Below are 115,343 nucleotides of genomic sequence, written 5' to 3'. Positions count from 1 at the left end.
GGTGCTCCCACCGGCGTGACTCGGTGGTCGGGACGAGCCCGATCGGGGTGTGATGTCCACCGGCGTGCGCGAGCACGGTCAGCGTGTCCCGGATCTCGCCGATGCCCGGCAGGCGGACGGGACCGATCGCGGTGATCATGCGACTGCCGCTGCGCATCAGGTCGCGGGAACTCGCTCTATGCATCGACATCGGATACCTGCCACATCGGTTGCTGGTTCGCGCTCTTCTTCGCCAGCCACCGCTCCCACTTGGCGCGGTTCTGGAGTCGGCGGAGCCAGGAGATGAGCGGTCCGGCGAGGATCACGGCGGTGAGTGTCTCGGCGGCGAGATACGCCCAGCCCACCCCCGCGACGCCGACAGACGCGCTGAAGACCAGGCTGCCGACGATGATCACCACCGTGGCCAGGCACTGGGTGAAGACGGCGAGGGTCAGTCGGCGGTACACCCGCGCGAGACCGTCGTAGACGGCGCCGATGACGGCGAGGGGCACGAACACTGCGGCGAGATGGAGCAGAGGTGTTCCCTCCGCCCGGTATTCCGCACCGATGAATCCGAGCGCCAACGGCGCGACGAAGGCCAGACCGAACCCGCCCACCACCGCGATCACGGCGATGGTGCGGACGAACCGGCGGGACAGGCTGACGATCTTGTCCGGATGCGCGGCGGCTTCGGCCACGAACGGGCCCACCATGAGGTTCACCATGATGTAGAGGGCGCTGACGATCGACCACGTCACCGCGAAGTACGCATTCGCCGCGGTACCGACCCGGGTGACGACGATCAGCGGGACGACGAGCGGGGCAATGGCCCCCAGCGCCGAAATGCCGTACGAGGAACCGAAGTACACCCCGAGCTCCTTGTTCGAGGGCAGCGCCGGTGCCTGCCGGTATCGCGGGTCGGACCGGATGCGCAGCCCCATCGACGTCAGCAGGACCACCACGGCGATCGCCGCGGTGACTCCCCAGGAGGCGACGATGGCGAGCGCCGAACCCGATGCCGCGAGCACCACGACCGCCAGCAGTTTGGCCAGCGCGTGGAAGACGTTCTTCGACGCCGCCCAGCGGGCGACGCCCAGACCGGAAACGGTCTGGTCCTGTAGCGCGAAGAGCGCGAGGACTACGACGAACAGCGGATAGATCGCAATTTCCAATTTGTTCTCGAACAGCGTGTCCCGCGGGCCGAAGACGATGAGGCCCACAGCCGACACGAGGGCCAGTGTCGCCACGGCGGCGAAACCCTTGATCAGCAACGGTCCCGCACGATGACCGGCCACCGGCAGAAAGCGCTCGAACATCGAGCCGAGACTGAGATTCGACAGCGTCGACAGCATGATCGCCGTCGAGATGAGCGCAGACGCCACCCCCACCTGGTCGGCGGGGAACAACCGCGCCGACGCGCCCCAGAAGGCGAGGCCGAGGACACCGGTGACCACACTCGACAGCATCAGTGCCATCGAGTTGAGCTGCAGATTCCGCCCGGCGGAGCGCGTGGGCTGCTCGGCGCGATGTCTGGCATGTAGTTGCGACTGCGTCGCTGTCGGGGCTCCCATGGTTATCCGACCAACGCCGGCCGGGAATCGTCACGGGCGCCGTCGACACGGTCCACGGTCAGTTCACCGAGCGCAGTGGCGAGGACGTCCCGGAGGACCCTGTCCCGCAAGGCGGTGCTGTACAGCGAGTGGTCGCCGGTCGGATACGTGACCAGGCGTCCGTTCCAGCCGGCACGTCGCAGCCGGCGAAGGCTGCGCTCGCCGTGGTTCTCGACGAATGCGGCGTAGTCGACCGGTGAGAGGAGGACGGTGGTGTGCACGCCGCGCTTGTTGAGCGGAGCGAGCATGACTTCCGGCACCTGCAGCAGGCCTGCCCGGCCCAGCAATAACCAGCCGCGGTAGGGCAAGCACACCCGCAGGTATTTCTTCGCCGTCGCCGCGTGCCGGTGCAGCAGCGCGAGCGCTGCACCCTTCAGGGATTTCTTGTCCGCGTCCATCGTGGACTGCTTCACGAACGCCTTCCGCGTGATGGTCCAGTCCGCCATGTTGACCAGGACCACTGCCCGGACGGGACGCCGGATGGCGGCGTAGCTCGAATTCCACGCCCCCGAGCACATCCCGGCGAGCACAACCGATTCGGGCTGCGCACCACTGGCGGAGATGATGTCGACGGCGTCGTTCCGGGATTCGTCCGTGTAGAGGGTCGTGCTTTCGCCGTGCTGCACCAGGCCGGTGTCGCCGGTGCCGCGACGATCGAAGCGGACGCTGACGATCCCGTGGGCCGCCAGCTCGCGCGCGGTCTCGGCCCACAGCCGGACCGGTCCCACACGGTGCTCGTTGGCGGTGCCGTGGAAGATCACCGTCGGTACCGCAGCGTCGGGCCTCGCACCCCGCGCGGGCGCGATGGACGTGCGGATCGTGAAGAGTTCGGACGCTCCGGCGAACTCCAGCGTCTCGACGACCTGCCTGCCGTCGACGGTGCGATCCACCACGGCGGTGGGGCGGAGATCGAGTGCGGCACCGGTGTGGTGGTCGCCGAAGGATGCGGACATCCATGCGGCGATCCGGTCGGCGTCGCCGAACGGAAGCCGGACCACGAAGTCCGCCGGCTCGAGGAACGATTCGTAGTCGTGGACAGTGAACGTCTCGGCGTTCCAGGCGGCGACAGCTTCACGAGTCCCGACGGAATCGACCTCGCTCTCGCGCAATGCCATCAGGACCTTCGCGCCGGACGGCGGGTTCGCCGCGCGCAGGGTCATCGGCGACAGGGCCGACGCCGCGGCCGGTGCGAGCACGGCACCGATGAGCGTGACCCGCGGATCGTCCGTGCCCTCGGGACCGACCACCATCTGGTGCAGCGCGGTCTGCTTGCGCAGGTAGGCGCGGCCACGAACCACCGGATCCCACAAGGTCACGGCCCGCACCGGACCGCACGCCGCGGCAACCTGAGCGGCGAGGAGTGCGCCGACCCGGAGGCCGACCAACCCGATGTCCGTGATGCCGCAGCTGCGGACATACTCGACCGCTCGCCGGATGCTGTCGAGCCATCCGGCGACCGCGTCGGAATCGTCCTGGGCGCCCGGCGAATCACCGGTGCCGCGGTAGTCCAACCGCAACACCAGCAACCCTCGGGCGCGCAGTTGCTGCGCGAGATACACCATTGCTCGGTACGAGTCGACCTGTTCCTTGCCGATCGGCGGGCAGAGGACGACGGCACCGCGGCAGCGGCCGTCGGCAGGACGATCGACGACGCCGAACAGCGGTGCGTCGTCCGGTCCGAACCAGGTGGCGAACCGGGTGCCGTCGGCACGACCGGCGAGCGGCTCGGTGCCTACGCGATCAGGATGGGCCGTCATGAGTCACCCCTCTCATCGGCGCCGGATCCCGGCCCTCGACTCGGGCCTTCAGATAGGCGAACGGTCCGCGTGCGATGGACCGGAGCTCGGTGGCTCCGATCCCCTCGGGAAGGTGGCCGGCGAGACGGTCCGGAGGCGTGGCGACGTGGGACATCTTCCGCGACAGACGAAGAAACGTGGGCGCCTGCCGCACCGCGATACGCACCGCGAGCCACGCGGTGCGTGGATCGACGGCGATCTTGGCCAGCCAGGCGCCGAGTCCGAGTCCGTAGCCGCGCGCCTGGACGGCGAGCGCCTCGTTGTCCGCGCGGTGCCGATGCCACACGACCGCCCCGGGTCGGTACGCCAGTTGCCGCCCGGAGTGCAGCACGCGGAAGAACATGTCGAGGTCTTCGCCGCCGTCGGTGGGGGCTCCCGCCCCGAGTGCCTCGTCGAAACCGCCGAGCGCGTACACGGCCTGCCGGTCGACGGCGAAATTCGCGCCGGTGCCGTAGATCCCGACCTGGAAGGGGAAGAGCGGCACGTCGGCGGGTGGGTGCGCGAGGTCGAACAACCGTGGGACACAGGAACTCGCCCACCCCACCCGCTGATCGAAGTACGCCTGCGCGGGTGTGCGGATCTCACCGCTCGGGACGATCCCGCACACGCACGCCACCGCGTTCCCTGCACCGAAGCCGGCCACGAGTTCGGTGAGCCAGTGCGGGTCGACCACGACGTCGTCGTCGGTGAACGCGATGATCTCGGTGTTCGCCGCGCGGACTCCCGCATTGCGCGCCCGGGACAGTCCGGGCCGGGGCTCGGTCACGACGCGCACGCGGGGATCACCGAGTTCGGCGACATACCGCTGGGTGGCATCCGTGCGGGATGCGTTGTCGACCACGATCACCTCGTAGCCGGGATGGTCGAGCGACAGGATCGATTGCAGGGCGACCTTCAGGCTGTCGACCCGGTCGCGGGTACACACCACGACGGTGACGGACGGGCCGGATGCTTCGGTGTCGACGACGCTGTCGGCCACTGCCACCGGCACGAGCCCGTCCAGTGCGTGCCGCAGTGCGGCGGTCTCGAGCCTGCCGTCCTCGATGTCCACCTCGACGAATCCCACCAGGGTGCGATCTTCTCGTACGAGCAGCCGGGCGCGCCGATAACCCTCGGCTCGGCCCAGCCGGTATTCGGTGTCTTCCCGGACAGGTCCACGAAGTTCGCCGACCCAGACGGCGCCGTCCCACGTCGGCGCGTGATCGCTTTCGAGAGCCGGCACCAGGTCGATCCTGCGATCGAGTGTCCCGGTCATGCCGTCACCCGCTTGGATCGCAGACCGACGAGGCCTCGGGCGTATCCGGCTGCGGTCGCCGTGAACCCCGCGATCACGGCACCCGCTCGGGACAGTCCGCCGTGCCGCGGGGACGTGATCCCCGTGACGACGGCTCGTGGCAGGACACGGGCCGTGTACGCCCGTTCGCTGCTGAGCGCGTCGCCGGCCCCGACGAGATCGGACACCAGCGCCTTCGACACGCCCTCGTGGAAGCAGCGCGAGAGGAAGTAGCGGAACGTGGTGCGGTCGTCGCTGACGCGGTGCACCACCTTCATCGCGGGGTCGAACAGCAACCGTGCGGTGGGCTGGTGAGTTCGGATCCGGATGCAGAGTTCGGTCTCCTCGCACCCGACCGGCGTCTTCCCGACCCTGCCGATTCCGTCGCTGAACCCGTCGACTGCGTCGAAGACCGTGCGCCGCAGAGACATGTTGCAGCCGATGAAGTTCCGCACCGGTTCGATGCGCGTCGGCTGGCCGACGTAGCTGCAGCCGACCACCCAGTCGAACTCGGCGGGCATCCACACGGGGCGGGCGGCGGGCCACGCCGGGCTCGCGAATCCGCCGACACCGAGCACGTCGGGATCGGAGTAGTGGGCGGCGGACACGCGGTACCAGTCGGGTTCGGCGCGGGCGTCGTCGTCGAGGAACGCGATCATGTCGCCCCTCGACGCGCGGACGCCGGTGTTCCGGGCGCCGGACAGGCCCCTCGACTCGGAGTTGCGGAGCACGGTCACACGAGATTCCGCTGCGAAGTGCCGTTCGGCACGGGAGAACAACTCTTCCGAATGATCGATCACCAGCAGCACCTCGAGGACCGGCACGCTCTGGGTGAGCACCGAATCGACCGCGGCGCACAGGTCGCTCCACCGTTCGGTGGTGTAGGCGCAGATGACGACGGAGCAGGATACGAGCGTGGACACCGTCATGGCCGCTCAGCCCTGCGGGACAGTCGCCGGGGACAGGTGCGTTGCGGTCGTGCGCTGTTCGCTCCTGATGGTGCGCAACACACGAAGTCCGTCCCGCACCGCGTTCAGGTTGCTTTCGCCGTGGATGCGATCCTGCTCGAAACTCGGCACCTCGGTGATCTTCAGGCCCGCGTTCGCGACCCGCACGTTGATGAGAGTCTCGATCTCGAACCCGTCGCCCCACTGCGCCTCGGTCGCCTCCACCGCGGGCAATGCCATTACCTGGACGTGGTGGCGCCAGAATGCGTTGTAGCCGTAGCACAAGTCACTGAACGCGGCCCCGAACTTGAGGTTGACGATGGCGTTCAACGCCTTGTTTCCGAGCTTCCGGCTGAAGGTGATGTCCGAGCTGCCGCCGCCATCGGCGAAACGGGTTCCCTTCGCGAAGTCCGCGCCGGCCACGAGCGCACCGACGAACAACGGGATCTCCGCCGGGTCGGTGGAGCCGTCGGCGTCGATCATCACGACGATGTCGCTGGTCGCGACACGAAAGCCGCAGGCGAGGGCGTTGCCCTTGCCCTTGCGGCTCTGCGTCACGAACTTCGCCTCCGGCCACAGGCTCCGCGCCACCGCGACCGTGTCGTCGACGGAATGGCCGTCCACGAAGACGATTTCGTCGATGTCTGCCGGCATGCGCGCGGCGACATGAGGAAGGTTCTTGGCTTCGTTCATCGCGGGCACGACGACGGTGACCGTTGGGCGGCCGGGCGCGCGGTCCACGGCACCGGTCTCGTCGATGTCGTGCGCGTCTGTCTCGTCGGAAGGTTCCAGGCGGTCAGGCGTGTACAGGCTCATGTGTCCGTCTCTCATCGTCGGGCAATCGACTCGGCCCGGAAGCATCACTATGTGGTCCCCTGTGGGCACCGGCCCTCGCCCGACCGGGAGCTCGGATACCCACCACGTGCAGTGCGCGAAGCCCATAAACACCCGAAGCGAAGGACTTCGTAGTACTTCGAAACGCGTGTTTTCAACCAACTGGTCTTCTATGCGCGCTTTAAACTACCTCAGGTTTGTTTTTCTTGCACTAGGGACACGGGAGTGATTCATCCCTCAGTTACATTTTGGCAAACCCGAGCGACAGCGCCGATCGCCCCGGTATCAGGACGTCCAGTACCCGAGCCAGTCCGCGGGGGCGAGTTCGGTCTTCCCTGCCGCGCGCGCAGCATCCTCGGCCGCGCGGACACGGGCGATCAGATCGGCCGTCGCCGCCTGCAACCTCGACTCGGCGGCGACCACGGCCGCGCTGTCCGCCGTGATCTCCCCTGGCACCAGCTCGGGCGGCAGGCCTGCCTTGCTCGCGCGGGCGATGACCTTCGCGGCGAGGGATGCCGCGGGCTGGCTCATCGCGACACCGTCGAGGCAGGAACTCCGGGCCTTCTCAGCTGCCTTCCGGACCTCCCAGGCCCGTTCCTGCTCCGCGATGTCGATCGGGCCGACGACGTCCTCACCGAGGTGGGGGCTGCGGTGCACGAGCTTGGCGACCAGTGTCGCGGCCACGTCGTCGACGTCGAAATTGCCCGACGCCGAGGCGATGCGCGAATGGAACAGAACCTGCAGCAGCAGATCTCCGAGCTCTTCGCGCAGGTCCGCGGGCTCGGCGGATTCGATCGCGTCGAGGACCTCGTACGTCTCCTCGACGAGGTAGTGCGACAGCGTGCGGTGCGTCTGCGTCACTTCCCAGCCGCCGTAGCTCCACAACCGGTCCATCACCTCGGCGGCCTCGACGAGGTTGTCGCCCGGGACCTTCGGTGCCGCGATGATCCGGGACCCCGACGCGACCCATTCGCGCACGGTGGGATGGTCGGGATCGGTACTGATCAGGACGGCGGCGCCGGGTGCTGCGGACAGCAGCGCCCGCACGGCCTCGGGCACCTCGTCGGTGAACTCCACTCCGCCGCCGACCACCCCGACGGCTTCCATCGGGATCGTCGTGGGCCGCAACGGGTCGAGCAGGACCACCGTCATCGGGTCAGGCCTCCATCACCACGGACCCGGCGGCCTTGCCGTCCAGCGCGAGCACGAAGTCCGCGATGTACTGCAGCAACTCCACGTCGCGCACCCGCTCGGCGCCGATCCCGCCCGAACCTGCCCGGGGCAGCGGCAGCTGGACCATGCCGGTGGTGGCGCGGTACTGCGCACTCGGGTAGATCCGCTTGAGACGCAGCTGCTTCGAGTCGGGCAGGGCCATCGGCGCGATCTTCAGCTGCGTTCCGACGACGGCGATCTCCTCGAGGCCGTATTCGCGGGCCAGCAGGCGCAGCTTGGCCACCGAGACCAGTCGGCGAACCTCCTCGGGGAGCGGGCCGTACCGGTCGACGAGTTCGTCGACGACGGCGGTGATGCCGTCGAGCTCGGTGGCGGCCGCGAGCTTGCGGTACCCCTCGAGCCGGAGACGGTCGCTGGTGACGTAGTCCGGGGGGATGTGCGCGTCGACGGGAAGATCGATCCGGACTTCCTTCGGGGCGTCCTCCGTCGTGATCGGCTTGCCGTCGGCCGCCGCCCGGAAGGCCTCGACCGCCTCCCCCACCAGCCGCACGTACAGGTCGAACCCGACGCCCGCCACGTGACCGGACTGCTCGGCGCCCAGCACGTTTCCGGCGCCACGGATCTCGAGGTCCTTCATCGCGACCGCCATGCCCGCGCCGAGATCGGAGTTCTGCGAAATGGTCGCCAGGCGGTCGTAGGCCGTCTCGGTGAGCGGCTTCTCCGGCGGGTACAGGAAGTACGCGTAGCCGCGTTCACGGCTACGCCCGACGCGACCGCGCAACTGGTGTAACTGCGACAGGCCCAGCGAATCGGCGCGTTCGACGATGAGCGTGTTGGCGTTGGAGATGTCGAGGCCGGTCTCGATGATGGTGGTGCACACCAGCACGTCGTAGTCCCGCTCCCAGAAGCCCTGCACGGTCCGCTCCAGCGTGTCCTCGTTCATCTGGCCGTGCGCGACGACGACGCGCGCCTCGGGGACGAGTTCGCGGATCCGCTGGGCTGCCTTGTCGATCGAGCTGACCCGGTTGTGGACGTAGAACACCTGCCCGTCGCGGAGCAGCTCCCGTCGGATGGCGGCGGCCACCTGCTTGTCGGCGTACGCGCCGACATACGTGAGGATGGGGTGCCGCTCCTCCGGCGGCGTGAGAATCGTGGACATCTCACGGATGCCCGCCATGCTCATCTCGAGCGTTCGCGGGATCGGCGTCGCCGACATGGTGAGAACGTCCACGTGGGTGCGCAGCGCCTTGATGTGTTCCTTGTGCTCCACACCGAAGCGCTGTTCCTCGTCCACGACGACGAGGCCCAGGTCCTTCCACCGGATCCCGGTCTGCAGCAGCCGATGCGTGCCGACGACGACGTCGATCTCGCCTTCGGCCATCCCGGCGACGATCTCCTTGGACTCCCCGGTATCCGTGAAACGGGACAGCCCGCGCACCTTGACCGGGAACGCCGCCATCCGCTCGGTGAACGTCTGCAGGTGCTGCTGGGCGAGAAGCGTCGTCGGCACCAGGACCGCCACCTGCTTGCCGTCCTGCACGGCCTTGAACGCCGCCCGCACCGCGATCTCCGTCTTGCCGTAGCCGACGTCGCCGATGACGACGCGGTCCATCGGGACGGCCTTCTCCATGTCGGCCTTGACCTCGCTGATGACCGTCAGCTGGTCGTGGGTCTCGGTGAACGCGAAGGCGTCCTCCATCTCCTTCTGCCACGGGGTGTCCGGGCCGAACGCGTGACCGGGCGCGGCCTGCCGTGCCGCGTACAGCTGGACGAGCTCACCGGCGATCTCCCGAACCGCCTTGCGCGCCTTGCGTTTGGTGTTGGCCCAGTCGGAGCCGCCGAGCTTGCTCAGTGCGGGCAGTTCGCCGCCGACGTACCGCGACAGCTGGTCGAGCGACTCCATCGGGACGAACAGCCGGTCGCCCGGGTGGCCGCGCTTGCTGGCGGCGTACTCGATCACGAGGTATTCGCGCCGCGCGCCGCCGATGGTCCGTTCGACCATCTCGACGAATCGTCCGATGCCGTGCTGGTCGTGCACCACCATGTCGCCGGCCGTCAGGGCGAGCGGGTCCACCTGGTTGCGGCGCTTGGCCGGCAGCCGCTTGCCGTCGCCGACCGCGGCCACCCGGTTGCCGGTGAGATCGGACTCCGTGACGACGACGAGCCCGGGGGTGGTGTCGCCGCCGGGGAAGACCAGGCCGTCGTGCAGCGAACCGCGCAGCACCCCGACCTGACCGCGGGCGGGCTCCGCACCGGGCGCGAGTTCCGCCGCGGGCACCTCGGCCTCGCGGAGACGCTCGAGCACGCGATGCGCGGTACCGGCGCCTGCGACCACGATGACCGCACGCCCGCCCGTGCTGACGTGGGCGCGCAGGCTCACGAACAGTTCGGACAGCAGCTCGTCGGAACCGCGGACCTGCGGTGCCGGGGTGACCGCCAGCTCCAGTTCCTCGCCGTTGCCGGACGCGAGCGGGCTCAGCGTCCACCACGGCAGACCGGCGGTCTCCGCGGATTCGCGGACCTGGCTGAGCGAGCGGTAGGCGGAGGCGCCGAGGTCGATGCCGTCGCCTTTCAATACCGACGTGTCGAGGGGGGCGGCGCCGCCGATCGAGGCCGCCGTCCACGACGCCTCGAGGAACTCCTGACCGGTGCGCACCAGGTCGGTGGCGCGTGTCCGGATCTTCTCCGGATCGCACAGCAGCACGTGCGCGCTCTCGGGCAGCACGTCGGTGAGCAGCTGCAGCTGCCCCGGCCGCAGCACGGGCAGCAGTGCCTCCATGCCCTCCACCGGGATGCCTGCGGACATCTTGTCGAGCATCTCGACGAGCGCGGCGTCGGCCTGGTTGTCGACCGCGAGCTGCGCGGCCCGGTCGCGGACGTCCTCGGTGAGGAGCAGTTCGCGGCACGGCGGGGCGATCACGGCGTCGATGTCGAGTTCGGCCAGCGACCTCTGGTCGGCGACGGAGAACGCGCGCAACTCGGTGACCTCGTCGCCCCAGAACTCGACGCGCACCGGATGATCCGCGGTGGGCGAGAACAGGTCCAGGATGCCGCCGCGGACGGCGAACTCGCCGCGCTTGCCGACCATGTCGACGCGCGTGTACGCCATTTCGACGAGCCGCTGGATCAGCCCGTCGAAGTCGTGCTCCACCCCCACCCGCAGCGTGACGGGCTCGATCTCACCGAGACCGGGCGCCATGGGCTGCACCAGTGAACGGACGGTGGTGACGACGACCTGGAGCGGGGCGCCGTACGAACGGTCGTCCGGCCGCGCGAGCCTGCGGAGCACCTCCACCCGGCGACCGACCGTGTCGGCGCTCGGCGACAGCCGTTCGTGCGGCAACGTCTCCCACGACGGGAACTGCGCCACCGCGTCGCCGATCATCTCCTGCAGTTCGGCGGTGAGGTCGTCGGCCTCGCGACCGGTCGCGGTGACCAGAAGCAGGTGGGTGCGCTCGGCGAGGGCCGCGGCCACGAACGGCCGGACGGGTGCGGGCGCGACGATGTCGAGGTGATGCCGCCCGAGGGCCTCGGTCACCCGCGCGACGACGGCGTCGCCCAGCGCGATCTTCGCCAGCCCGGCGAGCGGGGTGTCGGACGAGGGCTCGGCAGCGATGAGCGGGGAAGACAACGACGCACTCCTGAGCAGTGATGACGAACTGCCGGCGAACAGCTCGGGCCGGGACGAGCGGCCAGTTGCGGACTGAGCAAGCCTAGTCGATATCGCACATCGACGAACCGGGGTCCGGATCAGGTGGCGGCCCGCACCACCGGGGCGACGCTCACCGAGTTCAGCGCCCGCACCCGCCCGGTCACCGACTCGGCCGTCCCGGTCCTGCGCACCGGCACGATCCGGGTGCCACCGGGCGGCAGATGGAACCAGGAGTCGGCCGGTTCGAATCCGCCGAGTTCGAGGTGGACGTACTGCGCGGCGCCGTCGGTGGCGACGTCGACCACCCAGTCGCCGGGTGCCGCCTCCCGCGCCACCGCCGTCAGGCCGACGGTACGTTCGAGGGCGCGCGCCGGACCGCCGAGGAGGTGCACGGCCTCGGCGACGACACCGTCCTCGCCCGACAGCGTGGCGGTCACGCTCTCGTAGCCGCGGACCCCGAAACGATGGACGTGCGTCGCGTCGGTGAAACGACCGAGCAGCGTGTCGAGCGACCACCGGCGGGCCGCGTGCGCGGCGACGGTCACCGGTTCGGTGACGTCGAACGCCCGCGAACCCGTGCGGGTGTGCACCTGCACGCGCAACTCCCCCACGATCGCGCGGGCCGAGTCGTTGACCGCGTCGATGCGCAGTCCGTCCATTCCGTCCTCGCCGAGGAGCACCGCGACCGGCCGGGACAACCGCCGCATCACGAACCACGGCGCCTTCGGCCTTCCGTCGGAGTCGAGCAGTCCCCACCCGGCGCCGGGTTCGAGGTCGCGGAGCGTGAGCACCAGAGCGCCGTCGCAACCCGAATCGGGCCGACGCCAGTATCCGAGGGCCGCCGCGAAGGCCTCGCAGACGGCAGCGCGACCGAGCGCGAGGTACCGCTCGGGGTCGGTCCAGCGGACCGACGACGGCTCCTCCCCGAACAGCGTCCGCACGTAGTGGTCGCGGACGTCCTCGAAGTCCCAGGACGACCCGTTGTCGCGGGGCACGGCGGCCTTCCACCGCGGGTGGTGGCCTGCGGCGGCGAGGCTGCCGAACTCGGTCTCGATCGTCGCGTCCGACGGGGGGATCGAGAACGCGAGGCATTCGGCGGCGAACCGCACCCCGGCCTGGCGGACGTCGGACGGCGGAAGCCGATAGCCGCCGACGCCGAAGTAGTGCGCGACACCCGTTCCGACGTGCGTCGCGAGCGCGTCGCCTCCCGGCGGCGGGGAGGGCGACGACGACACCGCCGCCACCCCCGGCGCGGTCCGCGCGACCACCGCCGGGATCACGTCGTGCACCGCCGGGATGCGCGGCGCAGGCAGTCCGAGCATCGTGGGTTGCTGTTCCGTTTCGCTGCCGCCGCTGAACACGGCGAGCGCGGGGTTGCCCGACAACGGTCGCAGCACCGACTCGATCTCCGCGGTCAGCAAGTCCAGGAACGTGTCGTCGTCGGGCGGGTCGAACGTCGACAGCATGGCGTCCTGCCACACCAGAACGCCGAGTTCGGCACAGTCGTCCCAGAATGCGGAGTCCTCGTACAGCATCGTGCCCGGCACCCGGACCATGTTGAGCCCGGCCTCGACCACCCGCTCGAGCGTCTCCCGCGTCTGCGACCGGCCGCCCAGCCCGATCGGATCGACCGGGGTCCAGACGGCCCCGCGGCAGTACACGTCGACCCCGTTGACCGCCAGCCGGAACCCGCCGTCCCCGCGCGCCACGCTCACGGTGCGGAATCCGACGGCGCCCAGGTCGAGAACGTGCTCGCCGACGGCGATGCTCAGCGGATATGTCACCGGGGCGCCGTGGGTGTGTGGCCACCACAATCGGACGTCGGGGATGCGCAGGTGAGCGCGCACGTCCTGCGCGCCGGGGCCGGTGCCGACGACGGTCGCCTCCGCGGCGACGTCGCCGAGCCGGACGACGGGGGGTGGGCCTGCCGAGCCGTGCACGCGCACAGCCAAATCCAGCACGCCCGCCCCGTCCTGCACGGTGGTGACCACGTGACGGTCCGACAGCACCGGCGCCGCGCGGTCGTGCAGTCGCACCGGCCGCCACGGCCCGACCGGGGCGGGCACGCCGCCGAAGACCGGAGCGCGACCGAGCAGGCTCGTCCGCATCCAGCGCAGCCCCTGCGCACTCACCAGCGACGACCGCCAGCGTCCGCGGGGCCGCCGTCGGCGCAGCGCCGCGTCGAGCGACGGGAATCGGATCGCCAGCGTGACCGTGCCGGGGCGAGAGTCCACGTCGACCGAGGCAGGCACGAACATCGACTCCGAGGACAGGACGACGTCGTCACCTACCCACACCTCCGCGTGCGTCGCGAGACCGTCGAGCTCGAGCCGCCACGGACCGGGGCCGCCGCCGGACACGTCGGTGACGAACCACCAGTCCACCGCATCGGTCTGCACCGTGCGCGCCGCCGCGACGCCGTCGGCCGCCCGGATCGCGCCGGCCGCGGTTCCCGGAACCTGCGCGGAATACCACGGGCCCGGCACACAAGCCAACCCCGGCGGATCGGTAACCGAACCCGGTTCCGTTGCCACGCAACGCCACCGGGCGCCGTCGAGAAGATCCACTACGCGCGTCCGACCACGCGCACCACGCCGTCCACCGATCGTTCCCACGCCTCGGCCATGCCGTCGAGTTGCGCCGACGGGTCGACGCTCCGTCCGCGAGCGGCGCGCGCCATCTGGAACTGCACGCTCTTCGCGCCTTGCGCCACCTCACGGAAGCCCGGCGCGAACGCCGCGGTCCCCGCGAACCCGTTGCGCTCGAGGTACTCGCAGACGTCGGCGGCGAGTTCCGCGGTGGCGCCACACTGCCGCAACACCCCGAACGTCCAGAGATGAAACGTGTCGATACCCGCGCCGCGGATCCAGGGCACGTCGGCGACCACCCGGTCACCGAGAGCGCGCACCGGATTCCCGTCGGGCCGCGTGGCGAGATGATGCCGCAGCACCGCGTCGAAGCGGCCCGGCCGGTACTCCGGGTCCCCGTCGAACCGGACCTGCTCGACGTACGGCGTGAACGTCGCCGATCCGGCGAGGCCGAGCCCGAACAGCCCGCGGAAGTCGTCCCCGGCCAGCCTGTGATACCCACTGTTGTGGAAGTACTCGAGCACACCGGACTCGCGGTCGACGAAGTTCGCGACGATCGTGGTCTTGGTGTGGCTCTCGCGGTAGCCGGTGCCTACCGTATCCGGGAGCCAGTGCGCATCCACCTCGACGGTCGACAACATCCCGACCGCGAGATTGTCCTCCACATGGTCGAGGACACCGCGCCAGACGTTCATCTCCCCCACGTCGATCCCGTACAGGGCGAACAGATCCTCGGGCTTGAACTTCAGGAACGTCCACTGCGATCCGTCGAACCGTGCACCGAACGCGCACGCGGCGGCGGGCACCGGATCGAGCCCGAGCGAGTGCAGTACCTCCACCCACAGGTCGAGGTAGCAGTTGGTCTCGGTCCAGGTCCGTTCGTCCGAGTGGATGGGGTGCGGTTCGTAGCCGTCCGGCGAGATGTCGATCAGCCGGGACGTCACAGCGACATCCGGGATTTCACCGCGCTCGGCCAGCGCGACGGGTCCATGCCGTGGGTCCGCAGCATCGCGAGCGCGATACGTTCCATCCCGAACCCCACACACGCACTGTGCGCGACACCGCCGTCCGCGGTGGCGATGTCGAACGTGACACCGAAATGGTCCTGATGGCAGTTGCACGACACAACCGCGGTCCCGTCGTCGAGGTCGCCGTACAGGCGCACCGTCAGTTCGGTCTTGAGATTCTCGTCGCGCTGGTTCGCGGCGAGCATGCGTCCGGCCCTGCCGAAGAACGGATCGTTGGCGATCACCGGTGTCGCGTCCAGCCACAGGTCGGACAACACCTCCAGCCCGCGCTCGATCCACGAGTCACGGTGGTCCGCAGCCTGGTCCGCGGTGCCGATCCGCACGAACTCGTGCATCCGGAACGCCTGCATGCGGGCGGGATCGAACGCGGGCTCGTGCCGGAAGCAGTAGCCGTACACGTCGAGCAGCGCACCGCCGTCCGGCAGCACTCCCGTGAACATCGGGTACGCGGGGTGGCAGGCCGCCGACACCAGCATCGTGTCGGTGGGCTCGAGCCACCGGTCCCAGCTCTCCCCCTCGGCCCGCGCCGCCAGCAGTTGCGCGTGCTCGGCGTTGGTGCCGGTGAACGTGTTGACGGCACCGGTCAGATTCGGGAACGACGCGATGTAGTCGGTGCGCTCGAAACTGGTGCGCGGGAACACCGGCGGAAACCGGAATCGGGCCGCGGACGCGCCCGGGCCCGCTGCCCGCACGACCGCGTCGATGCCGTCGACGATGTCCTCGAACAACCCCGACCGTCCGTAGAGGCCGGCGACGGACGTGTCCACCAGGAGCCCGGCCCCCAGCAGTTCCGCCCGGAACGCGCGCCGGGCGCGGTCGAGTTCGCTCGTCTCCTGCTGCTCCACTGCGATGTCCGTGCTCATATCGTCCCCCGGTATGCCGTGGCCATCTGCGCCGAGTTGGCCATGATTCGATCGTTGTTGACCATGACGGCCGCACCGTGCGCGTCACGCAGGTGCCGGCCGAGCGAGTACTCCGTGTCTTCCCGGTAGCCGGCAATCCCACAGATCAGGAGGGCCCTGCCGACGAGATCGACGGCCAGGGTCGACGCCGTGACCTTGAGGTTGTTCATCGCCAGCGAATAGCCGACGCCGCACGCGACTTCGGCCTCAGGCGAACCGGCCGGAGCCGCGTCGGCGTCGTCGAACCGGCGGGCCGCCGCGAACACGACGTCCGCGAACTGCTGGTGCACAGCGGCTGCCTCGGCGAGGCGCAAGGCGGCGGGCGAGGCCACGCCCGGCTGTTTGCGCGCGCCCGCACGCACGTACCGGCGCGCCTTCTCCACCGCGGCGTCAGCGATGCCGAGCCACACCGCCGACCACACCGAGTGCGACACGGGGAGCATGGTCGCCGCCGAGATCTCCGAATAGGGGTCGGCGACGACGAGATCCGAGGTCGTGGTGGCCCGCAACACGAACCCGGGACTGCAGGTTCCGCGCAGCCCCAGCGTGTTCCAGTCGCCGGTCCGCTCGAGCGTCACGTCCGCACCCCGGCAGATGACGAGCACCTGGTCGCTGGGCGGGCTGTCGGGGGTGCGCCGCGCGGTCGCCAGGATCGCGTCGGCGTACTCGCCGTACGAGATGACCGGGGCGTTCTTGACCAGCGACACCACGCCACCGGACCGCTCCACCGCGCAGGTGCTGCGCCGGACGTCGCCGCCGATGCCCAGTTCCGTCGTCGCCGACGCCAGCAGGTGCTGACCGGCGACCGCGTCGCGCAGGAAGCCGGCGACTCCGTCGCCACCTGGATGCCGTACCAGCGAGAGGATCTGGGTCTGGTGCATCGCGAATACCATCGCGGTCGCGGCGCACTCGCGGCCCAGGGTCCGGGCGATCGTGCACAGTTCCCGCAGTGTCGCGCCTTCACCACCCAGTTCCGCGGGTACGGCGCACGAGAGCAGACGCTGGTCCCGGAGAGCGTCCACGGCCTCCCGCGGAAAGCGTGCGTCACGGTCGACGTCCACGGCCCACCGGGCGGCCACCTCGGCCACACTCGCGGCCCTTGCCGACGGCCCGGAAACCGGGGCGGACCCGATCCCCGTGTCGCCCGCGAGGGCGGTGCTCATGCCACGCCGAGTTCGACGAGCGCACCCCGGATGGAGTCGACGCTCGCGAATGTGCTCTTGCGCAGCAACTCGTCGGGGAATTCGATGTCGAACGAATCCTCCAGCGCCAGCATGACGTTGACGCTCGCGTGGGACGTCAGACCGAGTTCGTAGAGATCGGCGCCGACGGCGATGCTCCCGGCGTCGACGGACAGCCGGGCATGGTCGCCGAGAACCTTGCGAATGGTGTGCTCGCTCATGGGTGGCGTTCTCCTTCGTGATCGGGGGGCGTGCCCAGCCGGGATGCGGTGACCATCGCGATCGCGACGTCGGCCTCGTGCGAGATCGAGACGTCGAACCCGCCGAGTCCCTGACGCTCGGCGAGTGCCGATGCATTGCCGGACAGTCGCACTCCGCATCCGCCCCAGCTCTCGCGCCGGATCTCGATGGACTGCCACGGCAAGGCGACGTCGCCGGGGCGCAACACCTTGACCACGGCCTCCTTGGCCGCGAATCGGGCGGCCAGCCGCTGGACCCGCGCAGGTCCTGCGCAGGTTTCCAATTCGTGGGGTGTGAAGATTCTGCTCAGATAGCGGTCGCCGAACCGCTCGACGCTGCTTCGCACGTGCCCGACCGTCATCACGTCGCACCCGATGCGGGACTCGGGAATCGACCAGACCGAACCACCAGACATCGATCCCCCTGCTCCAGTCTTCGACAGTCCCACGTTCCATGCGGGAAGCCACTCTCAGCGACTCTCCAGCAAACCCTTCGAGAAGTTACCGTACTTTGCCAATTAAAGACAAGAGGTCTTTCGGTATGGGCATAAACATACCCCGAGTCTGTAACGCTGTCTCGCCGAAGCCGATAATGCCGGTGAGTCATCCGCAGTCTCGACGGACGACCGCCCTATCACCTCGGACGCCACGACCGGCGCCGGACCGGCACACCCTCAGTACGCGCCGTCCGGTCGCAGCACGGCGCGAACGGTTTTCCAGAGGATCAGCAAATCCAGCGTGAAGCTCCAGTTCTCGACGTAATGCAGGTCGGCGCGCACCGACTCCTCCCAGCTGAGGTTGCTCCGGCCACTCACCTGCCACAGTCCAGTGAGTCCCGGTTTGACGAACAACCGGCGCCGCGCACCGTCGTCGCCGTACCGCGCGACCTCGCATTCCAACGGTGGCCGCGGACCTACTAGAGACATACTGCCCGACACGACATTGAACAACTGCGGCAACTCGTCGAGCGAGTAGCGGCGAATGAACCTGCCGATCCGGGTGACCCGAGGGTCGTCGTGGATCTTGAACATGACGCCAGCGCCCTCGTCGAACGCCGCGAGCTCACGGATCCGCGCTTCCGCATCCACCACCATGCTGCGGAACTTGTACATCGTGAACATCTCGCCGTCCCGTCCGACGCGAGTCTGCTTGAACAACGCCGGACCCCGGCTGGTAGCGCGAATCGCCCCGCCGATGACGAGCAGAACGGGCGCGATCGCGACGACGATGACGAGAGCGAAGATCCGATCGAAGACATTCTTGATCACCCACGCCGGGCCCGAGTACGTCGGCGCACTCAATTGCATCAACGGGACCCCCGCGACGGGGGCGATATGCAGACGAGGACCGACGACATCCATGAGTACGGGCGCGATCAGAAGGTCGGTTCCGGTGCCCTCCAGCTCCCAGCTCAGCCGCTCGGTGCGAGCCGGAGTCCAGCCGCTCGAGGGGAGAACCGCGATCGCCTGGAAGGAATGGAGCCTGGTGATACCGACTATGTCCTTCTCCGTGCCGATCACGGGAGTGTCGTCGATGGCGAGCGGAAGCTGTTCACCCGGTCTCACGTCGGCTAGGCAGATGGCATCCACGCGCCACCCGGCCTGCGAGATGTCCGGCGTGCGCTTGATCAATTCGAGCACTTCGTCGACGTCGCCGGCCACGAGGACGGATCGCAGATAGTCTCCCGAGCGCCGGCGCCTGCGCAGAGCTTGCCTCAGCGCATAACGTCCGAGCACCGACATCGCTGCAGCGAGCGGCAGAGCGCCGAACACCCACGAGTGCCCGTTCGCGGTACCCAAGGCGTACCCGGCGACAGCCATCACTGCGATCACCCACACGTACGCCCGTCCCACTCTGCGAAACTCCTCGGCACCGCTGCCGAGAATGCGCGGATCCCACGCGTGCGCCAACGCCAGGGACAGCATCGCGAGGACCGGAACCGCGACCGCGACCGCGAGGCTCCCGGCCCACGTCCAGAGAGGGATCTGGCGGTAGACGACGGTGACGAAAAGGTCTGCGGCGACGACACTGAACAGATCACTGCATATCGCAGCCTGCGAGTACCACCGCTCCCAGGACGGCCGTGGCGAGGGGAGGTCGGGCACGGCACGCCCGGGGATGGTCGGCACCCCCGCCCCCCTACGGCCGTGTGCACATTCAGATTTGATGAGGAGCTGGGTCCGCTCGGACACGCTCAGTGCCTCGAAATCGCTTCCACATTCGCACATTGATCAAACCCATGCTCGGAGCCCGCCCGCCACCGCGTCGATTCGTCGCGCCGTGGAGTTGATTACTACTCATAAAAACATACTCCGAGTTTGTTATCGCGGCAATCAAATGCTCTCAATTACCATAATTGAACTAAACCGAGCTTTCGGTATGGTTTATTCCAACCCTTAAAGGCCTACCTCGATAGCGCCCGCCGCCAGCAACTTGCCGATCTTCTCCGCCGAGACCGGACGGCTGAACAGAAATCCCTGTGCCCGATGACATCCCATGTCCAGAAGTTGCCGGGCCGACTCCACGTTCTCGACCCCCTCCGCCACCAATTCCAAGCCGAACGACTCCGCGAGGCCGATTATCGACTTCACGATCGCCCGGTCCTCGGGATTGGTGTCCAGGTTCATCACGAACCCCTTGTCGATCTTCAATGTCCCCACCGGCAGTGCCTTGAGGTGACTGAGAGAGCTGTATCCGGTGCCGAAGTCGTCGATCGCGACCTCCACGTCCATCGCGTGCAGTCCCTCGAGCGCTTCACGCGTCCAGGTGAGGTCACTGAGCACTGCGTTCTCCGTGATCTCCAGGCACAGTGCGCCCTTGCGAAGGTCGAACTCCGTCAACGCGTTCGCGACGACGTCGAGAAAGTCCAGACCGGCCAATTGGCCGGGTGAGACGTTGACGCTGAGATCCAGATCCAGCTCGGGCGCCTGCGACCGCCAGTCGGCCCACTGCCCGCAGGCCTTCCGGATGACCCAGCGACCGAGTTCGCCCGCGACGTTCGTCGCCTCGGCGACGTCGATGAACGAGCCGGGCTGCAACAGCCCGAGCAACGGATGATTCCACCGAACCAGCGCCTCCACCCCGACGATCCGGCCGGTCCGCAGGTCGACCTCGGGCTGGTACTCGAGAAACAGCGACTCGTCCGCGATGGCCGCACGCAGACTGAGCTCGATCATGTTGCGCTTCTCGCTCTCCTCCTGCATCTCGTCGGTGAAGACGCTGATCGCGTTTCCGCCCTTGGTCTTCGCAACCATGACGGCCTGGTCGGCCTGGCTGAGGAGCGAACTCGTGGTGGCCTTGCCCGGACGCCCCGCGGCGACGCCGATGCTGACACTGCGGCTGACCACCTCACGGCCGAGACGCACCCGTTCGGTCACGACGTCGCGGATGTGCTGCGCCCGCCTCTCCGCCTCCTCGAGACCCACCGACCCTCCGAGCACGAGGACGAACTCGTCGCCGCCCAGCCTCGAGACGAGGTCGTCGGCCTGGCTGGTCGATCTGAGCCGGTCCGCGATGGTCGAGATGAACCCGTCGCCCGCCCCGTGACCGAAGAAGTCGTTGAGGGGTTTCAAGCGGTCCAGGTCCAGGAACAGAATGGCGACCGGCCCGGGCTCGGTCGACGCCAGGCGGGTGTCCAGGTGGTGGTAGAGGGCGCGCCGGTTACTGAGTCCGGTGAGGGAATCGTGATCGGCCGAGTAGCGCAACTGCTCCTCTACGACGATGCGGGCCTGGACCTGGGCGAGCAGGGCGGCGATCGCCTTCAGGACGTCGAGCTCCGGCGGCGTCCAGTCGCGGTCGCCGAACTTGATGAATCCGAGCGTGCCCGTCGTCGTCTCACCGGACAGCAGCGGAACGGCGGCGAGTGACACCTGCGGCACCCCCGACGCCTCGCGGACCCGTTCGTTGTAATCCGGACCGGACACCTCCGGCCGGAAGATGGCGACTTCCTTCTGGTGCTCGATCTGGGCGAAGGTCGGATCGGCATCCTTGAAGTAGACGACGCCCAGCGGGTCGGGGTCGGGGATGAAGGGACGAAGGGGGTATTCCGCGACCAGCACCGTCGCCGCGATCTCGTGGTCGGTGAACCGGAGAAAGCTGGTGTCGACCTCGAAGTGTTCGACGAGATCCTGCAGCACGCGGGTGGCCACGGCCTTGAACGAGACCGCATCGACAGGCGTGAGCCGGGACGCCACGGTTGTCACCAGGGTCTCGAGCTTTTCGGTTTGCTTCTCGGTGTTCACGGGCCCTCCTGTCGTTACGATATCCGCCTTCGCACCCGGTCGGCGCGGCGCTCGCTCCGAACCGACGGGCCCGGCGCATGGCTGAGCCGTAACACCATGGCGAGCGCCTCACCTGCCTTCGCTCCGACGACGTCGAACAATTCTTCCCGCAGCCTCTCCAATGGTGCCGCATACCGCGGTGAGAGTTGTTCGAGTTCGGCACTTTCCACACCGTAGAGAAACACCGGCGAAATCGGCTGGACGGCGAGGCCGAGCGCCTGCGCGTGGATCCACACGCTTTCGGTCGCCTCACCGCCGCGCACATAGTCCCGTGAGGTGCTGCCCGGAATCGCGATGACCGCGACAGCCGAGCTCGAGGCGATGCGGTCCGCGGTGGATTTGCCCAGCGCCCGGCCCGCATCCTGTGCGCCGAGTCGTTCCATGACCTCGGGTCTGCGCAACAGCGCGAGCGTCGACAGTTCCGCCGAGTCGAGTTCCAGCGCGCGCACGTCGATGCCGGTGTCGACCGAATCCCGGGGTGGCCACCGCAACTCGCCGATCATCTCGCGGTGCAGGGTGGGCGTGAGAAAACGGATGCGGTCCGACTCCGCCAGAATGGCGCCGATCGCCGCGATGTCGTCTCGGTCGGTGACCAGGCAGAGGCGGGCGCCTTCGCGAGCCGCGGCCTCCGCGAGAAGGCCGGCCTGCGCGTCGTCCAACGGCCGGGGGACGCCCAGCCTGCGGTTGGTGGTCCGGTCGAGCATGTGCTCGTAGCGGTCGCTGAGTTCCCGCTCGTTCCCGCTGCCGAACGTCATAGTGGCGACGGGAATCCCTGGATCGCCGTCGTGGACCGTCACGGCGCCGAGAAGCCCGGCGGCGGACGCGGCGATCCGGGCGTTGTGCAACGCAGCGCCGACCGCGACGCAACTGCCGCGGTACCCGACGTCCATGGCCGTCGAGTGCTCCGGAGCCAGGGTGATGGTCAGTCCCGCGTCGTCCGCCGCGATCGTCCACGGCTGGACGTTGCCACCGGAAGGCGCGCGAGCCGCGGCATCGACGACGGCGTCGACAGCGTCCTGCGGCGGGGCCGCGGCCCGGTTCACAGGTTGCTCCGGCAGGTGTTGCGGCAGCGGTGGATCGGCGAGGGCATCGAGATGCTCGTCGAGATCCATCCGGAAACGACCCGACGCGAGCGGCTGCCCGAGCCCGATGCGCCGCACCGCCGCCGCGACCTCCGCCCCACCGAGCAGCACCTCGCCCCCGAGCTGGGGCCACGTGGAGATGGTTTCGTCGACCTCGACCAATGACGCCGCCATCGTCGCCGACAACTGTCCGGCGTCGAGAATCTGCAATACGAGCGGAATCTTGTCCCGCGAGCCGAGACCCGCCAGCGATTCCACGTCGACGTCACCGATCACGCCGTGGAAAGCGGGTCGACCGGGTTCGACGTCGAAACGCTCGACGTCCAGCAGACCCCGGTCGCTGGTCGCCATCAGCACCGGCAATCCCCTGCGCCGGGCCTCCCGCCGCAGGGACACCTTGACGTCGAGGGAGTCGCATTCGTCGATCACCACGTCCGTGCCGTCCAGGAATTCGGCGACCGATTCGACGTCGACACCGTCCTTCCATAACGTCACAGTGACGTAGGGATCGATCTCGGCGACACGGCGGGCGGCGACCACGGCCTTGTTCACGCCGAGGTCCAGAACAGTGCCGGGAACCCGGTTCAGGTTGGACAGGTCGAGGGTGTCGAAGTCCGCAAGCCGCAGGCCGCCGCACGCACCTTCCAGCGTGAGAGCCAACGCGACGGCGTGACCGACGCTGAGACCGACGATCCCGACGGTGACGTCCCTGAGGCGTTCCTGCTCCTGCGCGGTGATCTTGTTCCGATTCCGGTCCAGCCGCAACAGCCGGAACGACGTGGGCCCGAGCAGACGCACCGCGGTCCGTCGCCACGAGTAGTACGCCCACACCGGAGCCTCGTCCAGTACATCTGGGCCCGGCGTGGGAACGAGGGAACGCAGAGCGTCCCGCTGATGGTCGAGTCGATCGACGAAGACTACCGCGGGGTCGCGGCGGAGGCGGTCGAGTACCGCCGCGTCCCCGGAGTGGCCCTCGTCGAGCAGCATCGCGGTGTACTCACCGTGGGTTTCATTCACGAGACGCTCCGCATCGGCCGGACGACGTCTCCTCCCGTCCCCGTCGCGGTGGCTGCCGACGGTGCCGGTCGGGACGCCGTGAGTAACAGTTGGGCCAGTTGCATGGCTTCAGCGCGGCCCCTGCGCATACTCCGATCCCACCACATCAGCCGCGTCTCGTACCGGTCATCCGGATAGGGCACGGGAGCAATATGGTCGGCCACTACCCCACCGGTGGTTCGCCACGTGTCCAGGACGTGGGATGCGGCGGTCGCGAGCATGAACTGGACGTCGAGCAGGTCCATAGAGAAGGTGGCGAAGCGGCCCAGTGCGCCGACGAGTTCACCGCGCCGGGCGGCGGTGCCCGACACCCATGCGCCCTTCGCTTCCACGACACCGAACGGCAGCCGGTCCTCGATCATCCGGCGGACGGCGGGCGCTCCGGGATCGTTCGCCCATTCCGTGATCGCATGTGCCTGACCAGCAGAAATGTACGGTCCCTGCACGCGAACACCCGCCGCGACGGAGCCGTTCGACTCGATCGCGACGAAGAAGATCGCGGTGCTGTCACCGTCCTGAATCCGGCGGTACTCGAGCGCCTTCTCGGCGCCGTACTTGCGATAGCCCGCTACCGCCCCCTCGAGATATGCTTCCCACAGCTCAGGCTCCTCGGAGGGCCTGGCCACGACGAAGCGACACTCCGACCGTGGATCCCACACGCTCAGAGTTCGGTCGATTAGCGTGTCTGTCGTCTGTGTGTCGACCTGCGGACGCGACAGCTGTTCAACTGGCATTGGCTTTCCCATCGGAGTCGGTGCGGCAATTCCGGGGACTCACGGGTTATGTAAAGACCCCAAGAACTGGACACACGAACCCGGTCACAGCCCCGCGGCTACTTATTTTCCGCGTTTACACCGGATTTGTCACCTGAGATGCCACAAATGAGCTCGAAAACAAACTTCAGGTCTGTAATTGCCGACCTGGAATTAAGCGAGGGAAATGAACAGCTCGACGTTGCTCGGAGCGAGGAAGACCTCGATCTCCTCCGCGTAGGCGCGCTCGATGCGCCCTTCCTTCTCCGCCAGCTCGGCCTGAATCCACACGTCCTCGATCGGGTCGGACGACCGCCCGTCGGGCGTGAACTTGGCGAAGTAGCCGGCCGGGACACGCACCAGCACGTCACCGACCGCGAGCTGACCGAGGTCGGTACACCGATATCCGATCACGGCGGTCCACCCCAGATCCGGGACCGCAACATATACGGTGATCAGCTCCGCGGTGCCGCGCTGCTGGATGCGCTCGCGAGTGAACTTCATCAGATCGGTCGAATGCGCCGTCGAACTGAGCTCCGTGCGCGGCAGAACGAGCCCCCCGAAGTCGGCGGACTCACGCTTGACGATCTCGAAACTCATTGCGGCCCCTGCATCGTGGCGGGTGGCACTATCGCCACATACAAATCGATCCCGAAAGCGTGCGGATAGAACTCGAAGTCGCCAGTGTACGACCGTTGAATCTGCCGCGATTCCTCCGCGTCACGAATCTGCCCCCAAAGCGCATCGAAGAGGTCAGGAAAGGTGCCGACCGAGGAGAACTTCGCATAGGTTCCCGCAGGAATCCGGGAGACCAGGTGCCCGCGCCCGACCTGATCGAGCGAAGTGCACTCGTAGCCCACGATTTGCGTGTAGTACGAATTGATCTCGGGAGCGTGGTCGACATAGGCAGACGCCAAAGGCTTGTCCACGTTCTGCGCCAGCAGGGTGGACCACGTCTTCTCGAGGTCCTTGTCGCGCGCTTTCCCCAGCGCCCTCTTGGGGCTGCGGACGGCCAGTCCGGCGACCAGCGTCTCTGTGCGTTCGACTATGACGAACGGCATCGGGCACCCTCCGATGTCACCGGCACATTGGGCCTGCAATGGCAATTAATGTTCGCCCACCTTTAATTTGGAGGACGAGATATCACCATACCTCCTCCGAATCCCGCGGTCTGCGCCCTTAGTCGCGAAAACCTCTACGACTGAGAAATCGCCCATTTGACCGAGCCCCAACAAGTCGCCAAATAAAAGGACAGTATTCTCTAATTGCGACCGTTTACATACTTGAAGTTGGTTTAGAGCCTTGCAAGACGACTCCGAGTGTGGTTAATTGGACGGGTCGAGACTTTGGGTGTGACGCATCTAACACGCAGCGGCCCCAAGTCTCGGTGACGAGGGGAGACTGCCCGTGCGCTGCCGACTGTGCGACTCCGATCGCTTGCGAAGCGTCCTGGATCTGGGAGCGACGCCGCCGTGCGAACTCTTCCTGACCGAACAAGGCCTGGACGCCCCCGAGACGAACTATCCGCTGCACCTACGCATCTGCGAGGACTGCCTGCTGCTTCAGATTCCGGCCCTGATCTCTCCGCAAGACACCTTCACCGACTATGCCTACTACTCGTCCTACTCGGATTCATGGGTCGAGCACGCCCGCCAATTCGTCCACTCCTCGGTATCACGACTGGGCCTCGACGCGGGATCGTTGATCGTCGAGGTCGCGAGCAACGACGGATACCTGCTGCAGCACGCGGTCGACGCCGGGATCCGCTGCGTCGGAATCGAACCTTCGCACAACGTCGGTGCCGCCGCGCGTGAACGAGGAGTTCCCACTCTCACGGCATTTCTCGACGAGGAACTGGCCGCGCGCGTCCGCGCGGAGCACGGTCCGGCAGACCTCGTGGTTGCCAACAACGTGTACGCGCACATCCCCGACCTCCGCGGGTTCACTCGCGCTCTGCGTACCCTCGTCGCCGACGACGGCAGGCTGAGTATCGAGGTGCACCATGCCCTGAATCTGATCGTCCTCGCGCAATTCGACACGGTCTATCACGAACATTTCCAGTACTACACACTCCTCTCCGCGACGCGTGCGCTCGCCACGGCCGGCCTCTCGGTCGTCGACGTGGAATTACTGGAAACACACGGCGGCTCGATCCGGATCTGGGCGCGTCCCGACACTGCAGGCGCGGTGCCCACCCAGCGTGTCGCCGAGGTGTTGAAGCAGGAGGAAGAAGCCGGCCTGCACGACGCCGAAGGATACGGCCGACTCGAACTGAAGGCCAGAGCCACTCGACAACAGTTACTCGGGTTCCTTCTCGCCTGCCGAGCCCAGAACAGGACCGTCGTCGGCTACGGCGCTCCCGGCAAGGGCAACACACTGCTGAATTATTGCGGAATCCGTCCCGACCTCCTCGAATACACGGTCGACCGGAATCCCTACAAGCATGGTCGTTTCACGCCAGGCACCCGGATTCCGATTCTCGACCCGAAGCAGATCGAGAAGGATCGCCCCGACGTCGTCCTCGCGCTGCCCTGGAATCTCGAAACAGAACTGACCGAACAGTTGCGATACATCACCGAGTGGGGCGGTGAGCTCGTCTTCCCGCTCCCCTCCCTACACAGCGCGACATTTCAACCCGACAGCGCGGCAAGGAGGCTCACGACATGAAGGTTGTCCTGTTCTGCGGCGGCTACGGCATGCGGATGCGTAACGACCGCAACGACGCCATCCCCAAGCCGATGCAGATGGTCGGCCCTCGGCCGCTGCTGTGGCATGTGATGCACTACTACGCCCATTTCGGGCACAAGGAGTTCATCCTCTGTCTCGGGTACGGCGCCGAGGCCATCAAAGAGTTCTTCCTCGACTACCGCGAAGCGGAGTCCAACGACTTCGTTCTTCACGCCAACAAGATCGAGCTACTGCATTCCGACATCAGCGACTGGTCCATCACGTTCGTCGACACGGGTCTGGAATCGGCGATCGGTGAACGACTGCGGCGCGTGCGGCAGCACCTGGACGGCGACGAGCATTTCCTCGCGAACTACGCGGACGTCCTGACCGACGCTCCCCTCGACGATGTGGTCGCGAAGTTCCACGAATCCGGTGCCGCGGCGTCGATGCTCGTCGTCCCGCCGCAGTCCTCGTTCCACTGTGTGAATGTGGCCGACAACGGCGACGTCAAAGAGATCATTCCTGTCAGCCGGCTACCGGTCTGGGAGAACGGCGGGTATTTCGTCCTCAGCGACGAGATCTTCGAATTTCTCCCACCGGGTGGCGATCTGGTCGCGGATGTCTGCGAAACCCTGGCGGGCGAGGGCCGACTGTTCGGATACCGCCACGAAGGTTTCTGGAAGCCGGCCGACACGTTCAAGGAGCGGGCGGAACTCGACGCGAACTACGCAAAGGGCATCCATCCGTGGATGGTGTGGGAGCAACCGCAGGCGGTGTCATAGCCCATGCTCGACCTGCACGCTCCAGGTGTCGCCGAGATCGCCGTTCTCGGCGCCCACTGCGACGACATCGCGATCGGTATGGGCGGGACGCTGCTGACCCTGGCATCCATGTCGCCAGGGCTCCGGGTGCGTGCCCTGGTGTTGTCGGGTGACGACTCCCGGCGAGAGATAGAGGAACGGCACGCGCTCACCGCACTGTGCCCCGGCGCCGACCTCGAACTCGATGTCCTCGACGTCCCCGACGGCCACGCGCCCGGATACTGGGAGCCGATCAAGACTGCGCTCGAGGGATTCCGGCGACGGTGCGAGCCCGACATCGTGTTCGCACCGCACCGCGGCGACGCACACCAGGATCACCGGTTACTGGCCGAACTCGTGCCGACGGTGTTTCGGGACCATCTCGTGTTGGGATACGAGATCCTCAAGTGGGAGGCGGACACCCCCCAACCCACCGTCTTCCATCCCCTGATACGAGCGGTGGCGGAGGAAAAAGCCCGGGTTCTCCTGAAGCACTACCCGTCCCAGATCGACCGCGACTGGTTCGACCAGGAAGCTTTCCTCGGTCTCACCCGGCTACGGGGTGTCCAGTGCCGGCGACTGCACGCCGAGGCCTTCGTTCTCGAGAAGGCGGCCATCCGATTCGGAAGGACCTGACATGCGAGTACTCCTCACCGGACACCGTGGCTACCTGGGCACGGTGATGGCTTCGTGTCTGCTCGGCGCCGGTCACGACGTGGTCGGGCTCGACTCGGGACTGTTCGCCGGCTGCATTCTCGGTCCCGCTCCGGCGGACGTCCCGTCGATCGATGTCGACCTGCGCGATGTGCAGCAGTCGCATCTCCTCGGATTCGACGCGGTGATCCATCTCGCCGCGCTGTCGAACGACCCGCTGGGTTCGCTCGCCCCCGAAATCACCTACGCCATCAACCATCACGCGTCGGTACGCCTCGCTCGACTTGCGAAAGATGCCGGAGTACAACGCTTCCTGTACGCATCGACGTGCTCGGTGTACGGCTCGGCAGGCGACGAACTCGTGACGGAGGACGCTCCCCTGCGCCCGCTCACGCCGTACGCGGAGAGCAAGGTGCGGGTAGAGGAAGACGTGGCTGCCCTCGCCGACTCGGGGTTCTCGCCGGTGTTTCTGCGAAACGCGACGGCGTTCGGGTTCTCGCCCTGTCTTCGCGCCGACATCGTTCTCAACAACCTCGTCGGCGTCGCGATGCTCACCGGCACTGTGCGGGTGCTGTCGGACGGCACGCCATGGCGTCCGCTCGTACATGCCCGCGACATCGCCACTGCATTCTGCGCCGCACTCGTCGCGCCTGTGGACGCTGTTCACTGCCGCGCCTACAACGTGGGCACGGAGACCAACAACGTCACCGTGGCGCAGATCGCGGAAGCCGCCGCGGCGGCCGTGCCCGACTCGACGGTCGCTGTCACCGGCGAGACGGGCCCGGATCCGCGGTCGTATCGAGTCGACTTCAGCGCGATCCGGACGGCGCTCGACGGATACACACCGCAGTGGACCGTCGCCGACGGCGCGGTCGAACTGTACGAGAACTACATGCGGTGGGGGCTCACCGAGGAACTGTTCACCACGCGATTCACCCGATTGGCTCACTTGCAGACGCTGCGGGCCTCGGGCGTGCTCGACGAGTCACTCAGGTTTCTCCGTGTCGGGGCCGGACATGGCTGACATCGGCATCTCGCGGTCGTCAGAGACACCGCAGCAGGGTCTCCCAGCTTCCCGCCGAGGCATCGCGTGGGCTCACAGCGGACACCGGGAGTGGCCACTCGATCCCCAGGCTGGGATCGTCGTAGGCCACGGCGAGATCTTCGGTGGGATCGTGGCCGCGGTCGATCCGGTAACAGACGTCGCAGTCGGTGATTGCCTGGAAACCGTGAAGGAATCCCGGTGGCACGAACAGATGCGAGAAGCTGACGTCGTCGAGCCTGAACGCCTGCTTCCGGCCGAAGGTCGTCGACGTCTGCCGCACGTCCACGAGCACGTCGTATATCGCTCCCCGCGCGCAACGCACGAGCTTGGCCTCGCCCTCTCCCGATCTGCAGTGCATACCGCGGATCACGCCGCGCACCGATCGCGACTGCGAGTCCTGCACGAAGTCCGCGGCACGGACCGGCCGGCCCGAGCACGACCGGCGCGCGACGGCGTCGTCGAAGATCTGCGCATCGAACGTCCGCGTGAAGAGTCCCCGCCCGTCCCGAAACGGCTCGGGAGTGAAGAGCAGGACGTCCTCGAGTTCCGTGTCTTCGACGCGCACATCACCATCGTGCCGCATCGCCGTGGGCGGGTCCGGCATTTCCGGAAGTCAGGGTGGCCACGATGATCTGCCGCGGATGTGCCGGATCCGACACGGTGCGGGTGCTCGACCTCGGGTGCACGCCTGCTGCGGACCATTTCCCGCCGGAGTGGTCGGCGATCGACTCGTGCGAGTCGGCGCATCCGCTGGCAATGGAGTTGTGCCGGCGGTGCGGCCTCGCGCAACTCGCGGCGGACGACACGACGCCCGAGGAGCCGCACGGCGTCGAGCCGCTGGCGTTGCGGAAGCAGGCTGCCGACGCCGTTCGGACGGTGGCGGTGTCGGGTTTCCTCGACGGTGACACCGTACTCGAGTTCGGCAGCCCGCACGGCGGTAGCTGGCTCGGACTGCTCGCGGCGCGCGGATTCTGCCCGCCGCCCCCGGGGAGACCTGCCTCCGTCGTTCTCGACTGCTTCGGCCTCATGCACGAGGCCTGCCAGCGGTCGGCACTGCGGGAACGAGTGAACGCGACGGCAAGTGACGGTGTCCTTCTGCTCCAATTCCACTCTCTCGCTGCGATAGTCACACATCGCCAGTGGAACGCGCTGCGGCACGGTCACTATGCGTACTACTCGTTGACCGCGCTGCAGCGGATGCTCACGGACGTGGGGATGAGCGTGTCGCACGCGTGGGAGTTCGACCTCTACGGCGGCACCGTCCTGATTGCCGCGCGGCACGGAGTCCGCTCGGACACATCGCACACCGTCCGCAAGATCCTTGCGGCTGAAAACGCCCTGGGAGTGTGCGAGCCGCGAACACTCCGGACCCTGCAGCAGGCTGCGGACGGTCACGCCGGTGCGCTGCATTCCTGGCTCGCCACGATGGCCGGTCGCGGACAACGGGTCTACGCATACGGCGCGGCGTCTCGGGCGGTGGCCCTGTTCAGCCGGGCGGGAGTCGACCATCGCGTGTTGTGCGCGGTAGCCGACGCGTCCCCCGCGAAACAGGGCCGCCGGATGCCCGGCACCGACGTCCCGATCATCTCCCCTGCGCAGCTGCTCGCGGACGACCCCGACGTGGTGCTGCTGACAATCGCCGACCTGCTCCCGGAGGTGCAGTCGCAGCTTCCGGGGTTGGCCGGCAAATGGGTGGTGGACATTGCCGGCGGGGACCGGCCGGACGCCGATCACGCACTTGCTCATGGAGGTCAGCAGCCTGGCTGGAACAAGCTCCGCACATACCCCGCCGTCTGATAGCCGCTCTGCCACACCCAGTCGGCGGTCGAGATGTCGGCCGGGCTGGCCGCCATCATGACGTCCCCGCCGAAGCAGCGTTGAATGATGTACCGAGCCCGTGACACGTGTGGTGTGAACGTGACCACGATGACGCTGTTCCAACCGCCGGCGGTCGCGAGATCGCGGAACGCCTTCGCTTCCCCGGCGGTGGTCGCGGGGTCGGGATCGAAGCAGACAAGGGCAAACGCGAACTGCGCCCCGCAAAGTCGAGCGAGCCACTTGTCGGATCCACCGCTCGGATCGGACAGCACCACATTCCCGGCGAGCCCCTCGAGCGCGAGGTCGAGTCCGTACGTATACCGCTCGTGTCCGGGGCCGCCGAGGACGAGGAGCGCATCGGCTCGGTGCAGCTCGTCGAGTTGGGGTTCGACATATGTCGGCACACACGCTGCCGTCGCGCCGAGAACGGCCGCAACCACGCAGATGACCGTCCAGCGCAACCATCGAGCCGTCCGGCGCACCTAGCGTTCCCCTCCCACGGCTCGTGCGACGCGGCCGGCGACCGAGCGGACGGCCTCCCGTATCTCCGCGAAGACGGACGGTGCGACCAGCCGAAGGGTCAGCAGGTAGGCGATCAGAAACGCGACACACTCCAGGGCGATCGCCGCGAGTCCGACTGCGATCGACCGCTGGTCCGACTGCACCACGTACCGTTCGAGCGGCGCGATCACTACGAACGCCGCAAGCGAGGCGATCACCGGTGGGGCCATCACCCGGGCTATCTCACCGCCCGATGCCTTGACCACCGAGCGTGCGAGTCCGAGCCCGGTGATCCCCACGACGATCGCCGCCCCCGAAACCGCGAGACCGACACCGGCGAGCCCGAGAGGTAGCAACAGCAGCAGCAACGGGACCCCGGTCAGCAAGCCCGCTGCGGTCATCCAATTCATACGGCTGGATCGGCCGGCGCCCTTCATCGCCTCCGCGCTGACCGAGTTCATCGCCACGCCGAGTCCGAAGCCCGACATCGATGCCACTGCCACTCCGGCACCGCGCCAGGGCTCGCCGAGCAGCACCACGACGGCTGGCTCACCGACGGCGACCATCAGTGCCCCGGCCGGCATCGCCACCCGCCAGATCCAGCTCAAAGCACGCAGGAAGGCGTCCTTGAACCGCTGAGAGTCGGCGGAGATACGGGCGAAGGCGGGAAACAGCACGTACGAGCAGACCTGGACGATCGCCATGCCGGGGAGCAACGCGATCCTGCGGCCGTAGCGGTAGTTGCCGAGCGCAGCCTCGCTCAACCCGCGACCGATGATCGTCAACTCGACGACCTCCTGTGCCCGTGCGGCTGCGCCGTCCAGTAGTAGCGGAAAGGAGAAGACCGCCATCTCGCGCCAGATCCGAAACGAGAACCGCCCACCGAACGGATGCCATCGGGACAGCCACCAACTCGCGACGATCCAGACGAGCATAGACGCATACGAGCCGATCACCAGGGACCAGACGCCATACCCCAGCGCGGCGAACACTATCGAACCCGCCGCAAAGGTGATCCCCACGGCGGGATCGACGATGATCCGGCGCTTGAACTGGAAACGGCGCTGCATCAGTGCATCCGGGACGGACGTGATCGCGATCAACAACATCGACCCCGACATGGCAGCGGCCACGGTCCCGACCGCCGGGCTGTTGAATATCCGTCCGATCAATGGAGACGCCGCCAACATGACCAGGCTCATGAGGATCCCGGTGCCCAGCGTCACCCAGAACACCGTTGTGGCCGCATTGTCGACGTCGTGCTCGCGCTGAACGAGTGCCTGGGCCAACGTACCGTGGGTGACGACCACCAGAAAGGTGGTCATCACTGTGCCCGCCGCGAACACGCCGACGATCTCGGGACTCAGCAATCGCGCCAGCACCAACGTCTGCACGAACGTCACACTCTGCACGATCAGCAGACCCGCCGCGGCCATTGCGGCTCCTCGGCGCAGGATGCCGCTCAGTGTGCCGACCGAGGTGGTCTCGGGCGCCGGCGCAGATTCCACGTCACCGGACTCCGGCGCGCGCCCGGGTGTCGACGAACCCACCGCGCCGCCTTCGTTCACGGCCGACTCACGGGCTCGCGGCGCCGACCGATCGTGTGTCCGAGAGCAACGGTGACCCGGTGCTTGACCGGATGCAGCCTCCGCATCGTGTCGGGAAAGAGCGCCAGGGAGCAGGTTACCAAGGCGGCGCGGACCGTGTGCCGCTGCGCGAACGCCGCTTTCGCCTCGACACGCGCCGCAGCCGGGTTCCCGTCGAGTAGCGACCATCGGGCCCGCCGCATCGCCTGGCGGTACCGCAACCGCCGTAAGTTCGTGTGTAGCGCGTCCAGGTCCTCGGGCCGGCTCGTGGAGTGGGCCACCGCCTGGAACGACCGTTGGATGCGCCTTTCGAACGCCTCGACCCCGGCAGGGTCGCGCGATACCGAGTCCTTCCGGACACGGCAGCGTGCAAGGCGCTCGGGGAGCATTCGCACATCGAATCCGGAGTTGACGAGCGTCAGCCACATGACCACGTCCGCCTCGACTTCGTGTGTCGCATGCTCGTATCCGTATACAGCGTTCCACGCCTCGCTCCGAACCGCGCCCGTGTAGTAGGGGATGTACCCCGCGAGCATCTCGGTCAGCGTCAGGGGGTGCCCTGGGTGCGGTCGTGTCCGGACGCCGATAGAGCGTAGGTATCCCTTGTGTGTGCCACCGTGGTCGTCGAACAGGAAGGCATCACAGCCGACCGCGTCGACAGCCCGGTCGGCGGCGAGTACCGCCCCCGTCCGCGCGCAAAAGTCCGGCATCAGCAGATCGTCGCTGTCGAGCACGCAGAAGTACTGTCCGCGGGCCAGCGCGGCCGCAGCCGTCACGCCTCCCTCGTATCCGCGATTCTCCTGTCGTACCAGTCTGATTCGATGATCCGATGCGTACGAGCGGACTATCGCCGCGATCTCGTCGGAGTGCCCGTTGTCGACAACGATCAACTCCCAGTCGGTACGGGTCTGGCCGCGCACCGACTCGATCGTCTGCGCCAGATACTGCTCGGTCCGGTAGGCGGTGGTCAGAAAGCTGAAGGCAGGGAGGGGCCGCGATTCGCTCACCGCTACCACCCCAGACCCACATAACCTTCGTGCCGGCGCCGCTCTTCGGCCCCCGGGAGCCGGACGAGGTCGACGACCGTATGCTGCGCGCCCGCCCGGTTGACCGCCGCCACCACGGCGGGCTCCCTGGACCCCGCGATGAGCACCTCCGAGTGATCGAGGACGGCGTCGATGTCATCGGTGAGAACCTCACCGATGTGCGGCAGCAGTTCCTCGATGAAGTCGCGGTTCGCGCCCAACAGCCTGGACAGTGCGACATTGGCATCGCAGATCTTGACGTCGTAGCCCTTGCCGATGAGCCTCTCGGCCAGTTCGACCATCGGGCTCTCACGTAGATCGTCCGTGCCGGGTTTGAACGACAGACCGAAGATGCCGATCCTGCGCTTGCCCAATGCGATCACCTGGTCCACGGCCCGCCGCAGGTGCATCTCGTTCGACACCAGCACGTTCGCCAGCACCGGCACTTCGACGTCATGGACTCGCGCGGTATGCATCAGCGCGCGCACGTCCTTCGGCAGACACGACCCGCCGAACGCGAATCCCGGACGCAGATAGGCGGCACTGAGATTCAGTTTCGTGTCAGCGAGGAAGATGTCCATCACGGCGTGTGAGTCGAGTCCCAGAGATGCGCAGATGGCTCCGATTTCGTTGCCGAACCCCACTTTCAGGGCGTGGAAACTGTTGTCGACGTACTTGACCATCTCGGCGACCGGGATCGGAACGCGGAACCGCGGTCCACCGAGCCCGTCGTACAGACCCATGACCTGCCGCCCGCTGCGTTCGTCGCTTTCCCCGACCACCGTCTTGGGCGGATTGAGGAAGTCGCGCACACTGCTGCCTTCGCGCAGGAACTCGGGGTTGACGCAGACGCCGAAGTCGATTCCCACCCGCTTGCCCGATGCGCGTTCCAGGCGCGGGACGAGTATCTCCTCGCAGGTACCCGGGACCATGGTGCTGCGGTAGACGACGACGTGGAAACTGTCCTTGGTGGCCAGGGCGGCGCCGATCTCGTCGGTTGCACGTTCGAGATAGCGGGTGGCCAGTCCTCCCCCCGGCGCGGACGGGGTGCCGACACAGACCATCGTGACGTCGCTGTCGAGGACGGCGCGGGCGGGGTCGTCACTGACGGTGAGCAAGCCTGATTCCACGACCTCGGCGATCAGCTGACCGATCCGCTCTTCGAAGACCGGGGTCTGGCCCCGGCGCAGGAATTCGATCTTCGAGGAATTGACGTCGACCCCGACCACGGGGAAACCCCGGGATGCCAGGCATGCCGCCGAAACACATCCGACATAACCCAGCCCGAAGACACTCAGGGTCATCCGCTGAGATGGACGTACGTATACTTCGGTCGCGCTCATGACAACCGCCAAACCAGTAGGGTTCTTGAGGTTTGCTAGTGGTGCATCTTCCATACTACGTCCCCGTTTTTGCCCTTGGTTCCGAACGGGCAGTTGATTGTTATCCGATTCTCGGCGGCCCTGTCCCGCCAACTCGCGACGAGACACCCGTCGCGAACCGCAACGGTGAGGTCTTCCGCCCACACGAGGCGCTCATCCAGCGGGTTGAGCACAGTGGCGACCACGACCGGGACGTCGCCCGTGCAGTACCCACCGACCAACCACGACGGCTCTCGCGATTCCAGCCGGCGCGACCACCATCCGAGACCGAGTTGGGTGTCGCCTCGTATCTCGTACGGGGCCAGCGCACTGCTGGCGGCGTGGACCAGTTGGAAGATCGGTTCCCCACCACGACAGGCCACGTGGCCCGATCCGACCGCTGTGACGTCCAGCGACGGGGCCAGCGGCCACGCCGTGCGCACCTCGTGGCGACCGCGGCCTGCGATCAGGTCGACCACCACTACGCTGTTCCGATCCGGCGGCGCGATGAGCCACCTCCGATGCACCACCGGCTTCGAGAGCCTCCCGTAGCCGCTGTGTTCGGCATCGACGACACCGCGCTCGAGGTCGACCGACCGCACCCGTACGCGGGCATGCTCCGTCCACAGAAACGGCCCGCCCACGACCGATTGGTCCAGGCCGTCGACACACAGGGTCGCGTGAGCGCGAGTGCCCCGATGAGCAGCGCGCCAGTCCGGGTGCCTGTAGTAGCTGCCGGTGCCGGGATCGCCGATGACGTCCTCACCGTCGATGCTCAACGTCACTGCGAGGGCGTCGGCGTGCCCGTGTGCGGCGAGCGAGAGGTATCCCAGCGGGCCGACGTCCATAGTCAGCCGCCGCGATCCGGCGCGCAGCACCACCAGGCCGCCGTCCGGAGCGAAGAAGCTGCGAGGACCGGGTTCTGGGACGGCCTCCGATCCGGAAACAGGTTCTGTGCGAGCGTAGTTCATCCAGGCCGCCGACAGCGTCGTGCCGCCCACCCGACGTGCCGACGCGTTGCGGGTCACCGCGGCGACCGTGCCGAGATGATCTCGGACCGTGCGCACCGGCTCGGCGCCGAGCCGGAGCGCGAAACCCTCGTCGTCGTCTCCGTAGCGTGGCGCCGGGTCACGATCACCGACGAGTGCTGCGATGAAGTCCGCGCTCCGGTCGACGGCGGCGATCAACTCCGGCGGTGGTCGACCGTCACGAAGCGTCAGCAATGCGGCCACGGTGAGCAGCAGTTCCGACGTGAAGATCTGGTATCCCACCGACTGCTCGGCGCCTGCGCCGTCGGGCAAGATCTGCCGGGCCGCCTCGGCGGACAGCACACGGATCGCGTCCTTCTCCCAGGACGCGGCGCGGGCCAGCTCCGGCAGAAGAATCGCCACTGCGGCGACGCCGGCCATTTCCCCGACGAGGTGGTTGTTGGCCGAGCTGAACTGCGAACGCTCGTCCCAGCAGCGACGAGCAGACTCGGCGAGCAGACGGACGACAGCCCGGAACCTCGTGGTCGTCAACCCCGGCGAATCCCGCAGCCCCTGTAGTGCCACCGCGATCGAGACCGAACGCACGCCCGCCTCGAATGCACCACGCCATCCGATGCCGAGGCCCGGCGGATTCTTCTCGATCCACGAGTCGAGTTGACGAAACGCCGCGTCACTGAATCGCTCCTCACCGGTGAACAACCACGCCTCGGCGAGCCAGGGCAGATGCTGGAGTCGATTGAGCTCCCAGATCCACTTCGGATCACCGTCCGCCGTGCGGTGGTTGATTCGGGATGCGGGCACGACAGGCCAGCCCACTTTCGAAAGCGGGTCGTAATGCCAGTCGATCGGCTCCGGCAGCGTCACTTCGGGGTGACCGAAGTACGAGAATCGCCCGCAGGCCACACGCTCGGCGGCCGCGATCACCTGCCCGACCGCGGCCGGATGTGCACGGGCGATGTCGACGGCCCGGTCGCGGTCCAGAAGTGTCGGCCGGCCGACGCATTCCCGGAATCTCGCCAATGCGGCGTCCCAGTCCGGTTCCGGCGTCCCCAGCAACTCGGAGTCGGTCGTCTCGCCGCGCCCGCTGAGCGGAAGCAGGCTCCGGCCGGCCCGACTCGCACGCCACGCCACCTCGCGCGGTCCCATCGTCTGCAATCGGCGCACGCGCCAGAGGAGTTGACTCACGGCGTCCTCCTTGCGAATACGAGAACCTCGTGCGGCACGTGACAAGGTGCCGTCGGGCGTGTCAAGCTGACTCGGTGCCCGGCATTCTCGCCTTCCGGCGGTTCGGCCGCTTCCGGTTCGCCCTGACGGCGGCCATTACAGCCGTCGGACTGATCGCCGCGTGCTCTACGCCGGTGGAAGAACCTCAGGCGCCGGCGCCCGCGCCCGGCGATCCGCACTCCCTCACGTTCCCCAGGACGGCAACGTATTTCCTCAATCAGCAGGAACTTCCGTCCGTCGACGAGCTCGCTCGATATGACGTGGTAGTCATCGACAACGAATGGGCGAACCGGAAGCCGCGCGAGTTCTTCGACGAACTCCGTCACGCGAACCCGCGCCTCCGGTTGCTCGCCTACGTGAATGTGGTCGACCATCCCGATCAACTCGGCTCGGAGGCGTACTGGGCCAACCGATACGCGTTGTGGCAGTACGACCAGAACGGCGAAAGTGCGTTCCCGGATTCCTGGCTGGCGCACACCATGGACGGCGCGCCGGTCAGCGAGTGGCCGGAGTCGACGATGACCAACCTCACCGACCAGGCGCCACGGATCAACGGCCAGGTCTTTGCCGAGTACGCCGCTAACTGGGTGGTCGACGACGTCTGGTCTGCGGGGGTGTGGGACGGTATCTTCCTCGACGTCTGGGGCGACCGGATCTACAGTGCGAACCGAGATCACTGGGACATCGATTCCGACGGCACCGACGAACCGGACGACGCGATCTACGGGCTCGGAAACCCCTGGGAGCGTGGCGTGAACCTGGCCGAACAGATCATCCGGCAACGAATTCCGGACGCCATCCTGATCGCGAACGGAGACCGGACGCTGCTGGCGCAACAACTGGACGGCCGGGCGTGGGAGAAATTCGCAGACCCCCGCGCCGACCGGAATCCTATGTTCGACATCGAGCAGTATGCCAGTCTGACTGCCGAGGGGGACCATCGCATGCCCGGCCTGGCGATGACGATCGACAGGCTCGGTCCCGCACCGCATTCGGCACCGGACTTCCAGCGTGCCCGGTATTTCCTGGCGGCGACGTTGCTCCAGGACGGATTCTGGGCCCCGATGGGCGCCGACTACGACGAGCCGGCCTACTTCGACGAGATGGACGGTGGCGGACTCGGCCCGGGGTACCTCGGTCACCCCCTGGTGGCCAACCCGTCGCCGGCCGCCCTGAACGATCCGTGTGCGGACGGGGTCGGGTCGCTGGGCCACGGCCTCTTCCGTCGCGACTTCGAGCACGGCATCGTCCTGCTGAACACCGATGGCAAGGCCCGGGAAGTGCAGCTCGAGACACCCTTTCGGCGACTTCACGGCAGCCTGGATCCGAGCACCAACGACGGGGCCACCGTCACGTCGGTGACCCTCCAGCCGAGCGACGGTCTCGTGCTCTTGCGCGAGAACCCGTAACCGCATCCAGTCTCTCATCGCATCACCCGCTCGACCGCGAAGAGCCGCGCGTAGAAGTCGACGAGTGCCCGGCGCGACGTCTCCCACGACAGCTGCTGCTCCACCCGAGCCCGGCCCAGTTCGCCCATCCTGTGACGTTTCCGGGAGTCCCGTAACAGCTCGTCGATCCCAGCCGCGAAGGCCGATTCGTCATTGGCCGGGGCGTAGACAGCGGACTCCCCCGCCGATACTCGCGACTCGACGAGCTCGAACGAGACGAGTGGCCGCCCCATCGCCATGTACTCGACGACCTTGTTCATCGTCGACACATCGTTCAACGGGTTTCGTGGGTCAGGCGCAAGACAGACGTCGGCGGTCGACAGACACCGCTGCACGAACTCGTCGGGGACCCGGCCGGTGAATTCGACCGTGTCCGTGAGTCCGAGCTTCTCGCTGAGGGCGACCATGTCGTCGAAGGCGTCCCCCGCGCCCATGAATATGCAGTGGAGGTCGTCCCGGCCGAGGCCGTCCCGCAGGTGAGCGAGGGCGCGTAACGCATAGTCGACGCCGTCCTGCGGACCCATCACCCCCAGGTATGCCGCGAGATACCGCTTGCCGCGCCTCAGGCTCGGATCGGGGTCTCGGCGGACGAATCGACTCAGATCGGGCGCACTCCGGACGACGGTAACCCGCTCCGGCGCCAGATGACCGCGCTCGAGTGCAACCCGCCGATAGCTCTCGTTCGTCGAGATGACGGCGTCGGCGGTGGCCAGTGTGAGCCGTTCCAGGATTCTGGTCGCCCAGTAGAGGACCTGGCCGCCTCGGGGAAACCGGGACAGGAAGAGTTCGGGCACGAGATCGTGGTGGTCGAACACGAACTTGGCGCCGACCGGGCGAAGCAGCGCAGCGACGAGGAACAGCAGGTCGGGCGGATTGCAGGCGTGGACGGCATCGACCCGATCTTCACGACGCACCCGAAGAGCGAGCCGCGTGGTGTGCCACAACGCCAGCCCGTACTCCCGCAGATAGCCCAACGGCCCACCCTCCGCGGCACGGAGCGGATAGCGGAGAATGCGGACCCCGTCGATCGTGACGTCCGGCTGCCTGTCCTGGGTGGTCCCCATCGGGCAGATCACGGTGACGCGATAGCCGGCCTCCACCAACGCAGTGCTCTCCTGCCACACCCGGCGGTCGAACGGTACCGAAAGGTTCTCTACCAGAATCAGAATGTGCCGACTCATCACACCTCCACCACTTCGGTGAGCAGACGCTCGAATCCTCGCGCCGTGTCTTCGATCCGGTACTGCTGTTCCACCCGTGCACGCCCCGACAGCCCCTGCCGGGTGCGCAGCCCCGGGTCCGCGGCCAGGGCGAGGAGCCGCTCCGCCATCGCATGCGCATCTCCGACCGGCACCACGTAGCCCTGTTCGCCTTCGGTGACCATGTCCCGCAGGCAACCGCAGTCGGTGACCACGAGCGGCACGCCCGCGGCCATGGACTCGATCGCGATGATCGGCACTCCCTCGTGCACCGACGACAGACAGGACACGTCGAGTCCCGGCAGGAGTTGTCGCACGTCCCGTCGAACGCCCATGAAGCGTGTGCGGCCGGCAATCCCGAGTTCATCCGCAAGAGCGCGTAACTCGGCCTCGCGTTCGCCGCCGCCGATCACGACCAGCCGCACCCGCGCATCAGACTCCGCCACGGAAGAAATCGCTTCGAAGAGCATCTGGTGCGCCTTCTGATCGCTGAGGCGACCGACGATACCGACGACGAAGTCCCGCGGGTCGAGACCGAATGCTGCCCTGGCAAGCTCGGAGTCGGTGTTTCGCGGCAGCGGAGGCAGCACGATCCCGTTCGGAATCACCACCTCGCGTGTGCGTCGCCAGGCGAAGCGCCCAACACCCTCTTCCCGGCGGAGGTACTCGCCTTGTCGAGGGGCGAGCAGAACGAGCGCGTCGGAAAGCCACAGCGTTTCCACCGTGGAGCGCGGCAGGCAGCGCTTACCGACCGACGTCAGGTCCATGTCGTGGGCGGCGACGATGTTGGCACGCGCTCCCGCCAGCCTTGCCGCAATTCGCCCCAGCGCCAGTGCCGCTCGATGGTGATGAGTGACCAGTACCACGTCGGTGCGATCGCGTCGCAGGCTGCGGATCAACCGTGGCAGGGTTCGAACGTCGTAACGCCCCGTACGCCCCAGCACTTCGACCTCGAATCCGGCCCTCCGGAACTCCTCGCCGAGGGGCCCGGCCTCGCGCAGACAGATCAGACGTGGTCGTACGACGCGTGGATCGAAGTTCCGGAACAGTTCCAGCATCAGGAGTTCGACACCCCCGACGAACGTCAAATCCAACACCAGACTGAGCCGGATCGGCCTCGCCGAACGAGGTGGGAGTCGTCCCGCCACCTCCTCGAGCGCGAGTTCGCTCTCGGCGACGCTTGTGCGCAGGCTGAACTCGGACTCGACTCGCGTCCGCGCCGCGAGGCCCATTTCCCGGGATTTCTCGGGCTCCGACAGCACTCGGAGCAGCTTCTCGGCGAGCGCATGCGGCGAACGCGGGGGCACGAGAAATCCGGTCACCCCCTCCGTAATCATCTCCGGCACGCCGCCCACCGCGGTACAGACCGCCGGCCGACCCGCGGCCATTGCCTCGAGCAGCGCCATCGGAAAACATTCCACGCTGTACGAGCTCAGGACGAAGACATCCATCCCTCCGAGCAAATCTTTCACGTCGTGACGAGAACCGGTGAAGACCACATGGTCGGCGATGCCCAGCTCACTGGCCAGCTGTTCCAGCTCGCCTCTCATCGGCCCATCTCCGACCACCAGGAACTTTGCGGCCGGCAGCTCGTCGATGACCAGCCGTGCCGCGTGCAGCAGCGTCGCGTGGTCCTTCTCGGGCCGCAGTGCGGCAAGGATCCCCACCACTCGGTCGAGCGGCCCGATCCCGAACTCCGCGATCGCCGCCCGATCTCCACTCGGATCGAACGCTGCAGGATCCACCCCGTTGTGGATTATTCGGATCTTGCCCGGCGGGATGTGTAGATCACCTACCAGATAGGGAACTTGCGCCTTCGCCACACCGAAATACGCGCTCGTGACCGGGCCGAGTGCGCGGTCGGCGAACCGCCGAAGGACACTCCTCGTGGTGGTCTCGCCGCAGTTGTGAACCCATACGACCGTCCGTGGAACTCGGGCCAGGACAGCCGCGACACGGCCGAGAGTCTCGGCGTTGAAGCCGCGCACGATCATGATGTCCGGGGAAATCCTGCGCGTCTCACGCACGAGGTCCCACAGGGCACCGACCGCCTGCAACTTCGTTCGTCCCAACGCCACGGCGGGAACAGCACCGGCCGCCAGGGCCGGATACAGTTCGCCCTCGCTGCCGATGCAGATGACGCTGGGCTCGAACCGTTCTCGGTCCAGTCGGGGAAACAGCGTTGCAGCGTGCCGCTCCGCTCCGCCGACGCGGAGGTCAGGCACCACGTGCAACACCCGTAGTGGGCGATCGGCCGTCACCGCCGCACCTCCTGGTAGAGGGCATCGAAACGGCGCCACACGACGTCGACGTCGAATTCGGCCCGGATGCGCTCCAACGCCTGCGCTCCGATGCGGGTGCGGGCATCGTCGTCATAGACCACCTGACGCAAGGCGTGGGCGAGTGCGTCCACGTCGTCGACCGGAACCAGCACCCCGCAACGGTCGTCGATCAGTTCGGGGATGCCCCCCACGGCGCTGGCGACGACGCACAGGCCGTGGGCCATCGCCTCGAGTATCGCCATCGGCTGGCCCTCGTTGCGCGAGGGCAGGGCCAGTACGTGGGAGCTCGCCAACAATTCGGGCACCCGATCCGGATCGAGCCATCCGAGCACCGTGACGGTGGATCCCACCGACAGCTCGTCGACCCTGTCCCGCGCGCGCTGCACTTCGCCGTCACCGGCGATCGTCAGTCGCGCACGCTCGCCTCCGTCGCCGACCATCTTCGCCCACGCGTCGAGCAACGTGAAAGTCCCCTTGCGATCGCCGATGCAGCCGAGGAACAGCACGTGCACCTGTTCACTTCCGGACGGCTGCCGTACCGGACGGCAAGGCCGGACCGCGTTGGGAACAGAGACGATCCGCGCCTGTGGCGCAATCCGCTCGAGGCGCTCCACCCAGCAGTCGCCGAGCGCCACCACCACGTCCGCACCGGTGAGGGTGGCGCGGATGATCGCCTGCAATGGGCGCGGCGATCGGCTGTAGAACTGATGGAAATCGGAACCGTGCACGTGCATCACGATCGGCACCCGGAAGATTCGACATATCCAGGCGAGAATCGCCTTCCGGATGAAGCTGCCGGCGACGGAGGTATGAAGATGGACCACATCCGGCCGGTCCAAAACCAGAGCGGTCACGAACGCGCCCAGCCCCGTCGCGAACGCCACCATCTTCGTGGCGACCGTGCCGTTCCGGTGAGTACTGACATGGCGAACGTTCCACAGCTCCCACAGCGGAGTGGCCTGCATCGTTCGGACGAAACTCGCCACCCCACCACGGGTGGACGTGCTGGTAGATGCCCACAGGGCCCGCTGCCGCTTCATGTCGGTTCCTGTGCTGGGACCGATGCAAACCCGCGTCGATGCGGATCAGGTGTCGACGGGTCCGCGGGAGCCCGCTCTGCCCAGCCGATTGCGATGCCGACGAGCAGCATCACGACCGCGTTCGGAAAATCGAAGAATCGGAGGTCCACCGTGAGTCCGGAGATAACGAGCACGATGAAGGCCATGATCGCCACGAGCGCGAGACGCCTTCCGCACAGGCCGTCGGCCGGCAGCACGCGGTATGCGCGGAGGAGACCACGGGCTACGAGGAAGAGCACGGCGAGCCACAGGGCCAGCCCGATCAGTCCCAATTCCGCCGCAACCCCAAGCTCGTTGAAGTGGGACGCGATGCCGAAGCCGCGAATCCACGGCACATCGGGTGCCCACTGCTGGTGGTGGTATGTGTTCATCGCGGTGAAGCGTCCGATCCCCCACCCTGCCAACGGTTTCTCCTCGATTGCCCAGAGTGCCGTCTTCGCCGTGTTGAGGCGATCCTGTAGTTCACCGGGGGAGCCGACGCCACCCGCGGAACGATCGCTGCTGGTGAAAGTCGACCACTTGATGGTCACGGCCGCCGCAACGACCGCACCAGTCAAGACGAATCCGGTTCGAAACCCCTTGGCAGACAGCGCTCCAATCACCACCACGACAGCGAATGCCAGCCAGACGACTCGCGTATGGGTCAGGTAGACGCCGTAAGCGGACGCTACCGCGATAGCGATGACCAAAATCCTGCACCACAGGGGTTCACTGCGCGTTGCGGCCAGGAGGAGTGCCACGATGAAACCGAGAATCAACACCATGCCGTTGACCACCGGCTGGTCGAAGATTCCGACGGCTCGCCCCTCCCAGCTCGGAGACTCGGCTATGTAACGGGGCCAGACTAGAGCAGTCGGACCGTGAAACTGCAGAATGCTCATCGCAGCGGAGTAAGCCCCGAGCAACAGGATCGTCCATAGAAGTAGACGGACTGCGGACACCCGGTCGAACGTGTAGCGCCCCACGAGAAACACCGTGAACGGAATGATGGCGCCGGTCAACACGAATCGCGGCACGGAGAGTTCTGCGCCGGAGAGCGGGATCACTGAGCCGTAGGGATGCGCGGAGAACATCGAGATCATGTTCCACGTGACGTAGAGAACCATTGCACACTCGATGGCGCCCAGACGCGGACCGCGGTCGGTTCCCCGTGCAATCCAGATCGCCCACGCTCCCACCACTCCGAGGAACGACAGGACGAAGGGGTCGACAGGCAGGATGCTGGGTAAGGCAACCCGAAGAAACGTGGTGACCAACAACAGAAGCACAGCGACCACTGGATCGCGCAGTCCGGCGAAGACGAGAGCACTGCCGATGGCGCCGAGCAGGAGAAGCACACCGAAGTGATTCGGTACCTTCGCCGCAGCCGCAAACACAATGAGCACGGCCATGGGGAACGCAAGTCCCGGCATCCATCGGGACACCGATCCACCCGTGGACGAAACACTGGTGGGGTCGGCGAGGAGCGGAGTCCTGCTCATCGTCGTCAGGTCACGGACGCGCGGTCTGATCCGGAGCGGACTCGCGGACCTTCACGAGGTCGACCGTTTCCAACTCGTCCGAGTCCGCCGGCTCGTCCGACTCGGCCGATGGCGGAATCGGCGCACTGCGTCGTGCGCATCGAGGATCGATGATGACGGCACCAAGCAATCTCGACTCCACCTGCCCGAGCAGCCGACATGCCTCCACCGTTTCGGGGACCCGCGTGCGGCGCCTTTCGACCACAAGCACTACCGCGTCCGCCGCCGCGCAGATCACCTGCGCTTCAGCTGCTTCAGTGATCGGCGGAGCCTCGACGACAATTATGTCGGCGATACTGTGGGCGTGTTGGAGCAGGTTGCCGAACCGCTCACGGGTGAACAGCGCGTAGGGATCACCGTTCCCCGTTCCACTCGGCATCTCCGGCATCTCGCCGGGTACCGCCTCCTGGATGAACCCGGCGATCGCAGGTGGGGTGGCCTCAGCGAGGAAATCCGCAACGCCCGGAACTTCATCGGTATTCGTGGCGCGCTCGGATCCGTGCAGATCCGCGCGCACGATCAAGGAACGTTCGCCCTGGATCGCCCTGTGCTCGGCAATTGCCCGCGCAACCTGGGCAACGCCCTCCGTACGCCGCGGCGCGGTCACCACAACCGTTGCCGGGCGGGGAAGATCGGCCAAGCCGACGATGTTTGCCAAACGTCGGAATTGCGCCTCGCGACGCTGTTCCGCCCGAGGTTTCCCACCACGCGGAACCTCGACCAGCGTATCCACGCCGACCTTCGCACGCACGTCGTCGGCGGTCGTGAGGCGTTTCGACACGGCATCCAGCGCGAGAGCGGCAACGCACCCGAGTATCAGGCCGCCGAACAGCCCGAGTACCGCGTTCCGTACCAGAGACGGGCTCTCCTCTGCGACGCCCGCAGCGAGCTGCTGATCCTGCAGCTCGTTCGTCGTGTCCAACTCGATCGCCGTGATCCGGTCCTGGAGCTGCGCCATTGCGACGGGGTCCGCTTCGGGGGTTGCACGCTGCTCGTCGAGCTGTTTCCTGAGCTCCTCGAGAGTGCCGGCCCTTCCGGCAAACCTGACGGCGTTTACATCGTCTCGGAAGGCCCCGGCCATTGCAGTTGCCGCGGTTGCCGCTGTCTCGGGGTCGTTGGCAGTGGCGTCGATGTAGACGATCGGACTCGCGGCGGCCGTGCTGGCCGCGAAAGTTACGTCGTCGGGGACGTCCGCGCGAGCCCGGATCCGCTCCTGGTAGGGCCCGTTGTTGAAGTAGTCGACATACCCCACCACAAGGATTGCGTCCTGCTCGGGGGCCCGGCCCGGCGAGGAGACGATCAGCGCCGCCCTGCCCGTATAGCTGGTCCCGGCTTCCTTCGCCGCCGCGACCGCTCCGAGAACCGCCAGTGCAGCAACGAAGATGACCAACACACGACGGCGCCAAATGCGCTCGAGCTGGACGTTCAATGTGCTGGTCATCTGCCCCTCCACCATCAGGTTGCGGAGTATCGCACGCCCCCGCTGAGATGTCGGGCGGCTCGGCACGCCATCGTTCAACCCACGGCGCCGACCCGAAATGTCGACTTGGCGATCTTCCCGACCTCAAGATTAATTTACTCCATAGAAGAGTACCTGCGGTATGGTTTTGGCGGATTTTTCATATTTGACGACTGACGCACGCGGCCGAGTATCATCAATCGCCAGGGGTGAGATCGTTGGATCTTCCGAAAACAAGAGTTGCAGTCGTCGCGGCCGCCAGGTTCCATCTCCGGCCGCTCCGCCGGATTCATCTTGCACGCCGGGCCCCGGCCTTACGCCTCGGCCCGGTAGTCGTCGCCGGACAAGAGGTGGCGCTCCGTTCCCCTCGGTTGTCCGACGCACCCGCCTGGCGGGAAATTCGTCTGCGAGATCAGCGTCTGATCGAACCGTACTGGGTCAGTTCTGCCCTGAGCTGGCCGGAGCGCCACACCGAGGCGACCTGGGTGGACGAATGCCTCCAGTCACGAAAAGCAGCCCGTGCCGGATCGGCGCTGCCGCTGGTGGTCGAGATCGACGGGCGCTTTGCGGGGCAATGCAATCTCGAGCGTATCGACGTGCGCACCAAGACCGCAGAGTTAGGCATCTGGCTCGACGCCCGGGTGACGGGCAAGGGCGTGTGCGCAGGCGTGGGCGTGCTACTCGCGGAATACGCGATCAGTACGTTGGGACTACGCCGAGTCACCGCGCCCATCTGTGTGGACAATGCGGCGGCTGCGAAGCGTGCTGAGCGCATGGGCCTGAGACGCGAGGGCACAATGGCCAGCTTCCTCGACGTCGGCGGCCGCCGTCGAGATCACGACCTGTGGGCGATCACGCCGGAAATGTGGGCGCTCGCCCCGAAGACGGGGGACCCACATCCCGACACCATCCAACATTGACGACCCCCTGACCACCGCATTCGCGGCGCGCGATTCGCCCGGAACACGAACGGCGCGTTATTGTTCCGTTGCCCGGCGCGGGTGTTCCGACTCTACGAGCGCATACATGCGCTCGAACGCCCTCTTACTCGCAGACACCTGCGCGCGTGCCTGCGCACGCAGGTCGGATCGCAGATCCGGGGCCTCCCTCCACATGCGGTGAATCGCACGCGTGAGCCGTTCGTCGAGCCCGTCCTCAGCGAGCTGAACCAACTCGACACCGCCGGGGAACATCCCGCTCAGGCCACCGAGTTTGTCGTCGTAATAGCGCGATGTCGACAGGCCCACAACCGGAATTCCTTGGGCGAGAGCGAAAACCGCAACGTGGTATGCGCCGGTGACGAGTACACGACATCGCGCAACCTCGGAGACCAGGTCCCGGGCACTGGCGAAGCGCCCCACCGTGGGTCTCACGATCGGGAACCCGTCGACCAACGGCATCGTCGAGTGACGATCTTCGGCTTCGTATTCGGACACGATCAGCGGGACGAGACCAGCGTCGACCGTGCCGGCGAACCCCCTCAACACACGGCCGACGACATCTTGCGCCCTGTCCGTGACCGGGGAGTATCCGGCCACGCGAAGGCAAACTCCGATGTCGGTCCCGATCGTGTCGGATCGCATGCCGTAGGCCAACTCCACCGCATCGTCCCCGGTAACGACGACCCGCTCGGAAGGCACGCCGAGCGACCGCAGGAGAGCGGGGCCTCGCTCTTGCTCTCGGACCGCGATGAGGTCGACCTTCGGCAAGACACGCATGGCATGAGCGAGTATATGTTCCCCTGTGAGCGGTCCGATGCCCTGTCCGCACATCGCGGTCGGTATGTGCAGATCAGCCGCACGCTCGAGCAGATCGAGGGTGCGGTGAGCCTGGTAGGGATCCACGTCGGCCATGTAGCCGCCGCCCATCGCGAGCACCAGTGAGGCGTCGCGGACGGCCATCGGAATGCGCGGAATGCGCCCGGTTTCGTCCGGCACGGCGGTCGGTGCGCGAAGGGAGTCCCGGACCTTGCGCGCGTAGCGCCGTGGACGATCAGAGACAGCCCACCACCCCGCCGAGACCGGGCCGACCAACCGGGGCCCGGCGTGCGCAGGCACCTGCCACCACGGTCCGGATCGTGACCATCTGCTCCCACGTCGATAGGTCACCGGCTCGGCGGCGGGAGCGAACGCGCGCAGCAACGACGGTGCGTAGGTCAGAACGCCGAGCCGCGCACCCGGCCATTGCTCACTCAGGCGCCGGACGGTGACGTCGAGGATGGCGAGGTCACCTCGATTGGTAAGCCAGTACTCCCCGTTCTCGATCAATACACGCACAGTCGAACTGTCGATGCCCGTCGGGTCGGCCTCATAGTTCGCCATTACTGTCCTTGAACGGTCCGGAGAGATATCGAGTACGGCTCCAGTCTCGCGCAGCAACGCGGGGCCGACAACAGTCTCGTCAGATGCAGCCGGGGAACAGATTTCCGATCGACGCCACTTGCGAGTGCACCCCCGCGGGGAGAGACTCGTCTCGACAGTACCGCACACTTGTAGGCACTGCACCCTCCACACCCCGGAGTTCGGCTATGTCGATTGCACGCGACGACGGCTCAGCCCGCAGGTCGTTCACACGCTCCAACGAACTGCAGTCCCGGCTGAACAGATTGGTCCCGGGCGGCGCGCACACCTATGCGCGCGGACCCGACCAGTATCCGGACCTCATGGCCCCCGTTCTCGTTCGCGGTTCAGGTGCCCGCGTATGGGATGCGGACGGAAACAGTTTTGTCGAATACGGCATGGGTCTGAGATCGGTGACGTTGGGGCACGGCTACCGTCCTGTGACGGACGCCGTGTGTGCGGCGATCGCCGATGGGACGAACTTCAGCCGGCCGACCGAACTCGAGCTGCATGCCGCGGAAGATTTCCTCGAACTGGTTCCCGCCGCGGATATGGTGAAGTTCGCCAAGAACGGGTCGGACGTCACCACCGCCGCGGTCCGCCTTGCGCGGGCGGTGACGGGTCGAGATGTGGTGGCCATCTGCAATCAACCCTTCTTCTCGGTCGACGACTGGTTCATCGGTACCACCGCGATGAACAGTGGCGTCCCCACCGATGTGGCCGCCAGATCCGCCGGTTTCGCGTACAACGACCTCGCTTCGCTCAGCGCACTTTTCGCCTCGAATCACGGTCAGGTCGCCTGTGTCATCCTCGAAGCCGCCACCGCAACGGCGGAACCGGAACCTGGCTTCCTGCAGGGGGTCCGCACCCTTTGTGACCGACACGGCGCACTACTCATCTTCGATGAGATGATTACCGGATTCCGCTGGTCGGCCGGCGGTGCACAGTCGGTCTACTCGGTCGAACCCGACCTGTCGTGCTGGGGAAAGGCCATGGGCAACGGCTTTCCGATCTCGGCCCTCGCCGGCAAACGTGAGTACATGGACCTAGGGGGCCTGAATACGGACCGGGAGCGTGTGTTTCTCCTGTCGACCACGCACGGCCCCGAGTGCGCCGGACTGGCGGCCTTCCGAGCGGTCGTTCACGTCTACGCCACCGAGGACCCCATATCGCACATGATGCAGTCGGGACAGCTCTTGGCCGATGGTGTCAACGCAGCCGCAGCAGAACTGGGTGTCGCAGATTACGTCCAAGTGATCGGCAGGCCATCCTGCCTCGTCTTCGTCACCCGAGATCCCGAACGTCAACCATCCCAGGAGTTCCGCACGCTCTTCCTACAGGAACTGCTGTCGGGCGGGGTGCTCGGTCAATCGTTCGTGACATCCGCAGCACACACTCCGGAGGACATCGCCCACACCCTCGAGGCGACCCGACGTGCCCTGCAGATCTACAGCAAGGCAATCGAATCCGGCAGCGTGGCGGAATTCCTCCGCGGCCGGCCCGTCGCCCCCGCCCTCCGCCGGTACGCCGCACCTCGCAGGATCCGCGTATCGGACCAGCATCCCGCGTACAGAAATTCGTAAGACATATTTGGCGAGCGAATCGACGACCGCGATTCCGGCACGCCGAGCATCATCGGAAGCACCAGACCGCACGTCGCCACTGTGAAGGAGCCCTGTCAGAGACTCTCTGCTTTGAGGACCATGCGACCGACAACGGGGAAATCGCCGAAGAGATTACGCCGGCGCCCGAAGTCGGACTGGCGCCCGTCGATCCTCACACCTGACGTACGCCACGCTCAACGCCTGGCGACGGCATAAACCGACGGAGACGCGATCTCCCGCACGAAGCGCGTACCGATAACTGCGAGCAGTTGTGGTGGCACTCGCGCGGAATACTTGAATCGAAGGTAGCTTCCAGTTATGAATCGGATGTCGCAGAAGTGGTGCCGCAACAAGGTGCGTAGCTCGCTCTCCGCAAATCCGGCATGTGCTCCCATCGAGTTGTGAAAGCGGCCCCTCAATCGGGCACGGGAGTCCGCGAGATTCCATCGCACTTTCTCCCCCACCGTTGCCTCGAAAGAGCCGAGATAGCCGATCATCCGATGCCGGTTGGGTGTTCCCACGTAGAGCAGGCCACCGGGGCGCAGCACGCGGGCAAGTTCGCGCAGACTCGCCTCGGGGTCGGTCACGTGCTCGATAACGTGGTGATAAAAGATCGCATCGAATTGTGCGTCTGGGAAGGGAAGGTCGAGGACCGATCCTTCCTGCAGATGAAAGTCCGGTACACCACTGGCCGACTCGACGTCCCAGGCCGGGTCCACATCGACACCCTCCAACGAACCACCCAACCGCCGGTGGATGTAGTGCGCCTCATGCCCCTTGCCGCATCCCGCGACGAGAATTCTCGGTGCATGACCGAGGCCGCCCGCATCGGACGCCGTCTCGCAGAAGTGGCGAGCGCCGGCATGCGTGTCCTCGCTCGACTCGACAGCGCCGGGCGGAGCAGCGGCTCCGCCCCACAGTCGGTCGTAGGCTCTCACGACTGCCTCGCCTCTGACACTCGCGCCTCGACGAGGACGAAGTAGACCAGGCGCCTTCCCATGGCCGTGTACTCGAGCAACCTGTTCGGGATGTTCGTCATCTGCCCTCCGAGATGGGTATGGAGACGGACGTGACGGTCTGCTCTGCAGACCCCATAGGGGAACGCAGCTCGTCGCGACAGTGCGCAATACTGCGACCCCCCAGACAAGATACTGAGGGTCAGTCTAAATCGCATCAAAACAAACTACAAGTCCGCTAAGGGCTGCATTTAGCAACTTTGAAGACTACCATTGTAAGAACGAAGCCGAGCAAAGGACGGTGAATTAGTTTGGCGCGTGGTAAAGAGTGAGAGCACCGCCTCGGGTGAGTACAATCGGTGCAAGAACCGCCTCAGCGATCTGAAGTCCGCAGTCTGACCACTTCCTCGGTGCCCAGATCGCGGGCGACGACTGCACGCAATGCCCACCCAGTTTCGTAGGACGCGAGGGCGCGCCGCACACATGGTTGCCGACCCGCCGAGCCGCTCAACTCCGCCCGCTACCGTTTTGTGGACCAGCCGATGGATCCATCGTCGCCGACGCTCACCAACCTCACTATCTGGCTCGCACCCGAAGTTGGCCCGCCTGACTAATGGGGCCCGCCTCACTGGGGAAATTCTCACCGCCCTCGATGCCTTGACCGGGAGCGGGACCGAGGAGATCGTCCTGCCGAAGCGCGCCGACTCCGCGAAAGAGTTTTCGCTGCAACGCAATAGATTGCCGACAATGCCGAGGGCCAGAGGAAGCACGGGCACCAGGAAGCACGGGCACCGCCCTCATCTGCTTCCGCTCTACAGCGCCGCCTCGTCGGTGGCGCACCGGAATCCGGTGTGGAACACGACACCGGTGGGTTGCATAGGTTGCCGGTAGTAGCCCTCTTTGTAGTAGACGGTGGTCGTGCCGGGAATCAGCGTGCGGACGAAGTATGTGTCGGCACCGTTGGTGAACGTCTGCGGTACCCCGTTAAGCCACAGCTTGATCCAGCCCGCGGTGTCCGATGCCGACCAGTTGATCTGCATTTGGACGTCATGCCACCGCCCCACGTCCAGGGGCGTCTCGAAAAGGGTTGGCGTGTCCAGATAGACGCCAGGCGCGGACTGCTTCTGGACGACCAGCGACCAATAGCCGTCTCGCTGGCCTACAGACCATGCGACCGGGGGACTTCCGATGCCGGCGTCCTGGTGCCATTGGTTGGTCAGCCCCCAGCCCAGAGTGGCGTGGTTCTGCGGGAATGCCGAGTCGAACTTGGTGGAGAATTGATACCAGCGTGTCTGGCCTTCGAAACCACCGGTGTTGTCCTCGGCCGCTACTTCGGAACGCTCACCCCCCCCGAACGACGGTACGTCGCCGCTGCGGACCTCGAAGCGGGCCGCCTTGCCGTAGATTGCGTCCGAGACGATGCTCGCAGAGTAGCCGGAGACGTAACCCGTTCCGGGGCCGTTGTAGTCCAGGGTCTGGACAGACGGCCACTGGGAGAAGTCGCCGCTGCTGTAGTCGCCGGTGAAGATCCGCGCCGCCGAGGTGGCAATCGGCAGTGCGCTCCCCCCCATCGTCACCGCAAGCGCTGTGACAGAGACGGAGATGACAACGGCCGCAGCGGCCGCAAGTGAACGAAGCGCGGGACGCAAGTGGAACATTGTGGCTCCATCGGATGGGTGAGCGCGGCCTCCATAACCATGTGCCCCCCACAGAGACATGAGACCTATATCACTTTGATGATGAGACTACCCAGCCTGCCCCGCAGAAGCTAGAGGTCGCATTGACCCAACAATAGTGCGCGCGTAGTGGGGGTCGTTGCCTCATCTGAGAACGGATCGGAGTTCATCAACCACCACGTAGTGCGAACACTGCTCAATCATCTCAATCATCTTCACTCGGTCGCGGCCGGGCAACTCCATCGACGGAGCGCACGTCGAACAGAAGACCTGGGCGATCGTTCGGACCGCCGTCGGCTACCATCGCTACGCCACTCCGGCAGAGTTGTTGCTACTCAATAGAATCTGCGTGTTGAACTCGAGCCTGTCGATTTTCTTCTGCCCGCAGCAGAAGCTGATCTCGAAAATACGTGACGGGGGCGAAGGTGTGACCAAGAAATGCGACACGGCGATCACCCCGCACCGCCGCGTCGAGCGGCACAGTGCGGCCAGGGCCGAGGACAAGGCGATCCTCGCCGTTGCCTACACAGGCCTCAATCCGGCAGCGATCCAGCGGCAAATCCAGGCGCTGACCGCCGAGCTGCTGACCCTCACCACTGCCAAGTCCGGCCCGACCCCAAGCACCAGCCGTCACGGCCGCTCATACGCGCATCCTCGACCGAGGCAACGAAGCAAGACTCGCGCGCATCTTGCATGAGGCAATAGGGAGACGCCCTCATTGCGGTCGCCGCGGCACCCAGTTGCGGTCGCCGCAGTGGCAGGCACGAATTTCGGAGACCCACTCAGCGCAGGAGCCGGCGCGAAGCGAACTGCCGGAAGTACACGAGCTTCGACGGCTCGACCAGACCGGGAAGGATGAAGTACCAGACCCGTTCCATACGGCGCGGAAGTTCATCGAACGCGCCGGTCGCGCTCGCCACCACGTGGGCCCCGAGTAGCGACCCGAGCAGGAACGTGGACAGCGTGGTCGTCGAGACGTCGTCCTCCGCGAGGATGTCGCCCTCCTCGACCGCGCGGGCGACGAGTCGTTCGAAACCCTGCTGCCACGAAGCCACGACGTTGCCGTGCGTCCCCTGGTAGTCGCCGATCTCGTGCTGCAGCCGCAACATCGCCGCGACGATCGGATCGGAACTTGCCGCCTCGATCGCCACGTAGGACAGGGCGACGAGCGCCTCCATTGCCGGCGTCGGCCCGTCACTCACGGACGTCATGCCTGCAGTGAGACGGATCTGCCCCTCGTCGATGACACCGCGGGCGAGATCTTCCTTGGAACTGAAGTGGAAGTACAACGCACCTTTGGTCACACCGGACTGCTCGATGATCTCGTTGAGACCCGCATTGGCGTAGCCGAGCCTCAAGAACACGTCGGCCGCCGCCATGAGGACCGAAGCCCGAGTTACCTCTGCTCGAACCTGTCTCGCCATCGACTGCCTCCCGAACAACCCCCCCGACGGGGCGCGCAAACTCCAGCGAACCCTAGCACTTGACAGGCTCAGCCCTCCGGAAGTTGAACCGCGAGTCGGAAAACGAGAACACGTTCACCGGGGGGTCGTGCGAGGCAGATCTGTGCCCAGCTGCGGATCCGCCTCCAGATTGGTCAGCCCGTTCCAGCACAGGTTGACGAGATGCGCGGCGACGACTTCCTTCGGCGGCGTCCGCGCGTCCAGCCACCAGGTAGCGGTGGTGGAGACCATTCCGACCAGCGCCTGCGCGTACAGCAGGGCGAGATCCGGATTGAAGCCGCGCCGCGAGAAGTCGCCGGCGAGGATGTGCCCGACCTGGCCGATGGCCTCGTTGAGCAGGCTCGAATACGTTCCGTCCGGCGCCGCCACCGGCGAGTCGCGGACGAGGATGCGGAATCCGTCGGTGTGCTCCTCCACATAGGTGAGCAGCGCCAGCGCCACCCGCTCGACCCGGATCCGGGAGCGGTTCTGCTTCAGCGACGACGTCACCATCTCCAGCAGCCGCGACATCTCCCGATCCACGACCACGGCGTAGAGGCCTTCCTTGCCCCCGAAATGCTCGTAGACGACCGGCTTGGAGACGTGGGCCCGCTGCGCGATCTCCTCGATCGACGTCGCCTCGTAGCCACGCTCGGCGAACAGGGCACGACCGATCTCGATCAACTGCTCCCGGCGTTGCGTACCGGTCATCCGGGTGCGGACCGCCCGCTCGGGAGTCGCGTCCACGTCCGTGGGTCGGGGCACCGAGGCACCATCCTTTCCTGACACTCGCGACGACGAAGCGCCGCGGGCAGCGCGGAAACACTGCAGGTAGCACCCACTCTATCGGGGCGTTCGGAACAAATTTCGGCAGCGGTTCGACGGGCGGCGGGTCGGCATGCGAGGATTCTCTCGCGCAAACGGGCGTGACACCCCGTGTGTGTGGCAATCCGCCGTAGTGTAATGGCAGCACCTCTGATTTTGGTTCAGATAGTTCAGGTTCGAGTCCTGGCGGCGGAGCAGAAGCCTGCGGAGATAATTCCTGCAGGTGGAGCTGTCGAGAACAGCAAGAGTGGAACGACCCAGAGGGAGCTTCATGCCAGTGCAGACCGCCGTGGTCGTCCTCGCCGCCGGCGCGGGAACTCGGATGCGGTCGAAGACCCCCAAGGTGTTGCACGCCCTGGGCGGACGCACCATGCTGGCGCATTCCCTGCACGCCGCCGCGGAGGTCGATCCGACGCACCTCGTCACCGTCGTCGGTCATGACAAGAAACGCGTCGGCGATGCTGTCGGCGCCCTCGAGACGGAACTGGGCCGCCCGATCGTGATCGCCGTTCAGGAGGAGCAGAACGGCACCGGGCACGCGGTCGAATGCGGCCTGTCCGCTCTGCCCGCCGACTTCCGCGGGACCGTGCTGGTCACCGCCGCGGACGTCCCCCTGCTCGACGGCCGCACCCTGCACGCTCTCGTCGACGAGCACCGCAGCGAACCCACCCCCGCGGCGGTCACGGTGCTGACGTTCACCGCCCCCGAGCCCCGGGGCTACGGTCGGATCGTCCGTCTCCCCCACGACGGTGAGATCGCCGAGATTGTGGAGGAGGCCGACGCCACCGAGGAGCAGGCGGCCATCACCGAGGTCAACGCCGGTGTGTACGCGTTCGACGCCGAGTTCCTGCGCTCGGCACTCGGGCAGCTCAACGCGAACAACGCGCAGGGCGAGCTGTACCTGACCGACGTCGTCAAGATCGCCCGCGAGGCCGGCGCTCCCGTCTTCGCAGCCCACCTGGCCGACTCCGCGAAGGTCGCAGGCGCCAACGACCGCGTCCAGCTGTCGAGGCTCGCCGCCGAGCTCAACCGTCGCACCGTCGAGAACTGGATGCGGGCCGGGGTCGCCGTCGTCGACCCGTCGACCACCTGGATCGACGTGGGCGTCACGCTGGCCCGCGATGTCACCATCCACCCAGGTGTGCAATTGCTCGGCACCACCTCCGTGGGTGAGGACGCCGTCATCGGTCCCGACACCACCCTCACCGACGTGTTGGTGGGCGAAGGCGCCAGCGTGGTGCGTACCCACGGCTCGGAATCGACGATCGGCGCGGGCGCCACCGTCGGCCCGTTCTCCTACCTGCGTCCCGGCACCGTCCTCGGTGCGTCCGGCAAGCTCGGCGCGTTCGTCGAGACGAAGAACGCCGACATCGGGGCGCACTCCAAGGTTCCTCACCTGACCTACGTGGGTGATGCCACGATCGGCGAGTACAGCAACATCGGTGCGTCGAGCGTGTTCGTCAATTACGACGGCGTCGCCAAGAGCCGTACGGTGGTGGGGTCGCACGTCCGGACCGGATCGGACACCATGTTCGTCGCTCCGGTACAGGTCGGTGACGGTGCTTACACCGGTGCCGGCACGGTGCTGCGTTTCGACGTACCGCCGGGGGCACTCGCGGTCTCCGGAGGCAAGCAGCGCAATATTGACGGCTGGGTGCAACGAAATCGGCCCGGTACCGCCGCCGCCGAGGCGGCGTCCGCCGCGAGACCGCATCACAGTTCAGATCTGCACGAAACCGAGAAGCAAGATTTAAAGGATGGCATAGAGCAGTGACCGCGAATTGGATCGACAACCAGAAGAACCTCATGCTTTTTTCTGGTCGCGCGCATCCGGAGCTGGCCGAACAGGTCGCGAAGGAACTCGACGTGCGGGTCACCCCGCAGACTGCCCGTGACTTCGCGAACGGCGAGATCTTCGTCCGTTTCGAGGAGTCGGTCCGCGGCTCCGACGCCTTCGTGCTGCAGAGCCACCCGGCCCCGCTGAACACGTGGGTGATGGAACAGCTGATCATGATCGACGCACTCAAGCGCGGATCGGCCAAGCGCATCACCGCGGTGCTGCCGTTCTACCCGTACGCCCGCCAGGACAAGAAGCACCGCGGCCGTGAGCCCATCTCCGCTCGCCTGATCGCCGACCTCCTCAAGACGGCCGGCGCCGACCGCATCATCACGGTCGACCTCCACACCGACCAGATCCAGGGCTTCTTCGACGGCCCCGTCGACCACATGCACGCCCAGGGTCAGCTCGCCGAGTACATCCGCGGCAATTACGGCACCGACAACATCGCCGTCGTCTCCCCCGACTCCGGTCGCGTCCGGGTCGCCGAGAAATGGGCCGACACCCTCGGTGGCGCGCCGCTGGCGTTCATCCACAAGACGCGCGACCCGCTGGTGCCCAACCAGGTGAAGTCCAACCGCGTGGTCGGTGACGTCGAAGGCCGCACCTGCATCCTCATCGACGACATGATCGACACCGGTGGAACCATCGCCGGCGCCGTGAAGATCCTCAAGGAGGCCGGAGCGGGCGACGTGATCATCGCCGCCACCCACGGTGTCCTGTCCGACCCGGCGGCCGAGCGCCTCGCCGCGTGCGGTGCGCGGGAAGTCATCGTCACCAACACGCTCCCGATCGACGAGTCGAAGAAGTTCCCGACCCTCACGGTGCTGTCCATCGCGCCGCTGCTGGCCCGCACCATCAAGGAAGTTTTCGAGAACGGCTCGGTCACGTCGCTGTTCAACGGCAACGCCTAGGCGCTTCGCGCCTGTGAGTGGTTGACGAGTCCAGGGACTCGTCAACCACTCACAGGCGTAGCCTTGCCGGTGTGTTCACCGGGATCCCCACCGCTGCTCTCGACTTCTACGAGGACCTCGAGGCAGACAACAGCAAGAGTTTCTGGACCGCGCACAAATCCGTCTACGACGACTCGGTGCGCGCACCCATGACCGCACTGCTCGCGGAACTCGAATCGGAGTTCGGCGCGGGCAAGGTGTTTCGCCCCTACCGCGACGTCCGGTTCTCGAAAGACAAGACGCCCTACAAGACCCACCAGGGCGGGTTCGTCGAGACCCGCCCCGGCGTGGGCTTCTACGTGCAGATCGATGCTGCCGGGCTGTTCGTCGCAGGCGGCTTCTACTCGCACACCCCGCTGCAGGTCGGGCGTTTCCGCGACGCCGTCGACGACGACCGCAGGGGCCGCGAACTCGTCCGGCTCGTGAAGAAGGTCCGGTCGTCCGGTTTCGAGATCGGCGGCGACACGCTGAAGACGCGTCCCCGCGGTGTCGCCGAGGACCACCCGCGCCTCGACCTGATGCGGCACAAATCGCTCACCGCCAGCCGGAGCTACCTCTCCCCCGACTGGATCGAAACACCCCGCGCCGCTGACGAAGTACGCACTGCCTGGCGTTCGATGCGTCCGCTCGTCGACTGGCTGACCGCCGTGATCGGCGCCGGAGAATGAAACTTACCGGTCGGGAAAACATGTGTGGCACACAGCGTTTCCTCGGCATTTTCCGGGCGTTGGCATGATCTTCGTCACGCTTGCCCGCAGAACCGCAGGTCGTACTTACGGCGATGTGACTCGCACGCGCGAATTCCCCTACTGTGGCTCGTCGTGATCGACGCGCAGACTCTCTCCGGCCCTATCGATATCGCTGCAATTCGAAACGTCCGGCGTTGGTCGCCGGGAGCGTGCGTATGGTGCGGAGACGACAACGCAGTCGAGATGTTCCGTAACGAACCTCGGTGTGGCACTTGCCGCGAGAAGGAAACGGTCATCGACGAGGCCCGCCGCTTCCTGGGCATGTACGGTCTGCGTCCGCTCGGCGGCACGTTGCAGTCCGACGACGACGAGGAGCGCGAGCACCGGGTCAACGCCCGCGACGCGCGCCGCGACCTCAACGACACGAAACTCTCCGAACTCCCGGACCCGGCCGCCGTGCGCAAGGCGCTCCGCCCCCGGGCTGCCAGCGTGGTGTCGGAGCCGCGCAGCAGCGCCCATTCCGGAACGTCGTCGGCCACCGCGGCGTCTCGCCCGAGCGCGTCCCGCACGTCCGCCACGCCGCCGGTGGCACCGGTACGCACCGACGCCGTCGACGTCGCCGCGCTCGAATCGCGCGTCACCGGCCTGCTCGATCAGCTCTCGACCATCGACGCGCAGATGAATCTGATCGGTGAGCCCGCCGGCCTCGCCGCACGCGCCCGGATCAGCGACCTCGAGAAGCAGCGCGCCACTGTGCTCCGCACCCTCGCGGCACTGGAGAAGGCCCGGATCGCGGCCGGCCGGTAGGCCACACTGCCCGGGCTGCCGCAGGGTGATACCGTCGCCCTTCGTGCAGCCCGCCTCCTCTCCCACCGCGCTGGTCATCGACGCGAAGAAACCGCCGATGGGCCCGATGCTGGTGACGCCCAACGCCCGGATCAACGGGTTTCCCGTTCCGCTTCGGTGGGGTCACAACGTCATTCCGGCGCCTCCCGGTGTGCACCACATCGAGATCGCGGTCCCGTGGATCTGGGAGCAGGGCAAGGCGCAGATCACCGTCGACAACCGGTATCATCCGGCTCCCCCGGTGTATTACGCGTCGCCGTTCAGCAGTTTCAGCAAGGGCGCCATCGACCATCGGCCGGTGAAGAATCCCGGCCTGCTCGGGCTGCTGCTCATTCTCACCCCGGTACTCGTCGTGATCCTCGCCGTAGTGGCGTTCGCCCTTTTCGGCTAGGTACCCGGCACCGCACCATTGACACTTCTTCCGATGTGTCTCACCATCGATACATGACCGCACATGTGTCGAGCGTCTCGTTCGTGCCGAGGTCCGGACCTACGTGGCGCGCCCCGTGGCAGATGTACGCCGCGCTGCGCGACCACGACCCCGTCCATCACGTCGTCCCCGAGGACGCACCCGGGAACGACTACTGGGTGTTGTCCCGGCACACCGACGTCTACGCCGCCGCCCGCGACGCCGAGACGTTCTCGTCCGCCGCCGGCCTCACCACGACGTACGGCGAGCTGGAGAAGATCGGCCTGCAGGACAATCCGCCGCTGGTGATGCTCGACCCGCCCGACCACACCGCGTTCCGCCGTCTCGTGTCGAAGGGATTCACCCCGCGGCAGGTCACGGCCGTCGAGCCGGAGGTCCGGGCGTTCGTGGTGGAGCGCCTCGAACGACTGCGGGAGGCCGGCGAGGGCGATGTCGTGAAGGAGCTGTTCAAGCCGCTGCCGAGCATGGTCGTCGCCCACTACCTCGGCGTCCCAGAGGAGGACCGGGCGCAATTCGACGGCTGGACCGACGCCATCGTCGCGGCCAACGCACTGGGCGACACGCTGCAGGCGACGAGTGCGGTCACCGACCTGATGGGCTACTTCGGCGGACTGATCGAGCGGCGGCGCACGGACCCCGGAGACGACACCGTCTCACATCTCGTCGCGAGCGGGCTGGGGGCCGACGGCGATCTCACCGGCCTGCTCTCTATCCTCGGTTTCGCGTTCACGATGGTCACCGGCGGCAACGACACGACCACCGGAATGCTCGGCGGCGCAGTCCAGTTGCTCACCGAACACCGGGATCAGCGCCGCGATCTGATCGACAACCCCGGGCTGGTCGGCGACGCCGTCGAGGAATTGCTGCGGCTCACGGCCCCCGTCCAGGGCCTCGCCCGCACGGTGACCCGCGACGTCGAGATCGAGGGCACCGTCATCCCCGAGGGCCGGAAGGTGTTCCTGCTGTACGGCTCCGCGAACCGCGACCCGCGCCGGTTCGGACGGGATTCCGAGGAGCTGGACGTGCGCCGCAGACCGACGCAGATCCTCACGTTCAGTCACGGGGCCCACCACTGCCTGGGCGCGGCCGCTGCCCGGATGCAGGCCCGGGTCGCGCTCGAAGAACTGCTGGTCCGCTGCCCCGACTTCACCGTCGACGTCGACGCCGTCGTCTACGCCGAGGGCAACTACGTGCGCCGCCCGACGAGCGTCCCGTTCCGGGTGCGCGAATGAACGCCGACTGGATGCGCGACGAACGCCCCCGCCTCGCCGCCGAGCGAATCCTCGACGTCGCCGCGCAGCTGTACGTCGAGAACGGCATCACCGCTGTCGGGATGGCCGACGTCGCCCGGGCGGCCGGATGTTCCCGCGCCACGCTGTACCGCTACTTCGACGGCAGGCAGGCGTTGCAGCTGGCGTTCGTCCACCGCGAGGCCCGGCGCATCGGCGCGCTGGTCGCGGAGGAGGTGTCCGGGACCGCCGACCCGAAGGACGCGATCGTGGACGCGATGCTGGCGGCGATCCGGCTGGTGCGCGCCGACCCGGCCCTGGCCGCGTGGTTTCAGCTCGGCGACTCGGGCCTGGCCGCGCAGCTCGCGCACTCGTCGGACGTCATCGAGTCGCTGGGCGCCGCCTTCCTCGGGCGGGCGGGGTTCTCCGGAGAGGAGACGTCCCGGAAGGCTCGGTGGCTCGTGCGGATCATCGTCTCCCTGCTCACCGTCCCGGGCATCGACGACACCGACGAACGCACGATGCTCGAGCAGTTCGTCGCCCCCACCCTGGCCGCGCACGACGCCGACGAACGGGACGCTCGTTCGATCTGACGCAACGAGCGTCCCGTTCGCCCGGGCAGGTGAGCGGCAAAGCGTGCGGCGGCACACCGCGCCACTCACGTGGGGGTCAGCCCTGGGGCGTGACCCGCAGCACCTGGTCGGTGGAACCGTTGTCCGTGGTGACGAGCAGAGAGCCGTCGGCGGTCGGGGTGACGGACCGGAGGCGGCCGTGCTGATTCTGCAGACCGAATGTCTGAGCGGTCACCGTCTGCCCGTCCGCGGACAGGCGCAGGAAGATCAGTTGCTGCGACTTGAGTCCGCCCATGACGAGGGCGCCGTCCCACCGACCCCATCCGGTGCCGGTCACGAACGCGCCGCTTCCGGTCGCCAGGGTGCTGCTGCCCGAACTCCACGCCGCGGCAACGGCTCCGGGCACGCGCACCGGGTCCGTCATCGGCACGGTTTCGTCGTAGATGCCGGGAATCCGGTCGGGCTTGTATCCGTAGTTGCCGCCGGCGACCAGGAGGTTTACCTCGTCGTCCCGGGATGTTCCCTGATCGACGGCGTAGACGCGGCCCGTTCCCGGCTGTTGCGCGAGACCCTGCGCGTTCCGGTGTCCCAGGGTGTACACAGGGCTCGCCGGGTCCGGATTTCCGGCGGCGGGCGTGCCGTCGGCGTTGATGTGGAGGGTCTTGCCGCCCAAAGAGTTCGGGTCCTGCGACACGGTCGGCTGCGCCGTGTCGCCGGTGCCGACGAACAGGGTGCCGTCGGCGGCCATCAGGATGCGGCAGCCGCCGTGGCGTCCCTCGTTGACGGGGATCCCGGTCAGGATCGCGTCGCCGCGGGTCAGCGCCGTCCAGCCGGCGTCGACGGTCCACGACTGGATTCGGATGTCGGTGACACCGCCGCCCTGGAAGCCTTGGCAGGTGTACAGGGTGCGGGACTGCGAGAAGTTGCTCGCGAGTGCGATCCCCATCAGCCCGGTCTCGGACTGTGCGTAGAGGTCGGAGAGGTCGGCGGTGACCGGTCCGGTGCTTCCGTCGGCACGCCGAACGAAGAACCCGCCCGACCGCTGGCCCGTGAGAACCGCACCGTCCGGAGCCTGCACCGCATCCCACGGATGGTCGAGCCCGTCGAGGACCGGCGTGACCGTCAGAGCCGGAAGGGTGTCTTCCGTCGGAATTCCCGGGTCGTCGCTGCTCGAGCCGAGACTTCCCGCGTCGAACGGAATGGGCAGCGGCTGAGCGGATGCCTGTGCGGCGGGGAGGCCGATAACGGCCGTGGTGGCGAGAGCAAGGGCAGCGAGCTTCGGTTGACGCACAAGTGCTCCTCGGGTCGTTGACGCGCTACGCGGCAACTATAAGCGCGCCGACGCCCGAAGTTGATCTTGTCGGTCACGTCCGCGCGGCGCACACCAGCGCGAAACGCTCGTCCGGGTCGGTCCAGACACGGTCGATGCCGAATCCCGCCTCCGCCAACTCCAGTCGAATGCCGTCGAGGGTGAACTTGGCGGAGATCTCCGTCCGCAGCTGCTCACCCGCGGCGAACTCGACGTCCAGATCAAGCTCGGCGATGCGAATCGACATCGCACGCTCGGCCTCGAGCCGCATCTCGATCCACTCGTTGCCGGCGTCCCACAGCGCGACGTGCCGGAACTCGTCTACCGGGAAATCCGCGTCGAGTTGCGAGTTGAGTACCTGCAGCACATTGCGGTTGAACTGTGCCGTCACCCCGGCGGCGTCGTCGTATGCCGGGACGAGAACGGCGGGATCGACGACCAGTCCGACACCGAGGAGGAGGTGCTCCCCGGGTTCGAGGACGTCGGCGATCCCGGAGAGGAACTCCGCGCGCTCGGCGGCCACCATGTTTCCGAGGGTGCCCCCGAGGAACGCGATCGTGCGGCGACCGCCGCGCGGAAGGTGGTGCAACGACTCGGTGAAGTCGCTGACGACACCGCGCACGGTGAGGTTCGGGAACTCCGTGCCGATCTGCTCCGCCGCCCCCTCGAGTGCGGACACCGACACGTCCTGCGGCACGTACGTGTGGAGGGTTCCGTGCCGGGTGCCGGCGTCGAGCAGCAGCCGGGTCTTCTCCGAGGACCCCGATCCGAGTTCCACGAGAATCTCCGGCGCCGCGACCGCGGCGATCTCCCCCGAATATCGCCTGAGCAGTTCCCGTTCCGTGCGCGTCGGGAAGTATTCGGGCAACGCGGTGATCTGCTCGAACAGTTCGCTGCCGCGGGCGTCGTAGAAGTATTTGGGCGGCAGCCACTTCGGGTTCGACGTGAGCCCGACGGTGGCGTCCTTACGGAGTGCGGCCTTCAGCTGTTCGGGCTGCAGGTACACCTCGAGGGTCGGTGTGGTGGTCATCGTGCTCCCATCTCGAGCGGGGTGACGATCAGGTGTCCGGGACGTGCGCTGACGAAGTGACGGTCCGGAATCGATTGCCATGCGGGGTCGTCGTCGTAGGGTTCGGACATCACGATGGCCCGTTCGTCGTCGACGAGCACCGACAGCGAGTGATGCCAGGTGGTCGCCCACAGTTCTGTGCCGTTGCCCAGCAGCAGATTCAGTCGCGAGTCCGGGGCGGCAGCGACGACGGACTGGACGAGTCCACACATGGCCTTCTCAGGGTCCTGCTCGCCGAGCGCCCGGCGCAGCAGCAGCCACAGCGCGGCCGAATCGGTCGGCGCCTCGAGTTGCAGCAGCTCGCTCACGGGCAGTTCCGCGGCGAGCCCGGTGAGCGACTCCGGCCAGCCGCGCACCACCCCGTTGTGGCTGAACGCCCAGGTGTCGTCGGAGAACGGTGCGCAGGCCGTGTGCTGCACGGGCATTCCGACCGTCGCCGACCGCGCGGCAGCCACCACGGCGTGGGAGCGGATGTTCGGCAACGTCTCTCGCACGACGGGATCCGACCACAGCGGCGCGGCACTGCGGTAGCGGGAGAATCCGTCCGCACTCCACCACCCGACACCGAACCCGTCGGCGTTGACGGTTCCGCCGCCCCTCATGTCGCGTGGCGCGTAGGACTGGTGCAGCAGCGAGTTCTCGCCGCAACCGACGAGGTCGGCCACTGATCGTTCCGGTCCCAGATAGCCCAGGTGTCGGCACATCTCAGCAGTCGTCTCCCGGAAGGTCCCGGGCACAGCGGAATCCGGAGAAGATCTGCCTGCGGATCGGGTGGTCCCAGTTGCGGAACGTCCCGCGGCACGCCACCGGATCGGTGCCGAACGAACCGCCGCGCAACACGCGGTAGTCGCCGCCGTAGAACACCTCCGAGTATTCGCGGTACGGGAACGCCGCGAAACCGGGATAGGGCTCGAAGGGCGACGACGTCCACTCCCACACGTCGCCGATCAGCTGATGCACGCCGAGCGGGGACGCCCCCGACGGATATCCGCCGACCACCGCGGGTCCGAGGTGGCGCTGCCCGAGGTTGGCCAGCGACGCGTCGGGTTCGCCGTCGCCCCAGGGGAATCGGCGCGAACGGCCACTGAACGGATCCCATCGCGCCGCCTTCTCCCATTCGGCCTCCGTCGGCAGCCTCTTGCCGTCCCAGCGCGCGAACGCCTCGGCTTCGAAGAAGCAGACGTGCACCACCGGTTCCTGGGGATGGATCGGCTCGGTGACCCCGAACCTGCGGCGCCACCACGTTCCGCAGCCGTCGTTCTCCCAGAACTGGGGCGCTTCCAGCCCCGCGTCGAGGCGATGGGCCCATCCCCGCTCGCTCCACAGCTCGGGGCGCGCGTACCCGCCGTCGTCGACGAACTCGAGGTAGCGGGCGTTGGTGACGGGGACGGCGTCGATCACGAACGCCGGAACGTATACCGGATGTGCGGACCTCTCGTTGTCGAGCGCCCACGGATCGTCCGACGTTCCCATCGTGAATTCGCCTGCGGGAACGACCACTTCGTCCTCGGCGATCGCCCCTCCGACACGCGGCGCACTCTCCGCGGTCAACACCGCTGCACCGGAACGTAGTTGGTGGGTGGCGAGCATCGTTTCGGCGTGCTGCTGCTCGTGTTGCGCGATCATGCCGAACGCGAATCCGCCCTCCTCGAGCGGGCGGCCCCGGAACGTGCTGCCGTCGAGGACGTCCCACGCCTTGTCGCGAACGGTACGGAGGTATTCCCTGGCCTCGTCCGGGTTCAACAGCGGAAGGGAGGGCCGGGAGTTCCTGGAATGTTTGAATGCGTCGTACAACTCGTCGATGTCACGGCGGACGGGTTCGCGGCCGCCGACGTCCCGCACGAGCCACAATTCTTCCTGGTTGCCGATGTGCGCGAGATCCCACACGAGTGGGCTCATCAGCGGGGAATGCTGCGTCACGAGGTCTTCCCCGTCGACACAGTCCGTCAATCCGGCGGTGCGCTCCCGCGCCCGGGTCAGCACGGTCTCGATCTTTTCGCGGGTACCCATCAGCGTTCCTCGCTCGGGGCCTGGCCCCGGCAACATCGTTCGGCGGCGGTGTCGAGCAGTCTGACGAATTCGGGGTCGGGCGAGTACGCCGCCGCAAGCGACAGCAGAGCTGTTGCCGCAGCACGCAGTTCGAGGTCGGCCAGGCCGAACTCGGCGGCGTCCCGCCAGCGTTCGGCGGTGGGCAGTGCCGCGGCGAGCGCCTCGGCCATGGCTCCCGGCCCCGACAGCAGTGCGTCGATCGCCGCGATCGGAACCCGCCACTGATCGCCCGGTTGCGCGTCGAGGTAACGCACCTCCAGATGCCCGGCAGCCCGAACCGGTGGGAACAGGGTGGTGAGGTGATAGTCGAGGTCGGCGGACGTCGGGCGGCCGATCACGTCGTCCAGCGCCCCCTCCACCCAGTCCGCGAAAGTTGCGCCTTCGGGCGCCGTCCAGTCCGGTCCGTCGTTGCGGATGCACAGCAACGGCACGTCCAGCACCCACGCCGCGTAGTCCGCGCTGTGCGGGGTTCCGGTGGTCCGCGGCGAATCGAGTTCGAGCCACGTCCGCATCCGCTGCGACGCCCACTGCCCGTCGGGTACCCCGTACAGCCGCGGTGAACACGCGAAGGCCGCGATCAACGCGGGTCCGACCGCATGCAGCAGGTGCCACCGCCTCTCCACCGCAACCGGATCGACTCCGGCATCCACGCTGATCTGGGTCGCGGCGGTATTGCACATCATCAGCTTGCCGAAGGGCCCGATGCCCGTGAATCGGGATTCCATGGCGCAGTACCGCGGTGACTGGAGGAGACGCTGGGCGGGTCTGCGGGTGTCCGCGGCCTCGGAGGACATCTGAATCGACCGCGCCGACAACAGATCGGCGAGTACCGCCTGATCGGCGGCGAGGTAGTCGCACAATTCCCGTGCGGAGTGATAGGGGGCGCTGGAAAGTTCGATCTGTCCGCCAGGTTCGATCGTGACGGCGCTGCCACCGGGAAGGGGCTGGGCAGGAGAAGAGGGATCGATGGTTCTGGGGGTGTGCGGCCCGAGAGCTTCGGCGAGAGCGGCGAGGTCGGGACGCACGTGTTCCGGCAGTTGCGCGGTCAGCCACTCCAATTCCGCGCCGATCAGCTGTGGTGGCCCGAGTTTGAAGCACACACCACCCAGATACGCCTCTGCCGCAGGTCGCGACGTGAGACACGTTGCTTCGACGGACTGAACTGCAGTAGCCATTCGACCCTCCCCTTCGGGCGCCGCCTGAACGTCGTTATCGACATTAGAGCGCCTCGGCCGTCGATGCACGCCCCATCGGCATACTTTTCGAGGAACCTCACGGGTACGTTCGAGTCCAATTACCGCAAAACGGGAGGTATCGGACATGCTCGACCTCGAGCAGGCGCGACGGGACACCCCCGGGTGCCTCGACAAGGTGTTCCTGGACAGCGCGGGCTCCTCGCTTCCTCCGGCCCCGGTCCTGGACGCGGTGTTCGCGCACCTGCGCCGGGAGGCCGACGTCGGCGGCTACGTCGCGGCGGCGGAACGAGCCGATGATCTCGCGGCCGTGAAGTCGTCACTGGGCCGCCTGATCGGGGCGAGCGCCGACAGCATCGCACTGGTGGACAGCGCCACCACCGCCTGGAACGACTTCTTCCACGCCGTCCCGCTCGAGGCCGGCGACCGGGTGCTGATCTCGGAGGTCGAGTACGCCAGCAATGCCATCGCCGTCCTGCAGCGGGCCCGCTCCGTCGGCGCGACGGTCGACGTCATTCCCAGCGACCCCACCGGCCAGATCGACGTCGCCGCCCTCGGGACGCTCCTCGACGACCGGGTCCGTCTCGTGTCCCTCGTGCACGTGCCCACCAACGGCGGCCTGGTCAACCCCGTCCGCGAGGTGACGGAACTGGCGCACGCGCACGGCGCGCTCGTGCTTCTCGACGCGTGCCAGTCCGTCGGCCAGATCGCCCTCGACGTGGGCGAACTGGGCGTCGACGCGCTCTCCGCCACGGGACGCAAATGGCTGCGCGCACCGCGGGGGACCGGCTTCCTGTACGTCCGGCAGGATCTGGCCGCGACGCTCGAACCGGCCGCGCTCGACCTGCACAGCGCGGAGTGGACCGCGGCGGACGCGTACCGCCTGGCGACCGATGCCAGCCGGTTCGAGTTCTGGGAGTGCGACGTGGCCGCCCGCCTCGGGCTCGGGGTGGCGGCCGACTATCTCCTCGCCCTCGGAGTGGACGAGGTCGAGTCGGCAGTAGTGGCCGGGGCCGAGCACCTCCGGACAGGGCTCGCGGCGATCCCCGGCGTCACCGTGCGCGACCTCGGCGCCCGCCGCTGCGGAATCGTCTCGTTCACCGTCGACGGGTTCGATCCCGGCGACGTCCGGAAACTGCTGGCCGCCCGCGACGTCACCGTCACGGCCAGCCTGCGCGGTTCGACGCTGCTCGACATGAGCGCCCGCGGACTGGACGCCGTGGTGCGCGCGTCGCCGCACTACTTCTGCTCCCCCGACGATCTCGACCGGTTCCTCGCCGAGGTCCGGACACTCGCGAAGTAGCGCAGTACGCTGGAATGCACCCGAGATTCAGGACTTCGTGATGACTGACCAGGGGTCACCGGCGCTGCACCGCTTCGCCGCGGAGAAGGTCGTGCAATTACAGACGCGCAAACGCGACGGGTCGTGGGTGGACACCCCGGTCAATATCGCCGTGAAGGGCGATCGGGCGTACTTCCGCACCCCGGGCCGGGCGTCGAAGAACAAACGGCTGCGCAATTTCCCGGACGTCCGGATCCGCCCGTGCACGTGGTCCGGGAAGCCGACGGGCCCGCCGGCGCAGGCGACGGCGCGACTGCTGTCCGGTGAGGAGGCGCGTGCCGCGGGCGCGCTGATCGACAAGAAGTATCCCGTGGTGCAGCGGATCGGGGTTCATCTCGCGCACCGTCTCGCGCGGACGCCGACCCTGCACTACGAGCTGTCCGGCGTCACGGACCTGCCCGAATAGCCGGGCAACAGCCTTCCGGCACCGCGTCCCACTCACCGGGAGATCCACCGAATCTGGTTTTGTAACAGGTTACAGTTTGGGGGTAACCCACGTCACATTCTCCCGTGACCGCCCGAGAGGACTTCCACCCATGGTCGACGCCACACCGATCCGCCCCCGGTCCGCAGCAACGGTCACCGAGTGGGACTACGAGGCCGACGTCGTGGTCGCGGGTTACGGCATCGCCGGGGTGTCCGCCGCCATCGAGGCGGCACGGGCCGGCGCCGACGTCCTGGTCCTCGAGCGCACCAGCGGATGGGGCGGTGCCGCCGCACTCGCCGGCGGCTTCATCTACCTCGGCGGCGGGACGCCGCTGCAGAAGGCGTGCGGGTTCGACGACTCCCCCGAGAACATGAAGACGTTCATGATGGCGGCGCTCGGCCCGGGCGCCGACGAGGAGAAGATCACCGACTACTGCGAGGGCAGCGTCGCGCACTACAACTGGCTCGTCGACTGCGGGGTCCCGTTCAAGGAGAGCTTCTGGGGCGAACCCGGCTGGGAGCCGCCGTTCGACGACGGGCTCATGTACTCCGGCGGCGAGAACGCGGCACCGTTCAACGAGATCGCCACCCCCGCACCGCGCGGGCACGTTCCGCAGATGGACGGCAAGCGGACGGGCGAGAAGGGCGGCGGCTACATGCTGATGAAGCCGCTCGTCGAGACCGCCGAAAAGCTCGGGGTCCGAGCCGAATACGACATGCGCGTCCAGACGCTCGTCACCGACGACACCGGACGCGTCGTCGGGATCGTCGCCAAACAGTACGGCAAGGAGGTGGCCGTGCGGGCGCGTCGCGGCGTCGTCCTCGCCACCGGCAGCTTCGCGTACAACGACAAGATGATCGAGGCCCACGCCCCGCGGCTCATCGGCCGCCCCGGCGCCGCCATCGAGGAGCACGACGGGCGCTCGATCCTCATGGCGCAGGCCCTCGGCGCCGATCTCGCCCACATGGACGCCACCGAGGTCGCGTTCCTCTGCGACCCCCAGTTGGTCGTCCGCGGCATCCTCGTCAACGGCCGGGGGCAGCGCTACGTCCCGGAGGACACCTACTCCGGGCGGATCGGCCAGATGACCCTGTTCCACCAGGACAACCAGGCGTTCCTCGTCATCGACGAGGCGTCGTACGAGGAGGGCGCGGCCGCGACCACGGCAACGCCGTTCCTGCGCGCCCAGCCGAAGTGGGCGGCGGAGACCGTCGAGGAACTCGAATCCGACATGGGCCTGCCCGCCGGCGCACTCCAGTCGACCGTCGAGGTGTACAACAAGCACGCCGTCGAAGGGTCGGACCCGTTGCTGCACAAGAAGTCCGAATGGGTGAAGCCGATCGGCTCGCCCGTCGCCGCCCTCGACCTGCGCGGTTTCACGCTCGGCTTCACCCTCGGCGGCCTGCGGACGACCGTGAACTCCGAGGTCCTGCACGTGTCCGGCGAACCCATTCCCGGCCTGTTCGCGGCGGGACGGTGCACGTCCGGGGTGTGCGCAGGCGGCTACGCCAGCGGTACGTCCCTCGGCGACGGCAGCTTCTACGGCCGCCGCGCCGGCATCAGCGCGGCGAAGCAGAACTGACCGGATCTACCCCTGACCGGACCTACCCGACGCGCCGGACCGTCACACCGGCCGCGAACCGGTACGGCTGGGTGCTCAGGACCGCCCCGAGACTCTTGCGCAGACGCGAGACCTCGGCGCGGACCGCCACTACGTGGTCGCGGTCGCCGAACAACGCTTCGCTGAGCGAGGCGGCGTCGACGCCCGCCGTTCCGGCCGCCGACAGCACCCGCAGGATCTGGGCGTGCCGCGGCGAGAGCGCCCGCGTCCAGTTGACGTCGCCCCGGACCGTCACCTGCGGCGCATCGCCGAGGTCGAGTTCCAGTTCGATGGCCGCGCCGTCGACGCGTCGGCGCACCAGCCAGCCGTCACCGAGCGGTTCGGGCACGCACAGCCCGAGCCCCGGGACGAGCAGCGGTTTGTCGAGGCTCGGCGGCGCGACCCGCTCCGGCGCCGCGATGCCACTCGCCTCCGCGACCCAGCCGTGCTTGTCGACGACCAGCGCCGGACCTCCCGCCGACGCGAGCAGCGGTGCCGCCCGGCCGCGCAGCCTGTCCAGTTGCGCCGTGTGCTCACGCCACAGTGTCGCCTCGGCCAGACGCACCGCGGTGCGGACCAGCGCGACGGTGGTCGGGTGGACGGACATCGCCGACCCGCTGATGTCGACCACGCCGAGGATCTCGCCGGTGCGCGGGTCGTGCACCGGCGACCCGGTGCAGGACCAGCCGTGGTGCGTGGGCGCGTAATGCTCTGCCGAGAACAGTTGCACCGCAGCATCTTCGATCAGAGCTGTGCCGATCGCGTTGGTGCCGACGGCCTGTTCGGCCCAGCGCGCACCCTCCGTGAACCCGAGCGCGTCGGCCGCCTTCTGGACTCCGCGAGAACCCTCCCGCCACAACAGGACACCGTCGGCGTCGGCGATGACGACGATGAAATTCGCGTCCTCCGCGACCTGCGTCAACGTGCTGCGCAACTCCGGGAGCACGGTGCGCAGCGCGGTCCGGGTGCGCCGCGCCTCGATCTCGGAGAAGTCGGCGGGCTCCACGTCGGCGCAGTGGTCCGGGCTCACGCCGCCCGCCTGCAGACGGGACCACGACCGCGCCACCACGCCCCGCGGAAGCGCCGGCGGCCGCTGCCCGGAGAGCACGGCGTCGTGCACCTGGCTGAGCAGCCGCGCATGCCGCGGCAGATCCACACCGGTTGCCACTGCGGTCAGCCGGTCGGCGGTCGGGCGTTCAGCGCTCACACCGCCGAGGCTACCCGCAGCGTTGTGAGCCACACCACTGCCCGCCGCCGGACCGCGGTGGCCGCACCACCCGCCCGAGGGCACCCGATTAGCAGGTCAGCGGCCCATCCGGTAGAGTTCCATAAGTTGTCTCGGCGAGGGTGAACCAGAAGTTCCAATTGGCTGGCTCACCGTGATCGACGCGGCTACGGCTCTGCTCGAGCGTTTCGCTCCTGGCCGTCGCGCGTTCGTCCCTCGTCGACTCGAACCGCCCGCCAGTTACCACCGTGAGTTGTAGGAGCCGTTTCACCATGTCTGACGAAAATCGCCTCGTAGCCGCCGTGCGCACCGAGTTCGGTAAGGGCGCCGCCCGCCGCGCACGCCGCGACGGCCAGGTCCCCGCAGTCCTGTACGGCCACGGTGAGGATCCCCGCCACCTGAACGTGCCCTCCCGCGACTTCGCCGCCATCCTGCGCGCGCACGGCACCAACGCCATCCTGACCCTCGACATCGAGGGCAAGGAGCAGGTCGCGCTCACCAAGTCGGTCGTGGTTCACCCGATCCGCAACTACATCGAGCACGCCGACCTCCTCGTCATCAAGAAGGGCGAGAAGGTCACCGTCGACGTCCCCGTCGTCGTCACCGGTGAGGCCGCTTCCGGCACCCTGGTCGCGCAGGACGCCGCCACCGTCTCCCTCGAAGCGGACGCGCTGCACATCCCCGAGCAGATCGAGGTTTCGGTCGAGGGCCTCGAGGTCGGCACCCAGATCCTGGCCAACCAGCTCGAGCTGCCCAAGGGTTCGACCCTGCAGGCCGACGAGGAACTGCTCATCGTGAACGTCGTCGCGGCCCCGACCGCTGCCGACCTCGAAGAGGAGACCGGCGAAGCCGCGGCCGAGACCGCCGAGGCTCCGGCCGAAGAGGGCTCCGAGAGCTGATCCTCTCGCAACCGCACTGATGTCGGCGGCGCGTCGTCCCGGATTGTCCCGGGGTGACGCGCCGCTGTCGTCTGACACGACCCCCTCACGCACGGAAGGACCCTGTCGGTGAGTGAAGACACCGCCCTGGTGGTGGGTCTGGGCAACCCCGGACCGCAGTACGAGAAGACCCGGCACAACGTCGGCTTCATGGTGGCCGGCGTGCTGTCCGCGCGCATGGGTGGCAAGTTCAGCGCCCACAAGAAGAGCGGCGCCGAGATCGTCCAGGGCCGGCTCGAGGGCCGGCCGACGATCCTCGCCAAACCGCGGTCGTTCATGAACCTGTCCGGTTCCGCCGTCGCCGGGCTGGCCCGCTTCTTCTCCGTCGACCCGGGCAACATTGTCGTCATCCACGACGAACTCGACCTCGACTTCGGGACCATCCGCCTCAAGCAGGGCGGCGGCGAGGGCGGGCACAACGGGCTGCGGTCCATCTCGCAGTCGCTCGGCACCAAGGACTATCTGCGCACCCGCGTCGGGATCGGCCGTCCCCCCGGGCGGATGGATCCGGCGTCGTACGTGCTCAAGCCGTTCTCGTCGGTGGAACGCAAGGAACTCGACCTCGTCTGCGAGGAATCGGCGGACGCCGTCGAACTGGTCCTGCGCGTGGGGCTCGAGGCCGCGCAGAACCGCCTGCATTAGCGCTTCGCGCCCGTGAGTGGTTAACGAGTCCAGAGACTCCTCAACCACGCACGGGCGCGGAGCGCCTACCCCACCAGGTTCGCGGACGTGGCGCGGCGGAGTTTGCCCGAGGACGTCTTGGGGATGCTGCCGGGCCCGAGGACGGCGACGGTGCGGGGTCGCACACCGACCTCGGAGAACACCGCGTGCACGACCTCGTGCTCGATGCGCTTGACCGTTTCGGGGTCCTGGTAGTCGTTGGTCTCGACCGCGACGGCGAAGCTTTCCCGCTTCTGCCCGGCGTCGAGGCGCACGGCCACCGCATTGCCGGGGCGCACTCCGGCGACGGTGCCCGCGGCCCGCTCGATGTCGGTCGGGTAGATGTTGCGGCCGCCCATGATGATGACATCCTTGACGCGACCGCACACGACGACGAGGCCCTCTTCGGTGAAGTAGCCGACGTCGCCGGTGTTCAGCCAGCCGTCCGCGTCCTGTGCGGGCTTGTGCCCGTCGAGGGTGATGTATCCGGGGGTGACCGCCTTGCCGCGGACCTCGATGATGCCGACACCGCGGGTCGGGAGCAGTTCCCCCTCGTTGTCGACGACGCGTCCCTCGAGGTTCGGCACCATCTTTCCGAGGGTGGCGAGGGCGCGCGCGTTCGGCTTGTGCGACGGGACGGCACGCTGCATCGCCTCGAGCAGGTCCGGGTCGACGTGGTCGACGACCTGCCCCTGGTCCGGGTCGGGGATGGAGACGGCGAGGGTGGTCTCCGCCATTCCGTAGACGGGGGCGAGTGCGGACGGGTTCAGCCCGAACCGGGCGCCTGCCTCGGCGAGCGCGTTCATGGTTTCGGGGTCCACGGGTTCGGCGCCGTTCCACATGTACCGGACGGTGCTGAGGTCGACTGCGCCGTCCTCCGCCTGCTTGAGGCGGCGGGCCAGCAGGGAGTACGCGAAATTGGGGGCGGCCGTGACGGTGCCCTTGTACTTGCCCATCAGTTCCGCCCACAGCAGCGGCGTGCGGAGGAAGTCCATCGGGGTGATGCTCACGACCTCCGCGCCGACCTGCATGGGCACGCTGAGGAATCCGACCATCCCCATGTCGTGGAACAGCGGCAGCCAGCTGATCATCACGTCGTCCTCGATGGAGAACTTGATGCGGTCGATCATGGCGTAGGCGTTGGTGTAGAAGTTCTCGTGCGTGATCTGCACGGCCTTGGGCGAACCGGTGGACCCCGACGTGAGTTGCTGCAGGGCGATGTCGCTCTCGAACGTCTCGACCGGGTCGATGGGTGTGCCCTCGTTCAGCTCGGCCACCGTCACGACGGTGATGCCGCGTTCCTCCAGGAGCGGCTTGGCGGCGTCGAACGGCGCACCGAGGATGACGGCCTTCGCCTCGATCATGGTGATGACGGTTTCGGTGTCCTTCGCCCACACGGCCAGATCGGTCCGCGGGGTCGGCTGGTGCAGCATGGTGACGGACGCGCCGCGCATCCAGGCGCCCTGGCAGGAGGGTGCGATGTCGACGGGCTGACCGGCGAGGATGCCGATGGCGTCGCCGTGGCCGATGCCCGCGTCGGCCAGAGCGCCCGCCATGCGGCGCGCCGCCTTGTGGATCTCACCCCACGGCTGTCGTAGAGGCGCGTCGGGCTCACCCGTGTTGAGACCACGGGTGCTGCTCGCCGCGGTCGCGTACATCTCGTCGGTGAACTTGCTCACTGTCTTCCTCCTGCACATACGGGTGTCCGAACGCAGAAACGGTGAACTCCGGAGCGCCCCGACGACTCACTGATTAATACGTGACCGGCCGTCGATCGTTACTCGTCCCTGGCTGTGCGCCCGTGGATGTGACTGTGCTGCGAGTTCGTCTTCGGCACCCGAGTAACCTGGTATGCGGCCACACGGCCTTCCCGCACGCATCCCGTCCCCCGAGAGGTTCTTCGTTGACTACCCCGTCCGACTCGGCCGACACCATTCCAGCCGAGGCGGCGCCTGCCGCCGCGTCCGGCTCATCGGACGCGAAATCCGAGGCATCCGCCTCACCGGAGGGGAAATCCGAGAAGGGTGTCCGGGCCGAGGCGTCGCGTCGCCGCACGTTCGCCGTGATCTCGCATCCCGACGCCGGTAAGTCGACGCTGACGGAGGCGCTCGCGCTGCACGCGAAGGTCATTTCCGAGGCGGGCGCCGTCCACGGCAAGGCGGGCCGCAAGTCGACGGTGTCCGACTGGATGGAGATGGAGAAGGCCCGCGGCATCTCGGTCAGCTCCACCGCCCTGCAGTTCAACTACCGCTCCACCGAGGCGTCGGCGGACGAGCCCGTCGACAACGTGATCAATCTGGTGGACACGCCCGGCCACTCCGACTTCTCCGAGGACACATACCGCGTCCTGACCGCAGTCGACGCCGCCGTCATGCTGATCGACGCCGCGAAGGGTCTCGAACCGCAGACACTGAAGCTGTTCCAGGTGTGCCGTCATCGCGGAATTCCGGTGATCACCGTCATCAACAAGTGGGACCGGCCGGGCCAGACGCCGCTGGAGCTTCTCGACGAGATCCAGGAACGCATCGGGCTCACCCCCACCCCCCTGTACTGGCCCGTCGGGATCGCCGGCGATTTCCGGGGACTGCTCCGGCGCGGCGAGGACGGTGCCCCGCGGGAGTACATCCGGTTCACGCGCACCGCCGGCGGCGCGAAGATCGCCCCCGAAGAGGTCATGGACGCCGACGCCGCCCTCGCGAAGGAGGGCTCCGAGTGGGAGACCGCCGCGGAGGAGAGCGAACTGCTGTCGGCCACCGGTCAGGACCACGACCAGGAACTCTTCCTCGGCGGCCAGACGTCGCCCGTGATCTTCGCGTCGGCGATGCTCAACTTCGGTGTCCGCCAGATCCTCGACACGCTCGTCGAGCTGGCACCGCCGCCGCGCGCGCGGGACGACGTCGACGGCACCCCCCGCGACGTCGCCGACCCGTTCAGCGCGGTCGTCTTCAAGGTCCAGGCCGGCATGGACACCGCGCACCGCGACCGGCTGGCGTTCATGCGCATCGTGTCGGGCGTCTTCGAGCGCGGCATGGTGGTCACCCACGCCCAGACCGGTAAGCCGTTCACGACGAAGTACGCGCAGACCGTGTTCGGCCGTGAGCGTTCGACCGTCGAATCGGCGTACCCCGGCGACGTGGTGGGACTCGTCAACGCCACCGCACTCGCCCCCGGTCACACCCTGTTCTTCGAGAAGAAGGTGGAGTTCCCGCCGATCCCGTCGTTCGCGCCGGAGCACTTCTCCATCCTGCGGGCCGAGAGCGCGGGCAAGTACAAGCAGTTCCGGCGGGCCGTGGATCAGCTCGATTCCGAGGGTGTCGTGCAGATCCTCCGCAACGACCTCCGCGGCGACGCCTCCCCCGTCATGGCGGCCGTCGGCCCCATGCAGTTCGAGGTGGTCGCGGCGCGGATGAAGGCCGAGTTCAACGTCGAGGCCCGGATGGAACCGCTGGGCTACGCGTTGGCGCGGCGCACCGACGCCGAGTCGGCCGACGAACTGAACCGTCAGCGCGGTGTCGAGGTGTTCACCCGCTCGGACGGGGTGATGCTGGCCCTCGTCAGCGACAAGTGGCGGTTGCAGTACATCCAGAAGGAACTGCCCGACCTCACGCTCGAACCCCTCGTCGCCGCCGCCGACTAGTGCCGACGCGCTTCGATCATCGGCGGGTCCCGCGGCCCGCCGATGATCGAAGAGGCTACTGCGCCAGCACCTTCCGCCCCGCTGCCAGAATCTGCTCCAATGTGTACCGGTGCTCGGCACTGGCGTCGACGAGCGGCGCCCGCACCGAACCGGCGTCGAGGCCGGTGAACGTCACGCCCGCCTTCACCAGCGCGACCGCGTATCCGGGGGTGGTGTCGCGGAGCCGGACCAGCGGATGGAAGAACTCGCGGTTGAGCGAGTCGACCAGTTCGGTGTCGTCCTCCTCGAGCGCCCGGTAGTAGGCGAGCGACACGTCCGGGGCGAACGCGAACGTCGCCGACGAGTAGAGGGTGACGCCGATGCTCCGGTAGGCCTGCTGCGAGACCTCGGCCGTCGGGAGGCCGTTGAAGAACTGAAACTCTTTGTCGCCGAGAGAATCACGCAGCGTGCGCACGATTCGCGACGTCAGGTCGAGATCGCCGACGCCGTCCTTGAACCCGACGACCTTCGGCAGTCGCGCGACCGCGAGAGCGCTCTGCTCGGTGAACTGGCCGTTCGCGCGGTGATACACGATGACCGGGAGGTCACTCGATTCCGACACCTGCCTCACGTACTCCACGAGGCCGTCGGCAGGCGCTCCGACGAGGTAGGGCGGCAGGAGCAGGATGCCGTCGGCTCCGGCGTCCGCGGCGGCGGCCACGAACTCTTTCGCGACGGGCAGCGCTCCTCCGGCGCCGGCGAAGACGGGGACCCGGCCGCCGGTTGCCGTGACCACCGTTTCCACGACGGTCCGGAACTCGGCCGCGGACAGTGCGTGGAATTCGCCGGTGCCGCACGCGGCGAACACTCCGCCCGGTCCGGCCGCGACACCGGTTTCGATGTGCTGTTCCAGCGCGGGCAGATCGACGTCGCCGTTGTCGTCGAACGGGGTGACAGGGAAGAAGAGAACTCCGTCAAGCATGGTCTTGCTCCTTGATCGATGTGGTCGGATGTCCGTCGGGGAGGGCGGGGTCGCCGCTAGTCGACGAGTCGTTCACCGGTGACGGTGGAGAACAGGTGGGTGCGCTCGGCGGCGTACGACAGCGTGATCACCTCTCCGCGCTTCGGCGGGATACGACCGTCGGCGCGAACGACGATGGGCTGCCTTCGCCCGTGAATGTCCGCCTGGCCGTACACGTATGCGTCGGCGCCGAGTTCCTCGACGACATCGATGGTGACGTCGAGCCCGCTGCCCGTGGTGATCGCGAGATCCTCGGGACGCACACCGAGCGTGACCGAGTGCTCCCCGATCCCGGCAATCGCGGCCCGCGGAACGGGGACCACGGAGCCGCCGAAGCTGACACCGCCGTCGACGAGGGGAAGTTCGAGCAGGTTCATCGCGGGCGAGCCGATGAACCCGGCGACGAACACATTGTTCGGGTGCTCGTACATGCGGCGCGGAGTGTCGCACTGCTGGAGAACTCCGTCTTTCAGGACGGCGACGCGGTCACCCATCGTCATGGCCTCGACCTGATCGTGCGTCACGTAGACGGTGGTGGTGGCGAGCCTGCGCTGCAGCGCCGAGATCTGCGCACGGGTCTGCACGCGGAGCTTGGCATCGAGGTTGGACAGCGGTTCGTCCATCAGGAACACCTGCGGCTTGCGAACGATGGCGCGCCCCATGGCCACTCGCTGCCGCTGACCACCGGAGAGGGCCTTGGGCTTGCGGTCGAGGAACTTGGTGAGGTCGAGGATCCTGGCGGCGTCCTGGACGCGTCGCTTGATCTCCGCCTTGTCCTCGCCGGCGATCCGGAGGCCGAAGCCCATGTTCTCCCCCACCGTCATGTGGGGGTAGAGGGCGTAGTTCTGGAAGACCATGGCGATGTCACGGTCCTTCGGCTGGAACTCGGTGACGTCGTTGCCGCCGATGGCGATCGTGCCCTTGTCCACGTCCTCGAGTCCCGCGAGCATGCGCAGGGACGTCGACTTCCCGCAGCCGGACGGTCCGACCAGGACGAGGAATTCGCCGTCGTCGATGTGGAGGTCCAGGTGGTCGACCGCGGCCTTGTCGCCGCCGGGGAACAGCTTGGTGACGCCGTGGAATGCGACTGTTGCCATGATGGTGGGAGGTCCCTTCACCGGCAGGAACGTGCCGGACGATCCGGGTGGGAGTGTGAAGTAAGCGGCCGATCTCCATATGTTGTTCACATACGTGAATCTGCGCCAAGGTAGTGACTTCGTTTCGAAGTATGTACTACCGTGATGTGCATTACAAGACTTACTCCCAGAGAGGTACGAGAAGACATGACCGACATCGCCTCGCGTCTACTGATCACCGGCGCCGCAGGAAACATGGGCAAGATGCTGCGGCCGCTACTCCGCAAGCCCGGCCGCACCCTCCGCCTGTTCGACATCGCCGACATCACCGACATCGACCCCGGACACGAGGAGTACGTACAGGGTTCGGTCACCGACCGCGCCGCCGTGGCCGCCGCGGTCGACGGCGTCGACGCCGTGCTCCACCTGGGCGGACTCAGCACCGAGGACTCGTGGGAGAACATTCTGTCCGTCAACGTCGACGGCACCCAGGCGGTGTTCGAGGCCGCCGTCGCGCACGGCGTGACGCGCGTGATCGCAGCGTCGAGCAACCACGCCGTGGGCTTCTGGACGCACGCGGAGGCCGGCGGTGACCCGCTGCCCGGCGACGTTCCGCCGCGCCCGGACGGGTTCTACGGCTGGAGCAAGGCAGCGGTCGAGGCACTGGGCCGGCTGTACCACGACCGTTTCGGCATCGACGTCGTCAACCTGCGCATCGGCTCGAGCTTCGACCGGCCGCCCAACTACCGCGGGCTCGCGTCCTGGATGTCGCCGGCCGACACCGCTCGCCTGATCGAGGCCGCTTTGTCCGACTCCGCCAAGGGATTCCACACCGTGTGGGGCATCTCGCGGAACACCCGCAGCTGGTGGTCCGCAGCGGAGGGCGCCGCCATCGGCTACGAACCACAGGACGACGCGGAGGTGTTCGCGGACGAGTTCCTCGCCGACCACGAATGGTCCTTCGACGACCCGATCCTCCAGCGGGTCGGCGGAGCATTCTGCGACCACCCGCTCGGGCAGCGGATGCGGTGACGTCCCGAGGTGGGCGCCGTGGGCGCCCACCTCGAATGCGTCAGACCGAGAAGTCGCGGATGATTCGGCCCAGCGCATCGAGCTGCACCGCGTTGACCAACCCGAGGTGATAGAGGTGCAGCTCGTTGGCTCCGGCCGCGACCGTGGCCGCGACGTGGCCGCTCACGTCGTCGAGATTCTTCGGCGGCAGCACCGACACGTAGGCCCCGACGTCTGCGGCATCACCGACGATCGCCCGGGTTTGTTTGGTGACGGCGACGGTCTCCGCAGTTCCCGGCCAGGCCGAGACGAGCACGGCATCGACGTCTCCCGCAGCGGCGGACGTCAATGCAGGCGAAGGCCCGGTCTTCCAGGGGTTCGGATGGCCGTGCAGCGTGACGCGGGCCGACGGAATCTCGGCCCGCACGGCGCCGAGCACCGCACCCCGGAGGGCGTCGGCCTCCGCATGGCGCACGGACAGCACGGCCTCGGCCTCCGCCTCGTCGAGGACGTCGGTGATCACGGCGTCCGGAGCGAGCATGCTCCGGGTCAGCGCATCCACGCCGGCACGCAGCTTGGCCGCCAGCTTGTCCGGATCGACGCCCCGATCCGCCCACAGCTCCCGTTCCCGTTCGGTGCAGCTGATCGACATCAATGTGTCGCCGATACCCGGATAGGCACCATCGGTCTTCTCGTGCGGGCCGACGTGCGCGATACCCAGTTGTCCGCACGCCTCGATCGACACACCGTGCAGGGCGACGCCGCGCACCGCCTCCGCCGCGAGCGTGCGGGCGTACCGGACGATGTCCGGGTGCCCGGGCGCGAGCGCGTAGGGGTAGCGGTCCCCGAAGCAGTTGACGACGGTGGCGTCCGGATGCGCATGCCCGAGAACAGTGCTGTGGGACAGCACGATCCACGCATTCACCTCGATGCCTGCGTCGATCAGGATTCGAGCCGCATCCGCGAACGCATCCTCGGATCCGGCCCAGGTCGCCGCCCTGGCCGTGACCGTGTGACCGTCCCACGCAGCGGGCCGGATCGGGCGGTACAGCGCGGCGTGATGGGCGTCGACCACCTTGTGCGCCGGATGCAGCGGCGTCGCGGCGCGGGTCGAGTGATAGCTGGCGGCGAGCGAGATCTCGGCGACCCCGAGGGCGCGCGCACGGTCGACGAAGTGCGGATCGCCGAGCACGTCCCACGGATAGGCGTGCGCGACGATGCGATCGACGGTTCTTTCGGACATGTGAAACCCCTCGAAAATTTGGCAACAGAATTCGGTAGACAAGACGGAGTTCACACATGGGAACACACCCTTCACCCCACTGTCCACGATCGACCCCCGCCGACCGACACAGCGACGCCGTTCGCAACGTCCTCGGTGTGGACGACGAACAGGCGGCGGTCACGCCCGACGTGCGGCACGGCAGGTCGTGGAACCGAGAGGGCGTCGCCGGTCGCGAACTCACCTGGACGGCCGGTGACGACGGTCCGGACACCGCGGCCTGGCTCCTGCGGCCCTACCGGCCGGCCGAGTCCGCGGCGCGTCCCGCGGTCCTGCTGATGCACGCCCACGACGGCGTCAAGTTCTACGGCAAGGAGAAGGTGGCCGACGGCCCCGACGGAGTCCCGCCGGGCGTCGCCGAACTCCGGACACGGGGGTACGACGGCCTGGCCGTCGCAACAGGGCTGGTGCAGGCGGGTTTCGTCGTACTCGTGCACGACGTCTTCCCCTGGGGCAGCAGGCGCGTGCCCTGGCCGGAACTGCCGGACCGCGCCAGGTCGGCAGGTTTCACCGCATACCCACCCGGGCCCGACACCCCCGATGTTCGCCGGTGCCGATACGAGGCGGCGGCCCGTGAGCACGAGAACGGCCTCGCCAAGGCTGCGACCCTGACCGGCACCTCGCTCGCCGCCCGGATCGCCGCCGAGGACCTGCGGGCGCTGAACGTTCTCCTCGCGACCGACGGCGTCGACCCGAACAGGGTGGCCGCGGCGGGATTCTCGGGCGGCGGGGCTCGCGTCGCGCACCTGCTGGCGTGTTCGACGCGCCTGCGAGCAGGGGTGATCACCGCGATGATGAGCACTTTTGCCGATGTCGCGGACGGCAGGGCAGACGATACGACGTGGCTGATGATCACGCCGGGCCTGCCGGCGGTGTGTGACTGGCCGGAGGTCGCCGCATGCGCTGCGCCGCGGCCGCTGCTGGTCCAGTTCGCGCGGGACGATTCGCACTTCGGCCTGCAGGGGATGCGGGACTCCGAGAGCCTGCTGCGGCGCGCGTACGACGGGTCCGGGGCGCTGACCACGCAGTGGTTCGCAGGCGGACACCGGTTTTCGGCCGAAATGCAGGTCGAGGCCGCCGACTGGCTCCTCCGCACCGTCTAACCGATCACGCTTGACAGGACCTTGTGACTGCCGTCATAGTGAGTTCGACAATTCACATAGAGAACGTGAGTTCACATACATGAACGACACGGACGCGCCGCCACCGGAGCCCCCGAGCACACCGGGCTCTCCGGGAAGGCCGGAGGCCGTAGTCGTTCCCATCACCTTCCCCGCTGACGAGCCACCTCCGTGATCTCGCGACAGCAGCAGTAGCCACAATCCCCTGACCCGCCGGCGCGACCGGCACCGAACTTCGGAGCGTGCACCATGGTCACCACCACCTCCCACAGGCCAGGAGGGCAGTCCGCGGCCGCGCCGCCGGCCTCTCCCGGTCGCATTCGCCGCAGACCGGCCTGGCGCAGGGCTGCAGCGCCCTACATCCTGATCGCGCCGGTCGTCATCCTGCTGGCCGTCTTCATCTTCTACCCGGTCGGCAGCGTCTTCTACTACAGCCTGCAGTACTACAACCCGACGACGCCGTGGGACAACGGTTTCGCCGGTCTCGACAACTTCCGGCTGATGTTCGCCGACTCCCTCTTCTGGACGAGCCTGGTCACGACCGCGAAATGGGTGGGATTTCAGGTCGTGTTCCAGCTGATCCTCGGCCTCGGGCTGGCCCTGCTGGTCAACGAGGTGTTCCGGGGCCGCGGCCTGGCACGCGCCCTGGTGTTCTCCCCCTGGGCGGTCTCCGGCGTCCTCACCACCGGCATCTGGCTGCTGATCTACAACCCGTCCACGGGCCTGTTCAAACTTCTCGGAAACATGGGCATCGGAGACGGCACCGCCGCGCCCATCGCCGACCCGGACACCGCGTTCTGGGCGACGGGCGTCGCGGAACTGTGGCGCGGTGTTCCGTTCTTCGCCATTCTCATCCTGGCCGAACTGCAGAGCGCCCCCAAGGACCTGTACGAGGCGGCCAACGTGGACGGCGCCAACCGCTGGCAGCGGTTCCGCTTCGTCACCCTCCCGCACCTGAAGGCCGTCATCATCTTGTCGACTCTGCTGCGCGGTGTGTGGGAGTTCAACAACGTCGATCTGCTCTACACCCTCACGGCGGGCGGCCCCGCCGACGTCACCACGACGCTCCCGCTGTACGTCTCACAGCTCGCGACCACCGCCCAGGACTTCGGATACGGCTCGGCACTCACCACGGTCGCATTCGTGATCCTGCTGTTCTGCTCGATCCTCTACTTGCGCCTGAGCAAGTTCAACAGTGAGAAGGTCTGACCGTCGTGACCACCACCACCGATCGCCCCACCGTTGCGCTGCCCGAGCCGGACACCACCGGGAAGCTGCGGGTGCGCACGAAGAAGCCGCGCCTGTTCAGCGTCGGACTGCCGCTCGCCCTGTACCTGCTTTTCACACTGGTGCCGTTCTACTGGATGATCGTGTTCGCGTTCCGGCCCGCCGGATCGAACTCGATGCTCCCCTGGCCCCTCACGTTCGAGCACTTCGACACCGTGTGGAACACCCTCGGCTTCAGCTTCTTCTTCAAGAACAGCCTCATCGTCGCCGCATTGTCGCTCGTCCTGACCACCTTCGCCGCGCTCGCCACCGGATACGCGTTGGCCCGCTTCAAGTTCCGCGCGAAGATCCCGTTGGTGATGGCACTGCTCTGCAGCCAGTTCGTGCCCGGCGCCATGCTGCTCATCCCGCTGTTCCAGGTGTTCCGTGAGATGAACCTCGTCAACAACCTGACGGGACTCATCGTCGCCGACACCGTGTTCCAGCTTCCGCTGGCCGCCATGCTCATGGCAGGTTTCATCGCGCAGATCCCGGTGGAACTCGAGGAAGCCGCGATGGTCGACGGCTGCTCACGCCTGCGCGCATTCCGCATCATCATGCTGCCGCTGCTGCGGCCCGGCCTGATCGCCGTCGGATCGTTCGCCTTCATCGGCAGCTGGAACAATTTCCTGTTCGGCCTGATGTTCATCAGCAGCCAGGACAAGTTCACGCTGCCGGTCGGCCTCAGCTACACCATCGGCTCCTACAACGTCGACTTCGGAGTTCTCGCCGCCGGCGGTCTCATCGCCGCCGTGCCGGTGGTCGCCGTCTTCGCCGTCATCCAGAAGTACCTCGTCCAGGGCCTGAGCGCCGGCGCCGTCAAGGGCTGATCATGACTTTCGAAAAGAGGATCCACATGAACCGGCGAACGCTCCTGCGCTCCACCCTGGTCGGGGCGGCGGCCACGCTCGTGCTCGCCTCCTGCAGTTCCGAGACGTCACTGCCCGACGGCGCCCTCGGCGATCCGAACAACGCCCAGCTCACGTTCTGGGACAACAACGCCGGACCGGACCGCACTCCGCTGTACGAGGAGCTCATCCGCCGGTTCGAGGCCGCCAACCCCGGCATCGACATCCAATACGTGGGCCTTCCGTCGGACAGCGCCCAGCAGAAGTACCAGACCGCGCTCGCCGGCGGCTCGGCACCGGACCTCGGCATCGTGTCCACCGCCTATCTCGCACCGCTCGTCGCCCAGGACGCCGTCATCTCACTCGACGACTTCATGGCGGCGTCACCGCAGCGCGACGAGTACGACGCCGGAATTCTCGAGTCGGCACGCGAATCCGGCGGCGGCGAGCATCTGTTCGGTCTCCCGTACACCAGCAACAACGCCACCCTCTGGTATCGCGCCGACTGGTTCGCCGAGGCCGGGATCGAGCCGCCGGACACCTACGACGAATTCTTCGAGGCCGCGAAGGATCTGACCGACAAGGACGACGGCCGTTACGGATTCACCATTCGCGGCGGCGCCGGATCGATCTACCCACTGCTGCAGTACATGTTCGCCAGCACCGGAATCGAGAGCTTCTTCGAGGACGGCGAGTCGACGCTGAACCGTCCCGAGATGGTCGACGCCATCGAACGCTTCGCCGCGCTCTACGACGTCGCCACCCCGACCGCCGACGTCAACAACGGCTTCCCGCAGATGGTCGCGAGCTTCGGCGGCGGATCCGTGGCGATGATGCAGCACAACCTCGGCTCGCTGAGCAACCACGAGAAGGCGCTCGGCGACAAGGCCGGCGCCGTGGCCCTGCCGCGGAACGAGGACGGAAAGCGCACTGTCATGACCGACCCGTTCCCGTCCTACACCGTGTTCAAGAGCAGCAAGCACCAGGCCGCAGCGTGGAAGTTCCTCGAGTTCATGACGTCTCAGGAATCGCAGGCGTACTGGAACGAGCGGGTCGGGCAGATCCCGGTCAACAAGGCCGCCCGCTCCGCCCCGGAATTCGCGAGCATGCCGTCGGTGCAGGCCGCGCTCGCGGCACTGGACGACCCGAAAACCGTGCTGGTGACGCCGCCGGACTACCTGCCGGACTTCGGCAAGATCGTTCAGGTGCAGATGCTCGGCCAGTGGCAGAAAGTGCTCATCGGGCAGCTCAGCGCGCAGGACTTCGCCGACGACTTCGCCGAGAAACTCGACCGCTCCATGGCCAAGTACGTCGCCCGCCAGGGTAAATAAGACTTTTCGAAGAGGAAGCGAATCATCATGTCCAGCGTGATCACAGAAGTCGCCGTGCAGGTTTTCAAGACTGAGGCACGGACCTCGGTCGACTCGTACGGTCATCGCCATCCCGGCCCGTCCGTGCCGACGACCGGGGCGCTGCTGCGGATCACCGACTCCGACGGCGTCAGCGGGTACGTCCTGGGCAAGCCGAACTACCTTCGGCAGGACCAGGTGGAGCAGCATTTCCGGCCCGTCCTGATCGGCTCCGACCCGCTGGCGCGGGAAGCTGCGGACAAGAAGTGGGCGATCCGGCAGCGGACGCGGGCGGTCGAACTTCCCGAACACACGTGCAGTTATCTGGACCAGGCGCTGTGGGACCTCGCGGGCAACAAGTTCGACACACCCGTGTGGAAACTGCTCGGCGGCGCGCGCACCGAGGTCAAGGCGTATGCCAGCACGATGTGCGGGGACGACATCGACGGCGGCCTCGCCACGCCGGAGGATTACGCGAACTTCGCCGTCGAGCTGAAAAAGCGTGGCTACCAGGGCATCAAACTGCACACCTGGATGCCTCCGCTTCCGGGTGCCCCCAGCCTGAGCCGGGACATCGACGCGTGCGCCGCGGTCCGCGACGCCGTCGGCGAGGACTTTTCGCTGATGCTCGACGGGTACCACTGGTACTCACGCACCGACGCCCTGAGGCTCGGGCGCGAACTGGACCGGCTGAAGTTCGATTGGTTCGAGGAGCCGATGGACGAGTTCTCCCTGCGCTCGTACAAGTGGCTCGCGGACCAGATCGACACCCCGGTGATCGGCCCCGAGACGACGCCGGGCAGGCACCGGTCCCGTGCCGACTGGATCGCGAACGACGCGTGCGACATCCTGCGCGTCGGGGCCATGAACGGCGGTGGCATCACCCCGGCCCTGAAGACGATGCACATGGCCGAGGGCTTCGGCCTCGAGTGCGAGATCCACGGCAACGGCGCCCCCAACCTCGCGCTCGTCGGCGCCGCCAACAACGTCCAGTGGTACGAGCGCGGTCTTCTGCACCCGCACGTCGACTACGACTGGGTGCCGCCGCACCTGAAGTCCATCGTCGACCCCGTCGATGAGAACGGCATGGTGGCGATGCCACAGCGACCGGGTCTCGGCGAGGACATCGATCTCGAGTACATCGCGGCCAACCTCGTCGCGGAGTACTGAGTGCGACCCCTCGCCGGCACCGGGCACGGGTCAGTAGGTGATATCGCGTTCAGAATGAGAGATAGTGTCTTCATGGTGACAGAAGACACGCGTGGGGCGGCCCCGGAATCCCAACCGGTCAAATCCGCCGAACGCACCATCCACATCCTCGAGACGCTCGCCGCGTCGCCGACCCGCATGAGCCTCGGCGAGCTGCAGGAAGCGTGCAAATATCCGCGCTCGAGTCTGCACGCGCTCCTGCGCACGCTCAAGGATCTGCGGTGGATCGAGGCGGACGAGTCGGGTTCCCGCTACGGCATCGGCACCCACGCGCTGCTCACCGGCACGTCGTATCTCGACAAGGATTCGGTCGTGTCGAGAGCGGCGGCGGTGCTCGAGGCGCTCCGGTCGGAAGTCAGCCACACCGTGCACTTCGCGCGGCGCGACGAGGAAAGCGTCATCTACCTCGCCAGTCGCGGATCGAAGGTCGAGGTTCGGCGGATGCACCGAGTCGGCCGCAAACTGCCGTGCCACGTCACCGCACTCGGGCAGGCTCTTCTCGCCGAACTCACCACCGGCGAGGTCCGGGAGTTGCTTCCCGCGAAACTCGAGCGGTTCACCGACAACACCATCGTCGACCTCGACGACCTCGTCACCGAACTCGGCGAGGTCCGCAACCGGGGGTGGGCCCTCGAACGGGAGCAGGGCACGGTCGGCGTGGTGTGCATCGCCACGGTGGTGCCCTACCGGATCCCCGCCACCGACGCCCTCAGTGTGTCCATGCCCGCCGAGGTCGCGTCGTACCCAGGTGAGCTGGAGCGGATCGCCGGTGTGCTGACGAGGCACGCGTCCGCATGGGCCCGGGAATTGCGGACGGAGGGGGTCCGCTGACGCGGCGGTACCGAGAGTCCGGGCGGCGACGGGGCCGTGTCGTGAGCCGTCGAGGTGCGCGGCCCGCCGGACGCTGCTGGTAGCTTTCAGATCGAATCGAGCACACTGACGGGCTTTGCGCGGTACCCGTTTGGCCACGAGCAGGAAGCGAAACGATGGAGAACGGCATTTCCACGAACGGATCGGGCAGCAACGGCTCCGCGGGGAGCCCGGCGACGGGGTCCCCTTTCGCCGAACCGGGCACGGGCGGACTGACCGGCAGCAGCAACGGCAACGGCAAGTCCACGACCAGCTCCGCCGAGACGTTCACCTTCCCGCTGCCGACGCGCAGCTCCGGTTCGCACAGCACCGAGGAACCGGCCGCGGCCTCCGACACGACGGCGCCGCCCGAATCTCGTGGACGCACCGTCATGCGACGCAACGCGATGGGAGTGGCAGCCGTGCGAGTCGCGGGCCGTCTTGCACACACCGAACTGCTCGAGGAGCACCTCGCGTCGGCGAGCAGCCACTCCGCCGACCCGACCGTGGACGCCGACGAACTGCTGGCGCTGCTCGGCGAGTACCTCGTCGCGGCCGGGTTCGAACGCCCCGAGATCCACGCGAAGCTGAACGGCCAGTCGATCGTCGTCGACTTGCGTTCGCCCTCGACCGCGCGCTGACCCCTGCCGCCGGGTGCGGTCAGGGCCACAGCACCTCACGGATCCACCGGTCCGCCTCCCGGCGGTAGAGCCGGCGCACGTGCCTGCGTCCGGCGTCCGCCTGCCAGAACTCGACGCTGTCGGGGACGATGCACCATGCCCGCCAGGTCTCCGACACGAAGTCGGGGTCGGCCTCGATGCGGGCCACCGCCGCCGCGACCGTGCGTTCGTATTCGGCGGGATCGTCCAGCACCTCGCTCTGCCTGCTGGCGGCCGCCACGGCCCGCGCGGTGACCGACCGTTCGCGGAAGTCGCGTGCCGACAGTGCCGGCTCCCCCTCGACCACGGTGCCGCGCACCCGCACCTGCCTGCCCTGTTCGCGCCAGTAGAACGACAGTGCCGCAACGGGATTCGCGGCCAGGTCGCGACCCTTCGGCGAGCGAGTGTCACCCGAGAACCAGAAGCCCTGCTCCGTGACGTCCTTGAGGAGCAGGAAACGCGCGTCCGGATTCCCGTCGGCGTCGACCGTCGCCAACGCAGCGGCGTGCGGTTCCGGAACACCGGCTTCCGCGGCCTGCTCGATCCAGTCGAGGAACAGCGCGGTCGGTGAAACCGGCAGCGTGTCGGCGGGCGCAGGTGTCGCGCCGCCGAGCGCCGGCAGGGCGCGGATCCAGGCGCGGGTGTCCGGAAACGACGAGCGGTCGGGTGCAGTCAGCATGTTCGGCATGAGCCGACACTAGCCGCGGCCGGATCGTTCAGTCGGACACGGCCGGATCGGCAGGCCCCACCAGCATCCAGCGATGACCGAACGGATCGATGAGGGTGGCGTTGCGGTGTCCGTGGCCCTCCGAGATCCAGCGTTCGACGGTGCCGCCGGCGTCGCGGGCACCCACCAGCACGGCATCGGGGTCGTCGACGGACAACATCAGGCTCACGGACGTCGAACCGGACTCCGGCGCGGTCAGACCCATCTCGGGGAATTCCTCCGCGAGATAGATCATGCCGGTCGGCAACCGCAGTTCCGCATGACCGACCCGGCCGTCGTCCATGACGATCGGCTCACCCACCACCCGGGCGCCGAACACCTTGGAATACCACTCGATCGCCTCGACACCGCGCCGCACCGTCAGGTACGGCAGCGCGCCGGGAACGGGGACTTCCGGCAACGTCGTCACCTCCCAGTGTCCGTGATGCGTCGAGTCCCAGTCTGCCCCCTCAGGCGGACGCCGGAGGTTGCAACATCGCCCACTTGTTGGAAGTGAGCCGGAAACTCGGGAAATCGGACAGCGCCGCAACCGATTCCCAGGTGCGTTCGTACCCGGTGTGCGTGATCCGCCAGTTGCCGTCGGCGCACCGAAGGTAACGATCGTGGTAGTAGGCAGACCCGCGCAGCAGCATGCCGTCCTCGGGAATCAGCGTGGTGTCCGCGAGGAACCACACGCCGACCGCGGTGTCACCGGTGACGGTGATTTCGGGTTGGCCGCACTGATGCTCGGTGATGACGTGTGTCCCGAGGGTGTTCTCGAGGAAGGACACGAACGAGTCACGGGAATCGAACGTGAGGTATTCGCTGTACGTCGCGGTGACGTCCGGGACCATCGTGTCGGCGAACTCCACCCACGACTTCGTGTCGAGTGCACGTGAGTAACGGTGCTTGAGCTGCTCGATCTGTTTGATCGCTTCGAGATCCATGACCCCCGCCTCCTGTGCAGCGACATGCAAACCCTGGACTGCAGATTAGTCCGAGAATCTGCAGGTTCGCGTTGGATTCCCCCGTTTTCCCCGGATCATGCATATTCAGACCGTGATCCGGGACACGAAAAGGTTACGAAATGACTGCATGGCCTGCGCTCCAGCACACACTCCACACTACCTTAGGCAACCCTCACCTGACAGTAGTGCGGCCTGGCGGGCGTTCCCGGAACTGCGATGCCCGAATCTCTCTGCCGCACAGGATTTTCAGTGATCATTGTCGTATCGGGTCGCACGGGACGAGCCGACCACACCGAACGTCGGACACGATTGCTGTGACCCTGCCTCTACAGATACCTCGGCCCGCGCTACCGTGACGCCGAGAGGTCACACGAGAGGGGACTCCATGGATCCGGCCCGTATACCGGTGATCGTCGGTGTCGGCGACGTCCGCTCCGGCCGCGCAGGCGAACCGGCGGGCCCACGGGAACCGCTCGACCTGATCACCGACGCCGCGCGCGCCGCACTCGCCGACAGCGGATCCCCCGCCCTCGGTTCCCGGATCGACGCGATCCACGCGGTGAAGACCGTCAGCTGGTCGTACGACGACCTCCCCGGACTGCTGGCCGCCCGGTTGACGCTGCCGTCACCGCGGTCGAGCACGTCCCCGATCGGCGGACACTGGCCCGCGGCACTCCTCGACCGCATCGGCGCGGGCCGGTCGTCGGCGGCGCTCCTCGTCGGCGGCGAATCGCAGGCGACCATGACGGCGCTCCGGAAGTCGGGCACCGATCCGGCGTCGCTGGGCTGGGAGGCGGCGCCGGGCGGCCCACCCCCGTTCGCCCCGGCGGATCTCGGGAGCCCCGCGATGCAGCGCGCCGGGCTGATCGTGCCGACCCGGGTGTACCCGTTGTTCGAGAACCGCGTGGCGCACGAATCCGGCCGAGGACCGCACGGTGTACCTGTGGGGCGGCGCAGGTGCCACCGATCCCGTGGACGTACTGAGCCGCAACGGTTTCGGCACCTCGGCGGCGATGACGGACGCGGTGTAGCGGGCGCTGTCGCGGGCCTCGGTCGACACTGCGGCACTGGACATCGTCGACGCCTACAGCTGCTTCCCGGTGGTGCCGAAGCTCCTGACCCGCACGCTCGGCCGCGGGGACCTCGTGCCGAGCGTGACGGGCGGCCACTCCTTCTTCGGCGGCCCCCTCGACAGCTACACGCTGCACTCGATCGCCGAGGTCACCCGCAGGCTCCGGGAGGACGGGGGAACAGCCCTAATTCACGGCAACGGCGGATATCTGACGTACCAGCACGTCGTGTTGCTGGCCGGCGCCCCGCATCCGGGCGGATACGTCGGCGATCCGGAGCCGGCACACCTCACTGCGCAGGCGCCGGAACTCGTCGCCGGATACGAAGGCCGAGCCGACATCGTCACCTCCACGGTGGAATACGGCCGCGACGGCGCCCCGGCGACCGGGTTCGTCGTCGCGCACACCCCCGACGGCCGGCGTCTCGCCGGACACACCGGCGCCGCGGTGGCGGCCGCACTGTCCGCCTTCGCGCAGACCCCGGCGCGGTCGGCGATCGGGCGGTCCGTGCACGTCACCGACCGCGACGGCGTCCTGTCCCTGCGATTCTGACGGAGCTGGTCCAGGTCGGCTAATCCAGCTCGGCGGCCAGCTCCATCCACTGTTCCTCGGTGGCTTCCTTGTCCGCGACGACCTGCTTGAGCTCGGCGTCGAGCTTCTGCAGCTTGTCCGGATCGGTGGCGGCCTCCGCCAGCTTCTCGTGCAGCGTCCGTTCCCGGTCGTCCAGCTTCGCGACGGCACGCTCGAGCCGCGACAATTCCTTGCGCGCGGCGCGTTCGGCGGCCCCGTCCCGCGCCTGCTTGGGCGCGGACGCACCGGTCGCGGTCGATGCCACCGACGGTGCGCCGGTGTCGACCATCTTCGCCCGCCGACGCAGGTAGTCCTCGATGCCGCCGGGCAGGTTGGTCAGCTTGCCGTCGCCGAACAACGCCCAGGTGGTGTCACAGATGCGTTCGATCAGGTACCGGTCGTGGCTGATCACGACCATCGTGCCCGCCCAGCCGTCGAGGATGTCCTCGAGTTGCTGCAGGGTGTCGATGTCGAGGTCGTTGGTCGGCTCGTCGAGCAGCAGGACGTTCGGCTCCGACATCAGCACCCGCGTGAGCTGCAGTCGGCGACGCTCGCCACCGGACAGGTCACCGACCGGTGTGCGTTGCCGGGCGGGCGTGAAGCCCAGCCGTTCGGCGAGCTGCCCGGCCGACACCTCCTTGTCGCCCAACGTGATCCGCTCGGCGACGTCCTTGACGGCCTCGAGCACCCGCATGTTCGTCGGCAGGTCGTCGAGTTCCTGACGGAGCCAGCCGATGTGCACCGTCTGCCCCTGGATGCGCTTGCCGGACGCCGGCGAGATCTCCCCGGCGAGCGTGCGCAGGAGCGTCGTCTTGCCGGAGCCGTTGACGCCGACCAGACCGACACGCTCACCCGGCGCCAGCCGCCACGTGAGGTCGTCGACGAGAACCCGGCCGTCCGGCGTCTCCAGGCGCGCGTCCTCCAGTTCGATGACGACCTTGCCGAGCCTGCGCTGCGCGAACGATGCCAGCGCCACGTTGTCGCGGGGCGGCGGGACATCCGCGATCAACGCCTCGGCGGCCTCGATCCGGTACTTGGGTTTGGACGTGCGGGCAGGTGCGCCGCGCCGCAGCCAGGCCAGTTCCTTGCGGGCGAGGTTGCGGCGGCGTTCCTCGGAGGCGTCGGCCTGCCGGGAGCGTTCCGCCCGGGCGAAGATCCAGTCGTTGTATCCGCCCTCGTAGCTTTCGACCCTGCCGCCCACCACTTCCCACGTGCGGTTGGCGACGGTGTCGAGGAACCACCGGTCGTGGGTCACGACCACCAGCGCGCTGCGACGGGTGACGAGATGTTCCGCCAGCCACTGCACACCCTCGACGTCGAGGTGGTTGGTCGGCTCGTCGAGCACCAGCAGGTCGAGATCCTGGACGAGCGCGGCCGCCAGCGCGACGCGTCGCCGCTCACCACCGGACAGTCCGTCGACCGACACCTCCAGACCGAGGTTGTCGATGCCGATGCCTGCCAGGATCGACCGGATGCGGGCGTCGCCCGCCCACTCGTGGTCGGCGACCCCGAGCGGTCCGAGCACCACGTCGCCGACGCTCGAGCCGGGCGGCAGGACGCCTCGCTGGGTCACGACCGCCATCCGGAGGCCGCCGACCCGGCTGACACGCCCCGAATCGGGAGCCTCCACCCCGGCGAGCACCTCGAGCATGGTGGTCTTGCCACCGCCGTTGAGGCCGACGACGCCGATGCGTTCGCCTTCCTGCACTCCGAGGGATACCGAATCGAGCAGCGGCTTGATGCCGAAGGACTTCGATACCTGCTCGAGATTGATCAGATTCGCCATCAGTGCGATCCCTCCGCCGCGTCGTTGATTATTCGGGCGCCCGGTACGGGTCCGCTGGCGACTCGCACCGTGCGACACACCCCCGCACCTGCGAGTTCTGCGCTGACCCGGACCGCGGCATCCGCTTCAGCACATAGAAAGGCACAGGTCGGGCCGGACCCGGAGACGATCCCGGCCAGGGCGCCCGCCGCGACCCCGGCACGCAGCGTCCGCCGCAGTCCCGGATTCAGCGACAGCGCGGCCGACTGCAGGTCGTTGCCCAGCAACGGGGCCAGCGTGGCGGCGTCGCCCGTCGTGAGGGCGTGCATCAGGTCTTCGGGTCCGCCGAGTCGCGGCGGATTCCCGTCGGCACGCAGCCGGTCCAGTTCCCGGAACACGGTCGGGGTGCTCAGGCCGCCCTTCGCGAGCGCGAGCACCCAGTGGAACGTGCTGCGGGAGAGCACCGGCAGCAGTCGCTCGCCGCGCCCGGTCCCGACCGCGGTGCCGCCGTGGAGGGAGAACGGCACGTCGCTGCCCAGTTTCGCGGCGAACCCGTCGAGTTCCTCCCGCGACAGGTCGAGTTGCCACAGCGCGTTCAGACCGACCAGCGTCGCGGCGGCGTCGGCGCTGCCGCCGGCCATTCCGCCTGCCACCGGGATGCCCTTGTCGATGGCAATCTCCACGTCGGGGCGCCGCCCCGCTTCGGCGGCGAGCATCTCGGCGGCCTGCCACACGAGGTTGCCGCTGTCGGTGGGCACGACGCGGGCGTCCTCGCCACGGACCTTCACCGACAGCGTCTCCGCCGGGACCACGGACACCGTGTCGCCGAGCGAGAGCGCCTGGAACACCGTCTTCAGTTCGTGATAGCCGTCGTCCCGCAGGTCCCCGACGGCCAGATGCAGATTGACCTTGGACGGGGCCCTGACGACGACGGGGCGAGGAACGACGGAAAGCACAAGGGTAGAGCTTAGGCGCTCCCGGTACGGGTGCGGAAATGCGCACCATCACGCACTTTGCCGCTCACCTGCGTCACAGGTGCGGGCCGAGCCGGGTGGTGAGGCTGCCGCCGCGGGCGAGGGGCAGACGCGTCCGCGCGGACCGGATGTCACCTGCGACTTCGGCCGGCCGGTCGTCCGGGTACCGCAGTTCGCTGGTGACGGCCGCCGGACCGTCCAGCACGTCGTGCGAGACGGTGCCGACGCCGAGTTCCAACTGGTGCCGGAGCAGCGGCAGGTCGCCGAGATCGGCGTTGGTGACCCCGACCCAGCGTCCCGCGCTCTCCCCCGCCCGCCCGATTTGTACCCGCTCACGCAGCAGAAACGTCGCCGACTCCATGAGAGACACCGTCGTCTCGACGCGATGCTCCGCGCCGCCCGCGATCACCGTGGGTTCCAGTGCGCAGTCGAGCACGGCGTCGTCCCCGACTTCCACCGACCACTGCGCGGTGGACAGCACCCGACCGCGGCCGGGCAGCGCCAGCGACGCCGCGACACTGCGCAGCGTCAGCCGGGCCCCCGGCAGCACCCGGACGGTGATGTCCCAGTGGTCGCCGCCGAGCGGGGTCGCGGCGGTGCCGATCACGTGGACCGTGTCGCGGCCGGTGATCCGGGCCGCCAGTCCCCCGACCGCGGAGATCCGCGGACTGCGATCGGGGGACGCGAGAATCGTCAGTTCGGTGCGCACTAGGGATGCACGGCGGCGAGCGTGCGTACCTGCTCCCGCACCCATGCCAGTGCCGGTCCGGACGACGGGTCCTCCGTCAACGAGATCAGCGCGGTGGGCCTGCCCTCGCGAACCTGCTCGGCGTCGCGGCGCATCACCCCGAGATCGGCTCCGACCATCGGAGCGAGGTCGGTCTTGTTGATCACGAGCAGATCCGAGAACGTCACACCGGGACCGCCCTTGCGGGGAACCTTGTCACCGCCGGCGACGTCGACGACGAAGATCTGCACGTCGATCAGGCCCGAGGAGAACGTCGCGGTGAGATTGTCGCCGCCCGACTCCACCAGGATCAGGTCGAGCGGCGGGTTGGCCGCGATCAGGTCGTCGATGGCGTCGAGGTTGGCGGTGATGTCGTCGCGGATCGCCGTGTGGGGGCAGCCACCGGTCTGCACGGCGGCGATGCGTTCGTCCGGCAGCACGGCGTGGCGGCGCAGGAAGTCCGCGTCCTCGGTGGTGTAGATGTCGTTGGTCAGCACGGCCAGCGACATCTCCTCGCGCAGTTGCCTGCAGAGCGCGGCGACGAGCGCCGTCTTGCCCGACCCGACCGGGCCGCCGATCCCGATGCGGACCGGTTCCCCCGCCACCCGGACCCGCCGCGGACGGTCGTGGTGGTGGTCGTGCGGTTCACCGTCGATGAAATGTGGTGGCATGGTTGATTTCTCCTTACTGGGTGCAGCGGCTGTCACGACACTGGGTACAACGCTGTCACGACACGAACAGGGGGCGGTCCCGCAGAACGTGCCGTTCGGCGACGACGTCCAGGAACGGGTCGGACACGCTCGCGAGTCCGGTCACGCATCGGTCGGCGATGTCGTCGCACAGGTCGGCCAGCGCGAACGTGCACGCGGCGACCTGCGCGGGATCGAGAGCGAGCAGGCGCTGCGCGGCGGTCGCGGACCCGGTCATGGTGGTGTACACGAAGACCAGCGCCGCCTCCCGCGGTCCGACCCCGGTGACGGCTCCGACCACCCCCGACACCACCGGCAGGTGCGGGCGCGGCCCGAGCGGCGACCAGTCGTGCCCGGGCCACGTGGTGCGGGCCAGCCGCAGCAGGCCCCGTCCCTGCGCCCGCGAAGACGACCGCGCCGCTGGGGACGGGGTGCGCGCGTCCATCTCGGCGTCGGCGCGTTCGGCGGTGAGCCCGCCCGCGCACACCGCCGCGGTAACCGATCCCCCGACAAGCCCGGCGGTCCGGATCCGTCGCCGCAGGAACGCTTCCGTCGTGGCGACGTCGCGGACGACACCGCCGGCGACAGCCTCCTCGATGCCGCCCGAATGCACATGACCGCCCGTGGGCAGCCTCGAGTCGGCGAGCGACATCAGGTGAGCGAGGCGCATCAGAACAGGAAATAGCGCTGGGCCATCGGCAGTTCCGCCGCCGGTTGCTCTTCCCACACCTCGCCGTCGATGCGGACGGTGAACGTGTCGGGGTCCACCTCGATCCGCGGCTGCGCGTCGTTGCGCGGCATGTCGGCCTTGCCCCGCGACCGCACGTTGGCGACCGGCACGAGTCGCCGGTTCAGGTCCAGCCGATCCGCGAGTCCGTCCTCGAGGGCGTGCGGTGCGACGAAGTGCACGGACGTGGCGGCCGCGGCCTTGGGGGCCGCCCCGAACATCGGGCGCGGAAGCACCGGTTGCGGGGTCGGTATGGACGCGTTGGCATCACCCATCGCGGCCCACGCGATCATCCCGCCCTTGATCACCGCGTGCGGCCGGACCCCGAAGAACGCCGGATCCCACAGCACCAGGTCGGCGAGTTTGCCGACCTCGACCGACCCGATCTCGTCCTCCAGCCCGTGCGCGACGGCGGGGCAGATCGTGTACTTCGCGACGTAGCGCTGGACGCGCTGGTTGTCGGCGCCGGCGTCGCCGGGCAGGAAACCCCGCCGGCGCTTCATCACGTGCGCCGTCTGCCAGGTGCGCAGCACGACCTCGCCGATCCGTCCCATCGCCTGCGAATCGCTGCCGATCATGGAGATGGCGCCGAGGTCGTGCAGCAGGTCCTCCGCCGCGATGGTGGACGGCCGGATGCGGCTCTCCGCGAACGCCAGGTCCTCCGGGATCTTCGGGCTCAGGTGATGGCACACCATGAGCATGTCGAGATGCTCGTCGAGGGTGTTCACGGTGTGCGGCCGGGTCGGATTGGTCGAACTCGGCAGCACGTTCGCGTGCGCGGCCACCGTGATGATGTCCGGTGCGTGACCGCCGCCGGCGCCCTCCGTGTGATAGGCGTGGATCGCACGTCCGGCGATCGCCGCGATCGTGTCCTCGACGAATCCCGCCTCGTTCAACGTGTCCGAGTGCAGCGCCACCTGCACCCCCGCGGCGTCCGCGACGGTGAGGCACGCGTCGATGGCCGCCGGAGTCGAACCCCAGTCCTCGTGCAGCTTGAATCCGGAGACGCCGCCGCGCAACTGCTCCCACATCGACTCGGAGCTGACCGTGTTGCCCTTGCCGAGCAGGGCGATGTTCATCGGCCAGCCGTCGAGTGCCTCCAGCATCCGGGCGGTGTGCCAGGAACCGGGGGTGACGGTGGTGGCCTTGCTTCCCTCGGCGGGGCCCGTGCCGCCGCCGATCATCGTCGTGATGCCGCCGCCCAGCGCCTCGTCCATGATCTGCGGGCAGATGAAGTGCACGTGGCAGTCGATACCGCCTGCGGTGAGGATCTTGCCGTTCCCGGCGATGATCTCGGTGGACGGGCCCACCACGAGATCGGGGTGCACACCCGACATCGTGTCGGGGTTGCCCGCCTTGCCGAGCGCGACGATGCGTCCGTCCCGAATGCCGACGTCCGCCTTGATGATTCCCCAGTAGTCGACGACCACCACGCCGGTGATCACCGTGTCGGGTGCGCCCTCGGCGCGAGTCGCGCGACCCTGACCCATGGACTCGCGCAACACTTTTCCGCCACCGAACACCGCTTCGTCGCCGGCCAGCCCCGGACCGCCGCTGCGGTCCTCGGTGATCTCGATCAGAAGGTCGGTGTCGGCGAGCCGGATGCGGTCGCCGATGGTGGGACCGAACAGCTCCGCATACCGTGCTCGGCTGAGATCGGTCATGACGCGTCCAGCTTTCCGGGAGGAGTGAGGCTCAGCCCGTGCACTTCCCGGGTTCCGCGCAGCGGCACGAGCGAAACCGTCTGCGCGATACCCGGTTCGAAACGCACCGCGGTGCCCGCGGGAATGTCCAGCCGCAGCCCGTGGGCGGCGGAACGGTCGAACCGCAGGGCGTGATTGGCCTGCGGAAAATGAACGTGACTGCCGACCTGCACCGGCCGGTCACCGGTGTTGACCACCTCGAGTTCCGTGCGGGGAGAACCCTCGTTGAGCTCGATCACATCCTCGGCGCAGAAGACTTCACCTGGAATCACGGTCACTCCTACGCAATCGGATCGTGGACGGTGACGAGCTTCGTGCCGTCCGGGAACGTGGCCTCCACCTGCACGTCGTGCAGCATCTCCGGGACACCCTCCATCACGTCGGCGCGGGTGAGCACCTCCCGGCCGGACACCATCAGCTCCGCCACCGACCGGCCGTCGCGGGCCCCCTCGAGGATGTGATCCGTGATGAGGGCCACGGCCTCCGGGTGGTTCAACACGAGTCCGCGTTGCCGGCGTCTGCGCGCGAGTTCCGCGGCGTAGCTCAGGAGCAGACGCTCCTGCTCGTGGGGCGACAAGCGCATGTGTCCTCCTGCGGTCGGTGCGTCGCAATACTGCCACGAACTGCACCCTGCCACCGCCCACGCCCGGAACGGCTGCCGTTCTCACCGCGGAAACACGCGTGACACGAACCCGTCACAGCGCCGTCCTAGCGTCTCCCCATGACCGACTCCCCCGCCGCCCGACCGCGACGGGTGGTCGCATCAATAGCCGGCGGGGATGCCGAACACCCTGATCGCGTCGCGGTACATGCCGAGTTGCTGGTCCTTGGTCAGGGGCATGAATTCGGCGATCAGCTGACCCGCACTGGTGACCGCGCTCATCGCCCCGACCACCGGCAGTCCGGCGACGTTGAAATCGACCGTTGCCCTGCGGATGTGGTTGGCCGACGTCACGATGATCGCGCCACCCGCACCGAGCGAGCGGGCGAGCGGAACCGAGTTGAGCGCGTTGCCCACCGTCGATCCGGCACGATGCTCGGGGTGGATGCGCTGCGCAGGCACACCGTGCGCCTGCAACCAACCCTGCATCGCGGCCGCCTCCGTGACGCCGTTCTGCGGGTTGCCGCCCGTGACGATGATCGGCGACATCGGCGAGACCCACGACTGCACCATCGCGGCCTGCAGGCGGTTGACCAATTCCGGACGCATCGTGCCGTCGGGGAGCAGACCGAACCCGAGGACGATGATCGCGGTGGACGGACCCTGGATTGCCGGGAGCGGGTTCGGGGGCGTGAACGAGGCAATTCTGATCGCGTTCAGCATCCCGTCGACGCCGGCGCGCATACCGCCGTCCGCCGCGCCCAGCCGGGCGAGCGCGGCCTCACGAGTGATCAGATCGCCGGCGGCGTCGGCGTAGATGGCCTGCAACGCCAGCGCGTTCGTGTCGCCGGGATCGCCGGCGACGGCGCCGCCGATGTCCGCGAGGGCACCGCGGGTGTCCCCCGCGGCGAATCTGCCCTGCGCGCTGTTGAAGAGGTCGGCCGCCGAGGCTGACGCCGTCGCGGTGGTCGAGACCGCCAGCGCCAGGCAGAAAGCGGTGGTCATGACTGCGGCGAGCAGCGCCCTGACCGCCGAAGAGATGGGTCGAGCACGGAAGTGCGTCACGCTGAGACCTTTCCGTCGGATTTTCACGAAGTACATATGCGATGGTCCGTGGAGCGTCGGCGCCAGTGTAGTGACACTCGTGGGGCTGGTGGGAAAATCGTTACTTACCGTTACCTCCTGCCGATAGAGGACAGAAGATGTCCTCTATCGATGGCATCCTGAGGTGCATGCGGGAAACTTCGGCACGACTCCTCCGGCTGCTCTCCCTGCTCCAGACCCGAAAGGACTGGTCCGGGTCAGAACTCGCCGACCGGCTCGGCATCACCGCGCGCACCGTCCGGCGCGATGTGGAGAAACTCCGCGACCTCGGCTACCCGGTCGACGCGACGGTCGGGGTCGGCGGCGGGTACCAACTCGGCGCCGGCGTGGAAATGCCGCCCCTGCTGCTCGACGACGAGGAAGTACTCGCCGTCGCGCTCGGCCTCCAGTCCGGCGCGACCGGATCCGTCGTCGGCATCGGCGAGGCGTCGATGCGAGCACTCACCAAACTCCGGCAGGTGATGCCGTCCCGCCTGCGGCACCGTCTCGAGGCACTGCAGGTCGACGTCGTCCACCGTGAGCCCGCCAAGAGCGCCGTCGACGCCCAGGTCCTGTCGGCCGTCGCATCGGTGTGCCACAACCACGAACGACTCCGGTTCGACTATCGCGCGCACGACGGCACCGAGAGCCGCCGCGAAGTGGAACCGTACCGGCTCGTGCGCTCCGGACTGCGCTGGTATCTCGTCGCCTGGGACCTCGCCCGCGCCGACTGGCGGTCGTTCCGGGTGGACCGCCTGACACCCAAGATCCCGACAGGACCGCGGTTCGCACCCCGTGAACTGCCGCCCGGCGGCGCCGCCGAGTTCGTCGCACGCGGAATCAACCGGGCCGTCACCCGGATCCGCGCACGGGTGCTGCTGCACGCGTCGATCGACGACATGGCGGTCCTCGTGCACGAAGACTGGGGAACTCTCGAAGAAATGCCCGACGGACAGTGCGCGGTGGCGCTCGGCGGCGACTCCGTGCCGTCGATAGCCAACTGGCTCAGCGCATTCGGCGTCGACTTCACCGTCCTCGACCCCCCTGAGCTGCGCGAAGAGTGCCGACGGGTGGGTGAGCGTCACCGCCTCTTCGCCGACCGCTACGGTAACGCCTGACCGAGACGCCGTTCAGCCGTCACCGCGGACCGAAAAGCCCGTGGAACCGAACGGTCCTGCGCGGCGTCCAACCAGGTGACGACAACGAAAGGTCGGGGTAGTCGGGGATGCAGCACACGATTGTCGAGGAGGGGCGCCCGCGGGCGCCTGCGGGGGCGGGACCAATCGGGAAGGTGCTCGTCGGGGGCCATCTGGCACTCGGGGGCGCCACCGTCGTGATCATGGCGTTCTCGTTGGCGTTCGTGTGCACACTGGACAACGGAACGCAGCCGTGGACGTGGCCGGGCAGGTATTCGGCGGCCTGGTTCGTCGCCGCCGCCATCTTCTCCACCACGCTGTGGGCGCTCTTCGTGACGGGAGTGGTGATCTTCTCGTCGCGGCCCCGGCGGGCGCTCGGAACGGCCACGTTCTTCGTCGCCGCGGCCCTCGGAGCCGCTGCGGTGATCGGACTGTTCGGGCCGTCGGAGAGTTCGGCGCTGCAACTCTGGCTGGTCTGCGCCATGAATCTCGGGTACCAGGCCGCGCACCTCAGATCGGCGTAGCAGAGCCGCAGCGTGTGAAGACGAAACAAGGCCCCACTCCGTGACGAGTGGGGCCTTGCTCGAACGTCATGTCCCGGCGAACCGGGAAGTCATGGCCGTTCTCAGATCAGGGTGACGCCGGTGGCCTGCGGGCCCTTGTTGCCCTGGCCGATCTCGAACGAAACACGCTGATTCTCCTCGAGCGTGCGGAAGCCGCCGCTCTGGATCTCCGAGTAATGGACGAACACGTCAGCGCTGCCGTCCTCGGGGGCGATGAAGCCGAACCCCTTCTCGGAGTTGAACCACTTCACGATGCCCTCTGCCATGTAAATCTCCTCTAACACAGTAACTTCTTCAGGTAACCGGCTCGGTTACCAGGGTCATTGACACGACCGTCTACGACAATTCCTGTGGAGGACGTCCAAACGCTCGCAACCATCGATTTGCGAGCGTGGGAAACACAAACACAAAACTTACGACCTCCAATAGTGAACCACACATCCGGTCGGTTGTCTCCCCCAGGGTGCGGTTCCCGCCCGTGAGTACTTGTTAACCGCCCGCGGTTAACAAGTACTCACGGGCGGGTGGCGGCGAGACGCACGAAGGCCGCGGCGTCGAGGGTCTCCCCGCGGGCGGACGGTGGGATGCCGGCCTCGAGCAGTCGTCGCTCGGCCTCGGCGGGTGATCCCGCCCAGCCACCGAGTGCGGCTCGTAAAGTCTTGCGTCGCTGAGCGAAAGCCGCATCGACGACGGCGAACACGCGGCGGCGGTGCTCGTCGTCGACGGGCCACGGCGGTTCGGCGTACCGGTCGATGCGGACGAGACCCGACTCGACCTTCGGGACGGGCCAGAACACCGCCCGGCCGACGGCACCGGCGCGGCGGACGGCACCGAAGAAGTTGGCCTTCACACTCGGCACGCCGTAGATCTTGCTGCCCGGGGACGCCGCCAGGCGGTCGGCGACCTCGGCCTGCACCATCACCAGCGCGGTCCGCAGGCTGGGCAGTTCGGAGAACAGGTGCAGCAGCACGGGCACCGCCACGTTGTACGGCAGATTCGCGACGAGCGCGGTGGGTTCGCCGGGGATCTCGGACGGCGCGACCCGCATCGCGTCCGCGCCGACAACGGTCAGCCGGTCGGCGAGTTCCGGGGCACGGTCGGCGACCGTGACCGGGAGCCGGGCGGCGAGGTTGGGGTCGATCTCGACGGCGATCACCTTGTCGACGACGTCGAGCAGCGCCAGCGTCAGCGAACCGAGCCCGGGGCCGACCTCGAGGACCGTGTCGTCGCGGCCCACTCCAGCCGTCGCGACGATGCGCCGGACCGTGTTGGCGTCGTGCACGAAGTTCTGCCCCAACTGCTTGGTGGGGCGCACGCCGAATTCCTCGGCTAACGCACGCACTTCGGCGGGGCCGAGCAGTGCGGCCTGACCTCGAGCGGCGGGGGGTACTTCGGCGTCGGACACCAACCGAACTTTAACGCACGCCGAGCCTGCCCGAGCACGTCGGCCACGCTCCCCAGCCCTGTGTCCTCTGCGTCTGCGATGCGATGGCGATCTGCTCCTCGCGGGACGCGAGGTCGGCGCGTGGCGCGTACTTGAGACCGCCCTGACGCTCCCACGTGTTCTGGTCGAACTGGACGCCGCCGAAGAATCCGTTGCCGGTGTTGATGGCCCAGTTGCCGGTGGCCTCGCACTGCGCGAGAGCGTCCCAGACCGAACCGTTCTCGACGGGCGGCACCTCGGTGCCCGGCTTCGCGCCGACACGGATCACCTTCGGCTGCGCCGGCGTCGTGACCGTCGCGGACACCTGGTTGCGTCCGACTTCCTCGCCATTGACGGTGTTGACCGCGAACGTGACGTCCTGGACACCGGGCAGTCCCGGACTCTCGACCACGGTGCGGCTCTTGTTCATCGTCGGGTCCTCGATGCGCTGTTCCTCCGGAGCCAGCGGCAGCGTCTCGACCTTCGTCTCGGTGCGGTCGCGGGTGACCGTGACGTCCATCCCCTCGGTCAGCGGAGTGTCCGCTGCCGGGACGACGGTGTCGGCCTGCTCGAGCGGCGCGCCGTGCGCGGCCAGGAAGTCGCCGACCGTCGGCGCGGCCATGCGCACGTCGGCGACCGGGAGGGCACCGTCGGTGAGCTTGACGACGAGCGGGTTGAGCACGTCGAGTGCGGCGCCGTCGAGCGGCAGTCGCTGCGAACGGGACGCCGATACGTGCACGTCCTCGCCGAGATCGAATTGCTTCAGCGCGTCCTCGACGGTGAGCGCGGTGGTCCACACCGTCTTGGGCTGCCCGTCCACCGTCAGCGACACCTCGCGCGCGCGGCGCAAGACCACGGTGTCCCCGTCGGACAGGGTTGCGTCGCGTTCCGGCGCCACGACGTCGCGGTCTGTGACCGAGTACCCGGCGTCAGCCAGGGCGGCGTCGACGCTCGTGGTCATGGTGCTCAACGAAATCGTCTCGCCGTCGACGTCGAGAGTGACGTTCTTGTGGCGGACCACGGCCATCACTCCGCCGGCGATCAGCGTGGCGAGAAGCAGGGCCACCACGGTGTACAGCAGTGGCGAGCGAGCCGAGTTGATCTTCGCGAAGGGTGACATCGGGTTCCTTTACTTCAGATCGTCAGCGGAGTCCGAGCTTGCTGGTGCAGGCGGGCCAGGCGCCCCAGCCCTGCGCCGCCTGGACCTTCTCGGCGACGGAGATCTGCTGTTCGCGGGAGGCGAGGTCGGCGCGGGAGGCGTACTGGGTTCCGCCGAACGCCTCCCAGGTGCTCTGGGTGAACTGCAGTCCGCCGAAGAATCCGTTGCCAGTGTTGATGGCCCAGTTGCCGGTGGCCTCGCAGTGCGCGATGGAATCCCAGGTGGAGGCGTTGGAGATGGCGAGTTCCTTCACCCCGACCTTGACGAGCGCGGGCGCGGGCTCGCGGAGCACCTGCGAGCTGAGCTCCTGGCGTCCGGCCTCGACACCGTTGACCGTCTTCACGGAGGCGGTGACAGTGCGCTCGCCGGGAACGCCGGGGTTCTCGACAACGGTCTTGCCCTTGTCCAGAGCGGGATCGTCGACGCGGTTCTCGGGCGGCGCGATCGGCAGCGTCTCGGTGCGGGTCTCGGTGCGGTCGCGGGTCACGTGGATCTCGGCGCCTTCGACGACGGGGGCGTCGGCCGGGGGCACGACGGTGTCGGCCTGCTCGAGCGGGGCGCCGTTCGCGGCGAGGAGTTCGCCGACGGTGGGTGCGGCGAGGCGGACGTCGGTGAGCGGGGCGCCGCCGTCGGCGACCTTGACGAGCTTGGCGTTGACGACCTCGAGCGAGGTGCCCTCGAGCGGCAGGCGCTCGGAGCGGGACGCCGAGACGTGGACGTCGTCGGCGAGTTCGAACTGCTTCAGCGCGTCGTCGACGGTGAGCGCGGTGGTCCACACGGTCTTGGGCTGGCCGTCGACGGTGAGGTCGATCTCGCGGGCACGCCGCAACACCACGGTGTCGCCGTCGGAGAGCGACGCGTCGGCCGCGGGAGCGACCGCGTCACGCTCGCCGACGGTGTATCCGGCGTCGTCGAGCGCGCCGCTGACGTCGGACGCCATCGTGCCGAGAGAGATGGTCTCGCCGTCGACGTCGAGCGTGACGGTCTTGTGCCGTGCCACCGCCAACGCACCGCCCACGACGAGCGTCGCGAGCAGTGCCGCGACGACTACGTAGAGAAGGGGCGATTTGGCGTTGTTGATTCTGGCTAGAGGCGACACATGAATTCCCAAGGCTGGCGGACGTTTGATCACGGTACGGTAACGAATAGGCGATGGTCTGGCAACTTTGCCGCTACGACCTGCGTCCTAGATCACGAAAAGGTTGAGATCGGGGACGGTTTTCGCTTTACCGGGATCACTCGCTTCTGGTCCGGACCACCCTCGAAACGCAGTATCTTGCGACATGCACCAAGAAGCCCGGAAGCGACCGGGCACTACTGACAAGAAAGCTGGGGTTCCGTGCGCAGCAGATCCGATCGACTTCTGAGACTCGTCAGACGTCCGAGAGTGCCCGCGGTGATCGCCGCGCTGACGCTGCTCGTCACACTCGTCGCGCCCGGGATCGCCGGCGCGCAGCAGCCCGCTCCGGGCAACGACTACACCATCGCCACCGACATCACGTTCGCCCCGTTCGAGTTCCAGGACGAGAGCGGCAAGCTCGTCGGCATCGACATGGACCTCCTCGCCGCCATCGCCGAGGACCAGGGATTCACCTACCGGGTCAACGCCGTCGGATTCGACGCCGCACTGCAGGCGGTCACGAGCGGCCAGGCCAACGGCATGATCGCCGGCATGTCGATCACCGACGCCCGCAAGGCGACGTTCGACTTCTCCGACCCGTACTTCGAATCGGGTGTGCAGATGGGCGTGCTCGAGTCCAACGACTCGATCACCTCGTACGAGGACCTGCGCGGCAAGTCCGTCGCCGTCAAGAACGGCACCGAAGGCGCCACGTACGCGGAGTCCATCAAGGACCAGTACGGATTCACCACCAAGTACTTCGCCGACTCGTCGAGCATGTTCGACGAGGTCCGCACGGGTAACTCGGTCGCCGTGTTCGAGGACTACCCCGTCCTCGCCTACGGCATCAAGCAGGGCAACGGGTTCAAGACCGTCACCGACAAGGTCCCCGGCGCCAGCTACGGGTTCGCCGTCGCGAAGGGCCAGAACGCGCAGCTCCTCCAGGAGTTCAACACCGGTCTCGCCGACGTGAAGGCGAGCGGCCAGTACGACGAGATCCTCGACACCTACCTCAACGCCGACGCCTCCGACGACGACAACTCGATCCTCGGCCTGATCAAGAGCACCTACCCGCTACTACTCGAGGGCCTGTGGCTGACGATCGTCCTCACCGTGGTCTCGATCGCCATCGCGCTCGTGCTCGGCGCGATCTTCGGCCTGTTCCGGGTATCGACCAACATCGTCCTGCGCGGCATCGGCACCACCTACGTGGACGTGTTCCGCGGGACTCCGCTGCTGGTGCAGGCCTTCTTCATCTACTTCGGCATCCCGGCGGCGCTCGACTTCCAGATGTCGGCGTTCACCGCAGGCATCATCACGCTGAGCCTCAACGCAGGCGCCTACATGGCCGAGATCGTGCGCGGCGGCATCCTGTCCGTCGACAAGGGCCAGATGGAAGCGTCCCGGAGCCTCGGCATCAGCTACCTGAAATCGATGCAGAAGGTCGTGATGCCGCAGGCCGTGCGGACGATGATCCCGTCGTACATCAACCAGTTCGTGATCACACTGAAGGACACGTCGATCCTGTCCGTGATCGGACTCGCCGAGCTCACTCAGACCGGGCGGATCATCATCGCCCGCAACTTCCAGTCCTTCAACATGTGGCTGATCATCGGCGCGATGTACTTCATCATCATCATGGCGCTGACGAAGCTGTCGAACCGGCTCGAGAAGAGGATCAACAGATGACCGAGACACCGGCGACGGACAACAAGGCCGAGGCCGCCGACCCGAAGATCCGGGTGAAGGGCCTGAAGAAGTCGTTCGGCGACAACGAGGTGCTCAAGGGCATCGACGTCGACATCGCGAGCGGCGAGGTGGTGTGCGTGATCGGGCCGTCGGGCTCCGGCAAGAGCACGTTCCTGCGCTGCCTCAACCGGCTCGAGGACATCACCGGCGGCAACGTCGTCGTCGACGGCTTCGACGTGAGCAATCCCAAGATCGACATCGACCGGGTGCGCCAGCACATCGGGATGGTGTTCCAGCACTTCAACCTGTTCCCGCACATGACGGCGATCGAGAACGTGATGCTCGCGCCCGTGCAGACGAAGCGGGCCTCCAAGGAGGAGGCGCGGGCGACGGCCGTGCGGTTGCTCGAGCAGGTCGGGCTGGCGGAGAAGGCGGACGCGAAGCCGGCGAACCTGTCCGGTGGGCAGAAGCAGCGCGTCGCGATCGCACGGGCCCTGGCGATGAGCCCGGACATCATGCTGTTCGACGAGGCCACCAGCGCGCTGGACCCGGAGATGGTGGGCGAGGTGCTGCAGGTTCTGCGCGACCTCGCGAAGGGCGGCATGACGATGGTCGTGGTCACCCACGAGATGGGCTTCGCCCGCGAGGTGTCGGACCGGGTGATCTTCATGGCCGACGGGTACGTGGTGGAGGAGGGAACTCCGGAGCAGATCTTCGGCGACCCGCAGCAGTCCCGCACCCAGGACTTCCTGAACAAGGTCCTCTGACAGGTGAGTGGCGAAGCGTGCCGGGGCACGCTTCGCCACTCACCTGGGGGTCAGACGGTGGCGGGTTCCTTCGCGGCCCACGGCAGCTTGTCGCCGAGCAGTCCGTCGACACCGAAGCGGCCCGATCCGACGACGGCGAGCAGCAGCGACCCGACGCCGAGCGCCAGGACCAGTTCGTAGCCGCCGTCGCTCGCGAAGATGCCCTTGTCGATGTGGGCGATGAAGAACGCGCCGACCATGTCGAGGAACAGCAGGATCCCGAAGACCGGGACTGCGGCGCCGACGATGAGTGCGAGGCCGCCGATGAGCTCGAGCCAGGTCACGACGAACGCCGAGACGCCGGGGAGCGGCACTCCCATGGCCTCGAAGCCGGCGGTCTGGCCGGCGTGGCCGTTGGTGAACGCCTTCTGCCAGCCGTGGGCGAGGAAGATGACGCCGATGCCCAGGCGGGCGACGAGAATTCCCAGGTTCCGAACTGCGGGGTTGTTCATGGATGCGCCTTTCATCGAGGTGTCCCCGCGCGACCGGGACGACCATTGGTTGAACAGGCAACGATCCTAAGTTCTCTAAGTTGAAACTTCAACTTAGAGCCTGCGGCCCTGTGCGCGCCCGACGAGTCCAGGGACTCGCTACCCACTCACGGGCCGGAGGCCGTACACACGCTCGGCGGTCGCGGTGGACGCCTTCGCCAGATCGTCCGGGTCCTCGCCGCGGATCTCGGCGATCGCCCGGACCGTGTACGGCAGGCAGTACGGCTCGTTGGGCGCACCCCGGAACGGGTGCGGCGTGAGGAACGGCGCATCCGTCTCGACGATCAGCTGATCCGACGGCACCAGGGGCGCCGCCTCCCGCAGGGCTTTCGCGTTCTTGAAGCTGACGGTGCCGGAGAAGCTGAGGACGTAACCGGCGTCGATACATTCGCGGGCCATCTCGGCGTCCGAGGAGAAGCAGTGGAAGATCACCGTCTCCGGCGCCCCTTCCTCGCGCAGCACCTGCAGCAGCGCCTGGTCGGCCTCCCGGTTGTGGATCATCAGCGTCTTGCCGAGCCGCTTCGCGAGGTCGATGTGCCAGCGGAAGCTCTCGGTCTGCTCGGGGACGGTGGCGCAGCCGTCGAGTTTCCCCGGCCAGTAGAAGTCGAGCCCCGTCTCCCCCACCGCGACCACCCGGGGATCACCGGCGAGCCGCTCGATCTCCGCCCTCGTCGCGTCGTCGAGCACGTTCGCCCGGGTCGGGTGAATGGCGACGGCCGCGTAGACGCGGGGATCCCAGTGGGCCGCGTCGACGGCGAACTGCGCGGCCGCCAGGTCGTCGGCCACCGTGACCACCCGCTCGACCCCCACCGCGGCCGCCCGGTCGACGATCGCCGTGACACTCGCGGCATCCGAGGCTCCACACGCGTCGAGGTGGGTGTGGGCGTCGACGAGCGGGAACAGCGGCGCAGGGGCTTCCGGGGCGGGACGGTCTTTGCTCATGCGGACATTGTCGACGCCGCCGCCGCACGTGTCACATGCGGTACTTTCTCCCCGACGGGGAGGAGCCGTGTGTCCATGACTTCGAGCTCGATGAACGGCCGCGTGATCGCGGTGACCGGCGGCGCGAGGGGAATCGGGAGGGAAATCGCCCGACAGCTGGCGGTCGCGGGCGCGCGGGTCGCGATCGGTGACGTCGACGGCGCCGCGGCCCGGCGGACCGCGGACGAACTCGGCCGGGCGGGCGGGACGGTCGAGGGCCTCGCACTGGACGTCACCGACACCGGGTCGTTCTCGGCGTTCCTCGCGGCCGTCGAGGATCACTGGGGACCGCTCGACGTGCTCGTCAACAATGCGGGCGTCATGTGGGTCGGGCGCTTCGACGAGGAGCCCGAGTCCGCGACGGACCGGCAGCTCGCGGTGAACCTGCACGGGGTCATCCGGGGAGTGCGGCTGGCGGCCCCGGCGATGCGTGAGCGGGGCCGCGGCCAGATCGTCACGGTGGCGTCGGCGGCGTCGAAGGTCGCACCGTCCGGCGAGTCGACGTACGCCGCCACGAAGCACGGCGTTCTCGGCTACCTGACCGGGGTCCGCGAGGAACTGCGTGGGTCGGGTGTGCAGATCTCGGTGATCATGCCCGGGGTCGTGGACACCGAACTCGCGGCCGGGACGGCGACGGGCGCGGCAAAGCTGCTGGCGCCTGCCGACGTCGCGAAGGCGGTGGTCGCGGTGATCCGGCGTCCCCGATTCGAAGTGACCATCCCCCGGTACATCGGCCCGCTGTTCCGGTTGGTCACCATGTTTCCGCAGTTCGCCCGCGACTTCGCGGTCCGGCGGATGGTTCCCGACCAGGTGCGGTCCACGGACAAGTCGGCCCGCGCGGCGTACGAGTCGCGCACCGTCACCGGCGAGGACGGCGCCGGCCCGGGCTAGATCCCGAATCTGCGCGTCACGAAACGGCGGCGCGCAGATAGAGTGGTCGCACCATGAATGCTGCTGATTCCACCGCCTCGCGGCCACCTTTCTATCTGACGACGGCGATCGCGTACCCGAACGGCGTCCCGCACATCGGCCACGCCTACGAGTACATCTCCTCCGACGCCCTCGCACGGTTCAAGCGCCTGGACGGGTTCGACGTCTTCTTCATGACGGGAACCGACGAGCACGGTCTGAAGATGCAGCAGACCGCGGCCAAGGAAGGCATCGACGTCCGCGAACTCGCCGCGCGGAACTCGGATGTGTTCGAGGCGATGGACAAGACGCTGAACATCTCCTTCGACCGGTTCATCCGCACCACGGACGCCGACCACGAAGAGGCCAGCAAGGCGATCTGGCAGAAGATGCTCGACAACGGCGACATCTATCTCGACACGTACTCGGGCTGGTACTCGGTCCGCGACGAGGCGTTCTACACCGAGGCCGAGACCACGCTGCAGGAGGACGGTTCGCGACTGTCCACCGAGACGGGCACCCCGGTCGAGTGGACGGAGGAGTCCACCTACTTCTTCAAGCTGTCCGAGTACCAGGACAAGCTGCTGGCCCTCTACGACGAGAACCCCGACTTCATCGCGCCCGCGACGCGCCGCAACGAGATCGTCAGCTTCGTCAAGGGCGGCCTCAAGGACCTGTCGATCTCGCGGACGACGTTCGACTGGGGCGTTCCGGTGCCCGACCATCCCGAGCACGTGATGTACGTGTGGGTGGACGCGCTCACCAACTACCTCACCGGCGCCGGATACCCGGACACGGACTCCGAACAGTTCGGCAAGTTCTGGCCGGCGAACCTGCACATCATCGGCAAGGACATCACCCGGTTCCACACCGTGTACTGGCCGGCGTTCCTGATGTCGGCGGGAATCGAGTTGCCGAAGCGGGTCTTCGTGCACGGATTCCTCTACAACAAGGGCGAGAAGATGTCGAAGTCGGTCGGCAACGTCGTCGACCCCGTCGCCATGGTGGAGCAGTACGGCCTCGACGCCGTGCGCTTCTTCCTGCTCCGCGAGATCTCCTACGGCCAGGACGGCAGCTACAGCCACGAGGCCATCGTCACCCGGATCAACGCCGACCTGGCGAACGAACTCGGCAACCTCGCCCAGCGTTCGCTGTCGATGGTCGCGAAGAACTGCGACGCGCAGGTCCCGACGCCGGGCGAGCTGACCGAGGACGATACGGCGATGCTCGCGCAGGCCGACGCGCTGTTGGAGCGGGTTCGCGCCGAATACGACGTCCAGGCACTGCATCTCGCGCTGGAGGCGATCTGGTCGGTCCTCGGCGAGACCAACCGGTACTTCTCCAAGCAGGAGCCCTGGGTGCTGCGGAAGACGGATCCGGCGCGGATGGCGACGGTGCTGTACGTGACGCTCGAGGTGGTCCGGATCGTGGGCGTGCTCGTGCAGCCGGTGATGCCGGGCGCCGCCGAGAAGATCCTGGATCTGCTGGGTCAGAAGAGCGACGCACGGCAGTTCAGCGACCTTCCGACGCGCATCGTGGCGGGCACACCGCTGCCCGCGCCGTCGGGCGTATTCCCCCGCTACGTGGAGGACTGACACGCGCGGAATCCGTTCTTGTCGGACCCCGCAGGCACACTCTCCCCATGACGCCGACTAGAACATACATTCGATCTCATCACCGTGGATTCGGGAACGGAGCGCGCGTGTTCGACGACGAAGTGAGCCCCCAGGCCGCCGCGGCAGTCCACACCCTGATGGGTGAGTTGTCGGGCGCGTACGAGCGCGGGTGGCAGCCCGCCGACGTCATACATCTGGCGCGGAGATCGAAGGAGCCGTCCGACGCGGCGCTGGCGGCGGCCCTGGTGCTGCACGAGGCGGAGCGCACCCGCGCCGCGCACCGGGCGCCGCGGGACTGGGTGGAGCAACTGCGCACCATCGGCGAGCAGTACCCGGGCGCGTCCCACCTGGCGGCGCGGGTTCCGGTCGACGGTCCCGACGTTCGGGCGCTGGCCGCCGGACTACTGTTCGAGGACCCGTACCACTCCGTCTACCAGCTGACCGACCTGTCGCTGTCGTGGACGAATCTGCCCGGCTGGACGGTGCTCACTCCCCCGCCGTCGACGTGGCCGGTCGTGCGGGTCGCCGACCTGTCCACGGCGATGCCGGGCGAGGCGGAGGCCGACGCGAAGGTGCTCAACAGGATTCGCGGGCTCCTCGCCAAGGCCGAGGCCACCGATTTCGCGGAGGAGGCGGAGATCTTCACCGCGAAGGCGCAGGAGTTGATGACGCGCTACGCGATCAACGCCGCCCTCCTCCACACCCAGAACGGGGTGGGCAACACCGCGGTGCACAGTCGCCGCATCCACCTGGAGAATCCGTACGTCAAGGAGAAGGTGCACCTTCTCACGGAGATCGGCGACTCCAACCGGGTGCGCACCGTGTGGTTCAGCTCCCTGGCCATCGCGACCGTGGTCGGCACCCCCCTCGACCTCCAGCAGGTCGACATGCTCTTCACCTCACTGCTGGTGCAGGCCACGCGCGCAATGCAATTCGCGGACGCCGACAGTCGCAGCGGTGCGCGCACCACGTCGTTCCGGAAGGGATTCCTGGCGGGCTTCGCCAGCCGCATCGGGCAGCGGTTACGCGACGCCGACAGCCGGGCCACGGCCGATGCCGCCGACGAGGCGGCGATCCCGGTCGCCGATCTGCTGCCGATCCTGGCCACCAAGTCCGAGGCCGTCGACGCCGAGTTCGACCGCCTGTTTCCGCGGACCAAGAAGGCCCGCGGCCGGGCCGTCGACGCCAACGGCTGGTACGCCGGGCAGGCGGCCGCCGACGACGCGTCGCTGGCGCCCGGGGAGCGTGCCCTCCGGCGGTAGCGCCCGCCTAGTGCGTTGGCCATGAACGTTCACCGGTCAGGCCGCGGCTGCGCCGGCCCGTGGTCGACCCCAGCGTTGTTGGCGTTCGCTGCGGACGCGGGCGCGTTCTTGGCGTTGTGCTGCCAGGACCTCAGGGTGGCGGGCGTTGACGTTGCGCCAGCGCAGGTAGTCCTGCAGGCGCCGGGCCAGAACGGTGTGGTTGGCGTGGTTCGAATCGCCCATCACGAAGGTGCGCAACGGCCCGAACTGGGCCTCGATCGGGTTCGCCCAGGACGCGTTGGTCGGCGTGAAACACAGTTCGACGTTGTTTTCCGCCGCCCAGGAACGAATTTTGGGTGTCTTGTTCGCCGAAAGGTTGTCCAGGATTACATAAACCGGCTCGCCATCGGGGCGCGCGGCCCTAATCGACTTGAACGCGGCCAGGCTGTGATCGCCGCCCTTGCGGCGGCGGGTCACGCCCCACAGCTGGTCGTCACCGAGGCTGTAGCAGCCGTGGAAGTACCGGATTCCGTGGGTGCGGCGGTAGGTCGCGGGCAGCCGATGCGGCTTGGACCGCGGTGCCCACGCCGATCCGTGGCAGGGCCGGATCGACAACGGACCGAACTGGTCGAACGCGAAGCACCGGTCCAGGTGCTCGGTGGTGACCTGCTCGATCCGGTCCAGTTTCGCCTCCTTGTCCGGGTCGGTGGACTCTTTCCACGTGCGGGTGCGCTGGAACGTGATCCCACGCTCACACAAGATCTGTCGCAACCGCTCGCGTCCGACCCCAACGGCCCGGACCGGGTTGTCGGCCAGATAGGCTGCGAGTTTGCGCAGGCTCCAGTGTGTGAACGGCTGTCCGAGCTTGGCCGGGCGCGTGGTGGCCGTCGTGACGACGAAGGCGATGTCGTCATCGGTGATCAGGCGGGGACGGCCTCCCGCCCACCGAGGGTCCAGCGCGGCCAAGCCTTTGTCGTTGAACGCGTGGATCACACCCCGAACGGTGTCCTCGTCGGCGGCCACCAGCCGTGCAATTGCCGGCACCGGTGTCCCGGACGCCGATGCCATGATGATCAT

General features: G+C 67.6%; 102 protein-coding genes, 1 tRNA gene and 1 pseudogene (2 of these 104 running past the window's edge). 39 read left to right on the top strand and 65 right to left on the bottom strand.

Annotation, left to right across the window (positions count from 1 at the left end):
- The 20 genes from I1A62_RS39105 to I1A62_RS39010 form a co-directional block, all read right to left on the bottom strand.
- Nucleotides 1-190 carry the 5' end (the start) of a hypothetical protein gene (locus tag I1A62_RS39105; RefSeq protein ID WP_219457627.1) on the bottom strand. 1,052 nt of this gene lie to the left of the window's left edge, so only the first 190 of its 1,242 coding nucleotides appear in the window; the start codon lies at nt 188-190; its stop codon lies off the left edge, out of view.
- The gene (locus I1A62_RS39100; protein WP_219457626.1) at nt 177-1,550 is read right to left on the bottom strand and encodes a lipopolysaccharide biosynthesis protein; all 1,374 of its coding nucleotides are present in this window, start codon (nt 1,548-1,550) and stop codon (nt 177-179) included. Before I1A62_RS39100 ends, I1A62_RS39105 begins: the two co-directional genes overlap by 14 nt.
- 2 nt (nt 1,551-1,552) lie before the next feature.
- Nucleotides 1,553-3,346, bottom strand: a complete 1,794-nt coding sequence (locus I1A62_RS39095) for a serine aminopeptidase domain-containing protein (protein ID WP_219457625.1) — start codon at nt 3,344-3,346, stop codon at nt 1,553-1,555.
- Nucleotides 3,330-4,640, bottom strand: coding sequence for a glycosyltransferase (locus I1A62_RS39090; RefSeq protein ID WP_219457624.1), 1,311 nt, complete (start codon nt 4,638-4,640; stop codon nt 3,330-3,332). Before I1A62_RS39090 ends, I1A62_RS39095 begins: the two co-directional genes overlap by 17 nt.
- Nucleotides 4,637-5,587: a glycosyltransferase family 2 protein gene (locus tag I1A62_RS39085; protein WP_219457623.1), complete on the bottom strand. Its 951-nt coding sequence runs from the start codon at nt 5,585-5,587 to the stop codon at nt 4,637-4,639. Before I1A62_RS39085 ends, I1A62_RS39090 begins: the two co-directional genes overlap by 4 nt.
- Nucleotides 5,588-5,593: 6 nt before the next feature.
- On the bottom strand, nt 5,594-6,421 hold the full coding sequence (locus I1A62_RS39080) for a glycosyltransferase family 2 protein (RefSeq protein ID WP_219457622.1): 828 nt from the start codon (nt 6,419-6,421) through the stop codon (nt 5,594-5,596).
- A gap of 303 nt (nt 6,422-6,724) precedes the next feature.
- Nucleotides 6,725-7,591 carry a MazG family protein gene (locus I1A62_RS39075; RefSeq protein ID WP_124389337.1) on the bottom strand — a complete coding sequence of 289 codons (867 nt, stop codon included), beginning with the start codon at nt 7,589-7,591 and terminating at the stop codon, nt 6,725-6,727.
- A gap of 4 nt (nt 7,592-7,595) precedes the next feature.
- Nucleotides 7,596-11,243, bottom strand: a complete 3,648-nt coding sequence (mfd, locus tag I1A62_RS39070) for a transcription-repair coupling factor (RefSeq protein WP_124389336.1) — start codon at nt 11,241-11,243, stop codon at nt 7,596-7,598.
- A gap of 119 nt (nt 11,244-11,362) precedes the next feature.
- Nucleotides 11,363-13,831, bottom strand: a complete 2,469-nt coding sequence (locus I1A62_RS39065) for a glycosyl hydrolase (RefSeq protein WP_219457620.1) — start codon at nt 13,829-13,831, stop codon at nt 11,363-11,365.
- The gene (locus tag I1A62_RS39060; protein ID WP_219457618.1) at nt 13,831-14,796 is read right to left on the bottom strand and encodes a DUF1839 family protein; all 966 of its coding nucleotides are present in this window, start codon (nt 14,794-14,796) and stop codon (nt 13,831-13,833) included. Before I1A62_RS39060 ends, I1A62_RS39065 begins: the two co-directional genes overlap by 1 nt.
- A complete protein-coding gene (locus I1A62_RS39055; protein WP_219457616.1) occupies nt 14,793-15,743 on the bottom strand; it encodes an amino acid--[acyl-carrier-protein] ligase in 951 nt (316 codons plus the stop codon). The genes I1A62_RS39060 and I1A62_RS39055 overlap by 4 nt, the downstream gene beginning before the upstream one ends.
- Nucleotides 15,740-16,945, bottom strand: a complete 1,206-nt coding sequence (locus I1A62_RS39050) for an acyl-CoA dehydrogenase family protein (RefSeq protein ID WP_219457614.1) — start codon at nt 16,943-16,945, stop codon at nt 15,740-15,742. The genes I1A62_RS39055 and I1A62_RS39050 overlap by 4 nt, the downstream gene beginning before the upstream one ends.
- Nucleotides 16,942-17,184, bottom strand: a complete 243-nt coding sequence (locus I1A62_RS39045; protein WP_124389331.1) for an acyl carrier protein — start codon at nt 17,182-17,184, stop codon at nt 16,942-16,944. The genes I1A62_RS39050 and I1A62_RS39045 overlap by 4 nt, the downstream gene beginning before the upstream one ends.
- Entirely contained in the window at nt 17,181-17,618 is a 438-nt protein-coding gene (acpS, locus tag I1A62_RS39040) for a holo-ACP synthase (protein ID WP_124389330.1), read from the bottom strand. The genes I1A62_RS39045 and acpS overlap by 4 nt, the downstream gene beginning before the upstream one ends.
- Nucleotides 17,619-17,876: 258 nt before the next feature.
- Nucleotides 17,877-19,331, bottom strand: a complete 1,455-nt coding sequence (locus I1A62_RS39035) for a sugar transferase (protein ID WP_124389329.1) — start codon at nt 19,329-19,331, stop codon at nt 17,877-17,879.
- Between the two features lie 267 nt (nt 19,332-19,598).
- Entirely contained in the window at nt 19,599-21,443 is a 1,845-nt protein-coding gene (locus tag I1A62_RS39030) for a bifunctional diguanylate cyclase/phosphodiesterase (protein ID WP_124389328.1), read from the bottom strand.
- 14 nt (nt 21,444-21,457) lie between these two features.
- Nucleotides 21,458-23,581, bottom strand: a complete 2,124-nt coding sequence (locus I1A62_RS39025) for an Rv1355c family protein (RefSeq protein WP_219457612.1) — start codon at nt 23,579-23,581, stop codon at nt 21,458-21,460.
- The gene (locus tag I1A62_RS39020; RefSeq protein WP_219457610.1) at nt 23,578-24,354 is read right to left on the bottom strand and encodes a hypothetical protein; all 777 of its coding nucleotides are present in this window, start codon (nt 24,352-24,354) and stop codon (nt 23,578-23,580) included. The genes I1A62_RS39025 and I1A62_RS39020 overlap by 4 nt, the downstream gene beginning before the upstream one ends.
- 192 nt (nt 24,355-24,546) lie before the next feature.
- Nucleotides 24,547-24,972: a hypothetical protein gene (locus tag I1A62_RS39015; RefSeq protein ID WP_206005875.1), complete on the bottom strand. Its 426-nt coding sequence runs from the start codon at nt 24,970-24,972 to the stop codon at nt 24,547-24,549.
- Complete coding sequence (locus tag I1A62_RS39010) at nt 24,969-25,433, bottom strand: GyrI-like domain-containing protein (protein WP_124389324.1); 465 nt, start codon at nt 25,431-25,433, stop codon at nt 24,969-24,971. The genes I1A62_RS39015 and I1A62_RS39010 overlap by 4 nt, the downstream gene beginning before the upstream one ends.
- Before the next feature lie 346 nt (nt 25,434-25,779).
- Between I1A62_RS39010 and I1A62_RS39005 the strand changes: the two genes are divergently transcribed.
- From I1A62_RS39005 to I1A62_RS38990, 4 genes are read left to right on the top strand one after another with little or no spacing between them, the layout of a single operon-like run.
- Nucleotides 25,780-27,039, top strand: a complete 1,260-nt coding sequence (locus I1A62_RS39005; RefSeq protein ID WP_219457608.1) for a class I SAM-dependent methyltransferase — start codon at nt 25,780-25,782, stop codon at nt 27,037-27,039.
- Entirely contained in the window at nt 27,036-27,824 is a 789-nt protein-coding gene (locus tag I1A62_RS39000; protein ID WP_219457607.1) for a glucose-1-phosphate cytidylyltransferase, read from the top strand. Before I1A62_RS39005 ends, I1A62_RS39000 begins: the two co-directional genes overlap by 4 nt.
- A gap of 3 nt (nt 27,825-27,827) precedes the next feature.
- Nucleotides 27,828-28,478 (top strand): PIG-L deacetylase family protein, encoded by a 651-nt coding sequence (locus tag I1A62_RS38995; RefSeq protein ID WP_219457606.1) that lies wholly within the window; start codon nt 27,828-27,830, stop codon nt 28,476-28,478.
- 1 nt (nt 28,479) lies between these two features.
- Entirely contained in the window at nt 28,480-29,520 is a 1,041-nt protein-coding gene (locus tag I1A62_RS38990) for an NAD(P)-dependent oxidoreductase (RefSeq protein WP_219457603.1), read from the top strand.
- A 19-nt stretch (nt 29,521-29,539) separates the two neighbouring features.
- Here I1A62_RS38990 and I1A62_RS38985 read toward each other — a convergent pair whose 3' ends face one another.
- The gene (locus tag I1A62_RS38985; RefSeq protein ID WP_219457602.1) at nt 29,540-30,106 is read right to left on the bottom strand and encodes a dTDP-4-dehydrorhamnose 3,5-epimerase family protein; all 567 of its coding nucleotides are present in this window, start codon (nt 30,104-30,106) and stop codon (nt 29,540-29,542) included.
- A 62-nt stretch (nt 30,107-30,168) separates the two neighbouring features.
- Between I1A62_RS38985 and I1A62_RS38980 the strand changes: the two genes are divergently transcribed.
- Nucleotides 30,169-31,338, top strand: coding sequence for a transferase (locus I1A62_RS38980; RefSeq protein ID WP_219461682.1), 1,170 nt, complete (start codon nt 30,169-30,171; stop codon nt 31,336-31,338).
- Here I1A62_RS38980 and I1A62_RS38975 read toward each other — a convergent pair.
- Genes I1A62_RS38975 through I1A62_RS38955 form a run of 5 tightly spaced genes read right to left on the bottom strand, consistent with a single transcriptional unit; the run spans nt 31,293 to nt 38,006 of the window.
- Nucleotides 31,293-31,799, bottom strand: a complete 507-nt coding sequence (locus I1A62_RS38975; protein ID WP_257890660.1) for a YdcF family protein — start codon at nt 31,797-31,799, stop codon at nt 31,293-31,295. The two genes, I1A62_RS38980 and I1A62_RS38975, sit on opposite strands and share 46 nt — an antisense overlap.
- Before the next feature lie 42 nt (nt 31,800-31,841).
- Nucleotides 31,842-33,368 (bottom strand): oligosaccharide flippase family protein, encoded by a 1,527-nt coding sequence (locus tag I1A62_RS38970; RefSeq protein WP_257890659.1) that lies wholly within the window; start codon nt 33,366-33,368, stop codon nt 31,842-31,844.
- A gap of 56 nt (nt 33,369-33,424) precedes the next feature.
- Complete coding sequence (locus I1A62_RS38965) at nt 33,425-34,453, bottom strand: glycosyltransferase family A protein (RefSeq protein WP_219457600.1); 1,029 nt, start codon at nt 34,451-34,453, stop codon at nt 33,425-33,427.
- A gap of 2 nt (nt 34,454-34,455) precedes the next feature.
- Nucleotides 34,456-35,826, bottom strand: coding sequence for a nucleotide sugar dehydrogenase (locus I1A62_RS38960; protein WP_257890658.1), 1,371 nt, complete (start codon nt 35,824-35,826; stop codon nt 34,456-34,458).
- Nucleotides 35,827-35,849: 23 nt separating this feature from the next.
- On the bottom strand, nt 35,850-38,006 hold the full coding sequence (locus tag I1A62_RS38955; protein ID WP_257890657.1) for an alginate lyase family protein: 2,157 nt from the start codon (nt 38,004-38,006) through the stop codon (nt 35,850-35,852).
- Between the two features lie 74 nt (nt 38,007-38,080).
- Between I1A62_RS38955 and I1A62_RS38950 the strand changes: the two genes are divergently transcribed.
- Nucleotides 38,081-39,454 (top strand): putative glycoside hydrolase, encoded by a 1,374-nt coding sequence (locus I1A62_RS38950; protein WP_219457596.1) that lies wholly within the window; start codon nt 38,081-38,083, stop codon nt 39,452-39,454.
- A 14-nt stretch (nt 39,455-39,468) separates the two neighbouring features.
- Here the strand turns inward: I1A62_RS38950 and I1A62_RS38945 are convergent, their stop codons facing one another.
- The 5 genes from I1A62_RS38945 to I1A62_RS38925 form a co-directional block, all read right to left on the bottom strand.
- Complete coding sequence (locus I1A62_RS38945; RefSeq protein ID WP_219457594.1) at nt 39,469-40,674, bottom strand: glycosyltransferase family 4 protein; 1,206 nt, start codon at nt 40,672-40,674, stop codon at nt 39,469-39,471.
- A complete protein-coding gene (locus I1A62_RS38940; protein WP_257890656.1) occupies nt 40,674-42,953 on the bottom strand; it encodes a glycosyltransferase in 2,280 nt (759 codons plus the stop codon). The genes I1A62_RS38945 and I1A62_RS38940 overlap by 1 nt, the downstream gene beginning before the upstream one ends.
- Complete coding sequence (locus I1A62_RS38935) at nt 42,950-44,014, bottom strand: glycosyltransferase family 4 protein (protein WP_219457593.1); 1,065 nt, start codon at nt 44,012-44,014, stop codon at nt 42,950-42,952. The genes I1A62_RS38940 and I1A62_RS38935 overlap by 4 nt, the downstream gene beginning before the upstream one ends.
- Nucleotides 44,011-45,159, bottom strand: coding sequence for an O-antigen ligase (locus tag I1A62_RS38930; RefSeq protein WP_257890655.1), 1,149 nt, complete (start codon nt 45,157-45,159; stop codon nt 44,011-44,013). The genes I1A62_RS38935 and I1A62_RS38930 overlap by 4 nt, the downstream gene beginning before the upstream one ends.
- Nucleotides 45,160-45,544: 385 nt before the next feature.
- On the bottom strand, nt 45,545-47,014 hold the full coding sequence (locus I1A62_RS38925; RefSeq protein WP_219457590.1) for a hypothetical protein: 1,470 nt from the start codon (nt 47,012-47,014) through the stop codon (nt 45,545-45,547).
- A gap of 227 nt (nt 47,015-47,241) precedes the next feature.
- Here I1A62_RS38925 and I1A62_RS38920 point away from each other — a divergent pair, with 227 nt between their 5' ends.
- Nucleotides 47,242-47,952, top strand: coding sequence for a GNAT family N-acetyltransferase (locus I1A62_RS38920; RefSeq protein WP_257890654.1), 711 nt, complete (start codon nt 47,242-47,244; stop codon nt 47,950-47,952).
- 57 nt (nt 47,953-48,009) lie between these two features.
- On the opposite strand, the gene I1A62_RS38915 is transcribed toward I1A62_RS38920, so the two are convergent.
- Nucleotides 48,010-49,353, bottom strand: a complete 1,344-nt coding sequence (locus I1A62_RS38915) for a polysaccharide pyruvyl transferase family protein (protein WP_219457587.1) — start codon at nt 49,351-49,353, stop codon at nt 48,010-48,012.
- A 206-nt stretch (nt 49,354-49,559) separates the two neighbouring features.
- Between I1A62_RS38915 and I1A62_RS38910 the strand changes: the two genes are divergently transcribed.
- Nucleotides 49,560-50,954, top strand: a complete 1,395-nt coding sequence (locus I1A62_RS38910) for a glutamate-1-semialdehyde 2,1-aminomutase (protein ID WP_219457585.1) — start codon at nt 49,560-49,562, stop codon at nt 50,952-50,954.
- Nucleotides 50,955-51,169: 215 nt separating this feature from the next.
- On the opposite strand, the gene I1A62_RS38905 is transcribed toward I1A62_RS38910, so the two are convergent.
- Complete coding sequence (locus I1A62_RS38905; RefSeq protein ID WP_219457583.1) at nt 51,170-51,913, bottom strand: bifunctional 2-polyprenyl-6-hydroxyphenol methylase/3-demethylubiquinol 3-O-methyltransferase UbiG; 744 nt, start codon at nt 51,911-51,913, stop codon at nt 51,170-51,172.
- Nucleotides 51,914-52,743: 830 nt separating this feature from the next.
- On the bottom strand, nt 52,744-53,589 hold the full coding sequence (locus tag I1A62_RS38900; RefSeq protein ID WP_257890653.1) for a polysaccharide lyase: 846 nt from the start codon (nt 53,587-53,589) through the stop codon (nt 52,744-52,746).
- A 370-nt stretch (nt 53,590-53,959) separates the two neighbouring features.
- On the opposite strand from I1A62_RS38900, the gene I1A62_RS38895 reads away from it, so the two are divergent.
- On the top strand, nt 53,960-54,304 hold the full coding sequence (locus tag I1A62_RS38895; protein ID WP_219457581.1) for a hypothetical protein: 345 nt from the start codon (nt 53,960-53,962) through the stop codon (nt 54,302-54,304).
- An 85-nt stretch (nt 54,305-54,389) separates the two neighbouring features.
- On the opposite strand, the gene I1A62_RS38890 is transcribed toward I1A62_RS38895, so the two are convergent.
- A complete protein-coding gene (locus tag I1A62_RS38890) occupies nt 54,390-55,031 on the bottom strand; it encodes a ScbR family autoregulator-binding transcription factor (protein WP_206005877.1) in 642 nt (213 codons plus the stop codon).
- 114 nt (nt 55,032-55,145) lie between these two features.
- Complete coding sequence (locus tag I1A62_RS38885; protein WP_225857879.1) at nt 55,146-55,760, bottom strand: TetR/AcrR family transcriptional regulator; 615 nt, start codon at nt 55,758-55,760, stop codon at nt 55,146-55,148.
- A gap of 238 nt (nt 55,761-55,998) precedes the next feature.
- Between I1A62_RS38885 and I1A62_RS38880 the strand changes: the two genes are divergently transcribed.
- The 8 genes from I1A62_RS38880 (at nt 55,999) to I1A62_RS38845 (ending at nt 62,451) form a co-directional block, all read left to right on the top strand.
- Nucleotides 55,999-56,069: transfer RNA gene (locus tag I1A62_RS38880), tRNA-Gln, on the top strand.
- 76 nt (nt 56,070-56,145) lie between these two features.
- Nucleotides 56,146-57,648, top strand: coding sequence for a bifunctional UDP-N-acetylglucosamine diphosphorylase/glucosamine-1-phosphate N-acetyltransferase GlmU (gene glmU, locus I1A62_RS38875; protein ID WP_124389309.1), 1,503 nt, complete (start codon nt 56,146-56,148; stop codon nt 57,646-57,648).
- The gene (locus I1A62_RS38870) at nt 57,645-58,625 is read left to right on the top strand and encodes a ribose-phosphate diphosphokinase (RefSeq protein ID WP_124389308.1); all 981 of its coding nucleotides are present in this window, start codon (nt 57,645-57,647) and stop codon (nt 58,623-58,625) included. The genes glmU and I1A62_RS38870 overlap by 4 nt, the downstream gene beginning before the upstream one ends.
- Nucleotides 58,626-58,696: 71 nt before the next feature.
- Nucleotides 58,697-59,332 (top strand): DUF2461 domain-containing protein, encoded by a 636-nt coding sequence (locus I1A62_RS38865; protein ID WP_219457579.1) that lies wholly within the window; start codon nt 58,697-58,699, stop codon nt 59,330-59,332.
- A 264-nt stretch (nt 59,333-59,596) separates the two neighbouring features.
- Complete coding sequence (locus tag I1A62_RS38860) at nt 59,597-60,160, top strand: hypothetical protein (protein ID WP_124389306.1); 564 nt, start codon at nt 59,597-59,599, stop codon at nt 60,158-60,160.
- A gap of 43 nt (nt 60,161-60,203) precedes the next feature.
- Nucleotides 60,204-60,590, top strand: coding sequence for a hypothetical protein (locus tag I1A62_RS38855; RefSeq protein WP_124389305.1), 387 nt, complete (start codon nt 60,204-60,206; stop codon nt 60,588-60,590).
- Nucleotides 60,591-60,643: 53 nt separating this feature from the next.
- Nucleotides 60,644-61,861, top strand: coding sequence for a cytochrome P450 (locus I1A62_RS38850; protein WP_219457577.1), 1,218 nt, complete (start codon nt 60,644-60,646; stop codon nt 61,859-61,861).
- Nucleotides 61,858-62,451 carry a TetR/AcrR family transcriptional regulator gene (locus tag I1A62_RS38845; RefSeq protein WP_219457575.1) on the top strand — a complete coding sequence of 198 codons (594 nt, stop codon included), beginning with the start codon at nt 61,858-61,860 and terminating at the stop codon, nt 62,449-62,451. Before I1A62_RS38850 ends, I1A62_RS38845 begins: the two co-directional genes overlap by 4 nt.
- Nucleotides 62,452-62,527: 76 nt before the next feature.
- On the opposite strand, the gene I1A62_RS38840 is transcribed toward I1A62_RS38845, so the two are convergent.
- From I1A62_RS38840 to egtA, 5 genes are all read right to left on the bottom strand, one after another.
- Complete coding sequence (locus I1A62_RS38840; RefSeq protein ID WP_219457573.1) at nt 62,528-63,721, bottom strand: sorbosone dehydrogenase family protein; 1,194 nt, start codon at nt 63,719-63,721, stop codon at nt 62,528-62,530.
- 73 nt (nt 63,722-63,794) lie between these two features.
- Nucleotides 63,795-64,769 (bottom strand): L-histidine N(alpha)-methyltransferase, encoded by a 975-nt coding sequence (egtD, locus tag I1A62_RS38835; RefSeq protein WP_219457572.1) that lies wholly within the window; start codon nt 64,767-64,769, stop codon nt 63,795-63,797.
- Nucleotides 64,766-65,512: an ergothioneine biosynthesis protein EgtC gene (egtC, locus tag I1A62_RS38830; RefSeq protein WP_219457570.1), complete on the bottom strand. Its 747-nt coding sequence runs from the start codon at nt 65,510-65,512 to the stop codon at nt 64,766-64,768. The genes egtD and egtC overlap by 4 nt, the downstream gene beginning before the upstream one ends.
- A 1-nt stretch (nt 65,513) precedes the next feature.
- A complete protein-coding gene (gene egtB, locus I1A62_RS38825; RefSeq protein WP_219457569.1) occupies nt 65,514-66,818 on the bottom strand; it encodes an ergothioneine biosynthesis protein EgtB in 1,305 nt (434 codons plus the stop codon).
- Complete coding sequence (gene egtA, locus I1A62_RS38820) at nt 66,818-68,032, bottom strand: ergothioneine biosynthesis glutamate--cysteine ligase EgtA (RefSeq protein WP_124389299.1); 1,215 nt, start codon at nt 68,030-68,032, stop codon at nt 66,818-66,820. The genes egtB and egtA overlap by 1 nt, the downstream gene beginning before the upstream one ends.
- 145 nt (nt 68,033-68,177) lie before the next feature.
- Between egtA and I1A62_RS38815 the strand changes: the two genes are divergently transcribed.
- The 3 genes from I1A62_RS38815 to I1A62_RS38805 all read left to right on the top strand — a co-directional run bounded on the left by I1A62_RS38815 (nt 68,178) and on the right by I1A62_RS38805 (nt 71,401).
- Complete coding sequence (locus tag I1A62_RS38815; protein WP_219457567.1) at nt 68,178-69,353, top strand: aminotransferase class V-fold PLP-dependent enzyme; 1,176 nt, start codon at nt 68,178-68,180, stop codon at nt 69,351-69,353.
- Nucleotides 69,354-69,393: 40 nt separating this feature from the next.
- On the top strand, nt 69,394-69,798 hold the full coding sequence (locus I1A62_RS38810) for a PPOX class F420-dependent oxidoreductase (RefSeq protein WP_218269428.1): 405 nt from the start codon (nt 69,394-69,396) through the stop codon (nt 69,796-69,798).
- A gap of 130 nt (nt 69,799-69,928) precedes the next feature.
- Entirely contained in the window at nt 69,929-71,401 is a 1,473-nt protein-coding gene (locus tag I1A62_RS38805) for an FAD-dependent oxidoreductase (protein WP_219457565.1), read from the top strand.
- Nucleotides 71,402-71,423: 22 nt separating this feature from the next.
- Here I1A62_RS38805 and I1A62_RS38800 read toward each other — a convergent pair whose 3' ends face one another.
- Nucleotides 71,424-72,626, bottom strand: a complete 1,203-nt coding sequence (locus I1A62_RS38800) for a helix-turn-helix domain-containing protein (protein WP_219457563.1) — start codon at nt 72,624-72,626, stop codon at nt 71,424-71,426.
- A gap of 290 nt (nt 72,627-72,916) precedes the next feature.
- On the opposite strand from I1A62_RS38800, the gene I1A62_RS38795 reads away from it, so the two are divergent.
- Both I1A62_RS38795 and pth read left to right on the top strand, forming a co-directional pair.
- Complete coding sequence (locus I1A62_RS38795) at nt 72,917-73,543, top strand: 50S ribosomal protein L25/general stress protein Ctc (protein ID WP_124389293.1); 627 nt, start codon at nt 72,917-72,919, stop codon at nt 73,541-73,543.
- A gap of 108 nt (nt 73,544-73,651) precedes the next feature.
- Nucleotides 73,652-74,224 (top strand): aminoacyl-tRNA hydrolase, encoded by a 573-nt coding sequence (gene pth, locus I1A62_RS38790; RefSeq protein WP_087560038.1) that lies wholly within the window; start codon nt 73,652-73,654, stop codon nt 74,222-74,224.
- Nucleotides 74,225-74,289: 65 nt separating this feature from the next.
- Here the strand turns inward: pth and I1A62_RS38785 are convergent, their stop codons facing one another.
- Complete coding sequence (locus I1A62_RS38785; protein ID WP_219457562.1) at nt 74,290-75,921, bottom strand: fatty acyl-AMP ligase; 1,632 nt, start codon at nt 75,919-75,921, stop codon at nt 74,290-74,292.
- Between the two features lie 224 nt (nt 75,922-76,145).
- Here I1A62_RS38785 and I1A62_RS38780 point away from each other — a divergent pair, with 224 nt between their 5' ends.
- Entirely contained in the window at nt 76,146-77,879 is a 1,734-nt protein-coding gene (locus I1A62_RS38780; protein ID WP_124389291.1) for a peptide chain release factor 3, read from the top strand.
- A gap of 55 nt (nt 77,880-77,934) precedes the next feature.
- On the opposite strand, the gene I1A62_RS38775 is transcribed toward I1A62_RS38780, so the two are convergent.
- Both I1A62_RS38775 and I1A62_RS38770 read right to left on the bottom strand, forming a co-directional pair.
- Nucleotides 77,935-78,840 carry a 5-dehydro-4-deoxyglucarate dehydratase gene (locus I1A62_RS38775; protein ID WP_219457560.1) on the bottom strand — a complete coding sequence of 302 codons (906 nt, stop codon included), beginning with the start codon at nt 78,838-78,840 and terminating at the stop codon, nt 77,935-77,937.
- 56 nt (nt 78,841-78,896) lie between these two features.
- Entirely contained in the window at nt 78,897-79,976 is a 1,080-nt protein-coding gene (locus tag I1A62_RS38770) for an ABC transporter ATP-binding protein (RefSeq protein WP_206005898.1), read from the bottom strand.
- Nucleotides 79,977-80,162: 186 nt separating this feature from the next.
- On the opposite strand from I1A62_RS38770, the gene I1A62_RS38765 reads away from it, so the two are divergent.
- Complete coding sequence (locus tag I1A62_RS38765) at nt 80,163-80,987, top strand: NAD(P)-dependent oxidoreductase (RefSeq protein ID WP_219457559.1); 825 nt, start codon at nt 80,163-80,165, stop codon at nt 80,985-80,987.
- Nucleotides 80,988-81,027: 40 nt separating this feature from the next.
- Here I1A62_RS38765 and I1A62_RS38760 read toward each other — a convergent pair whose 3' ends face one another.
- Nucleotides 81,028-82,209: a hypothetical protein gene (locus tag I1A62_RS38760; RefSeq protein WP_219457558.1), complete on the bottom strand. Its 1,182-nt coding sequence runs from the start codon at nt 82,207-82,209 to the stop codon at nt 81,028-81,030.
- 137 nt (nt 82,210-82,346) lie between these two features.
- Between I1A62_RS38760 and I1A62_RS38755 the strand changes: the two genes are divergently transcribed.
- The 7 genes from I1A62_RS38755 to I1A62_RS38725 all read left to right on the top strand — a co-directional run bounded on the left by I1A62_RS38755 (nt 82,347) and on the right by I1A62_RS38725 (nt 89,531).
- The gene (locus tag I1A62_RS38755) at nt 82,347-83,351 is read left to right on the top strand and encodes a hypothetical protein (RefSeq protein ID WP_257890652.1); all 1,005 of its coding nucleotides are present in this window, start codon (nt 82,347-82,349) and stop codon (nt 83,349-83,351) included.
- A 267-nt stretch (nt 83,352-83,618) separates the two neighbouring features.
- The gene (locus tag I1A62_RS38750) at nt 83,619-84,578 is read left to right on the top strand and encodes a carbohydrate ABC transporter permease (RefSeq protein WP_206005902.1); all 960 of its coding nucleotides are present in this window, start codon (nt 83,619-83,621) and stop codon (nt 84,576-84,578) included.
- A 5-nt stretch (nt 84,579-84,583) separates the two neighbouring features.
- Nucleotides 84,584-85,465: a carbohydrate ABC transporter permease gene (locus tag I1A62_RS38745; RefSeq protein WP_219457555.1), complete on the top strand. Its 882-nt coding sequence runs from the start codon at nt 84,584-84,586 to the stop codon at nt 85,463-85,465.
- A 26-nt stretch (nt 85,466-85,491) separates the two neighbouring features.
- Complete coding sequence (locus I1A62_RS38740; protein WP_225928283.1) at nt 85,492-86,814, top strand: sugar ABC transporter substrate-binding protein; 1,323 nt, start codon at nt 85,492-85,494, stop codon at nt 86,812-86,814.
- Nucleotides 86,815-86,841: 27 nt separating this feature from the next.
- Complete coding sequence (locus I1A62_RS38735; RefSeq protein ID WP_124389282.1) at nt 86,842-88,002, top strand: enolase C-terminal domain-like protein; 1,161 nt, start codon at nt 86,842-86,844, stop codon at nt 88,000-88,002.
- Between the two features lie 72 nt (nt 88,003-88,074).
- Complete coding sequence (locus I1A62_RS38730) at nt 88,075-88,872, top strand: IclR family transcriptional regulator (protein ID WP_072941079.1); 798 nt, start codon at nt 88,075-88,077, stop codon at nt 88,870-88,872.
- A gap of 155 nt (nt 88,873-89,027) precedes the next feature.
- Nucleotides 89,028-89,531, top strand: coding sequence for a hypothetical protein (locus I1A62_RS38725; RefSeq protein WP_072941081.1), 504 nt, complete (start codon nt 89,028-89,030; stop codon nt 89,529-89,531).
- A 19-nt stretch (nt 89,532-89,550) separates the two neighbouring features.
- Here the strand turns inward: I1A62_RS38725 and I1A62_RS38720 are convergent, their stop codons facing one another.
- From I1A62_RS38720 to I1A62_RS38710, 3 genes are read right to left on the bottom strand one after another with little or no spacing between them, the layout of a single operon-like run.
- A complete protein-coding gene (locus I1A62_RS38720; RefSeq protein ID WP_219461667.1) occupies nt 89,551-90,228 on the bottom strand; it encodes a pyridoxal 5'-phosphate synthase in 678 nt (225 codons plus the stop codon).
- Nucleotides 90,229-90,265: 37 nt separating this feature from the next.
- A complete protein-coding gene (locus tag I1A62_RS38715) occupies nt 90,266-90,685 on the bottom strand; it encodes a glyoxalase/bleomycin resistance/extradiol dioxygenase family protein (RefSeq protein WP_192581684.1) in 420 nt (139 codons plus the stop codon).
- A gap of 40 nt (nt 90,686-90,725) precedes the next feature.
- The gene (locus tag I1A62_RS38710) at nt 90,726-91,202 is read right to left on the bottom strand and encodes a nuclear transport factor 2 family protein (RefSeq protein ID WP_015889488.1); all 477 of its coding nucleotides are present in this window, start codon (nt 91,200-91,202) and stop codon (nt 90,726-90,728) included.
- Nucleotides 91,203-91,608: 406 nt separating this feature from the next.
- Here I1A62_RS38710 and I1A62_RS38705 point away from each other — a divergent pair.
- Nucleotides 91,609-92,845 (top strand): annotated as a pseudogene (locus tag I1A62_RS38705) (acetyl-CoA acetyltransferase).
- Nucleotides 92,846-92,864: 19 nt separating this feature from the next.
- Here I1A62_RS38705 and I1A62_RS38700 read toward each other — a convergent pair.
- From I1A62_RS38700 to I1A62_RS38660, 9 genes are all read right to left on the bottom strand, one after another.
- A complete protein-coding gene (locus tag I1A62_RS38700; protein ID WP_219457553.1) occupies nt 92,865-94,649 on the bottom strand; it encodes an ABC-F family ATP-binding cassette domain-containing protein in 1,785 nt (594 codons plus the stop codon).
- Entirely contained in the window at nt 94,649-95,584 is a 936-nt protein-coding gene (locus tag I1A62_RS38695; protein ID WP_072941090.1) for a 4-(cytidine 5'-diphospho)-2-C-methyl-D-erythritol kinase, read from the bottom strand. Before I1A62_RS38695 ends, I1A62_RS38700 begins: the two co-directional genes overlap by 1 nt.
- A 73-nt stretch (nt 95,585-95,657) precedes the next feature.
- Entirely contained in the window at nt 95,658-96,311 is a 654-nt protein-coding gene (locus tag I1A62_RS38690) for an urease accessory protein UreD (RefSeq protein WP_124389278.1), read from the bottom strand.
- Nucleotides 96,311-97,000 (bottom strand): urease accessory protein UreG, encoded by a 690-nt coding sequence (gene ureG, locus I1A62_RS38685; protein WP_124389277.1) that lies wholly within the window; start codon nt 96,998-97,000, stop codon nt 96,311-96,313. The genes I1A62_RS38690 and ureG overlap by 1 nt, the downstream gene beginning before the upstream one ends.
- A 55-nt stretch (nt 97,001-97,055) precedes the next feature.
- Nucleotides 97,056-97,691, bottom strand: coding sequence for an urease accessory protein UreF (locus tag I1A62_RS38680; RefSeq protein ID WP_374710852.1), 636 nt, complete (start codon nt 97,689-97,691; stop codon nt 97,056-97,058).
- Nucleotides 97,688-99,409: an urease subunit alpha gene (locus I1A62_RS38675; protein WP_124389275.1), complete on the bottom strand. Its 1,722-nt coding sequence runs from the start codon at nt 99,407-99,409 to the stop codon at nt 97,688-97,690. Before I1A62_RS38675 ends, I1A62_RS38680 begins: the two co-directional genes overlap by 4 nt.
- The gene (locus I1A62_RS38670) at nt 99,406-99,720 is read right to left on the bottom strand and encodes an urease subunit beta (protein WP_219457551.1); all 315 of its coding nucleotides are present in this window, start codon (nt 99,718-99,720) and stop codon (nt 99,406-99,408) included. The genes I1A62_RS38675 and I1A62_RS38670 overlap by 4 nt, the downstream gene beginning before the upstream one ends.
- An 8-nt stretch (nt 99,721-99,728) precedes the next feature.
- Entirely contained in the window at nt 99,729-100,031 is a 303-nt protein-coding gene (locus I1A62_RS38665; RefSeq protein ID WP_005255454.1) for an urease subunit gamma, read from the bottom strand.
- A 180-nt stretch (nt 100,032-100,211) separates the two neighbouring features.
- Nucleotides 100,212-101,054, bottom strand: coding sequence for a YdcF family protein (locus tag I1A62_RS38660; RefSeq protein WP_124389502.1), 843 nt, complete (start codon nt 101,052-101,054; stop codon nt 100,212-100,214).
- A 227-nt stretch (nt 101,055-101,281) separates the two neighbouring features.
- Here I1A62_RS38660 and I1A62_RS38655 point away from each other — a divergent pair, with 227 nt between their 5' ends.
- On the top strand, nt 101,282-102,250 hold the full coding sequence (locus I1A62_RS38655; protein ID WP_219457549.1) for a YafY family protein: 969 nt from the start codon (nt 101,282-101,284) through the stop codon (nt 102,248-102,250).
- A gap of 107 nt (nt 102,251-102,357) precedes the next feature.
- On the top strand, nt 102,358-102,792 hold the full coding sequence (locus I1A62_RS38650; RefSeq protein ID WP_219457547.1) for a hypothetical protein: 435 nt from the start codon (nt 102,358-102,360) through the stop codon (nt 102,790-102,792).
- Between the two features lie 101 nt (nt 102,793-102,893).
- Here I1A62_RS38650 and I1A62_RS38645 read toward each other — a convergent pair whose 3' ends face one another.
- The 4 genes from I1A62_RS38645 to I1A62_RS38630 form a co-directional block, all read right to left on the bottom strand.
- Nucleotides 102,894-103,097 carry a cold-shock protein gene (locus tag I1A62_RS38645; RefSeq protein ID WP_005255446.1) on the bottom strand — a complete coding sequence of 68 codons (204 nt, stop codon included), beginning with the start codon at nt 103,095-103,097 and terminating at the stop codon, nt 102,894-102,896.
- Between the two features lie 248 nt (nt 103,098-103,345).
- Nucleotides 103,346-104,236, bottom strand: a complete 891-nt coding sequence (gene rsmA / locus I1A62_RS38640; RefSeq protein ID WP_124389271.1) for a 16S rRNA (adenine(1518)-N(6)/adenine(1519)-N(6))-dimethyltransferase RsmA — start codon at nt 104,234-104,236, stop codon at nt 103,346-103,348.
- Between the two features lie 10 nt (nt 104,237-104,246).
- Nucleotides 104,247-105,374 carry a resuscitation-promoting factor gene (locus I1A62_RS38635; protein ID WP_124389270.1) on the bottom strand — a complete coding sequence of 376 codons (1,128 nt, stop codon included), beginning with the start codon at nt 105,372-105,374 and terminating at the stop codon, nt 104,247-104,249.
- A gap of 22 nt (nt 105,375-105,396) precedes the next feature.
- Complete coding sequence (locus I1A62_RS38630) at nt 105,397-106,512, bottom strand: resuscitation-promoting factor (protein ID WP_124389269.1); 1,116 nt, start codon at nt 106,510-106,512, stop codon at nt 105,397-105,399.
- Nucleotides 106,513-106,752: 240 nt separating this feature from the next.
- Here I1A62_RS38630 and I1A62_RS38625 point away from each other — a divergent pair, with 240 nt between their 5' ends.
- Together I1A62_RS38625 and I1A62_RS38620 are read left to right on the top strand one after the other, a co-directional pair.
- Complete coding sequence (locus I1A62_RS38625) at nt 106,753-108,222, top strand: amino acid ABC transporter substrate-binding protein/permease (RefSeq protein ID WP_374710722.1); 1,470 nt, start codon at nt 106,753-106,755, stop codon at nt 108,220-108,222.
- On the top strand, nt 108,219-108,989 hold the full coding sequence (locus tag I1A62_RS38620; protein WP_124389267.1) for an amino acid ABC transporter ATP-binding protein: 771 nt from the start codon (nt 108,219-108,221) through the stop codon (nt 108,987-108,989). The genes I1A62_RS38625 and I1A62_RS38620 overlap by 4 nt, the downstream gene beginning before the upstream one ends.
- Nucleotides 108,990-109,039: 50 nt before the next feature.
- On the opposite strand, the gene I1A62_RS38615 is transcribed toward I1A62_RS38620, so the two are convergent.
- Nucleotides 109,040-109,480, bottom strand: coding sequence for a DoxX family protein (locus I1A62_RS38615; protein ID WP_219457544.1), 441 nt, complete (start codon nt 109,478-109,480; stop codon nt 109,040-109,042).
- Between the two features lie 138 nt (nt 109,481-109,618).
- Nucleotides 109,619-110,461 (bottom strand): TatD family hydrolase, encoded by an 843-nt coding sequence (locus tag I1A62_RS38610; RefSeq protein WP_219457542.1) that lies wholly within the window; start codon nt 110,459-110,461, stop codon nt 109,619-109,621.
- A gap of 75 nt (nt 110,462-110,536) precedes the next feature.
- Between I1A62_RS38610 and I1A62_RS38605 the strand changes: the two genes are divergently transcribed.
- The 3 genes from I1A62_RS38605 to I1A62_RS38595 all read left to right on the top strand — a co-directional run bounded on the left by I1A62_RS38605 (nt 110,537) and on the right by I1A62_RS38595 (nt 114,287).
- A complete protein-coding gene (locus I1A62_RS38605; RefSeq protein ID WP_219457540.1) occupies nt 110,537-111,391 on the top strand; it encodes an SDR family oxidoreductase in 855 nt (284 codons plus the stop codon).
- 53 nt (nt 111,392-111,444) lie between these two features.
- The gene (metG, locus tag I1A62_RS38600) at nt 111,445-113,004 is read left to right on the top strand and encodes a methionine--tRNA ligase (RefSeq protein WP_124389263.1); all 1,560 of its coding nucleotides are present in this window, start codon (nt 111,445-111,447) and stop codon (nt 113,002-113,004) included.
- Between the two features lie 107 nt (nt 113,005-113,111).
- Complete coding sequence (locus I1A62_RS38595) at nt 113,112-114,287, top strand: DUF2786 domain-containing protein (protein ID WP_257890651.1); 1,176 nt, start codon at nt 113,112-113,114, stop codon at nt 114,285-114,287.
- 36 nt (nt 114,288-114,323) lie between these two features.
- On the opposite strand, the gene I1A62_RS38590 is transcribed toward I1A62_RS38595, so the two are convergent.
- Nucleotides 114,324-115,343, bottom strand: partial view of an IS630 family transposase gene (locus I1A62_RS38590; RefSeq protein WP_219457536.1) — the 3' portion only. 78 nt of this gene lie beyond the right edge of the window; the window shows 1,020 of its 1,098 coding nt (coding positions 79-1,098); its start codon lies beyond the right edge, outside the window; its stop codon occupies nt 114,324-114,326.

The sequence above is a fragment of the Rhodococcus sp. USK10 genome (assembly GCF_019378875.1).
Classification (GTDB): domain Bacteria; phylum Actinomycetota; class Actinomycetes; order Mycobacteriales; family Mycobacteriaceae; genus Rhodococcus_F; species Rhodococcus_F pseudokoreensis.
This window is presented reverse-complemented; position numbering and strand designations above follow the sequence as displayed.

Excerpts from the sequence above, each read along its gene's own strand:
- I1A62_RS38775 (WP_219457560.1), bottom strand. The coding sequence starts at position 78,840 with ATGCTTGACGGAGTTCTCTTCTTCCCTGTCACCCCGTTCGACGACAAC.
- I1A62_RS39090 (WP_219457624.1), bottom strand. The coding sequence starts at position 4,640 with ATGACCGGGACACTCGATCGCAGGATCGACCTGGTGCCGGCTCTCGAA.
- I1A62_RS38890 (WP_206005877.1), bottom strand. The coding sequence starts at position 55,031 with ATGGCGAGACAGGTTCGAGCAGAGGTAACTCGGGCTTCGGTCCTCATG.
- I1A62_RS38930 (WP_257890655.1), bottom strand. The coding sequence starts at position 45,159 with ATGGTTCTCTACGTCACGTGGAACATGATCTCGATGTTCTCCGCGCAT.
- I1A62_RS39000 (WP_219457607.1), top strand. The coding sequence starts at position 27,036 with ATGAAGGTTGTCCTGTTCTGCGGCGGCTACGGCATGCGGATGCGTAAC.
- I1A62_RS39100 (WP_219457626.1), bottom strand. The coding sequence starts at position 1,550 with ATGGGAGCCCCGACAGCGACGCAGTCGCAACTACATGCCAGACATCGC.
- I1A62_RS38910 (WP_219457585.1), top strand. The coding sequence starts at position 49,560 with ATGTCGATTGCACGCGACGACGGCTCAGCCCGCAGGTCGTTCACACGC.
- I1A62_RS38805 (WP_219457565.1), top strand. The coding sequence starts at position 69,929 with ATGGTCGACGCCACACCGATCCGCCCCCGGTCCGCAGCAACGGTCACC.
- I1A62_RS38700 (WP_219457553.1), bottom strand. The coding sequence starts at position 94,649 with ATGGCGAATCTGATCAATCTCGAGCAGGTATCGAAGTCCTTCGGCATC.
- acpS (WP_124389330.1), bottom strand. The coding sequence starts at position 17,618 with ATGTCTGGTGGTTCGGTCTGGTCGATTCCCGAGTCCCGCATCGGGTGC.
- I1A62_RS38810 (WP_218269428.1), top strand. The coding sequence starts at position 69,394 with ATGACTGACCAGGGGTCACCGGCGCTGCACCGCTTCGCCGCGGAGAAG.
- I1A62_RS38620 (WP_124389267.1), top strand. The coding sequence starts at position 108,219 with ATGACCGAGACACCGGCGACGGACAACAAGGCCGAGGCCGCCGACCCG.
- I1A62_RS38610 (WP_219457542.1), bottom strand. The coding sequence starts at position 110,461 with ATGAGCAAAGACCGTCCCGCCCCGGAAGCCCCTGCGCCGCTGTTCCCG.
- I1A62_RS38660 (WP_124389502.1), bottom strand. The coding sequence starts at position 101,054 with ATGACCACCGCTTTCTGCCTGGCGCTGGCGGTCTCGACCACCGCGACG.
- egtA (WP_124389299.1), bottom strand. The coding sequence starts at position 68,032 with ATGGCTACTGCAGTTCAGTCCGTCGAAGCAACGTGTCTCACGTCGCGA.
- I1A62_RS38815 (WP_219457567.1), top strand. The coding sequence starts at position 68,178 with ATGCTCGACCTCGAGCAGGCGCGACGGGACACCCCCGGGTGCCTCGAC.
- I1A62_RS38845 (WP_219457575.1), top strand. The coding sequence starts at position 61,858 with ATGAACGCCGACTGGATGCGCGACGAACGCCCCCGCCTCGCCGCCGAG.
- I1A62_RS38945 (WP_219457594.1), bottom strand. The coding sequence starts at position 40,674 with ATGAGTCGGCACATTCTGATTCTGGTAGAGAACCTTTCGGTACCGTTC.
- egtB (WP_219457569.1), bottom strand. The coding sequence starts at position 66,818 with ATGGGTACCCGCGAAAAGATCGAGACCGTGCTGACCCGGGCGCGGGAG.
- I1A62_RS39085 (WP_219457623.1), bottom strand. The coding sequence starts at position 5,587 with ATGACGGTGTCCACGCTCGTATCCTGCTCCGTCGTCATCTGCGCCTAC.
- I1A62_RS38990 (WP_219457603.1), top strand. The coding sequence starts at position 28,480 with ATGCGAGTACTCCTCACCGGACACCGTGGCTACCTGGGCACGGTGATG.
- I1A62_RS38710 (WP_015889488.1), bottom strand. The coding sequence starts at position 91,202 with ATGGATCTCGAAGCGATCAAACAGATCGAGCAGCTCAAGCACCGTTAC.
- I1A62_RS38935 (WP_219457593.1), bottom strand. The coding sequence starts at position 44,014 with ATGAAGCGGCAGCGGGCCCTGTGGGCATCTACCAGCACGTCCACCCGT.
- egtC (WP_219457570.1), bottom strand. The coding sequence starts at position 65,512 with ATGTGCCGACACCTGGGCTATCTGGGACCGGAACGATCAGTGGCCGAC.
- I1A62_RS39050 (WP_219457614.1), bottom strand. The coding sequence starts at position 16,945 with ATGAGCACCGCCCTCGCGGGCGACACGGGGATCGGGTCCGCCCCGGTT.
- I1A62_RS39020 (WP_219457610.1), bottom strand. The coding sequence starts at position 24,354 with ATGCCAGTTGAACAGCTGTCGCGTCCGCAGGTCGACACACAGACGACA.
- I1A62_RS38720 (WP_219461667.1), bottom strand. The coding sequence starts at position 90,228 with ATGCTGACTGCACCCGACCGCTCGTCGTTTCCGGACACCCGCGCCTGG.
- I1A62_RS38645 (WP_005255446.1), bottom strand. The coding sequence starts at position 103,097 with ATGGCAGAGGGCATCGTGAAGTGGTTCAACTCCGAGAAGGGGTTCGGC.
- I1A62_RS38925 (WP_219457590.1), bottom strand. The coding sequence starts at position 47,014 with ATGACCAGCACATTGAACGTCCAGCTCGAGCGCATTTGGCGCCGTCGT.
- I1A62_RS38635 (WP_124389270.1), bottom strand. The coding sequence starts at position 105,374 with ATGTCACCCTTCGCGAAGATCAACTCGGCTCGCTCGCCACTGCTGTAC.
- glmU (WP_124389309.1), top strand. The coding sequence starts at position 56,146 with ATGCCAGTGCAGACCGCCGTGGTCGTCCTCGCCGCCGGCGCGGGAACT.
- I1A62_RS38650 (WP_219457547.1), top strand. The coding sequence starts at position 102,358 with ATGCAGCACACGATTGTCGAGGAGGGGCGCCCGCGGGCGCCTGCGGGG.
- metG (WP_124389263.1), top strand. The coding sequence starts at position 111,445 with ATGAATGCTGCTGATTCCACCGCCTCGCGGCCACCTTTCTATCTGACG.
- I1A62_RS38665 (WP_005255454.1), bottom strand. The coding sequence starts at position 100,031 with ATGCGCTTGTCGCCCCACGAGCAGGAGCGTCTGCTCCTGAGCTACGCC.
- I1A62_RS39055 (WP_219457616.1), bottom strand. The coding sequence starts at position 15,743 with ATGAGCACGGACATCGCAGTGGAGCAGCAGGAGACGAGCGAACTCGAC.
- I1A62_RS38885 (WP_225857879.1), bottom strand. The coding sequence starts at position 55,760 with ATGACCGGTACGCAACGCCGGGAGCAGTTGATCGAGATCGGTCGTGCC.
- I1A62_RS38615 (WP_219457544.1), bottom strand. The coding sequence starts at position 109,480 with ATGAACAACCCCGCAGTTCGGAACCTGGGAATTCTCGTCGCCCGCCTG.
- I1A62_RS39045 (WP_124389331.1), bottom strand. The coding sequence starts at position 17,184 with ATGAGCGAGCACACCATTCGCAAGGTTCTCGGCGACCATGCCCGGCTG.
- I1A62_RS38725 (WP_072941081.1), top strand. The coding sequence starts at position 89,028 with ATGGAGAACGGCATTTCCACGAACGGATCGGGCAGCAACGGCTCCGCG.
- I1A62_RS38765 (WP_219457559.1), top strand. The coding sequence starts at position 80,163 with ATGACCGACATCGCCTCGCGTCTACTGATCACCGGCGCCGCAGGAAAC.
- I1A62_RS38740 (WP_225928283.1), top strand. The coding sequence starts at position 85,492 with ATGAACCGGCGAACGCTCCTGCGCTCCACCCTGGTCGGGGCGGCGGCC.
- I1A62_RS38760 (WP_219457558.1), bottom strand. The coding sequence starts at position 82,209 with ATGTCCGAAAGAACCGTCGATCGCATCGTCGCGCACGCCTATCCGTGG.
- I1A62_RS39080 (WP_219457622.1), bottom strand. The coding sequence starts at position 6,421 with ATGAGCCTGTACACGCCTGACCGCCTGGAACCTTCCGACGAGACAGAC.
- I1A62_RS38655 (WP_219457549.1), top strand. The coding sequence starts at position 101,282 with ATGCGGGAAACTTCGGCACGACTCCTCCGGCTGCTCTCCCTGCTCCAG.
- I1A62_RS38750 (WP_206005902.1), top strand. The coding sequence starts at position 83,619 with ATGGTCACCACCACCTCCCACAGGCCAGGAGGGCAGTCCGCGGCCGCG.
- I1A62_RS39095 (WP_219457625.1), bottom strand. The coding sequence starts at position 3,346 with ATGACGGCCCATCCTGATCGCGTAGGCACCGAGCCGCTCGCCGGTCGT.
- I1A62_RS38730 (WP_072941079.1), top strand. The coding sequence starts at position 88,075 with ATGGTGACAGAAGACACGCGTGGGGCGGCCCCGGAATCCCAACCGGTC.
- I1A62_RS38915 (WP_219457587.1), bottom strand. The coding sequence starts at position 49,353 with ATGGCGAACTATGAGGCCGACCCGACGGGCATCGACAGTTCGACTGTG.
- I1A62_RS38675 (WP_124389275.1), bottom strand. The coding sequence starts at position 99,409 with ATGACCGATCTCAGCCGAGCACGGTATGCGGAGCTGTTCGGTCCCACC.
- I1A62_RS38770 (WP_206005898.1), bottom strand. The coding sequence starts at position 79,976 with ATGGCAACAGTCGCATTCCACGGCGTCACCAAGCTGTTCCCCGGCGGC.
- egtD (WP_219457572.1), bottom strand. The coding sequence starts at position 64,769 with ATGACCACCACACCGACCCTCGAGGTGTACCTGCAGCCCGAACAGCTG.
- I1A62_RS38860 (WP_124389306.1), top strand. The coding sequence starts at position 59,597 with ATGTTCCGTAACGAACCTCGGTGTGGCACTTGCCGCGAGAAGGAAACG.
- I1A62_RS38795 (WP_124389293.1), top strand. The coding sequence starts at position 72,917 with ATGTCTGACGAAAATCGCCTCGTAGCCGCCGTGCGCACCGAGTTCGGT.
- I1A62_RS38995 (WP_219457606.1), top strand. The coding sequence starts at position 27,828 with ATGCTCGACCTGCACGCTCCAGGTGTCGCCGAGATCGCCGTTCTCGGC.
- I1A62_RS39075 (WP_124389337.1), bottom strand. The coding sequence starts at position 7,591 with ATGACGGTGGTCCTGCTCGACCCGTTGCGGCCCACGACGATCCCGATG.
- I1A62_RS39015 (WP_206005875.1), bottom strand. The coding sequence starts at position 24,972 with ATGAGTTTCGAGATCGTCAAGCGTGAGTCCGCCGACTTCGGGGGGCTC.
- I1A62_RS38605 (WP_219457540.1), top strand. The coding sequence starts at position 110,537 with ATGACTTCGAGCTCGATGAACGGCCGCGTGATCGCGGTGACCGGCGGC.
- ureG (WP_124389277.1), bottom strand. The coding sequence starts at position 97,000 with ATGCCACCACATTTCATCGACGGTGAACCGCACGACCACCACCACGAC.
- I1A62_RS39010 (WP_124389324.1), bottom strand. The coding sequence starts at position 25,433 with ATGCCGTTCGTCATAGTCGAACGCACAGAGACGCTGGTCGCCGGACTG.
- I1A62_RS38735 (WP_124389282.1), top strand. The coding sequence starts at position 86,842 with ATGTCCAGCGTGATCACAGAAGTCGCCGTGCAGGTTTTCAAGACTGAG.
- I1A62_RS38900 (WP_257890653.1), bottom strand. The coding sequence starts at position 53,589 with ATGTTCCACTTGCGTCCCGCGCTTCGTTCACTTGCGGCCGCTGCGGCC.
- I1A62_RS38980 (WP_219461682.1), top strand. The coding sequence starts at position 30,169 with ATGATCTGCCGCGGATGTGCCGGATCCGACACGGTGCGGGTGCTCGAC.
- I1A62_RS38850 (WP_219457577.1), top strand. The coding sequence starts at position 60,644 with ATGACCGCACATGTGTCGAGCGTCTCGTTCGTGCCGAGGTCCGGACCT.